Below are 111,621 nucleotides of genomic sequence, written 5' to 3'. Positions count from 1 at the left end.
AGCGCCGGCCGCGGCGGTGACCGCGGCACTTTCGACACTGGATCGGCCCCCGTTCGGTAGACCCGATGAACGGGGGCTGACCCATGTCCGGGAGCGGCGGGCGTGCGGGGGTGAATCCCGACGGGGCGGCCGTCGACACCGTGGCCGGACCGAAGGGACGTTCGTCGAGGCGGCGTTGGCCCGGTAGCCCGTCGTTCGAGATGCATGTCAGGGGCACCCAACTCCCCGACGCCCCACCAGGATGGGGGAGATCATCGCTGCTCAGCAAGGTGGACGACGGTCAAAGCGCCGGCCCACCCCTGGTCCGTCGGACTGCCCGGCCCACGTTCCGGGCAGTCAGCAGGCGATCTGTATGGACCCACAGCCCTAGAACCTTTCGCCCGGCAGCCTGGTCCTCCCGCCCGATCCGACACCTCGCCTCCGCCCCTAGCGTCATCCGCATGACCAGAATCGGATTCCTCGGTACCGGCAATGTCGCTCGGGCCGTAGCCGCTGGGGCAGCGGCTGCGGGCCATGACGTCGTGCTCGGCTCACGCGATCCCCGCACCAAACCGCCCGGCTCCCTACCCGTGGTGTCGCTCGCCGACGCCGTCGATCACGGTGAGGTGGTCGTCAACGCGACCCCGGGCACCGAGTCCATCGCCCTGCTCACACCCTTCGCACCGCAGCTCGCTGGCAAGGTCCTGCTCGACATCGCCGTGGGGCTCACGGAGAGTTGGGAGCTCGCCCACCCCAACTCCAGCATCGGTGAACAGATCCAGGAGGCGTTCCCCGACGTCAGGGTCGTCAAGACCCTCTGCACCATGGACTCGACGGTCATGATCGCGCCTGAGAAGCTCGCCGGACCCAGCACGGTCTTCCTCTCCGGCCAGGACGCGGATGCGAAGGCGCAGGTCTCCGAGCTGCTCAAAGACCTCGGCTGGCCGGCTGCCACCCAGCTGGACCTGGGGGGCATCGAGAGCTCCCGAGGGCAGGAGCACCTGGCGCTTCTCTTTATGTCCGTCGCCACGGCGCTCGACTCGCACACGTTCAACTTCACCGTCGTACCCGGCCGGGGAGCCCCCTCGACGGGCTGACGCCATGCCTCCGCAGGCCCGGCGCAGGGAAAGAAAACTCGGTGGCGCCGAACCGCGGGCGAGGGCAGAGTAGTTGCATCGGACGTACACACGTACGACCGATGTCACCTACCGGGAGAGGAGCGCGACGATGTCGGGGTACATCAGTCCGAGTCCGTCGAGCTCCCCACAGGGCAGCGACGCGGGGCAGGCAGCGGAGTAGCCGTCAAGGCTCCGCGGAGCCGCTCGCGAGCAACTGCCCAGGGGGCGGTCGCTTCGAGCGCGCGAGAGCGCGGACCGCCCCCTCCCGGAGGATTGGCCGAGTGGTAAGGCACCGGCTTGCTAAGCCGTGGTCGGGGAATCCCCGCGCGCGTTCGATTCGCGCATCCTCCGCAGAATCCCGAATCCAGAATCCAGAATCCCGACCCACGGCTCTCCGCGTGCATGCCCGCACGATCACCGGAGGGTCGGCCCGAGTGGCTTATCGGCGGCGGTCAGCCGACGAGCAGCTTCTCCAGCGTCTCCGCGATGCCGTCGTCCTCGTTGGAGGTCGTGACGTCGTCGGCGACGGCCTTGAGGGTGTCGTGTGCGTTCGCCATGGCCACCCCGTGGGCTGCCCAACCGAACATGGGGATGTCGTTGGGCATGTCACCGAAGGCGATGGTGTCAGCGGCGCGCAGCCCCAGCCGACGGGCGGCGATGGACAGACCGCTCGCCTTGGAGAGCCCGAGCGGAAGGATCTCCACTATCCCGGGCCCCGCCATGACCACGTTCACCAGACCGCCGATCGTCTCCGTCGCGATCGCGGCCAGCGCATCGTCGTCCAGCTCGGGATGCTGAATGTAGATCTTGTTCAGAGGTGCGGTCCACAGCTCGGCGACCGAGCCGAGGGGGATCACCGGAAGCGGCCCCTCCTGCACGGCGTAGCCGGCGCTGACCAGCACTTCCCCGGCCAGCCCATCCCGACTCGCGGCCAGTGCCAAGGGCCCGATCGCTCCTTCGAGCTTCGCCAGGGCGATCTCGGCGATCCGCCGGTCCAGGGTGAGGGAGGTCAGCAACCGGTGCTCTCCCGCGTGGTAGAGCTGGGCGCCCTGACCACAGACGGCCAGCCCCTCGTACCCCAGATCGTCCAGGATGTGCCGGGTCCAGGGCACGGAACGCCCGGTGACGACGATGTGCGCGGCGCCCGCCGCGGTGGCCGCGGCGAGCGCATCCCGAGTCCGTCCCGATATGGTCTCGTCGCCGCGCAGCAGCGTGCCGTCGAGATCGGTGGCGATCAGGCGGTACGGGAAGGGGGCGGCGGGGCTCACTTGGTGATCGGCTCCAGGATCTCCCGGCCACCGAGGTACGGCCGCAGCACGGGCGGCACTCGGACCGAACCGTCGGCCAGCTGGTGGTTCTCCAGGATGGCCACGATCGTGCGCGGTACGGCGCACAGGGTGCCGTTCAGCGTCGACAGGGGCTGCACCTTCTTGCCGTCGCGCATCCGGATGGAGAGCCGGCGGGCCTGGAAGCTGTCGCAGTTCGATGCGGAGGTCAGCTCGCGGTACTTGCCCTGCGTGGGGATCCACGCCTCGCAGTCGTACTTGCGGGCGGCGGAGGCGCCCAGATCGCCCGTGGCCACGTCGATCACTCGGAAGGGAAGCTCAAGAGCGGTCAGCCACTGCTTCTCCCACTCCAACAGCCGCTGGTGCTCGGCCGCGGCCTCGTCGGGCGTGACGTAGGAGAACATCTCGACCTTGTCGAACTGGTGCACCCGGAAGATGCCGCGGGTGTCCTTGCCGTACGTCCCGGCCTCTCGGCGGTAGCAGGGCGAGAAGCCCGCGTACCGCAGGGGGAGCTTGTCGGCCTCCAGGATCTCGTCCATGTGGTACGCGGCCAGCGGCACCTCGGACGTGCCCACCAGGTAGTAGTCGTCCTTCTCCAGGTGGTAGACGTTCTCCGCGGCCTGGCCCAGGAAGCCGGTGCCCTCCATGGCCCGCGGGCGGACCAGGGTGGGGGTCAGCATCGGGATGAATCCGGCCTCGGTGGCCTGGGCGATCGAGGCGTTGACCAGGGCCAGCTCCAGCAGTGCGCCGACGCCGGTCAGGTAGTAGAAGCGCGAGCCGGAGACCTTGGCGCCGCGCTCGACGTCGATGGCGCCCAGCGCCTCGCCGAGCTCCAGGTGGTCTTTTGCCTCGAAGCCCTCGGCAGCGAAGTCGCGGACGGTGCCGTGGGTCTCCAGGACGACGAAGTCCTCCTCGCCGCCCACGGGCACGCCCTCGTGGACGATGTTGCCGAGCTGGAGGAGGAGGCGACGGGCCTCCTCGTCCGCCTCGCCCTGTACGGCGTCCGCCGCTTTGACGTCGGCCTTCAGCTGTTCGGCCCGCTTCAGCAGCTCTGCCCGCTCTTCGGGGGTCGCCTTGGGGATGAGCTTGCCGAGGGACTTCTGCTCGGAGCGCAGCTCGTCGAAGCGGACCCCGGAGGACCTGCGTCGCTCATCGGCGGAGAGCAGGGCGTCGACGAGGGCGACGTCCTCTCCACGGGCGCGCTGGGAGGCGCGAACACGGTCGGGGTCCTCACGGAGCAGGCGAAGGTCAATCACCCCACCAGGCTACCGGTGCGACGTCGCTGCTCGGCCACTGGATTACGGCACCGACTGACCTTTTGTCGCTATTGGGGACTTTTTGGGGTAATTGCTACCTTTAGTATAGAAAAATAGGCAAGGCGTCACACAAGCGCGTCCCATTCGCTGGAACGAGCTACCCGGCCCGGGCTGGCATTGACTCATATCCCCTCTGTGGTGTGCGACTTGACGTTCGGTTGTCCACAGGTATGTGCACTTCCGGAAAGTTATCCACAGGCTGTGCGTGATTTCTGTGGATGGTCGTGCAGTTCTTTCCCCGGCGGCCGTCGAAGCCTTGGGAGTCGCCCCTCAAACCCGCCTCATGCGCGCATTTAGGGGTTAATTGCCCCCCATTTAGAGTTGATCAATGGAATCAAGGTGACGCGTGGGCGATGTGGTGCACGCGGTATCCCCTGGGGTTGGGGCGGCAACGGTGGAGCGATCGGACCGATTTATCGACTGAGCAGGAGTGAGTTGTCGACTTGTCCCCAGGTCGAGAACGATGCCTGTGGATAACCCTGTGGATGATGAAAATCGGCAGGTAGGACTGTCCTCGACGGCGGGTTCCGAGCCGGTCCTGTGCCGGTCCTGTGCCGGTCCGGGCCGGTTTCGGCCCGGAGCTGAGCGCGCCCTGAGCCGTTGTTGAGCCGGTTCTGACTCTGCCCCTGCCGCCCTTGCCGATACCAGCCGAGCCCCCATCCACGCGAGTGGCGCGGGAACTGATCCCGAGCCACCGCCCACCCTCGGCCCCGCCCCCGTACCCCACCCCCGTACGCCGGCGCGGCGGAACCACCCCGTCGCCGGTCGCAGACAGGCAACACCGACGGCAACAACGACGGCAACACCGACGGCAACTATCGTCGGAACACCCATGGAGGAGATCGGAGAACCGATGGAGGAGAAGGGGGAGGTCGGTCAGGACCGTCCGTCCTGACAGCGGGCCAGCCAGTCCGACGCCGCCGTGAAGTCGCCGTCAGAGGTCCCGGCCCTGGGCTCCTGCACCTGAGCGGGCGAGACCCCCGCCCGTGGGTACGAGCCGAGGAACCGCACGTTCGGACAGATGCGCTTGAGACCCATCAGTGCCTCGCCCACCCTCCGGTCGGAGATATGGCCCTCGGCGTCCACCGCGAAGCAGTAGTTCCCGATGCCCGCGCCCGTCGGCCTGGACTGGATCAACATCAGGTTGACCCCGCGCACGGCGAATTCCTGGAGCAGTTCCAGCAGTGCACCCGGGCGGTCGTCGCCCAACCAGATGACCACGGACGTCTTGTCCGCACCCGTCGGCGCGGCCGGCCTGGCGGGGCGTCCCACCAGCACGAAGCGCGTCTCGGCGTTCTCCGCGTCATGGATGTCCGTCACCAGCGGTTCAAGGCCATAGGTCTTAGCGGCGAACTCACCGGCGAACGCGGCGTCGAACCGTCCCTCCTGCACCAGCCGGGCGCCGTCCGCGTTCGACGCGGCGGACTCCCAGACCGCGTCCGGCAGATGCGCACGCAGCCACTGGCGCACCTGGGGCTGGGCGACCGGATGCCCGGTCACCGTCTTGATCGCGGACAGTTCGGTGCCCGGACGCACCAGCAGCGCGAAGGCGATCGGCAGCAGCACCTCGCGATAGATCATCAGCGGCTCGCCCGAAGCCAGTTCGTCGAGGGTGGCGGTGACACCGCCCTCCACGGAGTTCTCGATGGGTACGAGGGCGGCGGCGGCCTCCCCGTTGCGCACCGCGTCGAGCGCGGCGGGCACGGACACCATCGGGACGAGCTCGCGGGTGGCTGCCTCGGGCAGCGTGCGCAGTGCGGCCTCGGTGAAGGTGCCCTCGGGACCCAGGTAGGTGTAGCGCGTGGCTGACATACACGTCACCCTAATGCGCCGGGCCGGTGGCGCGGGCCGACCGAGGCGGGGCGCACACCCCGCCCGTACCGTCCCCGCCGGGATCGGGCCGGCGGGGAGACGGTCATGACTCCAGCAGCCGCTGTCCCACGTACTCGCCCCTACCCGCGCCGCCCGGCACCGCGTACAGGCCGCTCGCCTCGTGCCGGATGAACTCCGACAGGGCGTCTCCCCGGTCGAGCTTGCGCTGCACCGGCACGAAGCCCCGCAACGGGTCAGCCTGCCAGCAGATGAACAGCAGCCCCGCGTCCGGAACACCGTCCGGCCCGATGCCGTCGTGGTACGAGAACGGGCGCCGCAGCATCGCCGCACCGCCGTTCTGTTCGGGTGCCGAGATACGGGCGTGCGCGTTCTCCGGGATGACCAGTTTCCCATCGGACCCCCGCGCATCCAGTGCGAGCTTGGTGGTCTCCGTCCCTCCGGTGAGGGGGGCGCCGTCCGACTTGCGGCGGCCGATGATCGCCTCCTGCTTCTTCAGCGGGAGCCCTTCCCAGTCGTCGAGGAGCATTCGGATGCGCCGTACGACCGCGTAGGAGCCGCCCGTCAGCCACTCCTGATCGGACCCGGCTGCCACGAAGATCCGCCGGTCGAAGTCCGCCTCGGCCGGTTTCGGGTTGTTGGTGCCGTCGACCTGCCCCATCAGATTGCGCGTGGTCATCGGTTGCGCGGTCGCACCCGCCGAACGGTTGAAGCCGTTCATCTGCCAGCGCACCCGGGCGGTGCTCCCCGCCACCCGCTGTACCGCGCGCAGCGCGTGGAAGGCGACCAGGGCGTCGTCCGCGCCGATCTGTACCCAGAGATCGCCGTGTGATCGTCGGGTGTCCAGTTGGTCGGCCGAGAAGGCCGGCAGCGGATCGAGCCCTGCCGGGCGCCGTGCGACCAGCCCCGTCCGGTCGAAGAAGCCATGGCCGAAACCGAAGGTCACGGTCAGCGAGGAGGGGCCGGCGTCCAGCGCGACGCCCGTGTCCCTGCCCGCCTGCTCGGCCGTGTCGCCCGCCATCAGCTCCGCAGCCAGCGCCGACCAGCGCCGCATCAGCGCCGCGGCCTGGCCGCGACCGGCACCGGCCGTCAGATCGAATGCGATCAGATGGCCGTGCGACTGCATCGGCGTGGTGATCCCGGGCTGGTGGTCACCGTGGAAGGCGACTTCGGTCGAGCCGACCGTCGACAGGGCGGTCGGCCCGGGCCCTGCCCCCGCGGCGTGGGCCATCGCCCCACCCGCCGCACCCAGCGTCAGACCCGCGGCGCCAGCGGCACCGGCGGCGGTCAGCAGTCGCCGCCGCGAGACCCCGTCCGCTGCGGGGTCGGTGGTGGACACCGGGACCGCGGTGTCTGTTTCTACCGGTTTCACTGGCCTAGCCGATCTTCACGTTCTCGTCGACGGTCACCTGATCGAAGTCCGAGGTGCGTACGGTCACCTGGACCTTCCAGTCGCCGGGCATCGGGATCTGCACCGACGGCGCTGTCCAGTGTCCCGCGGCGAGTCGCTGCGGGGTCGTCGGCAGCGGACCGATCTGCTTGTCCTCAAGGGTGAAGGAGACCGAGACCTCCGGGACGTCCAGTGGGGCGCCGGCCGGATCGTCGATCCACAGATGCAGGGCGTTGGCGCCCGGGCTGGCCGGATCGAGGGTGAGTCGTACGGTGCCCTTGCCGTTCGCCCCGCCGGTGTCGAACGGGATCTTGAGCTCGGCGGGCCCCTGTGCCACCGCACCCGCGGCGGAGCTGCCGGTCGACTTCGCGGCCTCCTCCTGGGTGCGTCCCGGCTCGGTGGTGGTGAGCACCGTCGTCACCGCGAGGAGCACCACGGCGATGCCCGCTTCGGCGAGCACCGATCGGCGCAGCCCCGACCTGACCGGGTCGGCGTCCCGCGCCTTCTTCCGGCCGGCGCTGGCCACCGCGGCCCGCTGGCGGGCCAACTGGGCCTCCCGTACCGGGTCGGTCGCCGCAACCGTCCCGCCGGCCGCCGTGGAGACGCCGACCACGGCGGTCTCCGTCTCGGTTTCCTCCGCTGTCTCCGTTGCTCCCGGTGTGTCGTCTGCTCCCGCTGTGTCGTCGGATTCGGTCTGCCGGCCCAGCCGCTGGGTCCAGCGTCGGGACAGCCATGCGACGCCGAGCAGCACGCCCACCAGCGCCACCTTCAGCAGTAGCAGTCGCCCGTACGAGGTACCCGTCAGCGCCGACCAGGAGCCGACCTGCCGCCAGGACTGGTACAGCCCGGTCGCGGCGAGGGCGACGACGCTGATGAAGGCCACCCGGGAGAACTTCCGTACCGCCTCTTCCTCGATCGAGGGGCCTCGGTACAGCGTGGTCAGCAGCGCGCCGAGCCCACCGAGCCAGGTCGCGACGGCCAGCAGGTGAATCACGTCGACCGGCATGGCGACGCCGGGCTGGATGCCCGTCGAGGCGTGTTCGGACAGGGCCCAGGTGGCGGCGATCCCGGCGGCGACGACCGTACCGCCGACAGCGAGTCCGAAGGTGAGGTCCTTGCGGCCGACGCCCGACTCGTGATTGTCACCGCCATCGTCACCGGGCGTACCGTCCGGTTCCGCATCCCTTCGGGCGTACGACCCGAAGAGCACCGCGATGAACAGCGCAGCCGCCCCGAGCAGCAGCAGTCGGGAGACCAGCGCCGCGCCGGTCTTGGATTCCAGTACGTCCCTGAGCCCGCTCAGCTCGAAGGCGTCCGCGAGCTTCCCGGAACCGGTGTACGGCGAGCGCAGCAGCAGCATGGCCAAGGTGGCGGCGGTCAGCGTCACCCACCCGTGGATGATGAGCCGCTGCACCGGACGCACACCGGCCCCGCGCTGCCAGCACAGGAGGATGAAGGAGGCGCCGCCGACCATCAGCACGAAACCGGTGTACGCGGCGTAGCGCGCGATGTCGTAGAGGACGCCGACCACTCCCGTGCCCGGCTCCTGCGCCGACAGTGCCACCTCCGTGGAGGAGTGGGCGCCGATGGAGAAGGTGAACGCGCCCGAAATCGGATGGCTGTCCGCCGAGACCGCCCGCCAGGCGACGGTGTAGGTGCCCTGGGGCAGGTCGGGGAGGAGTTCGACGCCGTAGGCGATCGTCCCGCCCGTGGAGAGATCGCGGACCGTGGCACGGTCCGCGCGCTTCCCGCTGGGTTCCAGGACGCGGATCGAGTCCTTGCCCATGGCGATCTGTTCGGAGAAGGTGAGCTTCACCTCGGAGGGGGCGGTGGCGACCACCGCCCCGTCCTGCGGATTGCTCCCGGTGAGCGCGGCGTGTGCCGATGCCGGGGCCGCGCCGAAGAGCAGCAGGCCAAGGACCGTGCCGAGCAGCACGGTCGCGGCGAGCACGCGTCGGTGCAGCGGGCGCCGGGCCCCCGGGCCGGTGCGCGGATGCGAAGGCCCGGTCGGGAGCGCTCCGAGGAGCGGGGCGGTGGCTGTCATGACTTAGTCAGTCCCCTCGGTACTCAGTGCTTCGCCGGGTTGTACGTGGGTTCCTTGACCGGGAGTTCGACCGTGATCGGGTCGGACTTCTCGAAGTGCAGCTTGACCGCCACGGTCTGGCCCTTCTTGGGCTGTTCCTTGAGCTGCATGAACATGATGTGGCTGCCGCCGCGCTCCAGATTGAGCTCGCCGTTGGCCGGCACGGCGACGGAACGCAGCTGCCGCATCTTCTGGCCCTTCGACTCGTGGATCGTCACGTTGTCGGAGAGCGCACTGGTCACGGCGGTGAGCTCGTCGGCCGCCGAACCGCTGTTGTGCACGGTCAGAAAACCGGCGGCCATGTCGTTGACCGGCTGTGGCATAAAGGCGCCGTCGACCTTGAGCTCCGGCTCCTCAGGGGTGCTGGAGCACCCGGTCAGGGCCATGGCCGTCCCGAGGGCGATGGCCCCCGCGACGGCCCTGAACCCGTGCGGTGCCCGGGCGCTTGCACGACCCGGGCGCCGTGCCACCCCTGTCCCCTCCCTCATATGCCTTGTGTCCCTCATGCCCCTCACGGGTTCTCACCGCGTACGAGCTTGGGCAGATCCTTGGCGTACTCGTCGGCGCTGGTGTCCTCGCCGTACAGCACATAGCCCTCGTCGGTCTTCGGGGAGAACGCGATGACCTGGGCGCCGTGCATCGAGACGACCGTGCCGTCCTTCTCCTTCGTGGCCGGATCGATGCCGATGCCCATCTGCCGCGCCCCCGCCTGGATCGTCGGGAAGTCACCGCTGAGCCCGATGAACGACGGGTCACCCGCACTCGGCAGCCACTTGCCCAGCGAAGCGGGGGTGTCCCGCTCGGGGTCCGTGGTGATGAAGACGACCTGGAGTTTGTCCTGGTCGGCCTTGGGGAGCTGCTTCTTGGCGATGGCGATGTTGCTCATCGTCAACGGGCAGACGTCCGGGCACTTGGTGTAGCCGAAGAAGATCATCGTCGGCTTGCCCTTGGTCCGCTCCCGCAGATCGAACTTCTGCCCCTTGGTGTCCGTGAGCACCAGATCGGGCTTGGTGAACGGACGGTGCAGCACGGTCCCCGGCTTGGTGTCCCCTTCGGCCGATACCTCGGCGACGGAGGACTTCGACGTGGGCTTCTCGTCGGAGTCCCCGCTACAGGCGGACAGGGTGAGTGCGGCCACGACGGCCATGGCCGCCAGTGCGGTCTTCTTGCGCATGAGAGAGATCCCAGAGGTGGTGTACGGGTGTGTCAGGCGACGCGACGGCGGCCCGCGAGCACACCGAATGCGACTCCGGCAGCGCCGACGACGATGCCGATGACCGCGAGGACGCGAGCGGTGCCATCGGAGTCATCACCCGATGCTGCCTTGCTCTCGCTGCCGGCCGTCGAGCCCTTGTCGTGGTGCGCGTCCTTGGCTGTCTTGTCAGACTTGTCGGTCTGCTCAGTCTGTTCGGTCTTCTCGTTCTTCTCGTTCTTGGCGTCGCCGGTACCGCCGTGGTGGCCTTCCGCAGCCGCGGTGAGCTCCAGGACGGGGGCCGGCAGCGCGGCCTCCTTGCCTTCCTGCGGCACCTCGATCCAGCGCACGACCTCCTTGTTGTCGTAGGTCTGGAGCGCCTTGAAGACGACCTGGTCGGCGTTCTCGGGCAACTGGCCCAGGGAGACGGGGAACTGCTGGAACTGACCGGGGCCGATCTTGCCGCCGGCCGCGGTCCAGGTGATCTTGGAGACTGCCTCAGTGATCTTGTTCCCGTGCACCTCAAGCGGCTTGGCCAGCTTGGACTTGGTCACCTGGACGGTCCAGCCAGGCACGGGCTGCGGCAGCACCGAGGCCAAGGGGTGCTCGGTCGGCAGATTGACCTCCAACTTCACCGTGGAGGCCGTGTCGCGCTCGTTGGGGACCTTGAAGTTGACGGTCGCGTAGCCGCCCTTCGCGGCCTCGCCCTGCGGCTGGACCGACACATGGGCGAAGGCGGTGCCCGAGAGCAGCAGCACGGACAGGGCACCGGCACCGGCCAGGACCGTGGCGGCACGTGAGACGCCGACGGAGGACGTACGGCGGGAGGCGGGGGCGGAAGAGGACGTACGGCGGGAAAGGCTCATGGCGAAACGCTCCACAGGGTGATGAGGAGAATGAGGGCGTGCCGGCGCAAACGCATGCGCGAACACCACGGCCCCGCTCCCGTCGAGTGGGCCGTGTCAGGCTGCGAGGACGAGTCGCGCCGGTGGCCCACGCCTGATCACCGTGTGCTGGAGCGTTTCTGCTGTGAGGTCCGCGGGACGGTCGTCCGCGGCTCGCGGTCCGCGCACCGCAGGTCCCTGCTCGCGTACGAGACCGACGCACAGGGCCCGGACGAGCGCGAGTGCTGCCCGCAGCGGACACAGTCGGGCCGCGCGAGCCATCTCCTGCGCCGCCCCGGACGACAGCCGGACCAACCGGCCCAGCGCCAGGTCTCCGTGTCGCAGCAGCCAACCGGTCACCAGGGCGGCCAGCAGATGGCCCATCACCATGGCGAGCGACGGCAGCAACGACGGCTGGGTGACTGTGTTCTCCACCACATGGGAGCCGGCGCCGTGCGACGGCGGGGCGAGACCCGCGGTGGTGACGATCCGGTGCGCGTCGGTGGGGCTGAGGGAGGCGCCGCCCGCCCCGCACACCAACTTCGCGGCCATCTTGACGAAGACGTCGTCGGCGGTCGGCGCGAGGCTCAGCCGGTGCTGGCCGACGCCGAAGAGCAGATGCAGGGCGAGTTGGCCGCCGCCCAGTGCGCCGGCGACCGCCGGCAGTGAGCGCACCCGGCCCGTGAACGGCATCACCAGGGCGAACACCCCGATGAGACCGGCGACCACCGTCCACCCGGGGACCGTCGCACCCGATGCGAGCGCATGTCCCGTCGCCGCCAACACCACGCAGACCGCGGTGAACACCGCAGCCCTCAGCAACCGCGGACCCGTTCCGGCAGGGACACCGGACAGGAGCGGCACGGGCGGCAGCGGCCTCGGGGACGACATGGCCGGCCCATCATCCCACTGGGCGCCCGACCGTGGTGAGGCAGGTCCGGAAGGTCCTCTTCGCGGGTGCGAAACGTCCCGCGAAGGGGGTTTTCCTACACCCCGCTCATGGCGGCGCGCGTCGGCCGAATGAGCGCAATCACATCCGCCCGGTGCTTACGGACCCCGTCCGGGGGCAATACGTAACGGTATGTCGAGCCGCAGCCAGGAGGCTGGAGCATGAGCATCTGGTGGTCACTCCACTTGCGGCGCGAAGCCGCGAGCATTCCGCTCGCACGGCGCCTGTTGCTCGGCACGATGGAGACCGCGGGAGTCGACCCCGACATCTCGTTCGACCTCTCCGTCGCGCTCAGCGAGGCGTGTGCGAACGCCGTCGAGCACGGGGGCGGCCGTGGTCCCGGAGAGACTCCCGGGGCCTATCGGGTCACCGCGTACCTGGACGGCGAGAAGTGTCGTATCGAAGTAGCCGATTCGGGACCGGGCTTTCCGTCCCGTCAGGGCAGAGCCAGGATCCGCCCCCGCGTCCAGGCCCCCACGACGGCCGAGAACGGTCGCGGGCTGTGTCTGATCGAGCAGCTCGCCGACCATGTGCATTTCGGCAACAGGCCCGGCCGGGGGGCCGTGGTCAGTTTTGACAAGGTCCTCAAATGGCGTGAGGGCGCGCTGCTCAAGGTCTCCTGAGCCCCCTATGGGTCCCAGAAGCCTCGGCAGCGCGCCCTCAGGCTCCACCGGCCGGGGGCAGTCCCCCCGATCCGAGCACGCGTCGCGGTCCGTACGCACCAACCCCTGCCAGCACGTCAGGACCGGTCCGTCCGACTACGCGGTGAGCGCGGCCATCCATGCCTCGACCTCGTCGGCCTGACGCGGCAGCGCGGCGGAGAGGTTCCGGTTTCCGTCCTCGGTGACCAGGATGTCGTCCTCGATCCGGACGCCGATGCCCCGGTACCCCTCGGGCACGGTCAGGTCGTCCGCCTGGAAGTAGAGCCCGGGCTCCACGGTCAGGCACATGCCCGGCTCCAGCGTCCCGTCGACGTACGCCTCGTTCCGCGCGGCGGCGCAGTCGTGGACGTCCATGCCGAGCATGTGGCCGGTGCCGTGCAGCGTCCAACGGCGCTGGAGACCGAGTTCGAGCACCCGCTCCACCGGTCCCTCGACCAGACCCCACTCGACGAGCCGCTCGGCGAGCACCCGCTGGGACGCGTCGTGGAAGTCGCGGTACTTGGCACCCGGCTTCACCGCGGCGATGCCGGCCTCCTGGGCGTCGTACACCGCGTCGTAGATCTTCCGCTGGAGCTCGGTGTACCGGCCGTTGACGGGCAGGGTACGGGTGACGTCCGCGGTGTAGAGCGAGGTGGTCTCCACACCGGCGTCGAGCAGCAGCAGATCACCGGAGCGGACCGGGCCATCGTTGCGCACCCAGTGCAGGGTGGTGGCGTGCGGGCCCGATGCGCAGATGGAGCCGTAGCCGACGTCGTTGCCCTCGACGCGGGCCCTCAGGAAGAACGTTCCTTCGATATACCGCTCACTGGTGGCCTGAGCCCTGTCCAGGACCTTCACCACGTCCTCGAAACCGCGGGCCGTGGAATCGCACGCCTTCTGGAGCTCGGCGATCTCGAAGTCGTCCTTCACCGCGCGGGCCTCGGAGAGGTAGATGCGCAGTTCCTCGTCGCGCTCGGCGGTGACCTTGTCGGTGAGCGCGGCCTCGATGCCCGCGTCGTGCCCTCGTACGGCACGCACCGGACCCGTCGCCTCGCGCAGCTTCTCCGTCAGTTCGCGCACGTCCTTGGCGGGCAGCCCGAGCAGCTGCTCGGCCTCGGCCAGCGAGTGCCGGCGGCCCACCCACAGCTCGCCCTGACCGGACAGCCAGAACTCGCCGTTCTCCCGGTTGGAGCGCGGCAGCAGGTAGATCGACACCTCGTGGCCGTCGGCGGTGGGCTCGAAGACCAGCACACCGTCCTCGGTCTGGTCACCGGTGAGGTACGCGTACTCCGTCGAGGCACGGAAGGCGTACTCCGTGTCGTTGGAACGCGTCTTCAGATTGCCCGAAGGGATCACCAGTCGCTCGCCCGGGAAGCGCTGCGACAGGGCGGCACGACGGGCGGCGGTGTGCGCAGCCTGAGCTATGGGCTTCAGATCGCTCTGCTCGGTGTCCGCCCAGCCACCGGCCATGTTCGCCGCCAGCTCGTCGGACACGCCCGGATACAGGCCGTTCTTGCGCGGCTTGACCGTCTGCTCTTCTTCTTCCGGGGTACTCGGGGTGAGCTCCTCGGCCACGTCTGCCTCCTCGATACAACACTGGACCGGAGTCCATCGTATGTGGGACGTGAAGACCGCCCGGGGCTCTGTGAGAAGCACCCCAAAACGGGCAGGGCCAGATGGTGGACGAAAACCGACCCGTAGCCGAAAAACGGTGGTACCGGAATCAGCCGGCAAACTTGGCGAGGATCAGTCGAAACACACTGCGAGCAGCACGATGTCCTCCTCGCTCGCCCCTTGGTCCAGACCTTCCGGAACGAGTTCTCGCAGTACGTGGTCGGCGATGGCCCCCGGGTTGCCCCGAGCCACCTTGGGGACGCCCGCAGCCGCCGAGTGCAGTCTGGCGAAGGCCCGGTCCATGGTGCCCCCGGTGCGTCGCAGCAGGCCGTCCGTGTAGAGCAGCACCGTTTCTCCGGGTGCGGGGGAGATCTCCACACTCGGGGCCTCCCAGCAGGCGAGCATTCCCAGCGGCGCGGACAACGAGGTCTCCACGAACTCGGTGCGCCGCTCGCCGATCACCAGCGGCGGGGTGTGCCCCGCGCCCGCGAGCACCATCTTCCTGGCGGCGGGCTCGGCATAGGCGAAGAGGGCGGTTGCCGTACGGGCCGGTTCGGTCAGCCGGAGCAGCAGCTCAAGATCGGAGAGCACGGCAACGGGGTCCTCGCCCTCCATCACGGCGTACGCCCGCAAGGAGGCCCGCAGCCGTCCCATCGCCGCCAGTGCGCTCGGTCCCGAGCCGCTCACGGACCCGACGGCGAGCCCCAGCGCGCCTTCCGGCAAGGGCAGGGCGTCGTACCAGTCGCCACCGCCGAGCGGGCCCGTTCGGTGGCGGGCGGCCAGCGTGACCCCGGGCAGCCGGGGGAGTCTGCTGGGCAGAAGCTCACGGGCGATGGTCGCCACCGTCTCGCGCGCCGCATCCAACTCCAGCAGCCGGGCCAGATGCGTCGTGGCGAACCGCAGATAGAGGTCGATGAGCCGGCGCTGCCGTTCCTGCGGGGCGTTGGGCACGTCGTACAGCCAGACGGTCGTGCCGAGGGTTCCGGCCGCGGGGGACGTCAGGGGCTGGGCGTAGCTGGCGGCAAAGCCGAGGTGGGCGGCGACCTCGCGGAGCCGCGGATCGAGCGAGGTGTCACCGAGGACGTCGGGGTGGCAGACGGGAACCGCTGCTCCCCCCGGCGCTTCGGGCGCTCTTGTCGGTGCTCCGCCCGGTGAGACCTCGCCCCATGCATCGACAGGGACATCGACAGGTGTGTCTGTCGGGGCACCCATCGGGCCCCATGGATAGACCGGATCGATCGGGTCTACCCGATCGCGAGCCGGCTCGGGGGCCGACTCGGGGGCGTGGCGATCCTCCCGGCCGTTCACCACGGCCGCTCGTGCTCCCCGCTGCTCCTGCTTCTGTTCCTGTCCCTGCTCCTGCTTCTGCTCCTGTTCTGACCGACCGCGTACGGGCGCCTCCCGGTCGCCCGCTGGCGGAGGCAGCGATCCGTACGCATGGGCGGCGTACGGAATCGTCTGGAGGTGACCGAGTTCGGCATGGCTGAGCCCGTGGCCCCTGATCCGGCCGGGGCGGCGATGGGGGTCGAGGTCCGGGCCGGAGCGGCAGGTCCGATCCAGTGGACCGGTCCCGAGGTCGACCGCGGTCGTCGGTGGTTCGAGCACCACCATTCCGCGCCGTGCGCCGAGCAGGGCGGCACCGGCTTCCAGCAGTTCCTCAAGTGCGGCGTCGAGCGTGTCGGTTCCGGCGAGCCGCTCGGTGAGCCCGCACAGCGCGGTCAGATCCGCCACTCGGCCGTTGAGTCGGTCCCGGAGTGCCGTATCGGGCGGGGCGGTGGATTCACGGGGTGCGCTGGTGCAGGAGTTCGGGCCGCAGTGCGATCCTCCGCCGCGCACGCCCTGTCCGCTGTGCCCGCCGGGGTGCCCGGGGTGCTGCTCGTCGTCCGCGCCGGGGCCGGAACAGCACCCCGTGCCTGAACCCCCCTCCGACAACGCCTCCCATGTCTCGGGGGGTTCTTCGAGAGGGGCGGGAACGGCAGGCATTCCCGAAAGCGCCGCCGGAGTGTCCGTGGAAGGGGAAAGTGCTGAGTCGATTCCAGCCACTTTCGGCACGTGAGGGGCGCTCATGGCAGTCGACTTTTTGACTGGTGCATTTCGCTCAATAGCATTGCAAACCCCCAGGTGATTCTGGGCCGCTACCCATGTGTCCACATGTACACGCACGAGTAAGGGAATGTCCAGCATTGCACCAGTGGGATTGATGGTGTCTGGGGGAGCTTGAACGTTCCTTGAACAATTCTTGAACTTGGCCGAAAAATGCACCTGATGGAGGTCAATTGAGGTCGACTGAGGGCGTTCGGCAGTTGATCCCCTCGATGGATCACTCCGGGGTGGGAACCCTGAAGGGTGCATCGGCGGAAGCGTCATACCAAGCGTGGTGGGTACGTAAACGGTGATGGCCAGGGGCAGTTGGCACCGCCTCGGAACCTTGCGACCGGCTCAGGCGTCTTTATCGACGCAGGGCGCGCCAGGAGTCCACGGCAGATCCCCACAGCGGTGGGGCTGATCCGTTATAACGGGACAGAACGGCAGGCGCTGACAGCAAGCGCCAGGCGCGCGCCATGCTTGGCCGCGCGTTCAACGGAGCACAGCCCACGTTCGGCCCCCGGCGGCGATCCTGTCGCAGGCGAAGCGGGGGTGGCCCGTGCCACATCGGCAGCGGGCGGTGATACGCCGACCAGTTCTCTTCGTACACCCAATAGACATGTGTACGCCCGGTGAAGCTGCACACATGGTCTGATGTTTACCTCGGCGTTCAACGGAAAGGAACGAGCGCTCATGCGCGAGATCCTCGGAAGGCGACGCAGGCTCCGGTTTCGGCGCAAGAGGGGACCTGTACAGCCGGCACAGCTGGAAGCGGCGCTCACCTGCGCCACCGAGTGGCAGTGGCCCGTACTCCCCGGCGTGGGACCGAAGGCGGCCAGCACTCGCGGTGGCGGTGACGCCCGTGGCTCCGGCTGCGGCTGCCCTGACCCCGATTGCGTGGTGCCCGGTGCACACCCCTTCGAGCCTGGACTGCTCGCAGCGACGACGGACGAGCGGATGGTCCGTTGGTGGTGGACGAACCGTCCCACCGCCCCCCTCATCCTTGCCACCGGCAAGAACGCACCCTGTGCGGTGAGCCTGCCGGCAGTGGCCGGGGCCCGCGCGCTCTCGGTGCTCGATCGCATGGACCGGCGCTTGGGACCGGTGGTCGCCACCCCCACGCGATGGTCGCTGCTGGTGGCGCCCTACAGCCTGGAGCAGCTCGGCGAGCTCCTCTACGCCAAGGACTGCGTGCCCAGCTCGCTGCGGTTCCACGGCGAGGGTGGCTACCTGGTCCTGCCTCCCTCGGAGACCGGGCTCGGCCAGGTCCGTTGGGAACGGGCACCGCTGGCCGGTTCGGCCACTCCCTGGTTGCCTCCGGTGGAGGCTGTGGTGGACGCCCTGGTGGAAGCGAGCACCAGCGCGCCCGACGGCGGAAGCCGTCTCTCGTACTGACCCGTTTGCCTTGCGTGACCCTCGCACCGCTGTCGTTGACATTGACTCTGGTGGTGCGACGCAGTGGGAACGATCGGGTGCCGCAGTTGTACGGCCGCCAGTGCGTTGTGCGGGATGCGACATCGATCCGGCGCTCCGCCTGGGGCCGGCAGGCATACGGCGCCCCCGGGCGGACACCTTCCGTCGCTGGGCGATCGACCCGTCCCGGGCCCACCGGCGCGACGGAGTCGACAGCCGGCACTCGGAGAACGGCCGGAAGGAATCGACTTCGCAGCCGTCCGCCCGATGTGATGCGGCAGTGGGGTTCTCTTCAGGACAGGCACCGCTGGGCCCTGCGGAGTGGGGGCGGTGGCCTCCGGAGCCGTGCTGTCACTGCAATGCCATGGGCCGGAATTGAGTTCCGTACCGGCGTGGAACATCACGCCCAGCAACAGCCTGGAACATCACCCGGGCGGCATACCGTACGGATCATCCATCGGTTCGACGCGGGCGACGGGCGCGGATCGAGTAACCGCGGAAACATTCCGGTGGTAGGGCCAACGGTAGGGCCATGCACTTTTGGTCCGTTGCGAAGTGCGAACGGTTCATGATCTCGACTTCGCCGGACTCCCCGGGGAGAGGGGCGGCAACTCCGTTGCGCCGCAGGGCCGTTGGCGTTTGCTGACGCACTGTCACTGGAGGTGATCCCTCCGTGGAAAGACAGACGCCCGGTCGCTGGCGACGGGGGATGCACCAGCGACCGGGCTTATAGAACGGTAACAAGAGATCTGCTGTTCGCAAATTCGATCTCGGGTATTCGGACAATGATTCAGTACGCCATAGCGGGAGTTGTGACTGGAGTCACTACGCTGGTTCTGCCTCTTGACGAGGCAGAACCAAGCTCCCAAAGCGTCCGTTCTGAACGCGGTTTCGCGCCATGGCTCCCTCCCCGCCGATATGGCAAGGACGGCCGCCGACCGGGTGCGTGCCCGCCGGGCGCGAGTGCCTGCGGACGCTGCCGGGTCGGCTCAGAGCCGTGGTGTCAGGAACCTCAGCTCAAGGTGACCTGACGGTTGGTGAGACCGCTGCGGGCCCGACGCTCGGCGGGCGACAGGGGCGCGTCCTCGGTGAGCGCCTTCGCCAGCCGGTCCGCGAACTCGGCCGCGGGCTTCTCGCACTCCTCGGCGCTCATCGTGGTCGGCAGGTCCCAGACCGGGACCACCAGCCCGTGGGCGCGGAACGAACCGACGAGCCGGGTGTCCTCGCCGAGCGACGCCTCGCCGGCCGCGTACAGCCGGGCGAGCGAGTCGAGCAGCTTCTCCTCCGGGTGCGGCATGACCCAGCGAAGGTGGTTCTTCTCCGGTGTCTCGCACCAGTACGCCGCATCCACACCGGAGAGCTTGATGGTGGGGATGGCGGCGGCGTTGGCCCGCTCCAGGGACGCTGCCACCTCGGGGGCGGACTCCTCCGACGACTGGGGCACCCAGAACTCGAAGCCGGAGTGCACCTTCGGCTCGAAGGGCGCGTCCGGGTCGAGGAGGTCCTGAAGCCGCGGAGCGTCCCCTTGGTCGACGGCCCTGGCCGCGGGGGCAACGGGGTTGCCGGGCTCGATCGCCAACGCCCGGTTGAGGGTGTCGGCAAGATCGCGGCTGAGATCGCCGCTCGCCGTGTCGTTCTGGAGTCCCAGCAGCACCGAACCGTCATCGCGACGCAGCGCAGGCCAGGCCATGGGCAGTACGGTCGCCAGGGTCACGGAGGGCACACCGTCGGGCAGTCCGCCCTTGAGCGTGAGCTCGACCGTCGCGGCGGGCACCAGTTCGCGCAGGGCGACCCAGTCGCATTCGCCGGGGAGGCCGTCGAAGGGGCGCTGGACCAACTCGGTGACGGCATGGGCTGCGGCGCGACCGTGGCACGCCTTGTAGCGGCGCCCCGATCCGCAGGGGCAGGGCTCACGTGCTCCGACCACGGGCACGGGCTCGTTGCCACCGCGGCCCGAGTGGGGCTGAGGCTTCGATGCCTTGGTCTGGGGGCGCTTCTTGGCCATGGTGCGGCTTCTCCCGATAGCGGCGGAGGTGCTGTGTTTGCGCGAGCCTAGTCGTCCGCCGCTCTGGTGCCGGCAACCGGCCGCCCGCACACACGCCGTCGAGGGGTCTGGTCGGGTCCGAGTGCCGTACGAGCACCGGGGCACCGTACGACCACCGGGCGAGTGCCTATGACCACCGGGCGGTCCGGGAGACCGGTCGGGCAACGGGAGTGCCACCGGCTCGGGCGTCGAATGCGCGAGTGCGCGCAGAGCACCAGGAGGGGCCGAGGAGCCTAGGGGCCGCAACGGAACTCGCAGAAACTCGCCGAACTGACGGAACTACGGGAATGCCCCACAGAAAAGTAAAGGGAGAATAAGGGAAATGTCCTTGGGGAATTTTGGCGGCCAAAGCCACGGGGCGGGGAGCGAACACCTGGTGATTCGCCCATCGCCCTGCCCCTGAGAGATCGGGTCGAGCTGGTTTTCGTCGCTCTCCGTCATCCTGGGCCAAGGATGACGCTCGCACAGCGGTCGTCGGCTGACCGCCCTGATCTGTCTTGCTCGTGTTTGGCCGACGGCGGGAACGCGGGGAGCACTCCTGTACCGCGTTGCCGCATATGCCAAGTATCTATGTCATAGGTCTGGCGCACCTCGCTCATCAGCTGAGATCGTCATAGACCTCCGAGAAGTTGAATCCGGGCCCAGTGACGCGCGTAGCAAAATCATCATGGCGGTGACCCTTAGTGACGACCACCCATACGGTGACTTCACCCGTGGAGCTGTCGCGCACGCCCCACTCCTGGGCCAGGGCACTGATGATGTTGAGCCCGCGACCACCCCTGGCGGTGACCGAGGGCGTGGCGGGAACGGGACGGGTCGGACCGCCTCCGTCCGTCACCTCGACGGTCAGCCCACCGGTTCTGTCGAAGCGCCACGCCGCGCGAATGCTTCCGTCGCCCACCTCCGCATGTCCCAGTGGCCTGCCATGCCGGCAGGCGTTGCTGAGCAACTCGGAAAGAATGAGAATCGCATCGTCGACGACCGATTCGGACACCCCGCCGCGGCGCAACTGCTCCCGCATCCGGTGCCTTGCTTCACCCACGCCTGCAGGGCCATGGGGTACGGCCATGCTCGACGACGTGGGCACTTCTTGTGCCACCACCAACGCCACCCCCGAGACCTCCTTTGCCCCACGCCACCGTGTGGATGCCCCATTGGACTGGACCGGAAACCGGTCGGAGGCGGGCCTGTGGCGCACTCTTGGCTGGTGAGCACGGTCCGAACGCGCCGGTGCACACCCTGTGATGCAAGTGGCAGCTGCTGTCTCTGGTGACAGGTGTCAGTCGGTCCGGCCCAGCTGGCTCAGCACCTGCCGCGGCCGGTTGGTGATGATCGCTTCGACACCGAGTCGGGTGCAGAGCTCCACGTCCTCGGGCTCGTTCACGGTCCACACATGGGCACGGTGGCCCGCTTGGTGTAGCCGCTCGACATAGCCGGGATTGCCGCGCAGGATCCGGATGCTCGGACCCGCGATCCGCGCCCCGGCCGGAAGTCGCCCGTCCCGCAGCCGGGGGCTGACGAACTGCATCAGATACACCGTGGGGATCGTCGGTGCCGCCGCCGCGATCCGATGCAGCGAACGGGCGGAGAAGCTCATGATGCGTACGGGCGAATCCGCGGGTGCCGTCGGCCCGGCGAGGCCGAACCTGCTGAGCAACTGGAGCAGCTTCTCCTCCACCTGGCCCGCCCAACGGGTCGGGTGCTTGGTCTCGATCGCCAACTCGACCCTCCGCCCCGAGTCGGCGACCAGTTCGAGCAGCCGTTCCAGCGTGAGTACCGACGTGAGGGACGGATCGCCCCAGTCGGGACTCTCCACGGAGTCCTCGCGGCCCTTCCAGGTACCGAAGTCGAGGGTGGCGAGGTCGGCGAGTTCCAGGGCGGAGACGGCGCCACGACCGTTGGAGGTGCGGTTGACGCGGCGGTCGTGAACGCAGACCAGATGGCCGTCGGCAGTGAGGCGGACATCGCATTCGAGTGCGTCGGCGCCGTCGTCGATGGCCTTCATGTAGGCGGCAAGTGTGTGCTCCGGGGCGTCTTCGGACGCTCCTCGGTGAGCGACGACCTGAATGTGGTGCTGCCGTGCTTGAGTCACCTGGGTCATGGTGTCATCGAGAACGGGAAGGCGTGTGCAGGGGCCCGTCTCCGGCACTTGTCGACAGCCGGTGGCGAGCTCGCTCGGCCGCCCCGCAGGTGCGCCCGCTTTGTCGGAAGTAAAGGATTGCTGGAATACGCACAGGTCCTGCTTACAGTGGCCTGACGAGCCGTGGGAAATGCTGACCTGGACAGACTGGGCCGGCTGACGAAGCGGACACCCTGCTGAAGTGAGCAACCGTGGGCGACCGGGGCCGAGGGATCTCGTACATCCCGAGCATCTCGTCGATCTGCAAAACCTGAGGAGAAGAGAGCTGTGAGCACTGAGAACGAGGGCAACGAGGGCACTGCGCAGCCGGCCGCCCCGTCCGTACCTCCTGTGCCGGCAGTGGCTCCCGGTGGATCTCCCGCGTCGGCTGCGGCACCGGAACCCCCCGCGGCCGGGGGACCCCAGGGAGCACCTGCGGCGCCCGTCGCTGACGGCCCGCCCGTCCCGCCACCTGCCGCCGCCCCGGCGAGCGCTGCCGGCCAAGGCGCCCCGGGCCATCAGCCGGGCGCCGGCGCCTTCGCGGCGCAGCCGGACCACACGACCGCCACACAACACGGCGGGCCGACCCCAGGTCACGGTGGCCAACCTCCTCAGGGAGCTGGCTGGCCGCCAGCCCCGCCCACCCTGCCCTCGTACGGTGCCTACGGCGCGGCCCCCGCGGGCGGTTCCGGAGGCCATGACGGTTCCGGCTGGGGAACCCCGGTCCCGTCGAGTGGCGAACCCCGGCGCAAGAGGCCGGGCGGACTGGTCGCGGCTGTGCTGGTCGCGGCGCTGGTCGCGGGCGGAGTCGGCGGTGGCATCGGCTACTGGGCGGCCGAGCGCAACGACGACGGCATCAACTCCACGACCGTCTCCGCGGCGGACACTCCGAAGGACCTCAAGCGCGACCCGGGCACGGTGGCTTCCGTCGCCTCGAAGGCGCTGCCGAGCGTGGTCACGATCGAGGCGAAGGCCAGCGGGGGCGGGGGCGACATCGAAGGCGGCCAGGAAGAGGGCGGTACCGGCACCGGCTTCGTCTATGACCAAGAGGGTCATATCCTCACCAACAACCATGTGGTGGCCTCCGCCGCGGACAGCGGCACGCTCTCGGTGACGTTCTCCAACGGCAAGGAGTACGACGCCGAGGTGGTCGGCCGGGCCCAGGGATACGACGTGGCCGTCCTCAAGCTGAAGAACGCCCCCGCAGGACTGGCACCGCTGGCCCTCGGCGACTCCGAGAAGGTGGCGGTCGGGGACTCGACGATCGCCATCGGCGCCCCGTTCGGCCTGTCGAACACGGTCACCACGGGCATCATCAGCGCCAAGAACCGCCCGGTCGCCTCGGGGGACGGCTCCAGCGGCAAGAACTCCTACATGAGCGCGCTCCAGACGGACGCCTCCATCAACCCGGGGAACTCGGGCGGCCCGCTGCTCGACTCCCGCGGCGCGGTGATCGGCATCAACTCCGCGATCCAGTCCACGGGGGGCGGCTTCGGCCAGACCCAGGCCGGCTCGATCGGCCTGGGCTTCGCGATCCCGATCAACCAGGCGAAGAACGTGGCGGAACAGCTGATCAAGTCCGGCGAGCCGGTCTACCCGGTCATCGGAGCGACGGTGGACATGGCGGGCAAGGGCTCCGGCGCCAAGATCGCCTCCCAGGGCGCCGGCGGCACGGCAGCGGTGGTCGCGGGCGGCCCGGCCGCGAAGGCGGGCCTCAAGTCGGGCGATGTGATCACGAGCTTCAACGACAAGCCGATCGACAGCGGCCCGACGTTGATCAGCGAGATCTGGAACCACAAGCCGGGCGACAAGGTGACGGTGACGTACGACAGGGCCGGCAAGGAGAACAAGGTCACGCTCACCCTCGGCCGGCGCGAAGGCGACAGCTGACCCCTGACCCTCCCACCAACCGCCAAACGAAAGGCTGCTGCGTGCCTCACCCCGGGGCCGGTACTCTGTAGGCCGCTCCACGCCAGCCGGCAGGGGCGTTGGTGGGTTGCCCGAGCGGCCTAAGGGAACGGTCTTGAAAACCGTCGTGGCAGCAATGTCACCGTGGGTTCAAATCCCACACCCACCGCCAGGTCAAAGTATGTGCAGGTCAGAAGGGGTGCTCCTCAGTGAGGGGCACCCCTTCTATGTTTGGCTGGTTTCATCCTGACCCGCCCAACCCTCTCTTTGGCCAGTGCGTATGGGCCATCTGTGGGCCAGCCACCCACCCGTCCGTTGGGTTCCTCGCGGTGAGCTGATTCGTCCGTGACTGATCACTGCTCAAGCTCTTGGCCTAGAGCCGAGACAGCGTTCGCGATGCTGTGTCCGACCCGCTGACGCCGTTCTCGTACCCGGGCGCTCGTGCCGTCGGGCGGGCCCGCAGTGGTGGGCCGACCGTGCCGGGTGGTCGGTGCTCGTGTCGCGGTCGGTACCCGCCTCAGCTGCTGGGATGTCGCAGGCTTCCCGTTCGCATCCCTAGACAGCACGCGCTACTCTGCTCGAACAGAAGTTCGATGAGACTTTTCGGGGTGATTCGTACGAGACTGGCAAAGGGGGTCAGGTTGGGAGGTGCGGCATGGAGGGTTTTACCCATCTGCATGTCGCGTCCGGCTACTCGACCCGCTATGGCGCCTCGCACCCCCGTGACCTGGTGGTACGCGCTGCTGAGCGGGGGATGGCGGCGCTGGCGCTGACCGATCGGGATGCGGTCACCGGGGCGGTTCGATTTGCCAAGGCGGCGCTGGAGCACGGTGTGCGTCCCATCTTCGGGGTCGATCTCGCTGTGGAGCCGCTGGTTCCGGTGCGCCACGACCGTTCACCCCGTCGTCGTACCCCCGTACGCGGTGGAGCCCATGTCCCCGAGCCTCCCCTGCGCGTCACCCTGCTCGCACAGGATCGGGTCGGGTGGGCGGCGCTGTGTCGGCTCACCTCCGCGGCCCATGCCCATCCCGTCGGCGGTAACCCCGTCGTGTCCTGGGAGGCGCTCCGGCGGTACGCGGGGGGCGGTACGGGGCTGTTCGCCCTGCTGGGGCCCGTGTCCGAGCCGCTGCGGGCGCTGGCCGATGGGCGTTCCGATCTTGCCGAACGGCTGCTCGTTCCCTGGCGCGAGGTCTTCGGTCCTTCGCTGCGGCTGGAAGCCGTCTGGCATGGTCATGCCGGAGCCGGAGCCGGAGCCGCGGTAGGGGCAGGTGCAGGGACCGGGGCGGGTTCACTGCGGCTTGCCGCCCGGACGCTGGGGTTCGGTGGTCGGGTCGGGGTGCCGGTCGTCCTGGCCAATGCCGTCCGTTACGCCGATCCCTCCCAGCACCGCCTCGCCGACGTGCTGGACTCGGCCCGGTTGCTGCGCCCCATCGACCGCCGTCGGTTGGATTCCGGGGAGCGCTGGCTCAAGGGTCCCGATGCCATGAGGGACGTTGCCGAGCGGATCGCCCGGGCCGCGGGTGAGGAGGGCGATGCCTCCCGACTGCTCGCCGTCACCGAGGACACCGCAGGGGCGTGCCGGTTGGACACCACCGCCGACCTCGGTCTGAAGCAGCGGCACTTTCCCGAGCCCGGGACCGTCGGGGCGAAGGATGCCGTCGATGCCGCGCGGGTGTTGCGGGAGCGCTGCGAGGCCGGGCTGGTTCGACGGGGGCTCGACGGTGATTCGGCCGCTCGCACCCGTCTCGAAGAAGAACTGGCCATTATTTCCGAACTGGAGTTCGATACTTACTTTCTGACCGTCGCTCAAGTGGTCTCCGATGTGCGGGAGATGGGAGTGCGGGTCGCCGCTCGGGGCTCCGGTGCCGGCAGCATGGTCAATCACGTGCTCCACATCGCCACGGCCAACCCCCTCGACCATCGACTGCTGTTCGAGCGCTTTATGTCGCGTCGCCGAGCGGATCTACCCGACATCGATCTCGATGTGGAGTCCGCTCGTCGGCTCGATGTGTACGACCGGGTCATCGAACGGTTCGGGCGGGAGCGGGTGGCGATCACCGGAATGCCCGAGACCTATCGGGCCCGCCATGCGCTGCGTGACACGGGGCTTGCCCTCGGTATCGCCCCGGCCGAAGTCGACCGCATTGCAAAATCGTTTCCTCATATTCGGGCGTCCGACATCACGACCGCCCTCGCCGAGCTGCCCGAGCTACGCCAACTGGCAGCCGAAGCCGCCCCGTACCGACTGCTGTTCGAACTCGCCGAAGGTCTGGACGCGCTGCCCCGCGGGATCGCCATGCACCCCTGCGGAGTGATCCTCACCGACTCCTCGCTGCTCGACCGTCTCCCCGTCCAGCCCACCCCCACGGGCGGCTATCCGATGGTCCAGGCCGACAAGGAGGACGTCGAGGACCTCGGGATGATCAAGCTGGACATCCTCGGGGTGCGGATGCAGTCCGCGATGGCCCACGCCACCGCGGAGATCGAGCGGGTCACGGGTCGCCATATCGATCTGGACGACCCCCGCCAGGTGCCGCTGGACGACCACTTCGCCTTCAAGCTGATCCAGGCGTCGGACACCCTCGGCATGTTCCAGTTGGAATCGCCGGGGCAGATGGACCTCCTCAGCCGGCTGCAACCCCGCGACCCGCAGGACGTGATCGCCGACATCAGCCTCTTCCGGCCGGGCCCGGTGGCCGGTGGGATGCCGGAGCAGTACGTCGCGGCCCGCCACGGCCGGCCCGTACCCAGTCCGCACGAGGATCTCGAACCGATCCTCTCCGACACCTACGGAGTGCTGATCTGGCACGAGCAGATCATCGAGATCTTCCACCGGTTCACCGGCTGCGACCGGGCGTTCGGCGATCTGGCCCGGCGGGCCCTGGGCACTCCGGGCCGGTTGCCCCGGGTCCGCGACTGGTTCCATCGGGAGGCGTCCGCCCGCGGCTACTCGTCCGATGTGCTCACCGCCGTGTGGAAGACCATCGAGGGCTTCGGTGCCTACGGCTTCGCCCGGGCCCACGCGGTCGCCTTCGCCGTGCCCGCCCTGCAATCGGCCTGGCTGAAGGCGCACTACCCCGCCGCCCTCTACGCGGGGCTGCTCGAACACGACCCCGGGATGTGGCCCAAGCGCGTCATCGTCGCCGATGCCCGACGCCACGGCATCGCCGTGCTCCCCGTCGACATCAACCACTCCGGTGCGGACCACACCGTCGAAAGGGCACCCGACGGCACCTGGGGCGTACGGCTGTCCCTGTCCGAGGTGCGGGGCATCAGCGGCGATGAGATCACCCGGATCGCTGCCGCTCGTCCCTACGGTTCGCTGTCCGACTTCTGGCAGCGGGCACGCCCCAGCCGGCCGACCGCCGAACGGCTCGCCGACATCGGTGCGTTCCATTCGGTTCGTGGGGAGATGACCCGCCGCGATCTGCTGCTCCAGATCGCCGAACTCCACCGCCAGTACCGTGGTCGCCCCCTCGACGACGGTCAACTACCGCTCCGTACGGATGAACCGCAGGCCCGGGGCGCTGGCCTGCCGGAGATGACGAGCCGGGAGGAGTTGGGCGCCGAACTACGGGTCCTCGGCATCGATGTCAGCAGGCATCTGATGGACCATCACCATCAGTTGCTGAGGGAGCTCGGTGCCACCGACGCCCGGCACCTCTCGGAGCTGAAGGCCGGTGAGAACGTCCTCGTCGCCGGTGTGCGGGCCGCCACCCAGACCCCGCCCATCGCGTCCGGCAAGCGGATCATCTTCGTCACGCTCGACGACGGTTCGGGCATGGTCGACCTCGCCTTCTTCGAGGACAGCCATGACGACTGCGCCCATACGGTCTTCCACTCCGGACTGCTGCTGGTCCGCGGCACGGTCCAACGCCGGGGTGGACGCAGCACGGTCGTCGGGACGATGGCCTGGGACCTGGAGGCCCTTGCCGTGGCCCGCCGTGACCAGGGTCCGGAGGCGGTTTACCGGTTGCTCGGCCCTGCCGTCGCCCCCGTGGCAGGAACGTCCGGAGCACGGGATTCCCGCGGTCGCCGTCCCCGGCGCACGATCGAGCAGGAGACCGGAGCGAGCCTCCATCCCTGGGCGGACCTTCAGCCCGCTGGTGATCTCAAGACGCCCGATCTGTCCTCGCTCGGATACACCAGTCCGGGGAGCGCGGGATGAGTGCCTGGGGCAGCGCGCCGTACACCGGACCCGTTCCGCGGGGCGGTCGATACGTGCTGCGCATCCACTACCACTTGGGGGACCGTTTCCACCGTGTCGACGGCTGGGACGACTCCGAGCGTTACCTACGGCTCATCGAGCAGCTCCACGGGGTCACTCCCCGGGTCCAGGCGATTCCTCCCACCGCCGTCGACTGCGACATCTCCGGTGCGTTGCGGTACTTCCACCGCGGGCCCTATCAGCTCGCCCAGATGGTCCAGATGCGGATCAGAGCGCTCCATGATGTTGACACCACCCTGGGCCTGGCCGGCAACCGGATGCTGGCTGCCATGGCTGCGGATGCCACCGCACCTGGTGAGCTCACCTGGCTCCGACCCGAACCGGAAGCCATTGCCGGGTTCCTTCGTCCGCGTCCGGTGGGGGCGCTGCACGGGGTGGGTCCGGCCATGGCGGGTCTCCTCGTACGGCACGGGCTGCACACCATCGGGGCGGTTGCCGACACACCCGTGGGCACTTTGCAGCGGCTCCTCGGGCGTACGCAGGGCAGAAGGCTCCATGAACGGGCCCACGGTGTGGACGAACGTCCCGTGATCCCGCAGGCCCCGGCCCGTTCGGTCAGCGCCGATCACGCTTTCGTCCGTGATGAACTCGATCCGGATCAGCACCGCCGGGCCGTTCTCGCGCTCACCGAGCAGTTGGGCGTCCGGTTGCGGTCCGAGGGACAGATCACGGGGCGGATCACGCTGAGCGTGCGGTACGCCGACGGCTCCACCACCACCCGTACGCGCACGTTGTCCGAGCCCACCCAGCACGGCGTCGCGCTGGTCCGGGTCGCGTACGACCTCTACGAGACGCTGGGACTGCAACGGGCCAGGGTCCGGGGGATCTCCCTGCGGGCCGAGGAGCTTCAGCCGGCCGAGTGCGCGATCACCCAACTCACCTTCGACCCTGTGGACGACCGGGCCCGACGCATCGAGGCGTCGGCCGACCGTGCCCGAGCCCGCTTCGGTCCATGGGCGGTGCGGCCCGGGACGCTCGCGGACGTGTGAGCCACGGCCTCGGGTGCCCGGGGCCCGTGCACGGGGCCGATTCCGTGTACGGGCGGCGGTCAGTGGCGGGGGCTCGATGTGAGTCGGGCGGCGGACGCGATGGTGGCGCGCGCCTCGCGTTCGGTCAGACCGGTGCGGACGGCCGCATGGGTGAGCGCCGGCGCCAGGGCATTGCCGATGCCGTTCTCGTACGCGCGACAGGCGGCCCAGAACAGCCGTGCGTTGCGCTGGCCTTCGGGTGCGACGAGTACGAACTGGACGAGTCCGCGCCCGTGTTGTCGATGTGGTCCTGCGGGTGCGGTGGGCAAGGGGCGTACGGGGGGTGCGATCAACTGGAGGAGTGCGGTGGGGCAGGGGGCGGGGGAGAGCCCGGCCGTACCGGGGGCGAGCCGATAGGTGCCCTGGGCGGTGACCGAACCGGGGCCGACCAGATAGCCCCCGGCCCCTCGGACGTCGATACCTGGGGCGATCCTGCTGGCCGAGTTCGGCACCACGACGTCGGACGGACCGGTCAACCAGAGATGGCGGCCACCGCTCGGAGTGAGGACCGTGATCGTCTCCGGGATGGTGAAGAGGTGGCGCAGCGCCAGGTGATGGAGTGCGGCAAGGGAATCGGTGGTGGATTCCTGTGTCTCCATCGTGCCCAGCACCTCCATGGCGGCCAGGGCCGCCAGCGAGCGGGTGGAGTTCCTGGAACGGCTCGGCGCACTGCTCGACGAGGCGGAGACGGGTGCCCATGTGCTCAGTGGGCCGCGGGTCGGCGGATGTTCCCTCGCCCGTTCCGGTGGCCCGGTCGACTCCGGGGCGCCCGGTGGGTGGGTTCCCGCACCTGGCGTCGCGTCGGGGCGGCGCTTCAGCGGCTTCACATCGAGGTCCACGCCGATCAGATGGTGTGGGGGTCTGCCGCAGGCGATGCCGTAGCCCGTGGCCCAGGGTGCGGCGGCGAACAGGGCCCGGATTCCGGCCGGGTCGACGGTGGCGTCATGGATTCCGTGTCCGGGCAGGCCGCACTCCCCGCGGCAGTGCGTCGGCTCGATGTCGTCCCGGTGCGGTGAGCGCAGGGCGGGCAGCTTGTTGGACGAGAGCGGGATGACCGGAAGTCCGCGCTCGGCGGCGAAGAGGGCATGGGCGAGGGCCAGGGCGGCGGTCTGCCGATCGATGGTGGCCATGGCTCTATTTTCGTACGAATGTTCGACGAAGGGAAGGGGGGAGATCGCTCTGGGAGGTGCGGTGATGCGGTGCCGATCCGAGCGGCGGGAACTCCTCCGGGCCCGTCCAGACGGTGATCCGACGGCCGCTCACCCCGTACACCTTCGGCTGTACGTCTCCACCGAGGTCCCCCCGGTCGGCGCCGGGCACGGCTACCGAGGATCGCGGCCGGGCGCGGACCGTACGAGAGCCGCCCTCGGATCACCGTCCTGATGCGCCCCGCGGCGCGCCCGTCCGCGAAGCCCCACACCGCTGGCCCCTGTCGACCGGCCGGCCCAAGCGCATCGGCAGCGGAGGAAGACGAGGTCAGCCGGTGAGAGCGGGGTGGTCATCCGCCCGCCCCCTCCCCCGTCCCGGGCACTCAAGCCCTTCGGACGGCTGGCTGTCGAAGGGTCGCCCTCGATCTCGCCACGCCAGGGCGGAACCTTCTCTTCCGAGGTGACGGGGCATTGGCGCACCCGTCCGCGGAGCCGGAACACCGCTGCGGCGGCCCTGAGAACCAGGTCATCGCCTCTGAGGGTCTCCTCCACCTACAGGAGGTGACCACGACCATCCCACTACAACCTGAGAGGGACATGTCTTCAGGACCTGTGGCCGATCCCCGCGGGTGCGCCCGCTCCTAGCGTGGAGCCATGACCACGCCAGTCTGCACAAGCGCTTCGAAGGCTGCCGTGCCGGTGCCTCCGTCGTACGGGGCCGACGCACGGTATGCAACGCATGCTCGCTACTCGTCGTTCTCGTCGTACGTACGGGCGCGGGGGCCCGTACTGCTGCGCACGGCACGTTCGCTGACCGCCAATCCGAGCGATGCGGAGGACCTGCTCCAAACCGCGCTCACCAAGACCTATGTCGCCTGGGAGCGGATCGAGGACCATCGTGCGCTCGACGGCTATGTCCGCCGGGCCCTCCTCAACACCCGCACCTCGCAGTGGCGCAAGCGCAAAGTGGACGAGTTCGCCTGCGATGAACTGCCCGAACCCGACACCGTGCCCGCGCCCGACCCCGCGGAGCAGCAGGCCCTGCGCGACGCGATGTGGCGAGCCGTGATGAAGCTGCCGGACAGACAACGGGCCATGGTCGTCCTTCGGTACTACGAGGACCTCAGCGAGGCCCAGACCGCCGAGGTGCTCGGGGTCTCGGTCGGCACGGTCAAGAGCGCGGTCTCCAGGGCGCTCGGCAAACTGCGCGAGGACGCGGAGTTGGCGCCGGTGCGCTGACCAGTGTCAGGGCACCTCGACCGGCTCGATGCGTCTCACTCCCATGGGTGAGCGCGTGCGGGCGTCGACATCCTGCCCGGCCGTGCCCGCCAAGGCCCATCCGGCACCGCTGCGGTGCCCTGTCCTGCCACCCCGCACGTCCGTTCTGCGGCGGTGCGCGGGTTCTTGGCGCCGGCCCTTCGAAAACACCACCGTGGGGTCGCGGTAGGGACCGTCGGTAGGGACCGTGGGGTCGCGGTAGGGCTCTTCGCCGTATCCTCCCGGTCGCGCGAGACCCTGCCCAGGCCGCACGGTGAAGGTCCCGTGGCGCTCGTCGAGGGGCATGTCGATACTCCTCTGGCAGTAGTGACATACCACTTGGTATGTGCGCAGAATCTGCACACCGTTACTGCCACGTAGCGCCAGCGCCCACCAGGAGGACGCCGTGCTGAGCACCATGCAGGACATACCGTTGACTGTCACCAAAATCCTGCGCCATGGAATGACCATCCATGGGAAGTCGCAGGTCACGACGTGGACGGGGGAGTCCGAACCGCAGCGCCGCACCTTTGCCGAGGTAGGTGGACGAGCCACGCAGTTGGCCCATGCGCTCCGTGACCAACTGGGCGTCGACGCCGATCAGCGTGTGGCGACCCTGATGTGGAACAACTCCGAGCACGTCGAGGCGTACTTGGCGATTCCCTCGATGGGCGCAGTGCTCCACACCCTCAACCTTCGGTTGCCCCCCGAGCAGCTCGTCTGGATCGTCAACCACGCGGCCGACCGCGTCGTCATCGTCAACGGGTCGCTCATTCCCCTCCTCGCCCCCCTCCTGCCGCACTTGCCGACTCTTGAACACATCGTCGTCGCGGGCCCGGGTGACCGGTCCCCGCTCGCCGAGGCCGCTGCCCAGGTCCACGAGTACGAAGAACTCATAGCCGGCCGGCCCACCACTTTCGACTGGCCCGAACTGGACGAGCGCACCGCCGCCGCCCTCTGCTACACCTCCGGCACCACGGGCGACCCCAAGGGCGTCGTCTACTCCCACCGGTCCATCTATCTGCACTCGATGCAGGTCAACATGACCGAGGCGATGGGACTCACCGACCGCGACACCACCTTGGTCGTGGTGCCGCAGTTCCATGTGAACGCCTGGGGACTGCCGCACGCCACCTTCATGACCGGCATCAACATACTGATGCCCGACCGCTTCCTCCAGCCCGCTCCCCTCGCCGAGATGATCGAGAAGGAACGCCCCACGCACGCCGCGGCCGTACCCACCATCTGGCAGGGCCTGCTGGCGGAGATCACGGCGAAGCCCCGTGACATCAGCTCCATGAAGCAGGTCACCATCGGAGGGTCGGCCTGTCCGCCCGCGCTGATGGAGGCGTACGACCGGCTGGGCGTTCGGCTCTGCCACGCCTGGGGCATGACGGAGACCTCCCCGCTCGGCACCATGTCACACCCTCCGGCCGGGCTGACCCCCGAGGAGGAGTGGCCCTACCGCATCAGCCAGGGCCGCTTCCCGGTCGGCGTGGAAGCCCGACTGATCGGCCCCGCCGGCGACCTCCTGCCGTGGGACGGCACATCCGCCGGTGAGCTGGAGGTCCGCGGACCCTGGATCGCCGGCGCGTACTACGGGGGCGCGGGCGGCGAGGACTTCAAGCCCGAGGACAAGTTCAGCGAGGACGGGTGGCTGAAGACGGGTGACGTGGGCGTCATCGCCCCCGGCGGGTATCTGACCCTCACCGATCGGGCCAAGGACGTGATCAAGTCCGGTGGTGAGTGGATCTCCAGCGTCGAGTTGGAGAACGCCCTGATGGCCCACCCCGAGGTCGCCGAGGCGGCCGTCGTCGCGGTACCGGACGAGAAGTGGGGCGAGCGCCCGCTCGCGACGGTCGTCCTCAAGGAGGGGGCGACCGCGGGATACGCGGAGCTGAAGGAGTTCCTCGCCGAGAGCGTCCCCAAGTGGCAGCTGCCCGAGCGGTGGGCGGTGATCGCCGCGGTCCCCAAGACGAGCGTGGGCAAGTTCGACAAGAAGGTGATCCGCCGTCACTACGCGGACGGCGCACTGGACGTCTCCGAGGCGTAGCCGTACGCCCGCGAGGGCCCGACCGGCCCTCGCGGGCACCTTCGTAGGGGCCGTACGCCGAGTGCCGCGCGGCACTCGGTCGCCGTTCCGCTCGGAACCTTCTGAGGCACCCGGTCGAGCACCACAGCCGATCCCGTCGGTCAGTTCGTTCGGTCAGTTCGTGCCGATCTTCGCCAGCAGATCCACGATGCGCGCCTGCACCTCGCTGCTCGTGGACCGCTCCGCGAGGAAGAGCACCGTCTCGCCCGAGGAGAGACGCGGCAGATCGGCCCGGTTGAGGCCCGCCGAGGTGTAGACGACCAGGGGGGTGCGGTTCAGCTGGCCGTTCGCCCGAAGCCAGTCGATGATGCCCGCCCGGCGGCGCCGGACCTGCATCAGATCCATGACCACCAGATTCGGCCGCATCTGGGCCGCCAACGTGACGGCGTCCGTGTCCGCCCCCGCCCGGGCCACCTGCATGCCCCGCCGCTCCAGCGTCCCGGTCAGCGCGAGGGCGATCTCCTCGTGCTCCTCGATCAACAGCACCCGCGGCGGGTGCTGCTCACTGTCCCGCGGTGCCAGGGCCTTGAGCAGGATGGCCGGATCGGCGCCGTAGGCGGCCTCCCGGGTCGCCTGCCCCAGCCCAGCCGTCACCAGCACGGGCACCTCGGCGGCGACGGCCGCCTGCCGCAGTGACTGGAGAGCGGTCCGGGTGATGGGACCGGTCAGCGGGTCCACGAAGAGCGCTGCGGGGAAGGCCGCGATCTGTGCGTCCACCTCTTCTCGGGAATGCACCACGACCGGGCGGTAGCCCCGCTCGCTCAACGCCTGCTGGGTCGAGACGTCGGGGGCGGGCCACACCAACAGCCGGCGCGGGTTGTCCAGCGGCTCGGGCGGCAACTCATCGTCCACGGGGTGCGGCTGCGGGCGGTTCGCCACCTCGACAGCGCCACCGGGACCATCCAGCGGCTCGGGCCCCTCAGCCCCTTCGACCGGTGCGCCTATTGCGTAGGCCCGTCCCTCGGACCGCTCGACGGGCCGCCGGGCGCCCTGCTGAACGGGCGCGGGCGGCTGCGACGCGGGATGCGGCCGGGCGGCCGGCTCCGAGCGTTCACCGTCCGGGGGCGTACCCAACTTGCGGCGCCGACCCGACCCGAGCCCCTGGCCGCCCTGCTTGTCGGGGTGGGGCCTGGGCTCGCCCGGCTGCTGGTCCGCCTCGGGGGGCTGGGTGAAGGAAACGCCCTGCCCGAGCGTGCGCACGCTGAATGCCCGCCCCTGAGAGGAGTCAGCGGGCAACGGCTCCTCGGCGGGCAGCGGCTGTGCGATGGACTGCGGTCCCGCGGAGTGCGGCGCCACATGCTGTGAGCCGGACGACTGGGCCCCGCCCGGCTGCGCCGACACGCTCGGCGGCTGCCCGGTGGCGGGTGCGCCCGGGGTGGCGTTGTCAGGCGCGCCCGACTCCCCGAAGACGGGAATCGGCAGGGAGAGGGGCCCGGTGCCCGGCTCGGGCATCGGGCTCTGGCTCGGCGCGGACTCGTCCGCAGCCGCCGTGTGCTGCCCGACCGCCTCCTCGGCGGGTACGGGAGTGAAGGCCGTGCCCATCGCACCGGGCTCATGCCAGCCCTGCGGCTGCGCCAGCTCGGCGGCCCGGCGACGGCCCGTCGGCGTCGGATGCTGCTGCGGCGGGGTGTGGCCGGCACTGGGATCCGTACGGAACAGATCGTGTTGACCGGCCGGTGAGACGTCCGCCTGGCCGGGCCCGACGGGCGCGCGATCGGCATCGGCCGGCGGCAGGGCGAACGCCGTACGTCCACCTTCCGGCGCCTGCGCGGGTGCGGGGCCGAGTGCCCGCCGCGCTCGGCGTCCGCCCGGCGCGGCCTCGGCGCCACCGGACAACTGACGCGCCGGCACCGGTGCGCCCGTGGGCAGCTCGTGCCGTACGCCCTGTGGCCTGCGCTGGAGCCCCTGGGCGTCAACGGGCACGCCCTGTGGTGGCACGGTCTGGCCGAACGCGGCGCGCCCGGTCGGCGCGGCACCCTCGGCTGCCGTGACCACGGAACCCTCGGTCGGCCTACCGCTGCCCGCGGTCACCGCCACGGGACCCTCGGCGGAACTGGGGCGCCCACGCCGCCGTCCGGTCCCGTCCCCGCCGTTCGTCTCATTGCCGTCCCCGGAGTCCTGCGCGGGGATCATGCTCCGCCCGGCCGCAGCCGGCAGTTGAGGCTGGTCCAGATGGGCCCTGCGTCGACCCGTCGGCGGTGCGTCGGGCGACTCATCGGCGCCCTGGGCCGCCAGCGGGCTCTCCAGGAACGCGTCCGTCGAGCCCCTGCGCGCCCGTCGGCGCCCGCCCCCGGCTGTCTCCGGAGACAGCTGCTGTTCCGGCAGGGCGACTTCGCTCCCCGTCGCGCCGTCGTCAGGAGCGGCGGTGACCGGTTCGGCGGCCGGCGGAACGTTCCCCGTCCCCTCGCCCAGCGGCACTTCCAGAACGTACGCGCTACCGGTCATGCCCGGCACCTCATGCGTCTGGAGCACACCGCTGTGCGCCTGCACGATTCCCCGCACGATCGGCTGGTGCACCGGATCGCCACCGGAGAACGGGCCCCGCACCTCGATCCGTACGACCTCGCCGCGCTGCGCCGCCGCGACGACGACCGTGGAGTCCACATAGCCGCCGTCGGGCAGCAGCCGGGCCTTGCCGGTGGAGTCCACCCCGGCGACATCCGCGATCAGATGGGCCAGAGCGGTCGCCAGCCGAACGGCGTCCACCTCGACCTCCATCGGCGGAGCGTGCACCGCGAACTGCACCCGCCCGGGGCCGATCAGCTCCACCGCACCCTCGACACCGGCGGCGACCACCCCGTCGAGCTGGGCCGGGCCCTTGTAGAGCCGCTCCACACCCGCGTCCAGCCGCTGGAAGCCGAGGACGTTGTCGATGAGCGTCGTCATCCGGGCGTACCCGGCGGCCAGATGGTGCAGGATCTGGTTGGCCTCGGGCCACAGCTGCCCCGCCGGGTCGGCGGCCAGCGTGCCCAGCTCGGAGCGGAGCTCCTCCAGAGGCCCGCGAAGCGAGCCGCCGAGCACCGCGGTCAGTTGCTCATGGCTGGCGGCCAGCTCCAGATAGCGCTCGTCCTGCCGCTCGATCTCCGAGGTGTAGCGCTCCGCCTTGTCCGCCAACTCGACGGTGAACTGCTCGGTGGTCTCGGCGAGCTCCTCGGTCAGCCGCTCGGTGGTCTCCGCGAGCTTTTTCTCCAGCTCCTCGGTGGTGCTCTCCAACTCGGCCGCGTGGGCCTTCTCCAGCTCCTCGTACGGTCGCCGGTCGGTGAAGGTCATGACCGCGCCGACCAACTGGTCCCCGTCGCGCACCGGTGCGGTGGTGAGGTCCACCGGCACCTGTGAACCGTCCTTCGCCCACAGCACCTGCCCCCGCACCCGGTGCTTGCGCCCCGACTTGAGGGTGTCCGCCAACGGCGACTCGGCGTACGGGAACGGCTTGCCGTCCTCGCGCGAGTGCAGGATCAGCGGATGCAGCTCCTGGCCGCCGAGGTCGCTGGCGCGGAAACCGAGGATCTGGGCAGCCGCCGGATTGACGAGCACCACCCGACCGTCGGTGTCCGTACCGACCACGCCCTCGGCCGCGGCCCGCAGGATCATCTCGGTCTGCCGCTGGGAACGGGCCAGTTCGGCTTCCGTGTCCACGGTCCCCGAGAGATCACGCACCACGAGCATCAGCAGTTCGTCGCCGGTGTAGCTGGCGCTGTGCATGTCGTACGCCTTGCGCCCGTCCTCAAGACTGGCGCTCGTCACCTCGACGGGGAACTCCCCGCCGTCGGTGCGGCGGGCAACCATGCGCGTCGGCTTGGTCCGCCCCCGCTCGTCCGCCGCCTCGGGGCGGCGCATCGAGCCGGGAATCAACCGCGAGTCGAACGTGGGCAGCAGATCGAGCAGCCCGCGCCCGACGAGCGCGGTGCCCGGAGTCTCGAAGAGCTCCAGGGCGATCGTGTTCGCGTTGACGACCGTGCCGTTGCAGTTGACGAGCACCAAGCCGTCGGGAAGTGCGTCGAGTATTGCCGCGAGGCGAGCAGCGCCTCGGGATGGCCTGCTGCTCACGACGACGGTTCCTCCCTGACCTACAGCGTGTGTAAGGGACATTCGGTTCCCCTCGTGCTGCTTGGGTCTCCGCCTGTCACAGGAGGGAGTCTAAAGGCAGCAGATGAGAGTGGGGCGGTGGATCGGGGGGAGGGCTGCTCCGGGTTTCGTGTACATGCCGTGACCTAGGCACTGTCACCTGGTGCTGGGCAGTACCGGCTCCATGGTTCGCCAGCGGGAGATTTCACATCCGTCCGTCCGGCTGAACACGGCGTCCACGGGCCGTCCCTGCCAGGTTCCGGTCACCCGGGCGGTGGCGGGTCCACCCGACTGCTGGGTGCACATCTGCCCTTGGGGCACCGGAGCGAAGGGGTTGCTCCCCTCCCGCGCGATCTCGTCGAGTCGGTTGCAGGCCCGCTCGGCCGCGGGGTGGGTGCCGCCGGCGCCGCCCGATGAGCTGCACTCCAACTCGTACCGTCCGTCCGCACGCGTGTACCCCGTCTCGGAGACGATCACGGTGAGCCGATCGGCCTCCGACGACAGCAGCGGGGAGGAGAGCAGCGGCAGCGGGAAGGGCAGCGTGGTGGCTCCCGCGACGGGCACGGCGGCGATGAGTGCGGCGGCCGACGTGGTTGCGGTGAGGATGATGCGACGCAGCATGGACGCTCCTGGATCTCGGTCGAGGGGCGGCGCCCGCGACGACCTGCGCCGCACGGGCGACGGGCTGACGCCCGGCCGCCGACCTCGGCGAGGGTCACCGCGCGGGAACCGCCCGCGACCTCCGCGCACGGTTCCCGGCCGGGGCGGGTGCCCCGGCGTCCCCAACGCTTCTAACGCTCAGCGCGCCCACGCGTTGCGCAACCCGACCGCAGCCAACCGTGCGCGCGTCCACCGGCACGGCCAGCGCTTTGCCCTGTGGCCGACCTGGCTAGTACCGTGGTCCGCGATTGGTGACACCGCGCTCGTCTGTGTCATCATCTGCACACCACTCGCGCGCTGTGAGTGTGCTGGAGGCGTCGCCTAGTCCGGTCTATGGCGCCGCACTGCTAATGCGGTTTGGGTCTTAAAGCCCATCGAGGGTTCAAATCCCTCCGCCTCCGCCAGCTTGATCACTGAAGCCCCGTCCGCATGGACGGGGCTTCTCTGCTGTTTACGAAGATCACCCAGCCTGGCCCGCCCGCTCCTCGCGGCCTTCCACCAGCTCACTCGATCGATACGTTTCCGCAGGTCAGAGTGTGTTTGCTCAATGGATTTCACCTGACGGCGCAGGTCATGTAATGTTGTTCCCGCAACGCCGACCGGCCGAAAAGAACCGGAAAGCCAAGCACTCGTAGCTTAACGGATAGAGCATCTGACTACGGATCAGAAGGTTGCAGGTTCGAATCCTGCCGAGTGCACACAGGTCAAAGGCCCCCTGGGAAACTTCCAGGGGGCCTTTGACATCAACGGGTGACATCAACCCCGCTGGTCGGGTCCATCAGGCGGCCGAAGATTCTCCCGGAGCGTCGTTCTCCCTCCCATCCGGATCGTCAATCCCCAGCGCGTCATCCATCCGATCGGCAGCGGCCCTGAGCGTCGTCTGCATGACGTGCGCGTAGGTGTCGAGCGTCATCGTGATCGTGCTGTGCCCAAGGGTCTCCATGATGGTGCGGGCATCTACGCCCTGAGCGAGCAGCAGCGATGCGCAGGTGTGACGCAGATCGTGCACCCGGACCCGCCGCACCTTGGCATGGGTGCAGAGGATGGTGAGCATCCTGTTCAGGCTCCGGGGGTCGGTTGCCCGGCCGGTGGACGTGGTGAAGATGAGTCCGGTCGGCTGATGATCGAGAGGCTGCCACCTCTCACCGGCTACCCTCCGCTCCTGCTCTTGGGCGGCCCGGTGGATGGTGAGTGCGTCCACGCACCGCCTTGGGAGCGAGACGGTACGGATGGACCTGGTCGTCTTCGGGGTGCCGAAGATCAGTTCCCGGCGGATTCGCTGAAGATTCCGGCGGACTCGCATCTGGCCCGCCGCGAAGTCGATATCCGCCCAGGTGAGGCCGAGAACCTCTCCGCGTCGGAGGCCAGTGGAGATCAGCAGCAGCCACAAGGCATAGAGGCGGTGAGATCGAGCGGTCTTCAGGAGCAGCCGGGCTTCTCCCACGTCCAGGGGGCGGACTTCTTCACGCTGCACGGTGGGGGTCTCCACGATCTTGGCGACGTTGCGGGCGATCAACTCCTCACGGACTGCCTGCTGAAGAGCGGACCGGAGCACGGCATGGACGTATTGCACGGTCCGGGCCGAGGGGCTGCGCTTGCAGCACTTGCTCACGGCGCAGCAACTGCGTTCCTCCTTCGGTCGGGCCACGTCGACACCCCGCAGGCAGCACAGACACCCGCTCTTGAAGTCAGCCAGGAAGAGTCGGACATCGGTGGGGGAGAGCCGGTTGAGCCGTTTCTTTCCGAGCGCCGGCCGGATGTAGAGGCGGGACAGACCTTCGTAGCTGTTGAGCGTCGCGGGCTTGAGCCGAGTCGGGGCGATCGCAGCGAGCCAGTAGGTCAGGTAGTCCCCGAAAGCCATGGCCGATGTGGCGGCAGGGATGCCCTGTCGGGTCTTGTTCTGCATCTCAATCAGCTTCGCGCCCACATCTTCCCGGGTCCGGCCGTAGACGAATTTCCGGACCCGAGTCCCATCGGGCCGATAGACGTAAGCGGCGGCCTGGTAGCGGCCGTCCGAGCGCTTCGTAATGGTGCCTTCTCCGTTGGCACGCCTCTTGGCCATCAGGCAGCCTCCTCAAGCTTGTTGCGCATGTACGTGTTCAGGGCGTCCAGGGGAATCCGGCGGGTGCGACCCTCGGTGTAACTGGGCAGGGCGCCGGAGCGGATGAGGTCGTAGACCTTGCTGCGGCTCAGTCGCAGGGCGTGCATGACCTCGGGGACCATGACTGCCTGGTGGGTGGTGGGCAGGGCAGGGCGCATGTCCTACTCCTTCGGGGCCTTCCGCCCCCTCCTCGCAGGTCCGCTACATCCGCCACGGCTGCTACGTCGCAGGTCAGGGCAGGGCTTTGGTGTAGCGGTGGGGTGGGGTGTAGCGGATGGGTCCGCTACGGGGGTTGGTGCGTGTAGCGGCTGGGTGGTGCCTGTAGCGGGGGTGTAGCGGGTGTGGTGGGTAACACCCGCTACACGCTTGTCGCTGGTCAGGGCCGGTTTAGTCGGTGGTTGTGGCGGGTGTAGCGGCTACAGCCTGGTTGGGGGTGGGGCAGTACCGCTTCCACGCGTCGTGCAAGTCGCTGGCGTAGTAGCCCTTGACGACTCCGCCAGCGGTTCGGATGTTGCGGGCCTTGATGGGCTGGTTGTCGGCGGTGACGTACTCCCCGAGCCGCTGGGAGAGTTGACGGGCGTCGATCGGCTTGCCGCTCATGTCCGCCCACGGGGCTTCATCCATGGCGGTGAGGCCAGCGAGGATTTGCGCGGTGGGCATCCGGTCCGAGCCGTTGAACACCGTGTCGCGCAGGTCGGTGAGGAGTCGGATACCGAGACTGGCTTTGTCCCCCGCTGAGGCTGCGGTCACCAGCTCGACGCAGGCTTCCCGTGCGCGCTGGGGCCAGTGGCCCCCGGCAGCGTCGGCGACCGCTAGCAGGGGCTCCCACACGTCGGCGGGTCGGTCGGTGACCCCTTCGGGCATCTCAGGCCATGCCCCATCGACGCGGGTGCGTACCTGCTCGGCCCAGGTGGCGAGCTGGTCCCGCAGCGCGTTGCCTTCTTTCTCGTGGATTCGGGCCCGGAAGGCTTCGACGTGCTCATTCGGAGCGCGGCGCCGCATGCGGATGACGACGGAGCGGGTCAGGATCGTGTCGGGCAGCCAGCCCAGTCCTGCCATGGCGACGGCCGCGTAGGAGGGGAACGCCTGGACGGTCTGATTGCCCCCGTCCCCGACGCACCGGTACGAGACACCGGACCGTCGGTGTCCTGCGTTCAGTAGGCCCCGGAGCTCCTCGTTGTCCTTGGCTTTCGGGCCGAAGACGGTGTCGATCTCGTCGAAGAGGATGCTCGGTCGTGCGTCCATGCCGGAAACCGCTCGGAACAGTGCTGCGGGGGAGGCGTTCACGGCGTGCATGGGAGCGGGAATGAGCGTGCCGCAGATCTCCAGCCCCCGAGTCTTGCCCGACCCCGGCTCTGGGGAGAGGAACGCCAGACGGGGGGTCGACTCGAAGCAGTCCAGCAGGTGGGTGTGGGCGTTCCACAGGACCACGGCCACGTAGGCGGCCTCTGTGGGGAAGGCGTTGAAGCGGCGGTGGAAGGCTTCCACCTCGCTCAGCAGCGCTGCACCGTCGATGGGCGCGCTGGTGTTCTTCGGGGTCATGCGGCGGCCCTTTCGTCGGTGCTGCGGAGCGGGCAGTTCGTCTGGTGCTCGGTGTGGTCGGTGATCAGGGCGAGTACGCGTCCGTGTCCGATGGCGCTGCGGTTGCGTCCGCAGGCGCACCAGCTGGTGGCGGTGGGGGTGGTGCCGCGACCGGGGGCACGGATGGTGAGCCAGGCGATCGGCTGCCGCCCGTCCGGGGTCGGGTGCGGGTCAGGGCGAACAGATGATGCGGACGCCCTTCGGGCGACGACTTTCAGCGCCCTACTGCCGTCCGTGGTGGAGGCCGGTTTGGCGATGCTGGGGCGGGTGGTGGGTGGTGAAGAGACCACCCCCGCGCCCTTGCTGGTCGGCTGCTGGGTCATGCCGCCCTCACCGCGTGGTTGAGGCCACGGTTCACGGCGCGTTGCGCGTATGACTCGGGGACACCGACCGAGACAGCGGCGTCGATGATCTGCCACCCGATGGCGTCCAGCCCGCACGGTCCCGCGCACCGCACGTGCTGCCCTGCGAGGAACCGAGCCACCCCGAACGCCTGCGAGCTTGCGCCTGAATCGGTCCGGGCCCGCACCATGGCAAGTCCACGGTCCAGACCGGTGCGGATGTATCGCTCGGTGTGTCGGCATCCGCTTGCTGCGGTCGCGTCCCAGACCGCTCGTGTCGAGGAGCGCGCGCGGGTGGTCTCTTCGTTCTTCACCACCAGGGCGAGCACGGCATCCGGCAGCGTGGCCATGGTGCCGGTACCGGGGCCGAGCCAACGGGCATAGGCCATGCGGCTCTTGATGTCGACACCGGGCAGGACAGCGTTCGCGGACTGCATGGTGCCGCGGTAGATCCAGTGTTCGCCGCGGGTGGTGGGCACGGTCCGGGTGGCGGGCAGGGTCTCGCGTGCCCATGCGACGGCGGTGGGGTTGTCGAGGTCGACGACGGTGAGTCCTGCGCCTGCGGGGTGGTAGGCGATGCCGTCTGCGTGGTGCCAGTCGGCTGCCCACTGCGGGGAGGTGAGTACCTGCGGGTTGGTGGTTGCGGCTGCCCATGCGTGGCAGGGGAGCGGGCACCCGCATGGGCCGGGGACGCGCATGCTTGGTCGTCCGCCACAGGCCATGTCTCGGCAGGCGGTGCAGTTGGCGGGGGGACGCTTGGCCCGGAGTGGCAGCACGGGCACACCTGCGTCTGCGAGGGTCAGGGCGACCGGTAGTGCGGTGGTGCGGTCATGGGTCATGCTGGATGTCTCCAGTTCGTCGTTAGCGTGCTGGATCGAGGGCGGCCCCGCTTTCATTGGCGTGAGTGAGGGGTCGCCCTTTTGGTGCTGTGGGTGGGGTTCGGGGTGGGGGTCTGTGACCCCTCTAGGGGGCACTACTTCGCAGGTCAGACCCCTCTACCGGGGGGCTCTACCGCTATAGAGGGGCCCCGCTACTTCGGGGGGTGGGGTAGAGCCCTGGGGGGCGGGGCTAGTTCGCGGTGGCGGTAGAGGGGGAGGGGTCTACCGTCCGTGCTGCGAGGAGGAGTTCTTCGGGCACGGCTGCTTCGAGATCGGCGCGGCGGTAGCCGGCGAGGTTCTTGCCCTTGATGTTGATCTGCTTGGTGGTCCGTTTGACCCCGGCCGCGTCCAGCTCGGCGGCGAGCTTGTCGAGGTCCCAGTCCCCGTAGCGGTCTTCGTCCGCGTTGACGAGCCGGGCGAGGAGGTCGACGGAGTGCATCCGGTCGGAGTGCCGCATCACGTCCAGAACGTCAGACAGGACGGGTGCAATGGTGACCCCTGCCCGACCAGCGACCGCGGCCACATCCCCGGCAGCGTCCCCGGTGATCTGCCCCAGCGGCTCACGCAGGGCCCGGCCCTTGAGGGCGAGAGCGTTGAACTCTGTGGTGGTCAGTAGGTCGTTCTTGACGGTGGCGTAGGAGGCGGGTCCGGTGACCAGGACGGTGACGCCCTTGTGTTCCTCGGAGAGCAGGGAGGCGTCGGCGCCCATGGCGGCTTTGCCCGACCCAAGAACCATGTCCGACGATGTCTTGTCGGTGACCTGGGTGCAGCACCGGATGGTGATGATCTCCCGGAGCTTGGTCGGCACGCTCTTGGCGTCCGGGCGTTGGGAGGCGTAGTTGGAGATGAATCCGGCTGCCGGGCCGCGGCGGGCGATCCGCCCGAGGTCGTCCACGACGGCTTCACGGTCTTTGTCGTCCATGGCGAGGAAGGCTTCTTGCAGCTCGTCGACGGTGAGGAAGATGAACGGCATCTGGTACTTCTCGATGATCTGCGGGGTGAGCTTGCCTTCCGGGCAGATGGAGGTGGGCAGCCCGCGGAACAGGGCGAAGCGTCGCTCCATCTCGGCCAGCAACTCGGCCAGCATGGCTTTGAACGCGTCGATCGCGTCCTCTTCGGCGCCGAGGACGAGGCGGTGGGCGACGTGCCGCATGCCCATCCAGTCCTGACCGCCTTTGAAGTCGGCGACGTAGTGCCGCACCCACGGGTCGAGCAACCCGGCCGCGGTCATCAGACGCTGCGTGAACGTCTTACCCCGGCGGGGGAGTCCTCCGAAGAACATGGACTGCCAGATCACCGGCACCGAGACGCGGTTGCCCCGTGCGTCCTGCCCGAACGGCACGGCGTCCCAGATGGAGAACCGCTCCATCGAGGCGAGCGGTGAAGGGACCGGTGCCGCGAGGTAGGGGTCATCGTCCGCGACCCACATGGACACCCGGCCGGCGTTGCCGCCTTTCGCGGCCCGGACGCGGGACATGATGACCTGGATCTCATCCACCCCCAGCTCTTGGGCGATGACCTCACGCTTGGCGAGCACGTCGGACGCGGTCTTACCGCCACCCCGGGGGAGGTCGAAGATCACCGCCCACCCGCGGCCGTCACGGACCGGGCCCATCGAGCACGACACCCGCGGAGCATCCCTCTCCGCATCCTTGCCGCTCCCGCTTTTCAAGAGGCCAGCGGCACGCAAAGCGTCGTTCAACTGCTGTGCGGACATGTCCACCTTGAGCGGCGGCGCACCCTGGTCGAGGAACGCTGTTTCCTTGCCCCGTCCGAGGTAGGCGAGGGGGACGGCGACCGCGGTGGTGATCCCGGCTTGGAGCATCGGGGGTGCCAGAGCGATACCGATCGCGGCGGCGGCGGTGGCGGTCGCGGCGGCCCCGAACCGCCAGCGCCGGGCGTGCGTCCGTGCTGCGTGGGCGAGTTGGAGCTGTATCGCCAGTTCCACATCCCCAGGCCGACCGTGGCACTGGACGCGCAGGGCCTTCACTGCGGCGGTGTGGTCCTGCGCTGCCAGCGTCGGCCACAACCCCGCGACCGCCCGATAGAAGCCACGCGCGGCCAACAGGACGGCTTTGACGAGGTATTTGGGGGTGCGTAGGGAGTGGTAGCGGCCGTGCCACCACGTCAGGCGAACCAACGCTGCGGTGTTGGCCTGGATCGAGGCTCGGGAGCGTGCCCACGCGGGCAGTACCGGTGCGTCGGGCACGGTGAGCCAGTCCGCAAGCGGATTGTCCGGCCGGTCCACTGCCTCAACCACACTCCCGGCAACCGTGTCCGTGGCATCCGGCTTGGTCAAGGCCACCGAGACGATAGGAGCCCGGGTGGCACGGTGCTCATCGAGACTACGAACACTCCCCAGATCGATGGCATCAGCCATGATGGGACTCTCCTGCTCTGCCTACAGGTAGGCGGGTCAAGCCGGGGTGACCGACGTTCTTTGGCGAGAGGGGCGGTCACCCCGGGCACAGCTACTTGGATTTGGCGGCGCGTTCCTGCCGCTTGCGGGCACCGTCGATGACCTGCTCCACCCGACGCTCCAGGTCGGTGAGGTCGACCGTGCCGTGTCCGTGGCGGTCGGGGTCGGCGATGCCGCGCTTGGCCATCCGGAGCACCAGCACGGCGACCTTCGCTTTCTCAGCTGCGGTCAGCCGCGGTTCGTCGGTGTGGTTCATCGACGGGCCTCCTCGGCGTGCTCGTTGGCGGTGTCGAGGGCTGCGGAGAGGGCAAGGCGTGCGTACACGTCCGCGAGGCGTACGGCGTCGAGGGACGGCATCGGCTGTCCGGGCAGAGTGGCCAACAGGCGTTCGGCTTTGTCGCGGTATTCCTGGCTGGTCATGGCTCCCGTTTCTGGTGCCGGGGCTGTCCCGGCTCCCCACCCCACCCGCGCATGGCGGGCAGGGCAGGCAGCCGTCAGGCCCGTTGGTCGTCCTCGTAGAGGCCATAGAGGGAGGGGTCAAGCACCGGTTGCCCAGGGGTGTCATGGACCTGCGTGCCGTACTCGATCAGCGCGTCGCACAGGTAGTACTCCGCCTCCGCTGCCCGCATGGGATCGACGGTGTTGACCACGTCCGCGAACGTCCAGCCGTTGAAGTAGGCCAGGGCGTTGGGGTCGTCTCGCAGTAGTTTCCGCAGTCTGCGGTCAGCGGCAGCGGTGTGAGCGGCGAACGCGGCGTCGGGCACGTCGACTGCGTTGCTCATGTACATCAGCCGCTGGAGGCGGTGGGGTGTTTCCTCGGCGAGATCCTGCCGGGCCTCCAGAGACATAGCGGTCCACGCTGGCAGCGGCCGTCCGTCCTGTCGGGGGTATGAGGTCATGGCTCCCGTTTCTGGTGCCGGGGCTGTCCCGGCTCCCCACCCCGCCCGCGTGTGGCGGGCAGGGCAGGCAGCCGTCAGCGACGGCGCAGGGAACGCACGTTCTTCGCTGCGGCCTTGCCATCCGGGCCTCCGACGGATCGCACGACGGTGACGAGTCCGTAGGTGATGGCGATGACGACCAGAGCGGCCACGGCGAGGGATACGGCCATGGAGGTGATCGCGGCGACCAGCAGCGGACCGAAGTACACGCTGGCCCCGACTGCTCCGGCTCCGATCCCGGACCCGAGCGCGACCCGCTGAACGGTGCGGTCGGGTGGGGCTTGGTGGATGTGCTGGTGCACGATCTGCGGCACCTGCTGTGCGGGGAGGTCGCCAGGGTTGATGTAGGCGTAGGTGTGGCTGCCGTCCGGCAGCCGCACCCGGGCAGGGGTGGGTAGGGACTCCATACGGGGCTCCTTGTGGTCCCTCAGGGGTTGGTGTGTGCGTCGGCGACGATCAGGTGTCCGATGTGTTCGCCGGCGACGGGGAGGACGGCGTTGCCGTAGGCGGCAAGTTGGTCCACCCGACCGGGAAGCCCATCAACCAGCAGATCCACGTCGGGTTGGGTCGCAAGCCAGGCCTGCGCGGATTCCCGGCGCGCAGCCAGAGGAAGGCCAGGTAGTCCTCCAGTTGTGAGCGGTGATCGCCGGTCTCGGCCCTGGTCCAGGCGATTCCGTTGTGTCCCATGGAGGCGCGGGGGGTGGGCCACGAGGTAGAGCCGTTTACGGGCTGCGTGGGGGGCTCCGAACTGGGGTGCCGATAGCACTGCCCAGACCGCATCGAACCCGCAGTCGGCCAGGTCACCGAGGATCCATCCGAAGGCGTCGGCATCTCGAACAAGGTCCCCGACGTTCTCCAGGACGACGTATCGGGGTCGTAGGCGGCGAACGACGTCAGCCATCGCGGGCCACATCCACCGTTCGTCCGTGGTGCCGAGTCGCTTGCCGGCGAGGGAGAACGGCTGGCAGGGGAATCCGCCGGCCACGACATCGACGCCGGGTCGGGGCTGGCTGTCCCACCAGGCGAGGGTGGTACGAACGTCGTCATGGCGAGGGACCTCCGGCCAGTGGTGGGCCAGCACGCGCTGGCAGTACGGGTTGATCTCGACCTGTCCGACGGTCCGCATCCCGGCTCGTTCCAGGCCGAGTTCCAACCCGCCGATCCCGGAGAACAGGGACAGCACGGCCAAGGGCGGGTCGGTGGCGATCACGGTCTGACCGGGCAGGGCCGGCGAGGGTCCGGAATCCAGGAGCCGGCGGGCCCGGTCCAGCCGGGCGAGCGCGCTCATGCCGCCACCGCCCCAGACTCACCGCTGGTGACCCGTTCTGCCCGCAGCGCGTCGCGTAGGGTCCGGCCGTTCGCGGACGACGTCCGCACGGCTCGGCGGATCGCTTCCCCGGTCAGCTCCGAGTCGGGCCAGTCGGCCGTGGTCGACCGGGCTTCAGCGAGGAGTTCGTCCGGGGTACGGTTCGGTCGACTCGACCGGGCCGACTCCGGAATCGGGCCAGTCGACCGTGCGGCAGGAGTCGACTCCACCCCGACCGGGTCGGCTGCATCGGGTTGGGCGGTCTGCTCAGTCGACTGGCCCGGTGGCAGTTCAGCCACCGTAGGAACGCCGGAGCGGGTCGACTCCTGCAGCTCAGACCCCGACCGACCCTCCCAGTCGATTTCCACTGATTCATACTGGTCTGCGGTCGGGTCTGACCGCTGCTGGTGGTGCAGAACCTTGGCGACCAGGTCCGACCCGAAGTAGATCGACCCGACCGGCAGACTCGTGGCGAGGAGGACCAGGGCCCAGTGGGCGGAGTCCCATCCGGCCAGTCGACTCCAGTCGACCACCCCGCTGCCGGTCGGACCGTGCAATCCGTGGACGTAGTTGAGGACCAGCGAAGCGATCGTGTAAGCGGCAAGTACCCGCAGCGCGAAGTCCCGATCCGGGCCAGTGAGTACGAGTGCGGCGACCAGGGCCAGCGCCATCAGCCCGTCGACCACGAACGGATACAGCAACGCTGCCGTCCCGTCCGCACCCGTCGCGGTGGCGACATCCCGCAGCGCGTTCCACGACACCCGAAACGCCATACCGACCACAGCGACCAGAGCAGCGACAAGGAGCCCCTTCGCGAAGCGGTTCACCGGTCGCCCTCCTCGATCTCATCGAGGTCCCCCGGGGTCCACATCCACGACCCGCCCCACCAATCCTCAGACGTGCCATCCGGGGTCGAGGGCGGGGCAGCGACCGGAGCGGGCAGACGGAGCAGCCGACGCAGGAAGCGGGGGATGTTCATGCCGCACCCCCCGCCACGGTGGAGCGGTTGGTGAGGGCACGACGGGCAGCGAGCACCCGCCGCCGAGCACGGCGGATACGGCGTTCGTCCAGCTCCGACACCGGACGGTCCAGGACACTGATCTCCACATCCAACAGATCGACCTCGGCCGTGATGAGCGGCATCTCCCGGTCGATGATGTTCAGCTCGATGGGGGTGGGCTCACGGTCGGGGAAGGCGGGGGCGGTGTCGACCGCCCGAAGGGGCATGATGGTCATGAGTCGCGTTCTCTCCCTAGCAGGTGGAAACGGCTCAGCACCCCCCGGAGCTGCAATCTCCAGGGGGTGCACCGTCTCGTGGGTGTAGATGGGGCAGGTACGCCTACTTCTGGGTGATCGTGATGCCAGTCGGCTCGTATCCCCTGCTACGCAAGCTGCGCTCGGCCGCCTCCTCAGCGGCCTGCGGCGAGGACGCGGTCAACGTGCCCTGGGCGCTCGTGATCTCCCCAGGGGTAAGGGTGTCGACGAGCCTTTCGGCGTGGAAGTGGTACGTCGGCACGAGGGTCTCCTCTACTTCTTCTTGTTCTCGTCCTTGCTGATGTCGGTCAGGTTCTGGTCGAAGGTTCCGGGGCCCTCCAGCAGGGCGTGCACGATGATGTCGGCCGCACGCTCCGGGTTGCCCTCCGCGATGGCGGCCTTGGCTTCGTCCCTGCGGTTGCTGAGGAATCCCATGCGTTTCTCCTTGGGGATGCGGGTCCGGGGCTGTCCCGGCTCCCCACCCCACCCGTGCGAGACAGGCAGGGCAGGCAGCCGTCAGCGCCGCACTACGGGCCGGGCGATATCGCGGTGGTAGACACCGACGTCGCCGAGCCCCGCATCCCGCAACCGCTCCGCCACAGCGTTGGCGACCGTCGGCGCACGATGCCGACCACCCGCACACCCGGCAGCCACGGTCACTACTCCGCCACCAGGGCCCGACGCGAACGCCACCGCCGCACGGGCGGCGGCTTCGACCAGATCCGTAATGCCGGGGGTGTTGAGCACGGCCAGCCGCACCGGTTCGTCAGCGGCGGTCATGGTCCGCAGCTCCGGGGACACGTGCGGGTCCCGGAAATGCGCCCTGAGGTCGATCGTCAGATGCGCGGTAGGCGGCGCATCGTGCAGGTAGCCGAACGAAACGATTTCTACGCGTGCGCCCATCAGCGACCACCCCGAGCACGGGCGTCGGTCTCGCTGCGCTTGTTCGCCTCAGCCAGCTTCCGGGCCAACGCAGCCCGCTCCGTTTCTGTCATCCTTGTCACCACAGGTGACCTCCACATCAGGTATGCCTGTCGCGCCGTCCGGAGTTCCAGCTCCGGACGGCGCATCTAGTTGGAACCCATCCGGCTCCCCTCAACCCCACCCGTCGTCATGTACGGGTGAGGGAGGCAACCGGCCGTAGCACCGAACGGCGCTGCGGAAGTTGGTCAGGGCTTCACCGGACGCCGTTGCCACGGCAGGCCAGTCCCGAGCCTCAGAATCGGCGCGTCATCATCACTGCTCTGACGCGACAGCAGAGCGGCACATGCCAGGTGGCACCCCGAAGGGTGTTCTCCAGAGCCAGCACGAACGAACCGCCCACGGCATCACCCGGCCGCCCACGGGGACAGGGGACTCTCACCCCCATCAAGCTCACTGTTCAGTTCTCAAAGACCGAGCGCTTCCTTCAGACCCTCAGTCGAGAGCCCTCCAGGCGTTGTAGCCATTGTCCGTACAATGGCTACAGGCAGGATGTTGGCAGATCGAAGGGCGCTTCGCAAGGGCATTGGCCACATTGACTGGACAATGCGTTCAACCAGCGGCTTCTATGGAGGCATGGCAGTGACGCGACTCGGGCGAGCCCCGATGTACCAGCAGATCGCGGACGCACTCCGCGAGCAGATCGCCGATGGCACGTTGGCGTCGGACGCAAAACTGCCCACTGAGGCAGAACTTCGAGCGCGGTACGAGGTGTCCCGAGAGACTGTGCGCAAGGCGCTCGGGCTGCTCGTCAACGAAGGGCTGGTGATCTCGGCAAGGCCCCAAGGGCACTTCGTGCGTAGACGGCAGCCGATGGTGTTCCGACCACAAGCTGAGTTCCGGAAGCGGCCCTACTCGCCCGAGATGGACGCATTTAGAACGGAGTTCTCTGAAGAGGGACGTGAGCCACGGCAAGAGATCGAAGTGGCGATCGTGGACCCGCCTGCGGAAGTGGCGAAACGCCTGCGTCTCGAACCAGGTGAGCTTGTGGCTGTGAGGAAGCGCGTGCGCTACCTAGACGGTGAACCGTTCAACATCAACGACAGCTACTTTCCGCTGAGCATCGTGCGTGACTCAGAGATCATGAGGCCCGAAGACATCACCAGGGGTGCGAACGAAGTGCTCGCAGATCTGGGATATCGGCAGGTGCGTGCTCTTGATGAGATCTACATCAGGATGCCGACCCCTGACGAGACGCACCGCCTTGACTTGAGCCCCGGTACCCCCGTTGGCTATCACGTGGTTACCGGGCACACCGCAGAGGGGATGCCCGTTCGGGTCGCCATCAGTACCCTGCCTGGTGATCGGCACGTCATTTCGTACGAGCGTTTCCGCACGGAACCGAGCGAAGACGCATGACCGATCTTGAGATCAGAACCGCGATCCTCGCCGACCTGGGCACGATTGAAGGTCTCCTCACGGAGGCATCCGTCTGGCTCGCCTCACTAGGAATCGATCAATGGCAGTACCCGCCGCACCGCGACCGCATCGTTCAAGCGATTGAGCGGGGCGAGTGCTTCCTCGCAGTCCAGGACGGCCACCCGATCGCGACATTGCAAGTGGATTCCTTCGCTGACCCCGAGTTTTGGGGCGTGTCCGATCGGCCGGACGCCGCTTTGTACGTGCACCGCATGGCAGTGAGCCGAGAGGCGGCAGGGGGGAGTGTGGGCAAGGAACTGCTGAACTGGGCGGTCGACCGAGCGACAGCAGCTGGTAAGTCGTGGCTACGACTGGACGCCTGGAAGGACAACCCGGGACTGCATCGCTACTACGAGCGTCGCGGATTCGAACTCGTGCGCATCGTTGATCTGCCCCACCGTAGGTCAGGAGCGCTGTATCAGCGTCCGACGGGACCCACCCATGACATCAGTCCCTGACATCAACGGCCACATACATCGGCGCACAAACACGGACCGAAGTTCCTTTCCAGCGCCGGTGTGTTGCAGCAAGTGGGGGCCAGTTGGGCCCTGGGATCAGTAACGCACTCGCCTACGGATCAGAAGGTTGCAGGTTCGAATCCTGCCGAGTGCACACAGGTGAGAGCCCCGCTGGATCATTCCAGCGGGGCTCTTTCGTTGCCGTACAGCAGCGAAGTACAGCAACCGTGTCAGCTGGTGGTGCCACCCATGGCTTCGGACAGCTTGCCGATCGCCTCCCGCACCTCCTCTTCGCTGGCTTCGGCGTAGACCTCCATCGTCATGGCGATCTGCGAGTGCCGAAGGATGCGCTGCGCGATCTTCGGGTGCACCTTGAGGGCGACCAGGAGCGAACTACAGGTGTGCCGGGTGTTCCGTAGCGGGATCACTCGAAGGCCGGCCCGCCGTGCGCGCAGGGCGAACATCCGGGTGAGGTGCCCGGCTCGATCGGGGTCCCGTACTTGGTCGTGAAGATCAGATCGTGCCGGTCCTGCCAGAGGTCACCCGCGGCAGTCCGGTCCCCCGTCTGTTGCGCGCGACGCATCCGAAGCGCCTTGAGACAGAGCGACGGCGCAGGAGCACGGCCGACATGGTGATCAACATGGGGTTTCCCCTCAGTCACTGGCTTGGCCGTCGAGCCGCTCGATTGCACGGTCGGCCCGTTGGAGGCACCGCCCATCGCATCGACGAGTTCCGGCAAGGACAAGGTCAGACGCGCGTACTCTTCGAAGATCCTCTGGGCCTCTGCTTCCGAGACCAGATAGGAGCGAGTTCGTTCCCAGCCAATGCCGGAGGCCAGGATCGCCGTAGCCGCCTGCTCGGGTGTGATGGGCCCAGGCCCTTCGCCTACCGGAGGGAGTGCCACTGCTCCCATCACCCGCCTGACGGTCAATCAGAAAGGCGCACCGCTCGCCTTGGGGCAGTTCCACCTCCCAGGGGAGGAACTGAAAGTCTAGGACCCGCTGTAGCCCGAACTTGCAGGACGCTGGTTCAACTTTCTCTATGTCATCAAGGCGCCTCGCTCTGCCCGTGGCGCGCGGCCCGGCTGCGGCCGGGCCTGCCGCTCGTGTCTTCGCCACACTCCGGCATGGCCCATCTGGCCCCGCCAGCGGGTCTCGACCCAAACCGGGCAGGACACCAGCCAAACTCGCTCCGCCGACCTTCTTTCTTAGCGATACCCGAAGACCCTAAGTCCATCACGACCTACCCGCATATCACCACCTCTATCAGGGGCAGATGATCGATAATCGATGATCTGGAACCCTGTGAAATCGCACCTGGGCGCCACCTAAGGTGCGTATATGGCAACAAGTAGCGGAGCCGCTGGGTTCTGGAGTTACACCCACCGCGATGACGAGATCGAAGACGGGCGAATCAGGCGACTCGCCAACAAAATCGCAAACGAGTTCGAGGTTATCACCGCAGAGGAATTGCATGTATTCCTTGATAAGGAGGATATCAAATGGGGTGACGAGTGGCGCAATAGGATTGACACGGCTCTCACGGGTTCGACTTTCTTCATGCCTATTGTGACGCCCCGCTTTTTTAAAAGCGAGGAATGTCGTAGGGAGGTGCTGACCTTTTCTGGCCACGCTGCTAGTTTGGGGCTCGACGAACTATTGCTCCCAATCATGTATATCGATGTCCCTGGGCTCCACAAAAGCGACACGTCCGACGACGTAATGACGCTCATCGCAAAGAGGCAGTACGAGAATTGGACCGAACTCCGACTGGAGGACGAAAACTCGCCAAAATACCGCCAAGCCGTACACCGCCTAGCTACCCGCTTGGTCGAAATCCTCGAACGCGCGGCGGAAGTTGAACCTCCGCCCGTCAATTTGGCCGAGGATGTCAACGCAGAAGAAGAGCCCGGCATGCTCGAATTGATGGCTGAGGCAGAGTCGGCCCTGCCTCGATGGGGTGAAGTGATGTCCGAATTCGCGATCACGATTCAGGAGATCGGCGAAGCCGCGAGGGAAGCCTCGGCGGACATGGAAAAGTCTGATGCCCGCGGTGCCGGATTCGCGGGCCGACTCCGAGCTGCCCGCCAACTTTCTGAACAAATTAAGGAACCTGTGGAAAGGATGAGTGAACTTGGAGTGCAATACTCCATGGAGTTGGTAAAGGTTGACCCGGGCATTCTTGGAATTCTTCGCCAGGTGGAATCCGAGGGAGCGGAGACTTACGAGAGCGAGCAGGCCACAGAATTCTTTAAGGCGATTCGAGATTTTGCCCAGATCGGACGAAGGAACATGGTATCGTTCCAAGAATTCTCAGACTCCCTCCAAAGGGTCTCAGGCTTGAGTAAATCGATGCGCCCCCTGACTAAAAAGATGAGAGGGGCTATCCAGAAAGTGATGGACGGGCAAGCCATCATGGACGAGTGGGAGCGTCGAATCGACGAGGTCACTGGGTAACGAGTCTCTGTCGAGTTCGAATCAATTGTTGTTTCTGCCCAGCGCTAGATTGACCTCAGCCCCGGTAAAATATCAATTTTCGCCGTGCTCCCCTTCTACCAAGGGCAGTAAAGGATGACCGGGTCTGGGGCTCAGCCAAGCCTTGGGCCGCGGTACAAGGTGTCTTCGTCTGGCGTGGGGCCGTGGTTGAGGTCAGGTGCGCAGCGTGGGCAGGCGAACAGGGTTCCGTCGGCCCCGCTCGCTTGGGGAGCCCATCCCACTCGCACGGGGGCAGCTGTCCTGCGACCGCACTTAACGCATCTAGGTGTGAAGGCCGCTGGGGGAGGAGAGGTGAGCGATTCGGCGATCACAGGAGCGGTCCGTCCGGAGAAGTCCCGATGGGGACGTGCGGGAGGTCGAGGCCCTTCCCCGCGTGTACGAGAACTCGACGCGGGAGGGGCACGGTTCGGAGCCGGATGGTGTCGTCGAGTTGCACGTACGGCCTGAGGAACGGGGTGTCTTCGCCCCTGAGCGGTGTGTGGCGTGCGATGACGTGAGGGGGTGTCGGAGTGGTCCATGGAGCACCCCAGACCGATCGCGGGCTCGGTGCCCTGTGTGTTGTCACGGGCGAGGCTGTCGCCGGTCGGTGACGTCCGGAGCCGGGGAACACCCATTGCAGGGCATGGCGAAGCAGTCGGGTAATAGGCTTGCGCATACGTCGGTCAGCTCCTCAGAAGCTGGTCGGCCAGCCTCGGCAGGCCGGTCCTACGCGGTCTGCCGAGGCGTCGAATGGGTAGGGGGGTCACGCCCGTGCGCGATCCCCGAGAGTCGCTCCGGCTCGGTCGGCGATTTCCATGGCCAGCCCCGCCACCAGCGCCCGAGCCAGTAGGTCGGCGGCTTCCGGGCTTACGGAGCCCAGGCACACGAGTCCGTCGCCGTCGACGTTGACATCGGCCCGCAGGCCGGGGAAGTCCGTCTCCAGTCCGAGTGTCTTTAACGCGGTCGCCAGGGCCGTTGCGCCACGGTGCCCCTTCGACCAGCCACGTACGTAGGGGATTCCCGGCAGTAGATCTTCTGCCCGCTTGGCGGTCACGCCTCTGCGATCCGTCATGTCGTCACTCCTCTCGTGCTGGGCCGGGGGGTCGGTCAGTTGCCAGTTCCGTCTGTCTGGTGCACGCCCCGTCCGCCACCCACTCACACGAGAGGGCACGCTCCAGGAGCTGGGCCAGTCGTTCCGCGGTCTCGGGTGACACTCGGCCCAGTTCGACCAGGCCGTGCCCGAAGGCGTTCATCTGTGCTTGCAGATAGGGGAAGTCCTTCTCCAGGCCGGCTGAGACCAGGGCGTCCCTCAGCCCGGCGGTCGCATCCCTTGCCGCGTACCAGGCGCCGCTGTCCGTGGGGGACCAACTGGCCGCATCACCCTGCATCGGCGTGTGCTTCCGCTGCTTCTTCAGCGATCGCGGCCTCTGCGGTCGGGTACCGCTCGCCGTACCTGTCGACCCGCTCCACCAGCCGAGCCGAGGCGACCAGCAGCACCGCCAGGGCGATCACCCGAAGCGGAAAGGCTTCCGCCAGTCGGCCAGGAGGGTTGAGCCACTGATACCGATCACTCGCGAGCGGCATGGGACCCGGGACCACCACACACGACCCCAGCTCCAGGTACTTGTAAGCAGGCATCGTGCCGTCAGCCGCCTCCCTCGCGAGAGCCCGCTCGAACCGGTCGCGGGAGCCTGATGCGAGGAAGAACCCGACCTGCTTCGCACGTGTGTCGACGATGACCGCGCCGGTGGGCATCACCCAGCGCTGGAGCTGATCGAAGGTCTCCACACCGATCCGTTGGTCGATCACCACCACGTCGAAGTGCCGACCGGTCGAGAACGTCTGAGGCGACCGCAGGTCGTCCTCCCAACGGGCCCGGCACTTGTCCGGATCATCAGCGGCAGCGGACAGCCAATCCATGCCTCGCTTGGTCATCGTGTGCACGTCGCCCACCTCAGTCAGTCGTACGGCGACCGGTTGCCGTCGTACGACCAGCCTCGTGAACGAGGGCCAATCAAGGCAGATGACGAGGGGTGACAAGGGGTGACGAGTCTCGTCACCCCCTGACCGGGTTACTTCTCACCGCATCGCGCGAAGTCCCATATTTCGGGAAGCGAGAATGCGCTCAACTCCCTATATTCGAGGGAGGACGATGGCGTCTTGCATGAACTCCGCCGGGGGAGGCAGGGATTACCGACCGCAGACATCCCATCAGCGATCTTCTGGCTGACGCTCGCAGCAAGCGAGGCTGGAGCCAGCCGCGACTCATCCGCGAACTTCGGCAGGTGGCAACGAGGCACGGCCACACTCTTCCGTCCGACGCCAGTGTGAAACGCCGCATCGCCAGCTGGGAGAACGGCCATGGCGTCCCAGACGGGTTCTATGGCCCGCTCCTCTGCGAGGCTCTCAACCTCACCCCTGTGGAACTGGGTCTGCACTCGTTCGCGGAGTTCGGCGAGTCCGTCCTCGATGCCGGATATCCCGAGAGCCCAGCGGCGGTGTTCGCCAATGTCGAAAGGCTCTGGCGAGCGGACCTCAACGGCCATGAGCCCCTGCTGACGTCCAGCCCGTCACAGCCGGCATGGAACGAAGCCTCGCTCCGCTGGCTCGTGGCGCCGGAAGCGTCCTTCCCCGCGCAGCCGTCCAGCGAAAGCCCCAGAGTTGGGCTCGCCGACATCGCGGTGATCAAGTCCACCGCCGACATGTTTGCTCAGCTCGATGATCGATTCGGCGGGGACCACGCCAGGCAGAGCTTGATCCAGTACCTCAGCCGTGATGTCGTCCCGCTTCTTTCCGGCCGGTACACCCAGGCCGTTGGCCGAGCGTTGTTCTCGACAGTCGCCGAAGCAACGCTCCTCGCCGCGTGGATGTCGTACGACGCCTGCCACCACGGGCTTGCACAGCGATACCTTCTCCAGGCGCTCAGGCTCGCCCAGGACGGAGACGATCGCCGACTCGCGGGAAGTGTTCTCTCCGCGATGAGCCATCAGGCCACTTTCCTCGGGCGGTACGTGGAAGGTGCGACTCTCGCACGGGCGGCCCGCATGGGGATCTCGCGTGTGGCGACTCCGACCCTGCTGGCACAGTTCCATGCGATGGAAGCGCGTGCTCTCGCCCGTAGTGGGGACGGCCGGGGCTGCGAGATCGCTCTCGCCGAGGCGACGCGCGAACTGGATCGACGCAACAACGACGACGAGCCGGAGTGGATCACGTACTTCGACGAGGTGGAGTTAGCCGCGGAAGCCGCCCACTGCTTCCGTGACGTGAGCAGCGCCCGCCAGTCGGTCAGCCACGCGGAGAACGCGATGAGCGGTACCCATGTTCGGAGCGACTTCTTCGCCACGATGGTCTTAGCGGACGCCCATATGCACGCCGGTGAACCGGAGGAAGCCTGCCGAGTGGCATCAGATGCCCTCGATCTCGGCGAGCAGTTGAAGTCCTCCCGGTGTGTCAGCTACCTCGCCGAGTTCCGCCAGAATCTCGCACGGGCGGGCACCACAGCCGCGGTCCGGGAGTTTGAGGAACAGGCCGCGGACCACCGGCTCTGGCTCGCCGCAGACAACCTCACCCGCACCTGAGGCTGGTCAGAACGGCTGCCAATCCTTCCTGCTTCCGCCCGTCCGAAGCGCGTGTACCCGTCGTACGAACTCCGTCGCGAACTTCGGATCTGTCGTGACCTGATGTCCGACCCAGAGCGTCATCTTCAGCTCTCGGAGGTCAGCCAGCACGGGGTATCCGGGCCAGTTCAGCAGGTCGAATCCGGAGTGGTAGACGAAGGAGTCGTACTCGGCCTTGGTGTGCCAGCCGAAGCGCTCGTAGTAGAGCGCCGTGAGAACGAGGTCCCATTCGCGTTGGGCCAGGGACACCCCGTCGAGATCGATCAGAAGGGGCTTGCCGCTCCTGTTGCGGATGGCGTTGCCGACGTTCGCGTCCCCGTGGATCATGCCGAAGTCGAGGACCCAGTCAAGCCGGTCGTACTCCTTCTGGATCTTGTTCGCACGCTCGTCGAGGAACGAGAGATCGTCATCACTGACGCCGTGGATACTTCGCAGAGAGTCCCAGACATCCCCGAAGGGGTCGTAGTACGGCAGGCCCAAGGAGTCCGGTTCCTCAAGCCAGTGGAAGCGCCGCAGTAGATCGCCCAGCTCTGTCAGGTCCGCGTACTCGTCATGATCCTGATCGCTCACCCAGAAGGTGACGACGCGCCCCTGCACTGTGAACGGCTGCTCCAGGCCGGGTATCACCCGAGTCGCGGGGAAGCTCTCGGCCTCCAGCCACCGAGCCACCCGAACCACCCGAGACATGTTCGACAGAGCGTCCCGATCCCGTGCGATACGAACGATCACCGGTGAAGTCTGCAATCGATACACGGCGTTGGAGCCGAGCCTCAACAACTCCGCCCCCGTGGAGTCCAAACCGGCGGCCCGGCACGCTTGGACCAGAACACCTCCTGCCGCCTCCGCAGTGAACGCGGCCCCACCCTCAGCGCCCGAAGTCATACATTGAAGTTACAGGCCGATGAGTCATGGCGGTTCGAGCTGCCGGCAAGCGGACTGGATGACGGCAACGCTGACGGCAACGACAACGAACACCGGCTGTCGGCCACTCTCACGAGCGCCCAGGGGGAAGGGGCTTTGGGGGACCTGCCGCAGGCTCGCCCGATCCTACGGATCAGAAGGTTGCAGGTTCGAATCCTGCCGAGTGCACACAGGTGAGAGCCCCGCTGGATCATTCCAGCGGGGCTCTTTCGTTGCCGTACCGCAACGGAGTACCGCAACCGTGTCAGCCGGTGGTGCCGCCCATGGCTTCGGACAGCTTGCCGATCGCTTCCCGCACCTCCTCTTCGCTGGCTTCCGCGTAGACCTCCATCGTCATGGCGATCTGCGAGTGGCGGAGAATGCGCTGAGCGATCTTCGGGTGCACCTTGAGGGCGAGCAGGAGCGAGCTACAGATGTGCCGACTCCTCCGTCTTGGTCTCCCGGTGGAGGAGCTGCCGCCCTGCCCGCTGGATCTGGTGGTCCACGTACAGCTCACCCGTCTCGAAGTCGACGGACTTCCACGTCAGGCCCAGCACCTCACCACGACGGAGCACGAGCACCCAGGCCGCCAGAAGGTGATCATCACGGGCCGCCCCATGTTCAACAGCGCGGCGAAGAAGAGAGGTTTGGCCTTGGGATCGAGTCCCGTTGCCGACTTGCCCTCATGCACTACCGCCCCTTGGCCGGGGTGCCTGGCATCGAGGTGCGGACCCACGCCACCACGCTCCACAACTCGATCTATCGCGCTGACGATCAGGCGTTGGTCAATGCCCACGTCTGGGGCGTGAACGCCTACGGTGCTCCCGTATGGCATCTTCGGCGTAGCGGAGAGGGCGGCATGTTCGACACGTACGCCGGCAGCTTCGACGCGGTGTGGGAGACCACGACGCCGGTACGGGAAGGGTGACCATGGCACGGACCGAGTACTACGACGACCCAGCGGCACCCGACCCGAACAGCTTGGTGGTCGCCGCCTCCGCCGTGGTCACTGACGACGAAGGGCGTGTGCTCCTTCAGCGCCGTCGGGACAGCGATCTCTGGGCGCTGCCCGGTGGCGGCATGGAGATGACCGACTCACTCCCGGGAACGGCCGTTCGCGAGGTGAAGGAGGAAACGGGTCTGGACGTGGAGATCAGCGGGCTCGTGGGCACGTACACCGACCCTCGGCACATCATCGCCTACTCGGACGGTGAAGTGCGCAGGCAGTTCAACGTCTGCTTCACCGCCCGCATGATCGGTGGCCGGCTGGCGATTTCGGACGAGTCCACGGAGTTGCGGTTCGTCCGGCCGGAGGAGATCGACCAACTGCCGATGCACCACACGCAGCGACTCCGGATCCGCCACTTCCTGGAGCGCCGTGAGCGGCCCTATCTCGGCTGACCTCCTCAGGCTGCAGTGACGGCGGCCCTGGTCGCAACGAAGCCGTACAGAGGCCGTTGATCACGAACACGCCACTGATCAACGGGGACAGGGGGGTCGCAATGGAGTCACTCGGATATGCCTTCTTCGCTCTGATCTGGGGGGTTCCCGTCGTCGCGGTTGTCGTTGTCGTCGGTGTCTGCGTGCTGGTTGTTCGGTGGCGGAAGCGGGCCATTGCTGCCATGGAGCGGGAGGAACGGGAAGAGCGGGAGTCGGGGTAGCCGGCGGTGGGCGGCCCTCGTTGGTGGTGCGTACGGGGGCGGTCCAATGGGTGGGTGAACGGATGACGGTCCGGCCTCGGGGCGGGGCGGTGCTAGGTGTTTGCGGTGAACAGGACTGCTCGACGGGCCTTCGTTGCCAGGGCGAAGAGTTCCCGTACCTCTGTCAGGCCCTCGCGTGCCCAGTGGAAGTCGCCCCGCAGGCCCAGGTCGGAGAACTTCCCCCACAGCCAGCCCTCTTCCACCTCCGCCAGGGCTTTCGCGGTCAGGGACACCTGGCCCGGGGGCACCAGGCGGGTCAGATAGTCGCTGTCGTCGGTGAGGGAGTGGCCGCCGAGGATTGCGTACCGCAGGGGTGTCGGGCCGGTGAGCAGGCAGCGGTGCAGCGGCTCCCAGGTCCTGTCGGTGTCCGCAAGCCAGGGGGGCTCCCACTCGGCTTCGATGTGCGACACGTACGAGGTGACTTCCGGCCCGTCCGCATGTGTCAGTCGGACCGCGTCCTCGGCGGGGATGGCGAAGTGGCGGCCCAGACCGGTCACTCGGAGTCGTTGGATGCCGCTGTCGGACGTGGCCACTTCGTCCAGCATTGCCCGGCAGAGCTCCCGGATCAGCAGGTCCGTGCCGTGCGGTTCAGTGGACATGGACTCCCCCGGTCAGCTGCGGCTTTCCGCGCGGGACCAGGGCGACGCAGAGGGCCGCGCTGATCGCCGCGGTCACGGCGAGCAGGGTGTACGCGCCGGTGAACCCGGCGGACGTGCCCTGGGCTATGCCGGTCGCCGCGGCCGTCGACACCATGGCCACACCGACCGAACCGCCGACCTCGTGGAAGGTGTTGACCACTCCGGAAGCGAGCCCGGCTTCCTCCTGGGCGACCATCGCGAGGGCGGTCGTGGTCGCGGTCACGAACACCGCACCGATGCCGAGCGAGGCGACGGCGAGGCCCGGCAGCAGGGTGACGTACACGTTCGCTGCCGTCGGGGCGAACGTCAGCAGGGTGCTGCCGGCCGCCGCGACGGTCAGGCTGCCCACCGCGCAGGCCCGGCTGCCGATCCGGCCGACCAGGCGTGACCCGAGATGGGCGCCCAGGGCGACGGCCACTGCCACCGGGAGGAAGAGCAGTCCGGTCTCCATCGGGCTGAAGCCCCGCATGTGCTGGAGGTGGACGGAGCTGAGGAAGAAGTACGAGATCAACAGGGCGGTGGCGATCAGCATCAGAAACGATCCGGCCACTACCGGACGGCGGGTCAGCATCGTCAGGTCCATCAGCGGTTCCCGGGTTGACCGTTCGACCGCCGCGAACCCTCCGTACAGGGCGACGGCTCCGATGAGCGCCAGTAGGGTCAGCGGGTCGCTCCAGCCGCTGTCGCCCGCTCTGACCAGGCCGTAGATCAGTGTTCCGGTGGCGGCGGTGACCAGCAGCGCGCCGGGAACGTCCAGTCGGACGGGCCTGGGTGCCCTGGCCGGTACCAGCGCGGGCAGGGCGGCGAGCAGGGCGAGGCCGACGGGGACGTTGACGTAGAAGACCCAGGGCCAGCCCGGCCCCGCGGTCAGTGCACCGCCGAGGAGTACGCCCGCTGCCGAGCCGGTGCCGCCGATCGCCGCCCAGACCCCGAGGGCCTTGTTGCGCTCCGCGCCGTGGAATCCGGTGGTCACGATCGCGAGGGCGGCGGGGGAGAGCAGGGCCGCGCCCACTCCTTGGGCGACCCGTCCGCCGATCAGCGCGGGGGCGTTCTGGGCGAGCCCGGTGAACAGGGAGGCGGCGGTGAAGATCGCCAATCCCGCGAGCAGGGTGCGGCGCGCACCCAGGGCGTCAGCGAGTCGGCCGCCGAGGAGCATCAGTCCGCCGAAGCACAGGGTGTACGAGGCGACGACCCAGGTGAGCGTCGCCCGGTCGAGTGCGAGGTCCGCGGCCATATCGGGCAGGGCCACGTTCACCACGGTGACATCGAGGACCAGCATGAACTGGGCGACGCAGATGAGGGCGAGCACCGTCCAGCGCCGGGGGTCGGGGGGTGGCTGGTCGTGGTGGGGGTGCGTGGGGTGAACGGGCGCACAGGGCACGGTTGCTCCTCGCTCGGCGGTGGGCCGCGGGTGCGGCTCCCTGAATAAATGAACCGTACAGTTCAGTACAGATGAACTCAACAGTTCAGTTCAGATCTGGACTAGGCTCGTTGCCCATGAGCGTGGACAAGGAGCTGAGCCCGCAGCGGCCCGCACCCAGCGGTCCCCGGGCCGAACGCAAGCGGGAGGCCATCGTCAAGGCGGCCCGCGACCTCTTCCTCCGTGAGGGGTTCGGGGTCGGCATGGATGCCATCGCGGCCGAGGCGGGCGTTTCCAAGGTCACCGTCTACAACCACTTCGGGAGCAAGGAAGCCCTGTTCACCGCCGTGGTCGCGGGTGCGCTCGACGAACCCGTACAGCAGGACTCAGCCGCTCCGCTGGCCCGGCTAGCCGATGCGGAAGACCTTCGCCCGGCATTCGTCGATGCCGCCCGGTCCTGGATCGGCGCCGTGCGCAACGACCATGAGTTCGCCGCCCTGCGCGCGCTCGTCGCCGCGGAGCTGCACCGCTTTCCGGAGCTGGGGAGGGCCTGGCACCGCGATACCCCCAGCGGTCATCACCCCGTGGTCGCGAACACCCTCCGGGCGCTCGCCGAGCAGGGAAGGCTCGTCATCCCCGATCTGGAGGTCGCCACGCTCCAGCTGTACGCCCTGCTGGTCCATCCGCACATGGTGTTCGGCCATTACGGCACGGTCATGGACGACGATCTCACCGAGCGACTGCTGATCAGCGGCGTCGATATGTTCCTGGGCCAGTACGCTCCGCACTGATCACCCCGCGCCTGGCGGCCTGAAGACCGGCCTGGAAGCGCGTACGGGCACCCAGTACGTCCATGATCCGCCGCATCCGGCGTTCCACCGTGCGCTGGGCCACTCCCAGTCGACGGGCGATGGCCTGATCCGTCAGGCCCGAGGCGGACAGTGCCAGCAGGCGTTCATCGTCGTAGGAGAGTTCATCGAGCGGGCGATACTCCTGCGGGCCCTGGGGTACCGCGCGTTCCCACAGCAGCGTGTGCAGGGCGACCAGTCCGTCCAGCAGGGTGGACGGCGGGACGACCAGCGCATCGCCTGACCGGTCCAGGGCGACGACCGCGATCCGACGGTCCGCGATCACCAGGTTCAAGGGCGCGTCCAGCAGCGCACGACTCTCCTCGCCCCCGTCGGAGCGCACGTCCGCGATGCGGCGATCGTGGATCGTACGTCGGCGGACACCCGCCGCTGCCGGCTCGCACGGTACGGCGTACGGGGGGCGGTCCACGATGAGCAGCTCTTTCCGGGCGGACCGCTGTACCAGGGCCACCTGCTGCGCCACCTGCTCCGACTCGCTGAGCAGCTGTAGGGCGGGCAGGCCGTCGACCTGGTGCCGCGCGGCTGATCGAAACGCGTCGCCGAGCGCGGCGGCCGACAACCTGGCCCGTTCGAGCTCTCCTCGGCGCTGGAGAGCCAGTACCTCGATCGCCGCGTCGGGGGGTGCGGGGCGGAACCGCACCGGGCGGCCGGGAAGCCTGGTCAACAGGCCGCGCTTCTCCAGCGCGCGGGTGCGGCGGCGCACCCGAGCCGCGTCCCAGCCGGTGGCGGTGGCGAGTTCGGCGATGGTGGCACGGGAGCGGGTCAACAACGCCCGGTAGAGCCGCTCCTCGTCCGCGGGAACCCCGAGGGCGGCCAGCAGTCGATCCGGAACGCCGACGATGTCCGCGCTGCCCGTCACTGCGCCTCCTGAGGCTGATGGGGTACTGACGGTAGGGCGGCCACCCATGACAGGTACAGACCTCTGTCGGACCTTGGACGGGTGCGGCGACGGGCTGGTGCGGGTGGGTGCGGGTGGGTGCCGGGTGGGTGTGTGGCCGGGGTGGACGGGGGGCGGCTGGCAGGTGCCGATGGGGCGGGTGGTGAACGGTTCGGTCGGTGAGCGGGCTCGTCGCGAACGGGGTGTCGGGAAGGCGACAGTGGCGGACATCCGGCGTCCGGACCCCTTCCGCTTTGGTCCAGACCAAATACCGTCGAAGTTTGTCATGTACGCCGCGCTGTAGGGCCCCGCCGCCGAATATCCCGCCCCCACACCCCCCACACCCTCCCCCCACCAGTTCGCCCCCCACGGCCCGAACACCCCCCACGTCTCGCCCCCACGAGTCCCCCCCACGGCCCGAACACCCCGTAAGCGCCCGCAAGTCCCTGTCAGTCCAGCCGCAGCCCAGTAACAGGCCCCCGCCCGCACACCCACCGGCCACCCACCCAGCACCGCCCACCAGCGCCTGACAGAGATCAACGGCCGGGGCAGACAGTCGCCCCGGCCTTCAGAACACCCAGCACGGACTGAGCACGGCCACGCACCCCCTACCCCCTCAGGGAGAGCCATGTTCAACCGACGCAAGATCACCCCAAGACGCACCCGGCACAGACTCGTCGCCCTCCTCGCCGTACTCCTCCTCCCGCTCGCCACCCTGACCGGCCTGGCCTCCCCCGCCCAGGCAGCGGGCACGCTCACCGCGAGCTTCACCACGCAGAACCACGGCTCCTGGTGGCGTGGTTCGCTCGTCATCAGCAACAGCGCGCCCACCCCCGTCACCGGCTGGACGCTGGCCTTCGACCTGCCTCCTGGGACCACGCTCGGCGGCCACTACCACGGTGACGCGACCGTCAGCGGCAACCGGGTGACCGTCAAGAACGCCTACTACAACGCCACCGTCCCGGCCAACGGCACCACCGAGCCTTGGAGTTACTGGTTCCTGGCCACCGGCCCCGTCTTCACCCCGACCAACTGCACGGTCAACGGGGACAAGTGCGATGGCACGCCGGATGTGCCGCCGGGTCTGCCCGGCCAGCCGCAAGCGACGACGGTGACCGCCCGCACCGTCTCGCTGAGCTGGGCTCCCTCGCCCGCCGGCGACTATCCGGTCGCCTCGTACGACGTGTTCAACGGCAGCACCGTGGTGGCGACGACGGCCGGGCTGAGCGCCACCGTGAGGGGTCTGACCCCGGCGACCAGTTACACCTTCACCGTCCGGGCCAAGGACAGCCGCGGCAATGTGAGCGCAACGGGCCCACCGCGGACCGTGCAGACCGTCGATCCGGCCAGTGATCCGGTTCCGCCGACCGCACCCGGAAACCTCCGTTCCACCGGCAAGAGCGCATCCACCGTGGCCCTGGCCTGGAACGCATCGACCGACAATGTGGCCGTGGCCGCGTACGACGTGTTCCAGGGAACCACCCTGGTCGCCACGGTGGCCACGACCTCGACGACCGTGACCGGACTGTCGCCGGCCACCGCGTACACCTTCACCGTCAAGGCGAGGGACACCGCGGACAACTCGTCGCCCGCCTCCAACGCGCTCCCCGCCACCACGGACGACGTGGCCGGCCCCGGCAACTACTACAAGGTCGGCTACTTCATCCAATGGGGTCTCTACGGCCGCCAGTACTTCATCAAGAACCTCGACACCTCGGGGGCCGCGGCAAAGCTCGACGTCATCAACTACGCCTTCGAGAACGTGGACCCGGTGAACCTCACCTGCCAGGCGGGAGTCACCAAGGGCATCTCCGGCAACCCGCAGGACCCGAACGAGGGCACCGGCGCGGGTGACGCGGACGCGGACTACGGCCGTCCCATCTCCGCCGCACAGTCCGTCGACGGGGTCGCCGACGACGGTTGGGGCAAGCTCCGCGGCAACTTCAACCAGATCAAGAAGCTCAAGGCCAAGCACCCGCACCTGAAGTTCGTGGTGTCGCTCGGCGGCTGGACCTTCTCCAAGTACTTCGCTGACGCGGCGGCCACCCCGGCGTCCCGGGAGAAGTTCGTCAAGTCCTGCATCGACGTCTGGATCAAGGGCAATCTGCCCGTCTACAACGGCGCTGGCGGTCCCGGGACCGGCGCAGGCGTCTTCGACGGCATCGACATCGACTGGGAGTGGCCCGGCTCCGAGGGCCACGCGGGCAACCACTGGGGGCCGGCCGACAAGAACAATCTGACGGCGCTGCTCGCCGAGTTCCGTACGCAGTTGGACGCGCTCGGCGGCGAACACAAACTCCTGACCGCCTTCACCCCCGCCGACCCCGCCAAGATCGAGGCCGGCTGGGACATCTCCAAGATCTTCAACTATCTGGACTTCGCCAATGTCCAGGGGTACGACTTCCACGGCGCGGGCAGTGACAACTCCTGGGAGCCCCTGCGCGCCGGGCACCAGGCCAATCTCCGCCGCGATGCCCAGGACCCGTACACCTTCGACTTCAGCGTGGAGAAGGCGATCCAGACCTATCTCGACGCCGGAGTGCACCCAAGGAAGTTGACGATCGGCTTCCCGTTCTACGGGAGGGGCTGGAAGGAGGTCGCGAGCGGTCCCGCCGGCACCAACGGCGAGTGGCAGAGCGCGAACGGCGCGGCACCCGGGCAGTTCCCGGAAGAGGCCGGGACCAGGGGTTACCACAACCTGATCAGCAGCTTCCCGAGCATGACCGTCTACCACGACGAACAGTCCATCTCCACCTACGGCTACACCGGCCCCGGTGGGCAGTGGTGGAGCTTCGACGACGCCTGGTCCATCGGCAAGAAGGCCGAGTGGGTCAGATCGAAGGGGCTGCTGGGGGCGATGGTGTGGGAGATGTCCGGAGACACACCCAGCGGTACGTTGATGAACGCCCTGCACACGGGGCTGCCTTAGAAGGGCCCGGTGTCGATCGGCTCAGCAACCGAACGACTGAACGACTGAAAGAATGAACGACTGAGCAGTTGACCGGGTGTGGGGGCGGCGAGTCGGTGGCCGCCCCCACACCTGTGTTCCTGAGACTCGCCGGCGTCAGGGAGTGAGGGCATGTCAGGGGCTCAGGGCGTCTCCCAGTGGGCATCGACGAACCCCAGCGCCCGGTTCATTGCGATCGCGCGGGTGTTGGCCGGGTGGTGGACGGTGCGAACCGTGTGGACACCGTGCAGCCGGGCGAAGTCAAGACCGAAGGTCTTCATGGCGATGGAGAGGCCCCTGCGCCGGTGGGGCGCTGCCACGCCCGTCATCTCGTTGAACACGAACCGCCCGTGGTGGGAGGTAGCCGCCATCCCGATCCAGGTGTCTCCGTCGAGGGCGATCACCACCCCCCGCGGGTCGAAGGAGGCCACTTCCAGCCGCTGCTTGACGTACTCCTCGTACGAGTAGAACTCGCCCCGGCCCGGTATGTCGGCAGAGCATTCCCTGTTCAACTCGTACAGCGTCCGGCGGTGCTCCGGCGTATCCCCCAACTCGGCCAAGGTGGTCAGAACGAGACCCTCCTTCCGGCACTTCTCCACCTGTCTGTTGAAGCGTTCCCTATCGAAAGCACGCACGTCGAGTTCGAGTCGCACCCACTGCTGGACCATGCATTGCCTCCGTCTTGCCCTGATCGCTTCACCGCCATCCTCCTGGGCGCGAACGACAAGGGCAACGAGGTCCCCTCGACGGCTCGATGGAATCGACAACGGGATGATGCGGTGGGGGAGAAGTCCGCTCATATGGGTGGAGTACATGCGGACAAGCCCGGCAGATGGGTGCGGGCCAGCAATCTCTCAGTCATGACCCATCACCTTGGACGCGTCCTCGCCGTACTGGCTCTGGCCGTCATCCCCATCGTCCCCGGAATTCCCGTCATCTCGGGGGTCCCTGGAATTCCCGGAACCCCTTCGGTGCTCGCTCAACCCGCTTTTGCCGCTGCCGCGGAGGTGGCACAACTGGAAGATGCCATCTCGATCATTCCGACCGAGGACGAGAACCGCGCCGGATATCACCCCAGTTCCTTTCGGCACTGGAACAAGGGCAGAGACACCGCGGACGGTTGTGCCACCCGGGAGGAGGTGCTGATCGCAGAGGCGGTCGAGGCGCCGGAGGTCGGCGCAGGCTGCAAGCTGACCGGAGGCCGCTGGGTCTCGTACTACGACGAGCAGTCGGTGACCAAGCTGGCCAGCCTGGAGGTCGACCACGTCGTGCCGCTCGCGGAGGCTTGGGGCTCGGGTGCATCCGCCTGGACCGCGCAACGCCGGGAGGCGTTCGCCAACGACCAGGGCGCCCCGGGCACGTTGGCCGCGGTCACGGTCCGTAGCAAGCGCGAGAAGGCGGATCAGGATCTCACCGGCTGGCTCCCGGCCGCCCCCTCTCAGCAGTGCCGGTACATCGGCGACTGGGTGGCCACCAAGCTCCGCTGGGGGCTCACGACCGACAAGGCGGAACTCGAAGTGCTGAAGCTGTTCGCGGACGGGCCGTGCGAGACCATCGTCATCTACTACACACGAGTGCCGGAGTAACCCACATGGGGGAATGATCTGCTGAATGGCGCGGCAGCCGTGACCATCCGGTCGGTTTCGTGGATACACCGTTCGTCGACGTACACAACGAACAGGTGGACGAAACGGACATGAAGGTCAAATTCCCCCTTACGGTGCTGGGCGCGACGGTTCTGGCATCGGTACTCCCGGTAACCGCGGCAATGGCCGACGAGACCAACATCGACTCCCACAACGGCCCTCGGATCTCGGTCATCCACATCGGACAGATCGATGACCCGATGGAAGACGTGCTGGAACACGCCACGATCTTCGGCACCAACGACGTCCTGGACACCACGCACGTCCTCAACTGAGACCCGGCGGGCGATCGTCACATTCCGTATCCGCGTCGGCGAGCAGAGGTGCTCCGCCGGCGCGGTTTCGTCTGCCCGGGCCCGGGCCGTGCACATCCATCCCCGGTCCCTGTGCTGCTCGGAACCCCTCGATCGCGGAGAGTGACTCCCAGGGTGGAGGGGCACTCCCCCGCCCGCGCCCGGTTCACTGGCGGGCTCGCCGCGGCCGGGTGATCATCGAGCTATGAGTCCCAACGGTCCCACCATCCACCTCGCCCAGCAGCCCGAAGCCGATGAGCTGCTCGCGCGCAGTCCGCTGGCCGCACTCGTCGGGATGCTGCTCGACCAGCAGGTCCCCATGGAGTGGGCGTTCTCGGGCCCGTACACGATCGCCGGCCGGCTGGGCGGCGATGACCTCGACGCGGCCGAGATCGCCGCGTACGACCCCGATGCGTTCGCCGAACTGCTGAAGCAGAAGCCCGCCGTCCACCGCTACCCGGGCAGCATGGCCAAGCGGGTGCAGGTGCTGTGTCAGCACCTCGTGGACGAGTACGACGGCGAGGCGAGCGCCGTGTGGCAGGGCGTCGACAGCGGCGCCGAACTCCTGGCCCGCCTCAAGGCGCTGCCCGGCTTCGGCGAGCAGAAGGCCAAGATCTTTCTCGCTCTGCTGGGCAAGCAGTACGGGGTCCAGCCCAAGGGGTGGCGTGAAGCTGCCGGCGTATATGGCGAAAAGAACTCCTTTCGCTCGGCGGCGGATATTACGGGACCAGAATCACTGGCCAAGGTGCGCGCCCACAAACAGGAAATGAAGCAGGCCGCGAAAGAGGCGAAATCCGCCAAGGGTGGCTGACATTGGGTGTTTTGACGGCCGCCGCCGCAGCTCATCCGATGGCAATGAGATGAAATTCGGCGTGAGTTGGGGCACAGGCATTCCCAGATCCCCGGCATTGTCGCTAGCTTCCCTTCGACCCAGTCCATTCCGGGAAGGAACTCTGTGAAGGCATCCCGTCGCAGAGCCGTGGCCACCCTGGCCGCCGCCACACTCGCGACCCCGCTCCTGCTGGCATCTGCCTCCCCCTCTGCCGCCGATCGCCAGGACCCGGGCGGGCAGGCGGCGCAGAAGGCCGCGAAGCTGGCAAAGAAGTTGGTGGCCAAATCGGACGTCGACGACGCCCATGACCACCTGGAGAAATTCCAGCAGATAGCCGACACGACCGGCGGCCACCGGGCCGCGGGCACGCTCGGTTATGACGCTTCCGCCGCGTATGTCTACCAGCAGTTGAAGAAGTACGGCGGCTATGACGTCCGGTACGAGTCTTTCGACTTCATCTACACCGAAACCCTCGCCGAGAAGCTCTCGGTCGTCACGCCCACGCCGCGTGACATAGCCATCAAGGCCATGACGTACACCAAGTCCACCGCGGTGGGCGGCGTCAAGGCCGATCTGGCTGCCGTTCCTGCGGACGCGACCACCGGTTGCGAGGCCACCGACTACGCATCCGGGACCTTCACCGGCAAGATCGCGCTGATCAAGCGCGGTGGCTGCACCTTCGCCGAGAAGCAGGCGGCGGCAGCGGTGGCGGGCGCCACCGGAGCGATCATCTACAACAACACCGCGGGCGCACTCGGAGGCACCCTCAGCGATCTGGCCTCCGCCAAGATCCCCACGGGTGGAGTCACCCAGGCCGAGGGCGAGAAGCTGGTCGCAGACCTCGCCGCCGGGCCGGTGAACGTCTCCTTCGAGATCCGTCAGCTCCAGCAGAAGCGCACCACGAACAACGTCATCGCGGAGACCCGCACCGGCAACGCGGCCAACACCGTGATGCTCGGCTCGCACCTCGACTCCGTGATCGAGGGCCCCGGCATCAACGACAACGGCTCCGGTTCCGCCGGTCTGCTGGAGGTCGCCGAACAGCTGGCCAAGGCGGAGAAGCGGCCCACCAACAAGATTCGCTTCGCCTGGTGGGGCGCGGAGGAGAGCGGCCTGCTCGGCTCGAAGGCGTACGTCGCCGGCTTGAGCTCCCTCGGCAAGAAGGAGATCAAGCTCTATCTGAACTTCGACATGATCGCCTCGCCGAACTACGGGCTGTTCGTGTACGACGGCGACAACTCCGACGGTGTCGGAGCCGGCCCCGGGCCTGAGGGCTCGGCGCAGCTGGAGCGCGACATCAACGAGTTCCTCGACAAGCGCGGCACCCCGCACGAGGGAACCGACTTCAGCGGTCGTTCGGACTACGGCCCGTTCATCGAGGTCGGCATCCCGTCCGGTGGCACCTTCACCGGTGCTGAGGGCATCAAGTCCGCGGCTCAGGCAGCGAAGTTCGGTGGTACGGCCGGTGTGGCCTACGACCCGAACTACCACGCCAAGGGCGACGACATCAACAACATCAGCCTGAAGGCGTTCAAGGTCAACATCGGCATCATCGCCAATGCGGTGGGCACCTACGCCCATGACCTGAGCTCCCTGCGGAAGCCCGTCGTCTCGGTCCCGACCGAGCCCGGCACCGGTAGCGGTGGCGGACTGCACGACGGCCACGAGGACGTCATCGAGTAGCCTCACCCGCTGATACGTTCCGGCTCCGCCCGACGCATGACGTGCGCCGTGCGGAGCCGGAGTGCGTTCGGGCCCTCATCCACCGGGGCGCCACTGCGGGTGAGTGAGGTCGAACCCCAGGCCGACCAGGGCGGCCGTCCGCAGACGTTCCCGTACGACCGGGAGCTGAAGGGTGGTCTCGGCCCGGGCATAGGGCCGTACGAGCGCGCTGTCCTCGCCGCGGAGCAGCGCTTGCCGTTCCCTTACGTGCGGCGGTGGCGGGGTGGGCCAGGCGATGGTCGCCCGCGCCAGATGGAGGCTGCCGCGGTGGGTCCTGGTGGGCCCGGCGGCCGGCGGGACCTCGCGATGACGTCCGCTGCCCCGCAGTAGGTGCATGGTCCGGGCGAGCACCCGAGTGATGACGGTGAAGACCCGGGTGATGGCGTTGAGCATGGATGGCTACGGCCCTTCCGTGTCGGCGTGGTTACTCAGGGGGGCGATCTTCTTGACCGCGCGCTCGCGCTGTAGAAGGCCCCAGCTGTCCTTCGGATGCTCGTCGAGCGGGAGCAGCCGCCCCTTCTCTCGACAGCGCGGGCAGGCGTACAGGGTCCTGCCGGGACCGGAGTTGGCGTGCTCGATCGCCACCGCGACGGCGTTGTCGGTGCACTCGTCACACCCTGCGCAGTGATCGTTCGTCCGTCCCACGGGTTTCCCCTCGGTGATTTCCGCCCAAATTGCGCTGCTTTCTTCGGTGCGGACATGGCCGTAGCGGTCAGCTGCTGCGAGAGCGACGAGGATCGCGGTCCGAGCTGTGGGGCTCAGCACGTCCGGTACGTCCGCCTCGATGCGTACGCCGTGTTCGGTCGTTTCGATCCGCGGCCGGTTGCCGGTGGTGGCCGCGATCATGCTGGCCAGTGCTGCGACCCGCGCGTGCATAGGGAACAAGCCCCCTCTCGGTGAGCATGTGATCACCCTCGGTAAAGCTGAATATTCAGCTTCAACCTGATGGGTTAGCTTTGTCAATGTCGACGAACAACCCCGGAGTGGCCCATATGCCTCGTGAGACGCCGTACTTGCAGGTGGCCGACGCTCTGCGCGTCCGCATCAAGGCGGGTGAGTGGGCGGTCGGCGACAAGTTGCCGTCCAGGGCCAGGTTCGCCGAGGAGTACGGGGTCGGTCAGAGCGTTGCGCAGCGCGCCATGGAGCGGCTCATCATCGAAGGGCTTCTCGAAGGCCGCGCAGGTTCGGGCACCTATGTCCGGCGCCCGCGCGAACGGCTGCGGATGGTTCGTTCTCGCCACCGGGAACGCCGTGGTGGTTCGCCGTTCCGCGCAGACATGCGCGAGCACGGTCGCGCCGGTGGTTGGGAATCCCGGAGCGAGGCCCGCACACCGGCACCGGATCACATTGCGGAGCGCCTGGCGATCGACCCTGGTGAGCCGTGCGTCCTCACCCGGTACGAGTTCTTGGCCGATGGACTGCCCGTTCAGCTGTCCGAGTCGTGGGAGCCCATGGCGATCACGGGTGACACCCCGATCGTGCTGCCTGAGATGGGCCCGCTCGCTGGTGCCGGAGTGGTGGATCGGATGCGGTCCATCGGGGTCGACGTCGAGACGGCGGTCGAAGTACCGCGCCCTGCCCGCGCAACACAGGAGCAGGCGAATCTGCTGGGCATCTCCGTGGGCGACCTGATCACGATCATCGAGCGCACCTACTACGACGCTCAGGGCCGTCCGGTGGAGACCGCGGACGTCGTGGTCGCCGATGTGCGGTGGGAGATCGCGTACGAGATCGCCATCGAGCAGCCCGACGACTGAGCGAACCGGCTCAGCGCCGGCCGGCGGTCATCGCCGCTTGCGCGATGTTCCGAACAGCGAACGGGTGATCTCGCGTCCCAGCTGGGTCCCCACCGAGCGGGCGAGTGAGCGGAACACTCCGCTCCCCACCACCTGTTCCACCAGGGAGTCATCGCTCCGTGGCGTCCCCTTCGCCTTCGGTGCGGCCCTTCCTTCTGCCTCCGCGGCCGGGGACTCGACCGGCGCTGCCTCGGCCGTGTCCGCTGTCAGCTTCTCGTACGCGGACTCCCGGTCGATCGCCTCCGCGTACCGCTCGTACGACGGCGACGACTTCACCGCCGACTCCAGCGCCGCCGCGTCGATCGGCCCCATCAGGGACCGGGGCGCCCGCAGCCGGGTCGCTGCCACCGGGGTCGGTGCGCCACGGTCGCTCAGCACCGTGATCACCGCCTCGCCCGTACCGAGCCCGGTGAGCACCTCCTCCAGGTCGTACGGGGACTTGGGGAAGGTCCGTACGGTCGCCTTGAGCGCCTTGGCGTCCTCGGGGGTGAAGGCCCGCAGGGCGTGCTGCACCCGGTTGCCGAGTTGTGCCAGCACATCGGACGGCACGTCCTTGGGCGTCTGGGTCACCAGGAAGACCCCGACGCCCTTCGAGCGGATCAGTCGCACGGTCTGGGTGATGGACTCCAAGAACGCCTTGCTGGCCCCTGTGAACAGCAGGTGCGCCTCGTCGAGGAAGAAGACCAGCTTGGGCTTCTCCGCGTCCCCGACCTCCGGCAGATCGTGGAAGAGGTCGGCGAGCAGCCACATCAGGAAGGTCGAGAACAGCTGCGGCTTGTCGCGTACGGCAGCCAGTTCCAGTACGGAGACCAGCCCGCGGCCGTCCGGTGCCGTGCGCAGGAACTCGGCCGTGTCGAACTCCGGCTCCCCGAAGAAGTCCCCCGCCCCCTGTTGTTCGAACGCCGTGAGCGAGCGGAGGATCACCCCTGCCGTGGCCGTGGAGAGCCCGCCGATCGTCTTCAACTCGGCCTTGCCCGCATCGGACACCAGGAAGGCGGCCACCGCCCGGAGGTCCTTGAGGTCCACCAGTTCGAGGCCCTTGGCGTCGGCGTAGTGGAAGATCAGGCCCAGCGACTGCTCCTGAGTGTGGTTCAGCTGGAGCACCTTCGACAGCAGCACCGGGCCGAAGCTGGTGACCGTCGCCCGCAGCGGGATGCCGGGTCCGATGCCACCGAGGGCGTAGAACTCGGTGGGGAAGCCCTCCGCAGTCCAGGTCTGGCCGACCTGTTCGGCGCGCTCCCGCACCCGGTCGTCCGCCGTGCCGGGCGCGGAGATCCCGGAGACGTCCCCCTTGATGTCGGCGAGGAAGACCGGGACCCCGTTCGCCGACAACTGCTCGGCGAGCAACTGGAGCGTCTTCGTCTTGCCGGTACCGGTGGCTCCGGCGACCAGGCCGTGGCGGTTGAGCATGGCGAGCGGAAGGCGAATGGGAGCCTCGGGCAAGCACTTTCCCTCCCAGAGAAGTGCGCCCAGATCGAGTGCCGCACCATCGAAGGAGTACCCAGAGGCGATGTTCTGCACGGGTTGCGCCGTACTCTCGGCCATAAGGGACCCCTGATTCTCCAGCGTTGGGCGTTTTGCCCAGGATCGCACTCGGCTGTCATGGCTGCGCCCGGAGCCGCTTGCCCGGTAGGCTTTCCGTGTGATCTTCAAGCGCATCGGAAACGGCCGGCCTTATCCCGACCATGGCCGGGAAAGCACCCGGGCATGGGCGGACGTCGCGCCGCGCCCGGTCCGCCTCGACCAGCTCGTCACCACCAAGGGGCAGCTGGATCTCGAAACGCTCCTCGCCGAGGACTCCACGTTCTACGGCGACCTCTTCGCGCACGTCGTGAAGTGGCAGGGCGACCTCTATCTGGAGGACGGTCTGCACCGTGCCGTGCGGGCGGCGCTCCAGCAGCGCCAGGTCCTGCACGCCAGGGTGCTTGAGCTGGGCTGAGCGGGCCCTTCCTGGCCTCGGCCCGAATGCCTCCCCGACAGTCGCCGATGACCCTTTCGGGGTTTTTCAGAGGCCGTACGGACGCAAACGGTTGATCGTTTTGTAGGCTTGGACGCCGGGTCGCATTACGCTGCGCCCATGAGCATGCTGACTCCTCCCGGCATGGGTGGAAAGTACCGCATCACGGGCGATCGATATCCCCGGATGCGACGGCCCCGCAATCGCCGCAGGATCGTGGTGGCCGCGATTGCCGCTGTGGTCGCCCTCGGGCTGGCCGGCTGGGGAACGGTCCAGCTCATCGATGTGTTCAGCGGTGACGGCGAGACGACGACCGCCGGACGCAAGACGGACTGCAAGCCCGTCCCCGGGGCTTCGGCACAACCCGTGGTGATGCTCAGACCGGCGCAGATCACGGTCAACGTCTACAACGCCACACCGCGAGGCGGTTTGGCCAAGACGGCGGCCGATGAGCTGAAGGCGCGGGGCTTCACGATCGGCAAGGTCGGCAACGCGACAGCGGCGTACGACAAGAAGGTGCCGAGCGCGGGTCTGCTGTTGGGTTCCCCCACCGCGGTCAAGGGCTCGTTCCAGGTGCTCGGCACCCAGGTGAAGGGCACCACGAGCAAGACCGATGCGCGCAAGACCGCCGATGTGGATCTGATCCTCGGCACCGCGTTCACCACGCTCGCACCGAAGCCGGCGGCGGACGCCGCACTCGCCGCGCTGGCCAAGCCGGCCCCCGTACCGTCCGGGAAGTGCTGACGGGACGGCCCGCTGCGACGAGGACACCTCGTACTCCCAGCAGACACAACCGTGCCCCGGACCTGGCTTCCACCAGGTGCGGGGCACGTGTTCGGCTTGGGCCCTCGGCCCTTCGTCGCTCTGACGGGTGGCTAGTCGGCCGTCCCGTACATGCGGTCTCCCGCGTCACCGAGGCCGGGCACGATATAGCCCTGCTCATTGAGGCGCTCGTCCACCGAGGCCGTCACCACGGTCACCGGAGCTCCCGCGAGCTCTCGTTCCATCACCTCGACGCCCTCGGGCGCCGCCAACAGCACGACAGCCGTCACATCGTCGGCACCGCGCTTGATCAGCTCCTGGATCGCCGCCACCAGCGTGCCACCGGTCGCGAGCATGGGGTCGAGGACGTAGACCTGGCGGCCTGAGAGGTCCTCGGGCATCCGGGTGGCGTACGTCGACGCCTCCAATGTCTCCTCATTGCGGATCATGCCGAGGAAACCCACCTCGGCCGTCGGCAGAAGCCGCACCATGCCGTCGAGCATTCCGAGGCCGGCCCGGAGGATCGGCACCACCAGCGGACGGGGGTGCGAGAGCTTCACGCCCGTCGTTCCCGTCACGGGGGTCTCGATGTCCACCTGCTCGGTGCGCACGTCCCTCGTGGCCTCGTAGGCGAGCAGGGTGACCAGCTCGTCGGCGAGCCGCCGGAAGGTCGGGGAATCGGTGCGCCGATCGCGCAGCGTGGTGAGTTTGTGCGCCACCAGCGGGTGGTCGACGACATGAATCCGCATGTTCACCACAGTAGCCCGGTTCGCATCAAGGAAGGTTCGAGAGGGAAGGTGGAGGCAGACGTCCAGCCCAGGGGTGGTGTGGCCGATGCCGGAACCGGAGCATCCGGAGCGGGAGCGCGAGTGGCGCCTGAAGCAGGGAACGGAGGGCAGGGAAGGCGAAGAGGCCAGGAAACACGAGGGTGAGAGCGAGATCGACACGGAGCGTAGAAAGCGCCGGGCCCAGTTCCTCCGTGAACTGAATGAGGCCAAGGCGCTCCGCGACCGTGTGCAGCCCCGACGGGCCCGGGCGGCGCGGATGCGTCAGCAGATGCGGATGCGAACGTTTCGTTGGTAGATCGTTTCCCGCCCCGCCGGTACCCGCTCGAATGAGCAGCCGGCATGGGTCCGTGGGCTCGTGTGCCCACCCGTACGGGCCTGTGGGCTTCAGACGGGCATCTGCGCAGGGACCCACCCTCTTCGCCGATAGGGAGCCCGCCCCTCGGCAGGTCGTGCACGGCGTTCGCGGCACCGGGCGTGGTGGTCGGGTGCGGGGTGCTCGGGCGTTCTCACCGCGTGGGCCGCTGGGTCCGCTCGGTCCGTTCGCCCCTTTGCCCCATCGTCCGCCTCCGCCCATGGGGTGATGTGTGCCCCGGGCGCCCTTCCCCCCGGCGGGGGCCATGTTCACTCCCGGGTCGTCGGGCGGACGTCCTCGGCCAGGGCGGTGTGCCTTGCTGTCGCTTCCCGTCCCCGCAGGATGCCCACCCGGTCTTCGCCCCGGTCGGAGCGCCTTTTCAACGGCTCGTTCCTGCCTCCGGCCCTGCCGGCACGACCGGAGTGGGCCGTCCCGCAGACCCCTTGCGACACACCGGTGAACACGCTCTCAGTGAGGTCCGCGGCGCTTCTGCGAAAAGGCCCAGTTGAGAACTGGTGGCCGACGCAACGACCGAAGACCTCTCGCAAAGCTCAGCTTTCTGCCACGATTCCGAGTGGGTGGGGCACGAACCGAGGCCCTGCCCAATCGTCACACCTCTGATCAGTGGGAGAGTCACGGTGTACTTCGCCGCACTGCTCGCGCGCACTCAAGACGGGTGGGAAGCGAGCGACACAGAGCTCGACGATGTGGAGACCCTGTCCGATTTGGCCGATCTGGCCCGCGAGGCATCGGTGGACGAGGAGACGGTTCTCCTCTTCATCGAGCAGGAGGACGCCTGGTTCGGCGTCGTTCGGGTGGAGGGCGAGGACGATCCTCGTATCTTCATCTCGGACGCGGCGGCTGCGGCTCGCTCCTCCTATGGAGAGATCCTCACCAATGAACTTCTCGGCAGGGACGAGGACGACCCTGCCGACGACCTCGACGCACTCGACCTCGACGGAACCGAGGACGGGGAGCCCGATGACCACGATGGCGCCCGCACCGCCGCGGAGCCTTCGGCGACGGGGGACGCGGTGCCGCCCGGGCCCGTGGGCGATCGGGACATCCTGTCGGACCTCGGCCTCTCGGATAAGGAGCTGCTGGCGCTGGAGACGGATGTACTGCCGGAGATCGCGGACGCCCTGGGCGTCGCCGATGTGCTGGAGACCGTCCGGTAGTGACGGAAGCAGCATCTGAACGGGACCCCGTACGGGGTCCGTGGGAGGCGTCGATGCGCCTTGCCCTGGCGGAGGCCGAGCGGGCGGCGCTGTCCGGTGATGTGCCGGTCGGTGCAGTCGTGCTCGGCCCGAGCGGCGCGCTCCTCGCCGTCGGGCACAACGAACGTGAGCTGACGGGCGATCCAACCGCTCATGCCGAGGTGCTGGCCATCCGCCGGGCGGCCGAGCAGCTGGGCGGTTGGCGCCTGACGGACTGCACCCTGGTGGTCACCTTGGAGCCGTGCACGATGTGCGCGGGCGCGATCGTGCAGTCCCGGGTGGACCGGGTGGTCTACGGGGCGGTGGACGAGAAGGCGGGGGCGGCCGGTTCGCTCTGGGACGTCCTACGGGACCGTCGACTCAACCACCGGCCCGAGGTGATCAGCGGTGTGTTGGCCGCCGCGTGTGCCGGGCAGTTGACGTCCTTCTTCCGCGACCGCTGATCGGGTCCGGGCACCACCGGGCATCAGCCGAGGGGGCATCCCGCACCTCGTGCACGCTCTGCGCAGTGGTGCTCGGCCCTGTGTGAGTAGGGTCAGACGCAGGCGCTCGCGGCTGGCCTCCCGGACGGTCCCGCGCCATCCCGTGTCGTTCCGTGCCGGTCGCGGCCCTCGTGGGAGCCCGATCCGGCAACGGGTGGGCACCTTGCTCCGATCGGTTCGGATAAGGATTTCAGAGCACGGGCCACTTTGGGCTAAGCTCTCTCCCGGTAGCGTGTCCGAGCGGCCGAAGGAGCTCGCCTCGAAAGCGAGTGTGGCGTAACCCGTCACCGAGGGTTCAAATCCCTCCGCTACCGCTTCTCACACCCTCTGATCTGCGGAAACGCGATCAGGGGGTGTTTTGCTTTCTGACGCGGGTGGATGTCTCGGCACGGCGGCCGTCATCTCCCTGCCCCTTGATCGCCGACGCGCCTGGGCGGTCCGGGCGTACTCCCCGCACGGCTTCCAACCCGATCTGGTCGAGTCCGCCGCCGAGCGTGACGACGTCCTCTTGGTTGATCTGCCCACCCTCTACGAGGAGTGATGCCCCGAGCCGGGCCGCCGTCGACTGCCCCATGACCTGCTCACGCCGGCAGACGGGCCCAAGAAGCCCCGGCGCGGGTGAGGTCGGCCGGGGCTCTGGGGCGGATGGGTCGGGGGGAGCAGCATCGGGGGATACCGCTCCCCCCGGCGTGGGATGCCGGCTCCACAAGCCCGGTGCCGCGGAACGGGGGAAACACGCGGCGGTGGGCCCCGCAGCGTGGGGCCGGTCCCTCGCCCGCCGGATTCCTGCCAGATCCAAGCGGGCTCATGACCATGGTGCTCCGTCGCCCGGCGCAAAGGTGTCGGCAAAGGGCCTCGATCACAGGGCCCTTGGTCCATAAAGCCTCGGTTAGACTTCCGCGACTCTCCACGATGATCAGATGATCGGAGAGCCGCAGCGGGCCGTAGGGGGCCACAGAGGTCCGTCGGGGAGACAGGGGCTGATGGTGCAGGCGAAGAAGGTTGCTCTCTATATCGTGGTCGTCTTCGTGCTCTACACGATCATTACGTCTCCGGACAAGGCCGCCGAGCTGGTGCAGATATGGTTCGAGGGCATATCGGACGCAGCGAAGGGCGTGGGCGAGTTCATGACCCAACTGGTCAACTAGGACCGCTGCCCGTTCGGACACACGAGGAGTGCCCCTTGATCCGCCACCTGGTCCTCTTCAAGCTCAATGAGGGCGTCCAGCGCGACGAGCCGCGCGTGGTCGCCGGCGCGGAAGCCTTCCGGAAGCTGGGCGGGGTCATCCCCGAGCTGGAGTTCTGGGAGTGCGCCTGGAACATCACCGACCGGCCGATCGCCTATGACTTCGCGATCAACTCCGCCGTCGTCGACGTCGATGCGCTGAAGCGCTATGTCGAGCACCCCGATCATCAGGCCGCTGCTGCGCAGTGGCGCGAGTTCGCCACGTGGGTGATCGCCGACTACGAGTTCTGATCTCCGCGAGCGCCGCTGCTCGTACGGCGCTGGTTGCGCGGGTCGGTTGCGGTTGATCTTCGGATGACCTCCCATGGCCCTCATTTGGCCCCTCACCTCTCCGGGTGAGGGGTTTTTGAGGTTTAAATCCCAACTTGCCTTCAACACGTCGATATCTGGTGCTTGCACACAGTGGACATGTCTTGTGATGCTATGACCGCTTTTGACGGATGAGTTGACCGTGGTTGACCGCAAAGGGGTGGCGTAACGTGCCGGCCAGTACCGCACCTCAGGCGCTGCCCCAGAACGAGCGTCCCGACGACCGCCCGCCGTGGGCCCGTACCCCGGAGTCGGGGGTGAGCGGCCCACTGCCAGGCCCGACCCCGGATCCACGCCCGGGCACCCCCACCGCCCGGGGCGCCGTGACCGTGGAGTCAGTCGGCGCGACGTCGGAGACGACCGCCCCGGCGGACGGACTCCTGTTGGTCGAGACCGATGACGACACCCCGAGGACCCGCGCCCAGAGCAGGGGGGCGGACACCCGGGCGCTCACCCAGGTCCTCTTCGGCGAGCTGAAGGGGCTTGAGGTCGGAACTCCCGAACACTCACGGGTGCGCGGAGCGCTGATCGAGGCCAATCTGCCCCTCGTGCGGTACGCGGCAGCCCGCTTCCGCAGTCGCAACGAGCCGATGGAAGACGTGATCCAGGTCGGCACGATCGGCCTCATCAATGCGATCGACCGCTTCGACCCCGATCGAGGTGTCCAATTTCCTACGTTTGCGATGCCCACCGTCGTGGGGGAAATCAAGCGGTACTTCCGAGACAACGTTCGCACGGTCCATGTGCCCCGGCGGCTCCATGAGCTATGGGTCCAGGTGAACGGGGCGACCGAGGACCTCACCACCCTGCACGGACGCATCCCGACGACCGCCGAGATCGCCGAGCGGCTGAAGATCGGCGAGGACGAGGTGCTCGCCTGTATCGAGGCCGGGCGCTCCTACCACGCGACGTCCTTGGAGGCGGCTCAGGAGGGCGATGGGCTGCCGGGTCTGCTGGATCGACTCGGCTACGAGGATCCTGCGCTGGCCGGGGTCGAACATCGGGATCTCGTTCGCCATCTGCTGGTGCAACTGCCCGAGAGGGAGCAGCGGATTCTGATGCTCCGTTACTACAGCAATCTGACGCAGTCCCAGATCAGTCAGGAACTGGGTGTGTCCCAGATGCATGTGTCAAGGCTGCTGGCCCGCAGCTTCGCCCGGTTGCGATCCGCAAATAGGATCGAGGCTTAGCTGTAACGGGTAGAACCCATTCAGGCAACTTTCAGCCAAACCGGAATGCGCATACCCCTTGCTTCCTGCGGGGATTCATCAAACGCGTATCGACAAATCGCTTCGACGCGTTGCCGACATGTGACATTCTGCGGGAGACGCGTTTGCCGCAGCCTCGCCGCCGGTATCTCAGGTGCAGGCTGCGTTCCTCCGTTGGTCGCGGCCACCGCGACCGTCCGCGACCTCAAGGGGGTGGCATGTCCGCAGAACAGGGCAGCTCGAAGGTGCTTACGCTCACCAAGAGCGCTCCCGCACCTGTCACGCCTGACAGCTCGGAAGTCATCGACACTCGTACTCTTTCCCGTTCCTTGTTCCTTCGCCTGAGGGCGCTGGACAACGAAGGGACGAGCGAGAGCCCCGAGCGCACCTATGTGCGTGACACGCTCATCGAGCTGAACCTCCCACTCGTGCGCTATGCGGCAGCCCGCTTCCGCAGCCGCAATGAGCCGATGGAGGACATCGTCCAGGTCGGCACGATCGGCCTGATCAAGGCGATCGACCGCTTCGACTGCGAACGGGGCGTGGAATTCCCCACGTTCGCGATGCCGACGGTCGTGGGCGAGATCAAGCGCTTCTTCCGAGACACGTCATGGTCGGTGCGGGTGCCGCGCCGACTCCAGGAGCTGCGGCTCGCGCTCACCAAGGCCAGCGACGAGCTGGCGCAGCGCCTCGACCGCTCGCCCACCGTGCCCGAACTGGCCGCCGTACTCGGCGTGTCGGAGGAGGACGTCGTCGACGGCCTCGCCGTGGGCAACGCCTACACCGCATCCTCGCTGGACTCTCCGTCCCCCGAGGACGACGGCAACGAGGGCTCCCTTGCCGACCGCTTGGGATACGAGGACACCGCGCTGGAAGGCGTGGAGTACCGCGAGTCCCTCAAGCCCCTGCTCGCCAAACTCCCCCCGCGGGAGCGGCAGATCATCATGCTGCGCTTCTTCGCGAACATGACGCAGTCGCAGATCGGCGAAGAGGTCGGCATCTCCCAGATGCACGTCTCCCGCCTGCTGACGCGCACGCTCGCGCAGTTGCGTGAGGGTCTGATCTCCGACTGACGACGATGTGGAGGTCTGCACTCCGGCGGGCGATCGTCGTCCGTTGGTCGGCAGACCTCACGAAGCGCGGTTGGGGCACCCGATGGGATGGTCTCGGGTGCCGATCGCCACTTCGGATACGACCCCGCGGCCGGGCGCCCTTCGGGAATGCCCCGTCGATGCGGGTGGCGGCCCGCCCTGATGGGTGGTCAACCCCCCAGATACCTGGTGCGAGGCCATCGCACACTCTCCCCGGTGACCACTTCCCCGGGCCAACGCGGCTGCGCCACCGCTGACTTCGGGGTGCGTGCCCTTCGCGATCACCGCAGCGCTGCCGGGCGACGCGCCGATCCGGCGACGCCATAGGGCGCCTCATCGACCCGACTGATTCCGGCGGGGCTTCGGAACGCTCCCGTCCGACCGCGCCTGATCCCGCCTTGTTCCGACTGATCCCCACTGATCCCGACTGATGCGAATTCGACGACCAGGGCCGCCGCCGACGGCCGGAGCCGTGCTTCCGGGCGGCCGGGGCGAGCCGCCCGCCCGGTGATCGCGCGAGCTGTGCGGTCGGTGTTACCTGACCGCCAGCCAGGTCACCACGGCGAGGACGATGACGCCGCCCACTACGCCGAGGATCAAACCGATCTTGGGTCCTGAGCGGGGAGCTGCTGCCCGTCGGCGGCTGCCGCCCTGCGGCGCAGCCTCATCGACGAACGCGCGGAACATCTGAGTGCTGCCCGCGGGGTCGTGGTTGCCCTCGGGGCCCTGGCCTTGGGGAGCATGCGGGTTGTGTGCCATGGGCCACGACCCTAGCGAATCCCGTGTTTCGTCCCCAACCCCGGGTGCGCCGCCGCCCGCAGCGGACGGCGGCGGAGTTTTTGACTTCCTTTACTCCCATCCGGGGATTTTCGTTTGCCTGCGGCAACCAACCACTTCTATGGTTGCCCTAAGCAATAAATCTTTGGGAGGGCTGGGCGTCGTGGCCGCAGACAGTCAGTACGCCGAGTTGGCGCGCCAGATCAGTGCCATCGGCGCACTTCGCAGAGGGCTCGCCCGAACCCTGCCCGCCGAATGCCCTTCCGCCTTGGCCGCCGTGCTCTCCCTCCTGCACCGCCATGGCTCGATGCGCATCAGCACACTGGCCGACCTGCTCGCCGTCGACATATCCGTCACCAGCAGACACGTGGCGCACGCGGTGGACTGCGGCTGGGTCGAACGCCTCCAGGACCCCGGTGATCGAAGGTCGCGCATCCTGCGACTCACCGCGGACGGTCGGGTGATGATCGACGAGCTCGCCCGGCGGACGACCGAGATGTTCGCCAAGACCCTCCACGACTGGTCCGACGACGACCTGGGCCAACTCAACACCCTCCTCGCCCGGCTGCGGGACTCCTTCGGTGACGGCCGGTCGCTGCTCCATCCGCGCGATGCCGTCGGGAGCGCCGCCGCGCCGCCCGTCGTGGAGCCGCGCCCAACCGTCCGGTGACCGCCGTTGCCCCCACCGATCGACCGCCTTTTCCCACACGCCAGACAGAACAGAAGCAGAGGACACCCATGGCCACGACCGCACCAGCCGGTGTACGAGGAGGACACAGCTCGTACGACGCACCGCCGATGACCCACCGCCAGATAGTGGAGGCGCTCTCCGGGCTGCTGCTCGGCATGTTCGTCGCCATCCTGTCGTCGACGGTCGTCACCAATGCCCTGCCGCAGATCATCGGTGATCTCGGCGGTGGCCAGAGCGCGTACACCTGGGTCGTGACGGCGACGCTGCTCTCCATGACCGCGACCACTCCGCTGTGGGGCAAGCTCGCCGATCTGTTCAGCAAGAAGCTGCTGGTCCAGATATCCCTGCTCGTCTACTCGGCGGGTTCGATACTCGCCGGCCTGGCGCAGAACCCCGAGTCCTTGATCGCCGCACGGGTGGTCCAGGGAGTCGGGGTCGGGGGGTTGTCGGCCCTGGCGCAGATCGTGATGGCGGCGATGATCTCCCCGCGCGAGCGCGGCCGGTACAGCGGCTACCTGGGGGCAACCTTCGCCCTGGCGACGGTCGGCGGTCCTCTGCTCGGTGGAGTCATCACCGATACGGAGTGGCTCGGCTGGCGCTGGTGCTTCTTTGTGGGGGTGCCGTTCGCGCTGCTCGCGATGGTCGTCCTGCATAAGACACTGAGCCTGCCCGTGATCAAGCGGAAGGTGAAGATCGACTGGACCGGCGCATTCCTGGTCAGCTCCGCGGTCTCGCTTCTGCTGGTCTGGGTGACCTTCGCCGGCGATCGGTACGCCTGGGCGTCCTGGCAGACCGCCGCCATGATCGGAGGTGCGGTGGCCCTGGGCGCGGCCTTCGTCCTCGTGGAGTCCCGGGCGAGCGAGCCGATCATGCCGCTGCGGCTCTTCAAGGACCGTACGATCGCGCTCTCTTCGCTCGCCTCGCTCTTCGTGGGCGTCTCGATGTTCAGCGGCACGGTCTTCTTCAGCCAGTACTTCCAACTGGCCCGGGGCGAGTCCCCCACCATGTCCGGCGTGATGACCTTCCCGATGATCGGTGGGCTGTTCATCTCCTCCACCGTCTCCGGCCGGCTGATCACCAGGACGGGCCGGTGGAAGTCATGGCTGGTGGCGGGGGGCGCGTTGATCACCGCTGGACTGACCCTGCTCGGCACGATGCGCTACGACACTGACTACTGGATCGTCGCGCTCTCCATGGCCGTGCTCGGCCTCGGCCTCGGCATGGTGATGCAGAACCTGGTGCTGTGCGCGCAGAACCAGGTCAGCATGGAGGATTTGGGATCGGTGTCCTCGACGGTGACCTTCTTCCGTTCGCTGGGCGGGGCGATCGGGGTCTCGGCGCTCGGTGCGGTCCTCGGCGGTCGGGTCACCCACCATGTGGAGGCCGGGGTCGCTGAGTTGGGCCCGCGGGGTGCGGCGCTGGGCGACAGCGGTACGGGCGGTGGTGGCATTCCCGATCTGACGGCCGTGCCCGAGCCGATGCGGACCGTACTGGAGGCTGCGTACGGGCACGGGGTGGCTGACGTGTTCCTGTACTCGGCGCCCTTCGCCCTGGTGGCGCTGGTGCTGACGATCTTCATCAAGGAGGTCGCGCTGAGGAACCACTCGACGCCGAAGGCGACGGCACAGGAGTCCTAAAGCCGTTGTCGTGAGGCCGAGGACGGCGATGCTGGCCCTCGGCGCAGTGGAGCCACGGACCGCCCTTCGGGTGTCCCCGGCCTACCCGTCGATGCCCTCCCGGGCCACCATCGCCTCGATCCCCGCCAGCACGATCTCCAGCGCGAAGTCGAAGTCCCGGTCCCTCATCTGCGCCACCGTCTCGGTGCCGTGCACCTCCATCAGATCGGCCAGGCTCCCGAAGTTGCCCTTCAGCCGGGGCTCCTCCTCGACGGTGGCCATCGCCTCCCGGACGAACTCGTCCTGACTCATACCGAGCGCCTGGCAGCGCTGGATGAAGTGTCCTTCGACGGTGCCGAATCCATAGACGAACTGGAGTACCGACGCCAGGGCGCCCCGCTGTCCGTGGGGTGGCAGTCCCGTGTGCCCCACGATCTGCTGGAGGGAGCGGGCGAAGGCCATGGAGTGCGGCCCGATGTTCAGGAACGTACCGATCAGGGATGATGCCCAGGGGTGGCGCACCAGGGCCGTCCGATAGGCACTGGCGAGGGCACGCAGCTGCTCCCGCCACTCCTGCGCGTCGGACACATCGGGCACCCGTACGGTGGCGAACACCGCGTCGAGAGCCAGTTCCAGCAGGTCGTCCTTGGTGTCCACGTACCAGTAGACCGACATCGCCGTGACGTCCAGCTCCGCGGCGAGCCGGCGCATGGAGAAGCGGGCGGCGCCTTCGGAGTCGAGGAGTCGTACCGTCGCCTCGACGATCTTCGCGCGGTCGAGGCCGGCGGGCTGGGACTGCCTACGGCTGCGGTCCCGCTTGTCGCCCAGCCACACACTGGACCGTGCGGGCCCCTTCGCACGGTCGGCCGCACTCACCATCGCGCCGTCCTCCTCAGTCGTGTCAGCGTGCCCCTCGGCGGACCGACGGGTCCGACCGCGGGGCTTCGGTGTCCGGTGGGAGTGCTGGTCCCGTCCGGTGATCTATGTGGTCTGCTGAAGTGAGTCTGCCCGTTCCGCTCGTCTTAGCAGCAGGGCGGCCAGCAGTCCACCTGCCAGCACGGCGACGGCTCCGACCAACTGGCTCGTCTGGAGGCCCGAGGCGAAGGCGTTCGAGATCTCGGCCCGTTCGCCTTCGCTGCCCGCCGCAGCGAGCGCCGCCGGCAGGGAGGTCGCCCCGACGAGGGCGGGGACGAGTGCGGCGAACCGGGAGTTGAGGACCGCACCGAGTACGGCGACCCCCAGACCGTTGCCGAACTCCGCGAGCGTGCCGTTGATCCCGGCCCCGACACCGGCCTTCTCGGGCGGAATCGCGCTCATGATCGCATTGGCCATCGCGGGCATCGCCAGGGCCACCCCCGAGCCCATCGTCACCAGGCCGAGCATCATGCCGCCGTAGCCGTTGCTGCCGAGCAGTGCGACGGCGGACAGCCCCGACGACACCAGGATCATGCCCAGGGCGATCGTGGTGGGGGTGCCGATCCGGGCCACCAGTCGTGCCCCCACGCCGGTGAGGTTGAGGGCGACGACGGCGAGTGCGAAGGGCGCCGTGCGCAGTCCTGCGTCCAGGGGCCCGTATCCCAGGACGAACTGGAGGTGCTGGGTGAGGAGGAAGAGGGAGCCGCCCATGCCGAACGCGACGAGGATCGAACCCGCCACGGCGCCGATGAAGCGCTGGTTGCGGAAGAAGTGCATGTCGAGCATGGGGTGGGGGATGCGGAGTTCCCAGGTGACGAAGAGCCCCAGCACCAGAGTGCCCACGCTGGCCGCGAGGAGTACCTCGGTGGAGGTCCAGCCGTGTTCGGGGCCGGAGATGATCGCGTAGACGAGGGTGGTCATGCCGATCGTGGAGAGCACGGCACCGAGGAGGTCGGGGCGCGCGCCGCGGGGGTTCTTCGACTCCGGGACGAGGACGATGGCGGCGAAGAGGCCGAGCGCCACCACCGGAAGGTTGATCAGGAAGATCGCGCCCCACCAGAAGTGGTCGAGCATGATGCCGCCGATGAGCGGGCCGGTGGCGAAGCCGAGGGAGTTGACGGTGGCCCACAGGCCGATGGCCTTCACCCGCTCGGTGTCGTCGAAGACATTGACCACGACGGCGAGGGTCGTGGTCATCAGCAGGGCGCCGCCGATGCCCATGCCCGCCCGTGCGGCGATCAACTGGTCGGAGGTCTGGGCGAGGCCGCCGGCGAGCGAGCCGATGCCGAACAGTGCCAGCCCGCTGATCAGCATCTTCTTGCGGCCGTAGCGGTCGGCCGCATTGCCCGCGGTGAGCAGCAGCCCCGATTGCACCAGTGAGTAGGCGTTGATCATCCACTGGATGTCCGTGGCGGACGCGTCCAACTCTCGGGTGAGCGAGGGGATCGCCACGCTCAGCACGGTGTTGTCGAGGAGGACGACGAGTTGGGCGAGGCAGATCACGCCGAGGATCAGCCAGCGTTGGGGGTGTCGCCCGGTGATCGCCGGTTCGGATTCGGCGGTGGCCGTCATGCCAGCTCCTTATGCGGTGCATGAATGTCTCATACACCGTACAAGGATCCCCATACGCCGTATAGGCAGGGTGGGATGGCATGCCGAACCGGTGGCTCCTACTCTCCGGGCTTGATCAGATAGCCCGCGCCCCGACGGGTGTGGATCATGGGGGGCCGGCCCGCGTCGATCTTCTTGCGGAGGTAGGAGATATAGAGCTCGACCACGTTCGCCTGGCCGCCGAAGTCGTACGACCAGACGCGGTCGAGGATCTGTGCCTTGCTCAGCACCCGGCGGGGGTTGCGCATCAGATACCGCAGCAACTCGAACTCGGTGGCCGTGAGATGGATCGACAGGCCGGCGCGGCTGACCTCGTGACTGTCCTCGTCGAGGAGGAGGTCGCCCACGCAGAGCAGGGACTCCGGGCGCGCGGTCGTGGTGCCCGACCGTCTGATCAGCCCGCGGAGCCTGGCCACCAGGTCCTCCAGCGAGAAGGGCTTGGCGACGACGTCGTCGCCGCCTGCCGTCAGTCCCGCGATGCGCTCGACGGCCGCGTTCTCCGGGGTGAGGAAGAGTACGGGCACATCGGGAACCTCCCGGCGCAGTTGCCGCAGGGCCGAGAGCCCGTCCATGTCGGGCAGTTGTGCGTTGAGGACCACGGCGTCCGGCCGGAACTCCCGTACCGATCGGATCGCGTCGGCGCCGTCATCGGCGCTGTGCACCTCCCACCCCTCATAGCGCAGGGCCATCGACAAGAGCTCGCTCAGTGCTGCCTCGTCGTCCACGATGAGCACGCGGACGGGGGTGCCGTCCGGCCTGAGCATCTCGGTACGTCTCCGGGGCGAAGTCGTGGTCATGGCGGTCAGTGTGTGAGCCCGCTCTGAGAACGCCCTTGCGCGAGTCTGTGATTTCTCTGAGAAAGGTGTCCCTGAGCAACCGACACCCGTCAGGTCGTCCGGCGGGCCGCGGTACGGGCGGCTCGACGCCGTCGCCGTACGCCTTCGGGGCCGCTCGCCCCAGCCCAGGGCGCGATGGCTGCCGTTAGAAAAGACCGTCCTGGAGCGTGTCGTCCCCGCCGCCGGTGCTGGTGCTCGTGGTGGGGACCGAGACACCGGCCAGGGCATTGGCCCCGATCAAGGACCAACCGGGCAGCAGTCGGGTGTCGAGGACCACCGCGCTGCCCCCGGCCGTCCTCAGATGCAGATCGGGACCGGCGACCGCGACCAGGGTGCCCGCCACGGCCCCGCCGTCGACGAGTTCGCGCACGGCGGTCGCCGGAGCGGGCAGCCCCTGAAGGGCGAACACCTCGGTGTGGTCGACGATCTCGCAGCCCAACGGTTCCAGCGTCTCGTCCCACAGACCGAGGTCGACGGCGCGTCGATGCAGTTCTTCCACCTCGGTCGCACGCTCCCGGGCGGAGTCGGGCAGCGAGGCGCGCACGGCGCGTTTGGCGGCGTACGGGATGCGGTCGGGCACTCCGAAGGCGCCGCGCAACAACTCTTCGGCCCGTCGGGCGGCCATCAGGGGACCGCGCCCCAGCCAGCTGAAGACGATCGCACCCTGCTCCAGCAGGCGGGCGCTCCCGCGCTCCTCGCCCGTGATCCCCACCTTCACCAGTCCGGGGCCGAACCAGGCGAGATAGACGCGATAGGTCCTCGGGTCGTCGGCGAGGGTGTCAGCGGCCACCGAGTGGGCCCGCTCCAACCGGGCGCAATCGGCACAGCGCGCCTGGGTGAGGTGGCCTGCGACCTCGGTGAACAGCGGGCAGGCAGTGCCCCGAGCCCCGACGCACGAGCGGATGCCTTCGGCGCGAAAGCCGATCGACTTGCCGGGGACGAGCGGGCTGACCCGTCCGCCCTCCCAGCGCAGGACCGCCATCCGCGCACCCTGGGGCCAGCTGAGCCCGGTGCAGCGCCATGCCATGTACACCTCCGGGTGCCCGCCGCCGATCCAAGACGCGGAGATTACCGGACCGCACCGACAGCGGCTGACCCCGCGCCGCCCCCATCGACGGTCGCCGACGGTGTCCGGAGGCGTGCGACGGGGGCGGATGGCGGTGACCGCTGCTCCCGGGGTCGTATCCGAGCGCCATGAGGGTGGAAGAACTTCGGCCGGTGCGGCAACACCCCATGGGCAGTGCCTTGTTGTCAGTGCCTTGTTGCCTTGCTGCTTCGTTGTCAGTGCCGCGCACTACCGTGGGAGGCATCCCATCCGCGCTTGCTGGCTGCTGCGCGCTACGGACCGGAGCCCCGTCGACCGCATCGCGATCGGCGGGGCTCCGTCGGGAGCGCACACATGAGGCGGACCCGGGCGGGCCTCGGCCAAGGCGCCGCCCGTTCATGATTCGGCCCGCCACCAATGGGCGTCGGACGGCTCGGCGAGCAGCATCGGCGATCTGGCGAGGATCTTGACGTCCAACTGCCGCACCAGGGCGCCCAGCTCACGGGCGGATCGTTGGGGAAGCGCCCGGAGGACTTCGTCCAAGTGGTCACGGGGGAAGATCGTCCCGCAGCACTCGGGTACGCAGTGGTCGTCCGCCCTGCTCCAGGCGTCGACGGGGATGAACCACTGCTGGGAGTGATGGGCCAGTTCCCACCAGGCGCGAAAGGCCCTGGCGGTTTCGCCCGGGTAGGAGCGGGTCCGTTCGAACCGCACGATCTGGGCCGTGCAGCCTCCGGAGAGCCCGTTGATCGTCGAGTAGCGGTGACGGTCGTTCGCACGGCTGGGGATGTCGTCCCTCAGGACGGAAGGGCGCCTACGCGGCATGGCCCTTTCTGTACTCGGTCATGTCGGTCATGGGGGCAACGTAACAGCCTCCACCCGGCACCGCCAGGGCCATTTTCTCGCGGGGCACCTTCGTCGAAAAATACCCCCGGGGGTACTTCTGTTACGGTGAAGTGCATACCCCCGGGGGTAAGTGCCACACGAAAGGATCAGGCCCGTGTTCTTCATCGACACCATCGAGGTGCCCGGCCTCGGCAACCGCAGCTATCTCGCGGGCGACGCGAACAGCGCCGTGGTGGTCGATCCGGCCCGCGACCTCGATCGCGTCCTGGCCGCAGCCGCCCGGCGCGGGGTGCGCATCAGCCATGTCGTGGAGACCCATGTCCACAACGACTACGTGACCGGCGGTCTGGAGCTCGCCCGCACCACCGGTGCCGAGTACCTCGTACCGGCCGGTGCGAACGTCTCGTACCAGCGGGTGCCCATAGCCGACGGCGATCGCACCGAGATAGGCCCCGAGCTGGCCCTGCGCGCGGTCGCAACCCCCGGACACACCCCGCACCACACGGCGTACGTCCTGGAAGAGAGCGGCCGGCCCGTCGCCGCCTTCACCGGGGGATCGCTGCTGATCGGCACCGTCGGACGCCCCGACCTGGTGGAACCGCGACTCACCGAGCAGCTCGCGCGGGCACAGCACGCCTCCGCGCACCGGCTCGCCCGGGAACTCCCCGACGAGACCGCGGTCCTACCCACCCACGGCTTCGGCAGCTTCTGCTCGTCCTCGCAGGCCACGGGCGATGCGACCACCATCGGCACGGAACGCCACGCCAACGAGGCGCTGACGCGGGACGCCGACACGTTCGTCGCGGAACTACTCGCGGGCCTCGACGACATCCCCGCCTACTACACCCACATGGGCCCGATGAACGCCCGTGGCCCGGCCCCCGTCGACCTCGCGCCGCCCGCAGTCGCGGACGCCGACGAGATCTCCCGACGCCTCGCCGAAGGGGAGTGGGTCGTCGATCTGCGCAGCCGCATCGCCTTCGCCGCAGGACACGTCGCCGGTTCGCTGAACTTCGAGGCGGACGGACAGCTCGCCACCTACCTCGCCTGGTTGATCCCCTGGGGCAAGCCGATCACGCTCCTCGCCGAGTCGACCGAGCAGCTCGCGGACGCCCAGCGCGAACTCGTGCGCGTGGGCATCGACCGGCCCGCCGCTGCCGCCACCGGCACGCCCGAGGAGTGGGTGCGCGCCGGGGACCGGCCGCGGTCCTTCCCCCGGGCCACCTTCGCCGATCTGGCCGGCGCCGACGGCACACAGGTGATCCTCGACGTGCGCCGTGACTCCGAGCGCGCGGGCGCGTACATCCAGGGCTCGGTCCACATCCCGGTGCACCAGCTGCGGGCCCGGCTCGCCGAAGTGCCGCCCGGCACGGTCTGGGTGCACTGCGCCGGCGGAATGCGCGCTGCCATCGCCGCCTCGATGCTCGATGCGGCCGGGCGGGACGTGGTCGCCGTCGACGACGGGTTCGATGCGGCCCGGGCCGCCGGTCTGCCCCTGCGGGAGGGCTGACGGATGTCCGTCTTCGCACAGCCGCGCCTCACGGTGGCCGAAGCCCGCCGATGTACGACCGGTGCGTTCCCACAGGTCGACGACGTCGGCCGCCCGTCCGGCACCGCCGTTCTCCTCGATGTGCGCGAACCGCACGAGTGGGCTGGCGGGCACGCACCCGATGCCGTGCCCCTGTCGCTCTCCGCCCTCGCCGTGGGCGCTCCGCTGCCCGCAGCCGCCAAGGGGCGTCCGCTCGTGGTCGTCTGCCGCTCCGGGCACCGCTCCCGCGCCGCGGTGCGGCTGCTCACCGCCCGAGGGGTGGACGCGGTCGACCTCATCGGAGGGATGCGGGCCTGGGCGACGGCCGGCCTCCCGGTCGTTTGCGGACCCGTGGGCGACCTGAAGGACGGCTCGATCGCGTGAGTGCCCTGCTTCTCGCGCTCGCCGCAGGCGGCGTCGTCGGGCTGGTGCTGGGCGCGCTCGGTGGCGGGGGCAGCGTGCTCGCCGTCCCCGCGCTGATCTACCTCCTGGGCTTCAGCCCGCTCGCGGCCACCACCGCCAGTCTGATCATCGTCACCATCACCTCGGCCACCGCGCTGTTCGCCCACGCCCGTGAGGGACAGGTGCGCTGGGGCACGGGCGCGGTCTTCGCCGCCGCGGGAATCGTTCCCGCGGCGCTCGGCGGGGTGCTCGCAGGGCAACTGCCCGCGGCGCTGCTGACCGCCGCCTTCGCCGTGATCGCGGCCCTCGCCGCGGTCGCGATGCTCCGCCCGTCGGCCCAGGTCGAGCTGGAAGGGGTCAGGGCACGTTGGCCCGTCACCGTCGGCACGGGCGGGGGGCTCGGGGCGCTGACCGGAGTCCTCGGTGTCGGCGGCGGCTTCCTCGCCGTGCCCGCCCTGGTGAAACCGATCGGTCTGCGGATGCGCGCGGCGGTCGCCACCAGCCTGTTGGTGATCACGGTGAACTCGCTGGCCGCACTGGCGACCCGCGCGGGGACCGCCGAGGCGCTCGACTGGGCGGTCATAGCGCCGTTCACGGGGGCCGCGGTGCTCGGTGCCTGGGACGGGAAGCGGCTCGCGGCGAAGGTGTCGGGGCGACTGCTCCAGCAGATCTTCGCGTACGTCCTGCTCGCCGTCGCCGCGCTGATGCTCATGGACAGCCTGATATGAACCGGAGCTGCGCTGATATGAACCGGAGCTGCGCTGATGTGCACCGGGGCCGCGCTGATGTGAACCCGGGCCGTGCTGATATGAACCGGAAGCTCGTGGGCACCCATAGGGGTGCGGTCGCGGCCATGGGTGTGGACTTCGGGCCCGGGCACCCCGTGCAGGGGCGGCCCGGGAGCCTAGGCCAGCGAGAGGAAGAGCTTCTCCAGCTTGCCCATCATCTCGGCCCGGTCCTCCTCGGTCTTCTGGCCCGACTCGACGTCGGCCAGACACTGCTGGAGACCGGTGGCGATGATCGAGAAGCCCGCCCGGTCCAGGGCTCGCGAGGCGGCGGCGAGCTGCATCACGACCTCTGCACAGTCGCGGCCCTCCTCCAGCATCCGGATCACACCGGAGATCTGGCCCTGCACCCGGCGCAGCCGGTTGAGAACGGCCTTCAGTTCGGCACCAGCGAGATCCAGCTCCACGACAACTCCTTGATCGATACCCCTAGGGGTATTTTACCCCCTGGGGGCGCATCCCCGAATTTCCTCTGAGTCCCCCATGCGTAGCAGCTCAAGAAAGGCACACGGCAATGAACACCACCCCCGCACTCGACGTCGACCAGGCACGCACCCGACTCGGCGAACTGACCGTGATCGACGTCCGCACCCCCGGAGAGTACGCATCGGGCCATCTGCCCGGCGCGCTGAACATCCCCCTCGACCAGCTCCGCAAGGCGCTGCCTGAGCTCACCGAGGCCGGCCACCGCGGTGAGATCCTCGTGGTCTGCGCCTCGGGCACCCGCTCCGAGAGCGCCTGCGCGCTGCTGGCCGACCAGGGGATCACCACCGCGACGCTCATCGGCGGCACCAGCGCCTGGACGGCCGGCGGTCACGAGCTGGACCGGCCCACCGCGGGCCCGGCCTGCGCCACCCGCAGCACCTGGGCGATGGAGCGACAGGTGCGGTTCACCGCGGGCACGATCGTGCTGCTCGGCATCCTGCTCAGCCTGCTGCACCCGCTCTGGCTGCTGCTCTCCGCGGGAATCGCCGGCGGTCTGGTCTTCTCGGCCCTGACCAACACCTGCGGCATGGCACTGATGCTCGCCAAGCTGCCGCACAACCGCCCCAAGGCGGCCGACCTGGGCGTCACCCTGGAGCGGCTGCGTCGCGGCTGACCGCGTCCGTGACCGTCAGGGCAGCGCCCCGTCGTCAGCACAAGAGGCCCGGTGCCGCCCAACGGCGACACCGGGCCTCCTCATGAGTGCACCGGGTCAGCTCGTGGCCGAACGCCGCGCCGCGAGCCCGTCGAGTACGGCGGACAGCCCCTGGTCGAACTTGGTCGACCGGGCTGTCTGTGCGTCCGGGTTCCGGATGCCCGCGTACTGCCGCTTCAGCCGCGGGTAGGACTGGACGGCGGCTTCCGCGGCGGGCCAGATCCGGTCCAGCCACTCCTGTTCGCTCTGGCCGCTGCGGGCGAGGGAGGTGAGCCAGGCCGCCTCACTGGTCGCCATCCCCACCACGAAGGCGAACACGGTGGTCCCCACCACATCGCCCTCGTCCAACTCGAAACCGGCGGATTCGAGCACCCCGAGGATTTCGTCGGAGAGCCGCATCATGTTCGGCCCGAGATAGGCCGTACCCGCCCCGCCGAGCAGGGAGGCGAGCCAGGGGTGACGGAGGATCGTCGCGCGCAGACTGTGGGCCACCTTCTCCATGGCCTCGCGCCACTGCGGTGATCCATCGGCGGCCGGGACCTCGATCTCCCCGTACACCTCGTCCACGACGAGTTCGATCAGCTCGTCCTTGTTGGCCACATGCGAGTACATCGAGGTGGCCCCGGCGTTCAGCCGCGCGCCGAGCTTGCGCATGCTCAGGGCTTCGACGCCATCGGCATCGAGCAGTCGGATGGCCTCGGCCACGATCTGCTCACGGCTGAGCGCCGGTTGGTCCCGGCGCCGCCGCTGCGGGCGGGCCCACACCGATGGATACGCCGTCTGTTCGTCGGCCGGCACGCGGCCTCCTCTCCCTGCTGATCCGCTGACCCTCGATGGCCTCTGGACGTCCCCAGCGTAGCGCAGCTCCGTACGACGTGCGGTCTTGCGAACACTGTGCGGTCTCCGTACAGTGTTCGGCATGGAGCACGCCGTACGGAACTGGCGGTGCCAACCCACTCGTACGAGAGGTCTGTGATGGAAGCTGTTACGGGGCGTCACCCACGGCGCTGGCTCATCCTGGTCGTGCTCTGCCTCAGCACGCTGGTGCTGGTCATCGACAACATGGTGCTCACGGTCGCGGTCCCGCCGATCGTGGCCGACCTGGGGGCCACCGCCCAGGACATCCAGTGGATCATCGACTCCTACATCCTGGTCTTCGCCGGACTGCTGTTGACCTCGGGCAGCCTCTCCGACCGCTTCGGTCGACGACGGGTGATGGTGATCGGGCTCGCCCTCTTCGGTGCCGCGTCGATCATCGCCACCGTCGCCGACAGCCCCGGCCAACTGATCGCCGCCCGGGTGCTGATGGGCATCGGCGGCGCACTGGTGATGCCCAGCACCCTGTCGATCCTCATCACCGTCTTCGACGAGGACGAGCGGCCCAAGGCGATCGCGGCCTGGAGCGCCGTGGCGATGGTCGGCCTGGTGGGCGGGCCGGTTCTCGGAGGCGCGCTGATCGCCAAGTTCTGGTGGGGCGCGGTCTTCCTGATCAATGTGCCGATCGCCCTGCTCGCCATCGTCGCGGCCCTCGTGCTGATGCCGGAGTCCAAGGGGCCCTGGCGCAAGCCCGACCCGCTGGGTGCCGTCCTGTCCATGGCCGGCATGACCGCGCTGGTCTGGATGATCATCGTGCTCCCGAAGGACGGACTCACCGCCCCCGGCACCTTGGCCGCGCTGGCCGTGGCCGTGGTCGGACTCGGCGGCTTCGCCGCCTGGGAGACCCGGGCACCCTCCCCGATGGTCCCGCTGGCCCTCTTCCGCGACCGGGTCTTCACCGGCGCCAGCCTCTCCCTGGTCCTGCTGACGTTCGCCAACGGCGGGTTGATGCTCGTCCTGACCCAGTACCTCCAGTTCGTCCTCGGCTACTCGGCGACCGAAACCGGACTGGCCTTCGCCCCCATGGCCGTGGCGGTCATCATCTTCAACGTGATCGGCGCGGCCCTGCTGAAGCGGACGGGCAACCGGGTCATGACCGTCATCGGACTCCTGGTCATCGCGGCCGGCTTCGGTGTGCTCTCCACGATGTCCGTGGGCGACGGCTTCGGCTTGCTCTCCGCGGCGATGCTCCTGATGGGCGCCGGCGGCGGACTGGCCATGCCGGCGGCGATCGCTGCGCTGATGGGGGCCGTGCCCGAGGAGCACGCCGGAGTCGGATCAGCGCTCAACGACACCATCCAGCAAGCGGGTGCGGCGCTGGGCGTGGCCGTCCTGGGGGCGGTCCTCTCCAGCACCTACGCACGGGAGATGCCCGCTTCGGCCCCGGAGGCCGCACGGCAGTCGATCGGGACGGCCCTCGCGGACGGCTCACTGGCATCCGCCGCGAAGGAAGCGTTCACCGAGGCCATGTCGACCACCTTCGTGGCGGGTGGCTGCGGAGTGGTGGTCGCGGCACTGCTGGCGATCGTGCTGATGCGGCCCAAGGCACCCAGGGCACCCGAGTCTGCTGGGTCCACCGGGTTTCCGGAGGCTCCTGAGTTCCCGAACGCCGAGCAGTCCCCGAAGGCCATGAGTGAGGGAGCGTCGGACGGACGGGCCGAGACGGACACCGTGGCGGTCTCCGAAGTCCCCGCCGTGCAGGACCGCGATACCGAAGCGGTCACGAACCGCTGATGTTCACTGTTGAGGTGGGGCGGGGCCAAACGGCCCGCCCCACCTCGCCCCACCTGAACGGGTTGTGTGCGCCCGCGGTGGCGGACCGATGGTGGCCCGGGCCCGAAGGCCCGGGCTCTGCCGGTGCCCCGCGGGGTGCGCAGGGTGCGACATGGGGTGGAATGCCGAGGTCGGTGGGGTGGGAGACCTCAGCACCGGGCAACGGGGTGACCGTGCTCCGGCGGGCGAACGGGCCAACGAGCTAACGGACGGGCCGGGGAAGGGGCGACGGCTGCGGACTTAAGCCGGTACCGCAGCCGAACACCTCACCAGGGCCTGATGGATCAGACCGTGGCCGGTTCCCAGACCGGCAGCCAGACGTCGTTCTCCTCACCCGCACTCGAACAGGTGTACTGGATCAGTCGGTTGCCCTGGCCCGTGCCGCCGCGGACGTTCAGGCACTTGCCGCTGTGCCGGGCCACGATCTGGTAGCCGTTCCCCTTGGCGACGAACCGCCACTGCTGATTGGTCCCGCCGTTGCACGTGTACTGGATGACATCCGTGTCATCGGCCGTGGCCGCGCCCCGCACGTCGATGCACTTGCCGCTGTGCACGGCGGCGAAGGTGACATAGCCCCCGCCCGCATCCTCGGCGGTCCAGCGGGCGTTGGAGCCGGTCGACCAGGCCCACTGGATGACCTCGGCGCCGTCCTCCTGGGAGGCACCGCTCACATCGGCGATCTGGCCGGGGTCATCGGCCAGGCGAAGGGTCAACTGCTGGAGCGCGGGCGGCGCGGCCTGTTGGGCCGCCGTAGCGCCGGCAGGTGCGGCCGGGACCGCGGCCAGCGCCAGGGTAGCCACGGCAACACCCAGTCCGGCCAGCCATTTTCCACGTACGGGCATGGTCAACTCCTCGCGAACGAAAGGTCGTACCTATCGGCATGATCTTTTCCATGGGAGGTGCCACCCTGGGGAGCGGAACCGTTCCCGCAGTCACGGAGAGGTGAAAAAGCCCCCCGTATGGCCCGCCGGTGGACGCTCCGTGTTGACCGCCCGCAGCCCTCGCCGCTGCAACGGCCCACTGCAACGGCCCCACCCAAATCGGTGCACTGACGGATCGAGTCCCGCGGCAACGGAGCGGGATGCGAGGAGTGCTGCCGTCAGCTCGCGGCGGAGTTCGCCCGCTTCACCCGGTGGGCGGTATCCGACCGGACCTGTTTCGGGAGGACGCGGCGCGAGTTCTCATCGAACGGGATGGAACGGGATGGAACGGGATGGAGCTGGATGGAGCTGGATCGAACGGCTGGGGGCGTGGCCCGGCTGGGAGGTCGATTCGGTGGGGTTGGCCGTCCGTGACCAACCGCCCTTCAACCAAAGCCAGTGAACGCCGGTGAACGCCGATGCAATTCGATGAACTTCCATCAAGGTCAATGAGAGTCGATGAAACTTGTACCGACTTACCCACGTTTGCACGGGTTTCGATGCCCGGTGTTGGCGGGTAGACCTGGCGGCGTTGACGTTCGCGGCTTGGAGGCAGAGCACGATGGCGGTACAGGGCAATGTGAAGTGGTTCAACGGCGAGAAGGGTTTCGGGTTCATCTCGCAGGACGAAGGGCCTGATGTCTTCGTCCACTTCTCCGAGATCCAGGGCTCCGGATACCGCCAGCTGGAGGAAGCCCAGCGCGTGGAATTCGAACTGGTGCAGGGCCCCAAGGGGCCGCAGGCGGGCAGCGTACGCGTCATCCAGAGCTGATCCCCTCCCGCCCGTACGCGTACCCGATGGGGTGACGATCGGGCGGTGCCGCGAAGGTCCCGAGGGTGTTTCCGTCGGGACCTTCGCCGTGCGGTCGGACGGCCTGCCGATCAGCCGTTCCGGCCCGTGTCAGTGACCCACCCGGACGGCGCATCGACGTGGAGCGCATCGGACCCGGTCGTTGGGCCTACTGGGGGAAGACCGGCTCCAAGGGCAACTCGCGTGCGGAGGCGGTCGCCAGACCCTGCCGGCCGGCACTCGGGATCAGCACGCTCGGCTTGTCCTGGGCGCCGACCAGTACATCGCTGTCGCCGTCCCGGTCGAAGTCCCGCAGCCGGAGCTCACCTCCGAAGAAGTCGTACGCGGTGATGCTGCCGGGAATCCCCGAGGTCCCACGGGTGATCCACCGGGAACCCGCACCGCTGAGCCCCTGCTTCCCGCCGTACAGCACATGTGCGCCGCCCGCGAGCTGGGCGCTCCCGACCTTCTCGCCTGGCACGCCCACGGCGAGATCAGGGTGTCCGTCGTGGTTGACGTCCCCTGCGGAGAGCGCGAAACCGAACCACTCGAAGGGGGCAGGAGCGGTCGCCACGCCGGCGCTGGACTGGGAGAGGCGGTACCAGGTGCTGGGTCCGGTGCTCCCGCCGCGCAGCACGAAGACGCTTCCCGCCTCCTTGTTGTACATGGGGTCGCTCACGGCCAGATCGCCGTAACCGTTCTTGTCGAAGTCGGCGATCGCCGCGGCGGGCCGGTACCAGGAACCGAGGGCGTTGTACGTCTCCGTCTTGCCCGGCTTGAGCGTGGAGCCACCGCGGATGAACCAGGCAGCCGAGGTGTCCCGCCCCTTCGACCTGCCCCGGCCCAGGACGTACAGATCGGTGGACTTGTCCTTGTCGACCTTCCCCGCGACCAGGGAGGACGCCTGCTCCATCTGCGTGTTCCCGCCGGTGACCCCAAAACCGGTGACCTTGCCGGTGGCCCCGGACGTACTGAAGCCGCCGTGGTAGACCGTGACGGCGGTGGGCTGTGAAACAGCCAGGTCCGCCTTGCCGTCGCCGTTGAAGTCGCCGGTTGCGAGGGACTCGCCGAACCACTGGCCGGATACGGGCGAGTCGTTGCGGAGCGTCGAGACCTTGCCGGTGAGACCGGACTTCGATCCCCACAGGATGACGACCATGCCCTGTCGGTCCCGCTTGCCCACTTTCTGGAGGGGGTCGCCGACGGCGAGATCGGCATAGCCGTCGCGGTTGTAGTCGGCGGGGGCCAAGGACATGCCGAAGGCTTCGTTCTCCTCGACGGAGCCGGGTATGCCGGCGGTGTTCTGCGTGAACGTCCGCTTCTGCGTGCCCGGTCCGCTCGCGGTTCCGTAGGTCACGGTGACCTCGCCCGCCAGGCTCTCCGCCGTGGCGTAGTCGCGGAAGCCGTCGCCGTTGTAGTCGTCGGCGTGCTTCGCGGGCGAGGTCGCGGCGGATGCCGCAGCCGCCGTCAGGCTGATGAACCCTCCGGCGAGCGCGACGGACAGCGCGATCGCGACTGCGGCACGGAGGTTCTTGCTCATGGGCATTCGGGTCTCCTGGGCGTACGAGGGCCACTGCGGCCACTCGCGCTGGTGTGGGGCATCCCGTCCGTCTCTGCGAACCGGCTTACGAGCGGCGGGAGTACAGACAGGACTCGCCGCGGGGCCGAACGGTTGTACGGGGAACGGAATCACCGGGCGTTCCCCGGCCACGGAGGGTGGGCGAACCGAACTGTGGGGCGTGGGCGAACCGAGCCGCGCCCGTGGTCGACGTACCGTCCGACGGGCTGATGCCCCGGACCTGCACCTGGTCGCCACCGTGGCCTGCGCGGACATCACAGCGGGTACTCATGGCCGACACATTCACCCTGGGGTGGAAACGTGCCAAGGTGGCCGAATGATATGTCTGGGGTGTTGGTGATGGGAGAGCTCAGCAAGGGTGCGAACGCCCCGATCGCGGGGGTGCCGATCACGGTCGAACTGCATCGGACCGGAGATCCGGTGGATCTCACCGCCCTGCTGCTCCATGAGGACGGCAAGGTCGCATCCGACGCGGACATGGTGTTCTTCAACCAACCGACCGCGGGTGACGGGGCGGTTCGGCACGAAGCGGCCGACGGGGATGCACCCGAGCGGATCACGGTGGAGCCCGCGGCACTGCCCGATTCGGTGGTACGTGTGGTCCTGGTGGGCAGTTGCGATCCGGACGACGAGAGCCGGACTTTCGCAGGCGTGGCGGAGTTGACCGTACGGGCGGTGCAGACCGGCGCGGAACCCGTGGTGTTCCCGGTGCCCCGGATGACGGATGGCGAGCGGGCCGCCGTACTGCTGGAGTTCTACCGCAGGGGTGCGGACTGGAAGGTGCGCGCTGTCGGACAGGGGTACCGCTCAGGTCTGGCGGGTGTGGCCGGCGACTTCGGCATCCAGGTCGCCGACGAGCCCGCGCTGCCGCAGCCGGCCCAGCCCGCGCCATCGCAGTCGGTCCAGCCTTCGGTTCAGCCTGCCGTGCCGCAGTCGGGCGGGCCTGCCGTGCCGCAGCCGGACCGGCCCGCTGAGGAAGCGCCGACACTGACCCCCGCCCTGACCGTTCCCCCTCCTGCCGCCCCCTCGCCCACGGCCCCGGACCCGACCCCCGCACCACGTCCCGAGAGCCCGTCGGCACCCGCCACCCCGACACTCGGCCGACTCAGTCTCGACAAGGGCGCCCAGGCCGTCGTCAGCCTCGACAAGAACGATCGCGAGGTGGAGATCGTTGCCACGCTCGTATGGGACGGCGGTAGCGAGGACCGACGGACGCGCGGCGCTGACCTCGACTTCTACGCCCTCTTCGTTCCGGCCGAAACGGCCCTGATGGGCGCCGTGGAGGCCGGAACCAAGGCGGGAGTGGGACACACCCCCAAGGGCAACCGCTACCGCCCCGCGAACATCGACCCGGAATCCGTCGGCCAAGGACCCGACGAGGCGTCCGACGAGGAGCCGGGCCGCGGAAGGTGGCTGCGCCGCAAGAAGCGCACCCTGAGCACGCTGGGCGACCAAGACGAACGGAACGCCGTCTACTACAAGAACCTCGGGTCGGTGCAGGGCGAGCCGTACATCCGGTTGGACGGGGACTCCCAGACCCCGGGCCGTGAAGTGATCCGGATCGTGCGCCCCGACGAGCAGGGGTACGTACTCCTGTGCGCCTACTCCGCGCTGAGCAACGGCGCCGGCTCCTTCCGCAGCTTCGGCGCCCATGTCGTGATCGACGACGGCCGTGGCTCGGTGGTCACCGTCCCGCTGTACGAGGAGAGCGAGACCTCGTACTGGGTGGCGATAGGGCTGGTGGACTTCACCGCTCCCGCGGGGGCGGTCGTGCGGCACATCGAGAGGTACAGCTCCAAGGGGACCGAGCGCCGGCCGGTGCTCCATCGCGACGGGACGATCAGGATGGACGCGGGGCCCGTGGAGTTCAAGGACTTCTAGAGGCCCCGAGGCAGTTCCGGGGAATCCGCAAGCGAGCCCGAGTGATGCAGTGAGCGAGCCAGATGGGCCCGGGAAGCGAAGCCAGGGGGGTCGAGGAGCGGGCCGGGGCTTCAGGGAGTGACGATGGGGAACGACGGATCGGGAGCGGTGACCCGGGACAGCAGGCGTTCAAGGAGCGACTTGTCCCCTTCCGCCCACACCCCGTCGAGCCCCTTGCCGGCCAGGACGCCGAACAGTTGGGCCCGGCTCAGCCGCAGTGTGAGCCCCGCACCCCGCTTGGGCTTCCCCTGGAGCTGACGATGGGTCAGGGCGCCGTGGTGCAGGGTGAGCCGGTGGCTGCTCTGCTCGTCGGTCAGTACGAGGTCGATGGTCAGGTCGTCGTCCCAGGCGGTGGGCCCGTCGATGCGGATGGCGATCGAGTCGAGCAGCATCGAGGTCGGCAGGGCGGCGATCATCTCGGCTCCACCGGTGTCGATGTGCGCGGGCGACACCCCGTGGCGCAGTTCCTCTGCGGAGGCGAGGTAGAAGTTGCGCCACGGGCCGTTCTCCGCACCCCGTCCGAGCCGGTCGTAAACATCGGCCAGCGCCTCCCGCGCCGCGGCTGCGGTCGCGGTGTCCCGGTCATTGCCGGGTGTGGCGAAGACGATGTGGTTGAGGAGGGTTGCCGCGAACCGCAGATCGCCTTCGTCGACGTACGCGCGTGCCTTGGTCAACGCCTGCTCGGGCCCGCCGGCCACGTCGACGTACCGCTTGGCGAGTTCGACGGGCGGGTGCTCCCAGAGATGGGCGACGTTGCCGTCGAACCACCCCAGGTAGCGCTGGTAGATGGCCTTCACATTGTGGGAGAGCGATCCGTAGTAGCCGCGTGCGTGCCAGGCGCGTTCCAGTGCGGGCGGCAGTTGGAGGACTTCGGCGATCTCCGGGCCGGTGAGTCCGTCGTTGAGCAGCCGTAGCGTCTGGTCGTGCAGATAGGCGTAGAGGTCGCGCTGTGCGTGCAGGAAGGTGACGACCTCGTCGTGTCCCCAGGTGGGCCAGTGGTGGGAGGCGAAGGCGACGTCGTAGCGGCCGTCGAAGTAGTTGACGGTCTCGTCCAGGTAGCGGGCCCAGATGCGGGCGTCACGGACGACGGCACCGCGCAGGGTCAGGATGTTGTGCATGTTGTGGGTGGCGTTCTCGGCCAGGCACAGCGCGCGTAGCTCCGGGAACAGGAAGTTCATCTCGGCCGGCGCTTCGGTGCCCGGCGTCAACTGGAAGACGATCCGGACCCCGTCCACGGTCTCCTCCTGCCCGGTCTCCGTGATGTCCACGGTCGGCGGGATCAGGGTGATGGTCCCGGTGGAGGTCGTCATGCCGAGGCCGGCGCCGATCTGCCCGTCGGGCGCCTTGGGCAGCCGGTCGCCGTACATGAAGACGGCACGCCGGGTCATGGCGTTGCCGGCGTAGACGTTCTCGCTGACGGCGTGCTCCAGAAAGCCGGCCGGGGCGAGGATGGGGACGCCTGCCTCGGTGCCGTGGGGCAGGACTCCGCGGCCACCGCCGAAGTGGTCGCCGTGCGAGTGGGTGTAGATGAGACCGGTGACGGGACGATCGCCGCGGTGCGCCCGGTAGAGCGCGAGGGCCGCGGAGGCGGTCTCCGCGGAGATCAGCGGGTCGATGACGATGACTCCCCGCTCCCCCTCGACCAGGGTCATGTTGGAGAGGTCGAGCCCGCGCACCTGGTAAACGCCCGTGGTGACCTCGTAGAGGCCCTGTCGCGCGCAGAGCTGGGCCTGCCGCCACAGGCTCGGGTGTGCGGTGTCGGGGCACTGCCCGCTAAGGAAGGCGTAGGCGTCGTTGTCGTAGACGACCTCTCCTTGGGCGTCCTCGACCACGGCGGGGCTGAGGGCGGCGATGAAGCCGCGGTCGGCGTTGTCGAAGTCGGTGGTGTCGTCGAAGGCGAGGGCCGTCGGGTCCGACATGGCTGCTCCGTTCCGCGGTGGTCGATACTCCGGTCGGCGCCGGTTGCTGCGCGTCCACGACCCGGGGGCCTCGGTATCCGGCTCGCCGGGGACCGGCCCGGTCGCCGTCTGCCCATCTCAGCACCAAGCGTCGAGGCCCGCATTCCGGACGGATCACCCGCGCGGTCATGGGTTCCGTTGCCGCTGTTGTTCGGCGATCCACCTCCGGCCGTCCACGATGGCCTTCTCCACGGCTGCGAACAGTTCGGGCTCGGCCGGTACGACTCCGCCCTCGCCCAGTTGTTCACTCAACCCGGACTCTTCGAGGATGCGCGCCAGGGGCGGCTGTACTCCCGCGAGGACCAGACGGCCCCCGGCCTCGGTGACCCGGCGGGCGTAGCGCCCCAGCAGGCCCACCAGCGTCGATGACGGCACATCGGGCAGGGCGCGCACCACCAGGACCAACACGGCCCGCCGCGCTCCCTCGGGGGACGGCAGTTCGCTTTCGATCCGGGGGAGCTCGGCGAAGAACGACGAGCCCGCGTAGTCCACGACGGTCACCGTGTCCGGGGGGAGGCGGTGGGGCGGGTCGTCGACGCGCCAGCCGCCGCCCTCCGTACGGTGCAGGGCGACCAGCTTCGCCTGGCGTGCGACCTGGACGCAGTACAAGAGCAGGGAGAGCACGGCACCGAGCACGATGGCCTGTTGGAGCGGAAGTTCGGTGGTGGCGAGGAAGGTCAGCACCATGGCGGCCGAGGAGAGCCGGGAGGTGCGCAGCACCAGTCGGACGTCATGGCGCCGTCCCCAGATCAGCTCGACGCCGATGACCAGGATCAGCCCGCCGATCACCGGCATGGGGATGTGTTCGGCGAGCGACCCGCACACCAGGACCACCAGGGCCAGGAAGACTCCGGAGATCACCCCGGCCCAGCGGGTGCGGGCGCCGGAGCTGACGGCCACTCCCGTGCGGGACAGCGATCCGCCCGATGGCAGCGACTGGAAGAGTCCGCCGAGGAGGTTGGCGTACCCCTGGGCGCGGAAGTCGCCGTTGGCGTCGGACCGGGAGCCGTCGGGGTTGGGTTCGGCGGGGGCGATCCCCGCTGCCTGGGCGAGGGCGACGAGGGCGACCGAGACCGCTCCGACCGCCAGGGCGGGTACGGCTGACAGGTCGGGGGCGGAGAAGTTCGGCAGCGATGCCGGGATGCTGGCGATGCCACCGACGAGAGGCACGTCCACGGAGAGCACGGCGACTCCCGCACTCGTCACCACCATGGCGATCAGGAGCGCCACCGACGCCAGTCGCTTCACCGTCCGGGCGCAGGCCCACACGGCGATGGTGACGGCGGTGACGGCGGTGGTGGTGCCCTGCCAGTCGGGTACGTGCACCAGCCAGTCGACGAGTTGGGCCAGCTTGTTCCCGTGCCGGGGCCGGTAGCCGGTGGCGTCCTTGGGGACGCCGGTGATGATCTGGAGGGCGATCCCGGTGGAGAAGCCGATCATCACCGCGTTGGAGACGAAGGTCATCACGGCGCCCAACCGCAGCGCCCCCATCAGCAGCATCACAGCGCCGACCAGCAGGGTCAGTGTGGCGATGTGGCCGGCGTCCCGGGGGTCGAGACCGGCGTCGTCGAGGACGCTCTGCGAGGTCAGGGCGATGGCGCTGGTCAAGGTGGTGACCATCAGGACGGTACGGGAGGTGAGGGAGCCCACGATGGCGGGCACGACGCCCGCATAGAGGCCGGCCACCGGGTTGAAGCCGGCGATCGAGGCGTACGCCATGCCCTCCGGGATGGAGAACAGTCCGGTGACGGCGCCCGATCCGACGTCGGACGGTGTCGGTCTGCCCGGCCAGGTGCGTCGTCCGCCCGTCTTCCGCAGGCCGCGGGGCCATGACAGGTGCACCCTGGGGGGCCATGACAGGTGCACCCCGGCCCCCTTCGCCGCCGCTGCCGTCTCCGGTGAGCCTGCGGGTGGGTGGCGGTGTGCGCGAGCGGGGGAGTGCCGGGTGGGTGATCGCATACCCGGCCGGCCGCCCGATGCGCTGCTGACCGGTTCGGACAGATCTCTCATTGAGCGGCGGTGCCGTGGACGCGTCAGCCATTCCCACCTGCCCGCCAAGCGGGCGGAGTAAAGAATCCTTGACTTGATGTAAAGAGAGTCATACCTTTTCAATGTCAGGTTTGCTTTACATGGAGGGGGAGGCGTGGCGCACGAGGAGAAACGCGCTTGGATCATGGGAGGGATCGCGATCATCGGCTACGCCGTCTATCTGGCCATCGTCCTCCCACGGGCGGGCAGTGAACCCCTGACCGAGGTGTCGTACGCGGCACCGCTGCTGTGGGTCGTGGGCGCGGCGATCGGCGTGGCCATCGCGCTCGACATCGCCCTCGGAATCACCTCCCGGTGCGGCACCGCCAGGGTGGACCAACGCGACCGGGAGATCAGCAGGTTCGGCGACCACGTCGGACAGTCCTTCGTCATCCTCGGCGCGGTCGCCGTCCTCGCGATGGCCCTCGCCGAACTGGACCACTTCTGGATCGCCAACACCATCTACCTGGCATTCGTCCTCTCCGCCGCGCTGGGTTCCACCGCCCGGATCGTCGCCTACCGACGGGGCTTCCACCCGTGGTGAAACCGACCCGCATCACCAACTCCATCCGCTCCCTGCGCTTCGCACGGGACGAGATGACGCAAGCCGAACTGGCCGACCGCATCGGGGTCACCCGCCAGACGGTCATCGCCATCGAGAAGGGTCGCTACTCGCCCTCGCTGGAGATGGCCTTCCAGATCGCCCGGGTGTTCGCCGTCCCGCTCGACCAGGTCTTCCAGTACCCGGACGACGCAGAGGAGTTGCTGTGAAAGCAGTGCTACAGGACGAGTACGGACCCTCCGACGTGCTGAAACTCCAAGACGTCGAACGGCCCATCCCCAAACCGGGCGAAGTCCTCATCCGGATCCGCGCCGCCGCCCTCGACGCGGGCGTCTGGCACCTGATGACGGGCCGACCCCAACTGCTGCGGCTCATGGGCTTCGGAGTGCGTCGACCTGCCGTCCGCATCCGCGGCCGGGAAGTCGCCGGACAGGTGGAGGCCGTCGGCGCCGGGGTCACCCGTCACCGCGTGGGGGACGAGGTGTTCGGCTTCTGCGAAGGCGCGTTCGCAGAATACGTCAGCGCACCACAGGACCGATTCGTCAGCAAACCGCCGAACCTCCCGCTTGACCAGGCCGCAGCCCTCCCCATCTCCGGCGTCACGGCACTCCAGGCCCTGCGCGACAGCGGACGCGTACGACCGGGCCAACAGGTCCTGATCATCGGAGCGGCAGGGGGAGTCGGGACCTTCGCCGTACAGCTGGCGAAATCGATGGGCGCCACCGTCACCGGAGTGTGCAGCACCGCGAAGACGGACCTGGTCCGCTCGCTCGGCGCCTGCGAGGTCATCGACTACACCCGCGAGGACTTCGCCGAACGACCCGAGCGCTACGACCTGATCATCGACACCGCGGGCGGTCGCCCCCTGTCCGTGCTCCGCCGAGCCCTCACCCCGCGCGGCACCCTCGTCATCGTCGGCAGCGAAACCGAAGGACGCCTGCTCGGCGGTACGGACCGGGTCCTGCGCGCCCTGCTCATCTCCCCCTTCGTACGCCACTCGCTGCGCGGTCTGTTCTCCGTGGAGCGCTCGTCAGACCTACAGATCCTGGCCGACTCGGTCGCCGCGGGCGATCTCGTCCCCGTCATCGACCGCACCTTCCCGCTGCACCAGGTGCCCGAGGCCATCGCCCACCTCAGGGACGGTCACGCCCGCGGCAAGGTGCTCATCGCCCCGACCCCCTGACCGCGGCTGTTCGCACCTCAGGTCCCCGCGGCCTTTGACCGTGCTCGTTCGCATCTCAGGTCCCCGCGGCCTTTGACCTTACTTGTTCGCGTCTCAGGTCCCCGCGGCCGTCACCCTGCCCACGCGGATCGCCTCCACCAGGGCCGCATGGTCCCGCTCGTTCTGGTCCGCGTACACCTCCGCGAACTCGGCCACCGCACGGTCGAAGACATCCCCGCCCCCTAGATAGCCGGCGATGGCGATCCGGTCACCGGATCTGGCGTGGGCGCGCGCCAACGTCTGCCCGCAGAGCTCCCCGAACAACCGCATACCGCGCGGCACCATCACCTGCGGCGTGACGATCCCCTTCCAGTCGTGCAACTGCCGGATGTAGAAGTCCCGTTGCTTCCCGTCCATGCCCTTGACCCGGTCCCACCCCAGGAACACATCCCCCACCGCCTGCATAAGCCGCTGCCCCGCGACAACCCGCTGCCCCTGGTTCTCGTACGCGCTCTCGCCCACGTGCGCGGCCAACACCGAACGGTCCGCCTCCTTCGCCTGAAGGATCAACGGGTCCTCGGCGTCCTTGCCCAGGAGCAGCAGGATCCAACAACGCGTACCCACACTGCCCACACCGACCACCTTCCGGGCGATGTCGACCAGGTGGTACTGGCGCAACAGATGTCGACGCTCGGTGGACAGGCTCCGGGCATAGCGGTCCACCAACGCATGCAGTTCGCCGCTGAGGTCGTCGCGCCGCGCCCCCTGCAACAGATCGTCGATGGGCACGACCAACGGCGGATCCGGGGTGAACCGGCGCTCGATGCCCTGGAGCCGGGTGAGCTTCTCGAACGCCTGGAGGCTGTCGCGGGTCCGCGCCTTCGCCATGACCTTGCGCAGTCGCTGCCTACCCCTCGCATCGAGCCGCTGATCCGCCAGCGACTGGAGCTGCTCCATATCACCGTGCGTGTACCAGACATCGAGGTTGCCCAGGCCGGCGAGGAACCGCATCCGCTCCCGGTACGAACGCACCGCCGCCCGCACCACGTCCGCCCGGACCTTCGCCGAGTAGCCGTTCTCCCGACCGGCGATCACCAGACTCGTGGCCAACCGTTTGACGTCCCACTCCCATGGGCCCGGCAGGGTCTCGTCGAAGTCATTGATGTCGAAGACCAATCGTCGCTCGGGCGACCCCAACAGCCGGAAGTTCATCAGGTGCGCATCACCGCACAGCTGGGCGAGGAGCCCGGAACGGGGCGTGTCGGCCAGGTCCTGGGCCATGATCGCTGCTGCGCCCCGATAGAAGCGGAACGGCGACTCGGCCATCCGCCCGTAGCGAATGGGGATCAACTCCCCCACCCGGGAGGCCGACTGCTCCTCGATCACATCCAGTGGGTCCGTGCGTCCGGTGCCAGGGTCGAACCCGGCATGGCTCGACCTCGGCACCTTCTGCCGGGCCGCCCTGCCCAGATCCGCCCGTTCGCGGGGCGACAACCGCATGGACGGACGCAACACGTCCGTGACGGAATTCCCACTGCCCTTGGCCATGGAGCGCTCCTCCGGTCCGAGCGCGAACCGGTGGGAACACTGCCAGTCCGGCCGCCCCACCCATTATCCGGCGCCGGCCCCGCCCCGCATCTCGACCGCCGGCCCGGGGAGCCCGGCTGACCTCGTGCGATGCCCTCCGATGTGGGTGGGCGCCCCACTGATCGGTGCCCGGCACCCTGCCGGTGCTCAGGGCAACACGGTTCCGAGGCAGAGGAGCTCCGGAACAGCGAGCGAGGAGCTGGTGTCTGCGAACCTTGCTGAACGCTGCTGGATGGGACCAGAACTGAGACCACGCGAGGGACTGTTCATTTGCCCGCCTCGGGGCCGAACCACTGCAGGGCCTGACCGGTGACAGCGGCGATGCAGTCGAAATCGCGGTCGCGGTGCAGGAGAGTAAGGCCCTGCAACTCCGCTGTGGCGGCGACGACGAGGTCCACCGCGCCGGCGCTGAGGTGCTGTCCCCGCCGGGTCAGCAGTTCCTGGACCTGCCAGGCGCGATCGTAGGCGCGGTCGTCGACGGGGACCCAGCCGAAGATCATCCTCAGGTCCTCGATGGCCCGGGTGCGGTCCTCGGCTGATCGTGCGCTGTAGAAGAACTCCAGCTCGGTGATGGGGCAGGTTGCGATCAGTCCGGCTGCGGCTGCCTGGTCCCAGCCGTACTGTTCGGCGTCCCCGCGAAGGAATCGGGCGAGCGCGCTGGTGTCGATCAGAAACTGCGCCGCGCTCACCGCCGGTAGCTCCCCTTGTCGTCAAAGACGTCCAGGTCGAAGCCGCCGTCGGTAGTCGCCGCGCGCAGCCGGGCCAGAGCGAGAGCCCGGCGCCGGTTTTCCAGTACCTCCCGCAGGGCGGTATTGACCGTCTCCTTCTTGGTGCTGGTTCCCAGCGCCTGTGCCACGTCGGCCAGCAGTTCGTCGTCCAGGTCGATCACTGTGCGACTCATCCATGCACCTCCTGAGATATCAGCTCGTGTATGGAGTATATCTCCCAGGTGTACTTTGCTCGGTCTTGGTCGAGATCACCAAAGGCGACCGTGTGGACGCTGACTTCGATCTTTGAGGCGGCGAGCATGGCTATGGAAGGGCATGGGGCGGGAGGTGTCGAGATGCGCTGGATCGCCACCCTGGCGGGTGCCTTCGCGACCGTAGGGCTTGCGAGGTTTCTGCTCGCACAAGTCCGGAAGCTGATGGTGGAGTTCGCAGAGGTGATGCGAGCCTGGCGTGAGATCCG

The 111,621-nt window shown here is 68.4% G+C and carries 105 protein-coding genes, 5 tRNA genes and 3 pseudogenes (1 of these 113 only partly in view); 50 read left to right on the top strand and 63 right to left on the bottom strand.

All coding sequences use genetic code 11. The annotated features are described in order from the left end of the window. The 3 genes from ACFXJL_RS05500 to ACFXJL_RS05490 all read left to right on the top strand — a co-directional run. On the top strand, nt 1 holds a 1-nt sliver of the coding sequence (locus tag ACFXJL_RS05500; RefSeq protein WP_358881410.1) for an ABC transporter permease subunit. It extends 719 nt beyond the left edge of the window; just 1 of its 720 coding nucleotides falls inside the window; the start codon falls outside the window, past its left edge; the stop codon is cut by the window's left edge — 1 of its three bases falls inside, at nt 1. A gap of 439 nt (nt 2-440) precedes the next feature. Further along, nucleotides 441-1,076: an NADPH-dependent F420 reductase gene (locus ACFXJL_RS05495; RefSeq protein WP_384634151.1), complete on the top strand. Its 636-nt coding sequence runs from the start codon at nt 441-443 to the stop codon at nt 1,074-1,076. 288 nt (nt 1,077-1,364) lie between these two features. Continuing rightward, nucleotides 1,365-1,448, top strand: a tRNA-Ser gene (locus ACFXJL_RS05490). A 101-nt stretch (nt 1,449-1,549) separates the two neighbouring features. Here the strand turns inward: ACFXJL_RS05490 and ACFXJL_RS05485 are convergent. The 9 genes from ACFXJL_RS05485 to ACFXJL_RS05445 form a co-directional block, all read right to left on the bottom strand. Then, nucleotides 1,550-2,365, bottom strand: coding sequence for an HAD family hydrolase (locus tag ACFXJL_RS05485; protein ID WP_384689463.1), 816 nt, complete (start codon nt 2,363-2,365; stop codon nt 1,550-1,552). Then, entirely contained in the window at nt 2,362-3,639 is a 1,278-nt protein-coding gene (gene serS, locus ACFXJL_RS05480) for a serine--tRNA ligase (RefSeq protein ID WP_384689460.1), read from the bottom strand. The genes ACFXJL_RS05485 and serS overlap by 4 nt, the downstream gene beginning before the upstream one ends. A 936-nt stretch (nt 3,640-4,575) precedes the next feature. Then, nucleotides 4,576-5,511 carry a prephenate dehydratase gene (gene pheA, locus ACFXJL_RS05475; protein WP_358881408.1) on the bottom strand — a complete coding sequence of 312 codons (936 nt, stop codon included), beginning with the start codon at nt 5,509-5,511 and terminating at the stop codon, nt 4,576-4,578. 103 nt (nt 5,512-5,614) lie between these two features. Continuing rightward, nucleotides 5,615-6,901 carry an iron uptake transporter deferrochelatase/peroxidase subunit gene (gene efeB, locus ACFXJL_RS05470; RefSeq protein ID WP_384689457.1) on the bottom strand — a complete coding sequence of 429 codons (1,287 nt, stop codon included), beginning with the start codon at nt 6,899-6,901 and terminating at the stop codon, nt 5,615-5,617. Nucleotides 6,902-6,905: 4 nt separating this feature from the next. Then, entirely contained in the window at nt 6,906-8,963 is a 2,058-nt protein-coding gene (locus ACFXJL_RS05465) for a copper resistance protein CopC (RefSeq protein ID WP_384689454.1), read from the bottom strand. A 23-nt stretch (nt 8,964-8,986) separates the two neighbouring features. Next, nucleotides 8,987-9,388: a copper chaperone PCu(A)C gene (locus ACFXJL_RS05460; protein WP_358881405.1), complete on the bottom strand. Its 402-nt coding sequence runs from the start codon at nt 9,386-9,388 to the stop codon at nt 8,987-8,989. A gap of 125 nt (nt 9,389-9,513) precedes the next feature. Then, on the bottom strand, nt 9,514-10,176 hold the full coding sequence (locus tag ACFXJL_RS05455; protein ID WP_358881404.1) for an SCO family protein: 663 nt from the start codon (nt 10,174-10,176) through the stop codon (nt 9,514-9,516). Nucleotides 10,177-10,208: 32 nt separating this feature from the next. Beyond that, nucleotides 10,209-11,060, bottom strand: a complete 852-nt coding sequence (locus tag ACFXJL_RS05450; RefSeq protein ID WP_384689451.1) for a YcnI family protein — start codon at nt 11,058-11,060, stop codon at nt 10,209-10,211. A gap of 96 nt (nt 11,061-11,156) precedes the next feature. Next, complete coding sequence (locus tag ACFXJL_RS05445) at nt 11,157-11,969, bottom strand: hypothetical protein (RefSeq protein ID WP_384689448.1); 813 nt, start codon at nt 11,967-11,969, stop codon at nt 11,157-11,159. A gap of 219 nt (nt 11,970-12,188) precedes the next feature. Here ACFXJL_RS05445 and ACFXJL_RS05440 point away from each other — a divergent pair, with 219 nt between their 5' ends. Then, complete coding sequence (locus ACFXJL_RS05440) at nt 12,189-12,650, top strand: ATP-binding protein (protein WP_329021123.1); 462 nt, start codon at nt 12,189-12,191, stop codon at nt 12,648-12,650. A 135-nt stretch (nt 12,651-12,785) separates the two neighbouring features. Here ACFXJL_RS05440 and ACFXJL_RS05435 read toward each other — a convergent pair whose 3' ends face one another. Both ACFXJL_RS05435 and ACFXJL_RS05430 read right to left on the bottom strand, forming a co-directional pair. Next, a complete protein-coding gene (locus tag ACFXJL_RS05435; RefSeq protein ID WP_384689445.1) occupies nt 12,786-14,243 on the bottom strand; it encodes an aminopeptidase P family protein in 1,458 nt (485 codons plus the stop codon). Between the two features lie 171 nt (nt 14,244-14,414). Continuing rightward, complete coding sequence (locus ACFXJL_RS05430; protein WP_384690316.1) at nt 14,415-15,893, bottom strand: PP2C family protein-serine/threonine phosphatase; 1,479 nt, start codon at nt 15,891-15,893, stop codon at nt 14,415-14,417. A 1,167-nt stretch (nt 15,894-17,060) separates the two neighbouring features. Here ACFXJL_RS05430 and ACFXJL_RS05425 point away from each other — a divergent pair. Continuing rightward, a complete protein-coding gene (locus tag ACFXJL_RS05425; protein ID WP_358881400.1) occupies nt 17,061-17,762 on the top strand; it encodes a bifunctional DNA primase/polymerase in 702 nt (233 codons plus the stop codon). Between the two features lie 1,030 nt (nt 17,763-18,792). Here the strand turns inward: ACFXJL_RS05425 and ACFXJL_RS05420 are convergent. The 3 genes from ACFXJL_RS05420 to ACFXJL_RS05410 form a co-directional block, all read right to left on the bottom strand. Next, nucleotides 18,793-19,785 carry a DUF5926 family protein gene (locus ACFXJL_RS05420; RefSeq protein WP_358881399.1) on the bottom strand — a complete coding sequence of 331 codons (993 nt, stop codon included), beginning with the start codon at nt 19,783-19,785 and terminating at the stop codon, nt 18,793-18,795. Between the two features lie 637 nt (nt 19,786-20,422). Then, nucleotides 20,423-21,022, bottom strand: coding sequence for an ATP-binding protein (locus ACFXJL_RS05415; protein WP_358881398.1), 600 nt, complete (start codon nt 21,020-21,022; stop codon nt 20,423-20,425). 81 nt (nt 21,023-21,103) lie between these two features. Beyond that, on the bottom strand, nt 21,104-21,916 hold the full coding sequence (locus tag ACFXJL_RS05410) for a glycerophosphodiester phosphodiesterase (protein ID WP_358881397.1): 813 nt from the start codon (nt 21,914-21,916) through the stop codon (nt 21,104-21,106). Between the two features lie 315 nt (nt 21,917-22,231). Here ACFXJL_RS05410 and ACFXJL_RS05405 point away from each other — a divergent pair, with 315 nt between their 5' ends. The 4 genes from ACFXJL_RS05405 to ACFXJL_RS05390 all read left to right on the top strand — a co-directional run bounded on the left by ACFXJL_RS05405 (nt 22,232) and on the right by ACFXJL_RS05390 (nt 29,068). Further along, nucleotides 22,232-23,833, top strand: coding sequence for a S1C family serine protease (locus ACFXJL_RS05405; RefSeq protein ID WP_384689441.1), 1,602 nt, complete (start codon nt 22,232-22,234; stop codon nt 23,831-23,833). Nucleotides 23,834-23,933: 100 nt separating this feature from the next. Then, a tRNA-Ser gene (locus tag ACFXJL_RS05400) sits at nt 23,934-24,023 on the top strand. Nucleotides 24,024-24,506: 483 nt separating this feature from the next. After that, complete coding sequence (locus ACFXJL_RS05395; protein ID WP_384689438.1) at nt 24,507-28,019, top strand: DNA polymerase III subunit alpha; 3,513 nt, start codon at nt 24,507-24,509, stop codon at nt 28,017-28,019. After that, the gene (locus tag ACFXJL_RS05390; RefSeq protein ID WP_384689435.1) at nt 28,016-29,068 is read left to right on the top strand and encodes a hypothetical protein; all 1,053 of its coding nucleotides are present in this window, start codon (nt 28,016-28,018) and stop codon (nt 29,066-29,068) included. The genes ACFXJL_RS05395 and ACFXJL_RS05390 overlap by 4 nt, the downstream gene beginning before the upstream one ends. A gap of 59 nt (nt 29,069-29,127) precedes the next feature. Here ACFXJL_RS05390 and ACFXJL_RS05385 read toward each other — a convergent pair whose 3' ends face one another. Beyond that, nucleotides 29,128-30,237, bottom strand: a complete 1,110-nt coding sequence (locus ACFXJL_RS05385; protein WP_384689433.1) for a bifunctional DNA primase/polymerase — start codon at nt 30,235-30,237, stop codon at nt 29,128-29,130. A 672-nt stretch (nt 30,238-30,909) separates the two neighbouring features. Here ACFXJL_RS05385 and ACFXJL_RS05380 point away from each other — a divergent pair. Next, complete coding sequence (locus ACFXJL_RS05380) at nt 30,910-31,494, top strand: SigE family RNA polymerase sigma factor (RefSeq protein ID WP_329021098.1); 585 nt, start codon at nt 30,910-30,912, stop codon at nt 31,492-31,494. Nucleotides 31,495-31,918: 424 nt separating this feature from the next. Then, entirely contained in the window at nt 31,919-33,565 is a 1,647-nt protein-coding gene (locus ACFXJL_RS05375; protein WP_384689430.1) for a long-chain fatty acid--CoA ligase, read from the top strand. A 153-nt stretch (nt 33,566-33,718) separates the two neighbouring features. Here the strand turns inward: ACFXJL_RS05375 and ACFXJL_RS05370 are convergent, their stop codons facing one another. Both ACFXJL_RS05370 and ACFXJL_RS05365 read right to left on the bottom strand, forming a co-directional pair. Further along, entirely contained in the window at nt 33,719-37,651 is a 3,933-nt protein-coding gene (locus ACFXJL_RS05370; protein ID WP_384689428.1) for a PAS domain-containing protein, read from the bottom strand. A 174-nt stretch (nt 37,652-37,825) separates the two neighbouring features. After that, nucleotides 37,826-38,290, bottom strand: a complete 465-nt coding sequence (locus ACFXJL_RS05365) for an SSI family serine proteinase inhibitor (RefSeq protein WP_384634189.1) — start codon at nt 38,288-38,290, stop codon at nt 37,826-37,828. Between the two features lie 349 nt (nt 38,291-38,639). On the opposite strand from ACFXJL_RS05365, the gene ACFXJL_RS05360 reads away from it, so the two are divergent. Continuing rightward, a tRNA-Ser gene (locus ACFXJL_RS05360) sits at nt 38,640-38,733 on the top strand. A 221-nt stretch (nt 38,734-38,954) separates the two neighbouring features. Continuing rightward, nucleotides 38,955-39,027, top strand: a tRNA-Arg gene (locus ACFXJL_RS05355). 80 nt (nt 39,028-39,107) lie between these two features. On the opposite strand, the gene ACFXJL_RS05350 is transcribed toward ACFXJL_RS05355, so the two are convergent. The 17 genes from ACFXJL_RS05350 to ACFXJL_RS05270 form a co-directional block, all read right to left on the bottom strand. Beyond that, nucleotides 39,108-40,391 carry a tyrosine-type recombinase/integrase gene (locus ACFXJL_RS05350; RefSeq protein ID WP_384689425.1) on the bottom strand — a complete coding sequence of 428 codons (1,284 nt, stop codon included), beginning with the start codon at nt 40,389-40,391 and terminating at the stop codon, nt 39,108-39,110. After that, entirely contained in the window at nt 40,391-40,588 is a 198-nt protein-coding gene (locus tag ACFXJL_RS05345; RefSeq protein WP_384689423.1) for a helix-turn-helix domain-containing protein, read from the bottom strand. Before ACFXJL_RS05345 ends, ACFXJL_RS05350 begins: the two co-directional genes overlap by 1 nt. A 229-nt stretch (nt 40,589-40,817) precedes the next feature. After that, nucleotides 40,818-41,972 carry a DUF3631 domain-containing protein gene (locus tag ACFXJL_RS05340; RefSeq protein ID WP_384689420.1) on the bottom strand — a complete coding sequence of 385 codons (1,155 nt, stop codon included), beginning with the start codon at nt 41,970-41,972 and terminating at the stop codon, nt 40,818-40,820. Next, on the bottom strand, nt 41,969-42,334 hold the full coding sequence (locus ACFXJL_RS05335) for a hypothetical protein (protein ID WP_384689417.1): 366 nt from the start codon (nt 42,332-42,334) through the stop codon (nt 41,969-41,971). Before ACFXJL_RS05335 ends, ACFXJL_RS05340 begins: the two co-directional genes overlap by 4 nt. Further along, nucleotides 42,331-43,191 (bottom strand): bifunctional DNA primase/polymerase, encoded by an 861-nt coding sequence (locus ACFXJL_RS05330; RefSeq protein ID WP_384689414.1) that lies wholly within the window; start codon nt 43,189-43,191, stop codon nt 42,331-42,333. Before ACFXJL_RS05330 ends, ACFXJL_RS05335 begins: the two co-directional genes overlap by 4 nt. Before the next feature lie 229 nt (nt 43,192-43,420). After that, nucleotides 43,421-45,610: a cell division protein FtsK gene (locus ACFXJL_RS05325; protein ID WP_384689413.1), complete on the bottom strand. Its 2,190-nt coding sequence runs from the start codon at nt 45,608-45,610 to the stop codon at nt 43,421-43,423. Nucleotides 45,611-45,701: 91 nt separating this feature from the next. Next, nucleotides 45,702-45,905: a DUF6257 family protein gene (locus ACFXJL_RS05320; RefSeq protein ID WP_384689411.1), complete on the bottom strand. Its 204-nt coding sequence runs from the start codon at nt 45,903-45,905 to the stop codon at nt 45,702-45,704. Further along, entirely contained in the window at nt 45,902-46,069 is a 168-nt protein-coding gene (locus ACFXJL_RS05315; RefSeq protein ID WP_384689408.1) for a hypothetical protein, read from the bottom strand. The genes ACFXJL_RS05320 and ACFXJL_RS05315 overlap by 4 nt, the downstream gene beginning before the upstream one ends. 74 nt (nt 46,070-46,143) lie before the next feature. Beyond that, a complete protein-coding gene (locus ACFXJL_RS05310; protein WP_384689406.1) occupies nt 46,144-46,497 on the bottom strand; it encodes a hypothetical protein in 354 nt (117 codons plus the stop codon). A 125-nt stretch (nt 46,498-46,622) separates the two neighbouring features. Then, on the bottom strand, nt 46,623-46,994 hold the full coding sequence (locus ACFXJL_RS05305) for a DUF6251 family protein (RefSeq protein ID WP_384689403.1): 372 nt from the start codon (nt 46,992-46,994) through the stop codon (nt 46,623-46,625). Nucleotides 46,995-47,014: 20 nt separating this feature from the next. Then, nucleotides 47,015-47,875, bottom strand: coding sequence for a DNA cytosine methyltransferase (locus ACFXJL_RS05300; RefSeq protein WP_384689400.1), 861 nt, complete (start codon nt 47,873-47,875; stop codon nt 47,015-47,017). Beyond that, nucleotides 47,872-48,720 (bottom strand): DUF2637 domain-containing protein, encoded by an 849-nt coding sequence (locus ACFXJL_RS05295; RefSeq protein WP_384689397.1) that lies wholly within the window; start codon nt 48,718-48,720, stop codon nt 47,872-47,874. Before ACFXJL_RS05295 ends, ACFXJL_RS05300 begins: the two co-directional genes overlap by 4 nt. Beyond that, nucleotides 48,717-48,872, bottom strand: a complete 156-nt coding sequence (locus ACFXJL_RS05290; protein ID WP_384689394.1) for a hypothetical protein — start codon at nt 48,870-48,872, stop codon at nt 48,717-48,719. The genes ACFXJL_RS05295 and ACFXJL_RS05290 overlap by 4 nt, the downstream gene beginning before the upstream one ends. Next, nucleotides 48,869-49,129, bottom strand: a complete 261-nt coding sequence (locus ACFXJL_RS05285) for a DUF6284 family protein (protein ID WP_384689391.1) — start codon at nt 49,127-49,129, stop codon at nt 48,869-48,871. Before ACFXJL_RS05285 ends, ACFXJL_RS05290 begins: the two co-directional genes overlap by 4 nt. Before the next feature lie 103 nt (nt 49,130-49,232). Then, on the bottom strand, nt 49,233-49,409 hold the full coding sequence (locus tag ACFXJL_RS05280; protein ID WP_384689388.1) for a hypothetical protein: 177 nt from the start codon (nt 49,407-49,409) through the stop codon (nt 49,233-49,235). Nucleotides 49,410-49,420: 11 nt separating this feature from the next. Continuing rightward, nucleotides 49,421-49,582 (bottom strand): hypothetical protein, encoded by a 162-nt coding sequence (locus ACFXJL_RS05275; RefSeq protein ID WP_384689385.1) that lies wholly within the window; start codon nt 49,580-49,582, stop codon nt 49,421-49,423. Between the two features lie 81 nt (nt 49,583-49,663). Then, nucleotides 49,664-50,050, bottom strand: a complete 387-nt coding sequence (locus ACFXJL_RS05270; protein ID WP_384689382.1) for an ATPase — start codon at nt 50,048-50,050, stop codon at nt 49,664-49,666. Nucleotides 50,051-50,734: 684 nt separating this feature from the next. On the opposite strand from ACFXJL_RS05270, the gene ACFXJL_RS05265 reads away from it, so the two are divergent. After that, entirely contained in the window at nt 50,735-51,487 is a 753-nt protein-coding gene (locus ACFXJL_RS05265) for a GntR family transcriptional regulator (RefSeq protein WP_384689379.1), read from the top strand. Continuing rightward, the gene (locus ACFXJL_RS05260) at nt 51,484-52,005 is read left to right on the top strand and encodes a GNAT family N-acetyltransferase (RefSeq protein WP_384689376.1); all 522 of its coding nucleotides are present in this window, start codon (nt 51,484-51,486) and stop codon (nt 52,003-52,005) included. The genes ACFXJL_RS05265 and ACFXJL_RS05260 overlap by 4 nt, the downstream gene beginning before the upstream one ends. Nucleotides 52,006-52,235: 230 nt before the next feature. Here the strand turns inward: ACFXJL_RS05260 and ACFXJL_RS05255 are convergent. Beyond that, nucleotides 52,236-52,657, bottom strand: a pseudogene (locus tag ACFXJL_RS05255) (tyrosine-type recombinase/integrase); the annotation flags it as partial. Nucleotides 52,658-53,345: 688 nt separating this feature from the next. On the opposite strand from ACFXJL_RS05255, the gene ACFXJL_RS05250 reads away from it, so the two are divergent. After that, nucleotides 53,346-54,461, top strand: a complete 1,116-nt coding sequence (locus ACFXJL_RS05250; protein ID WP_384689373.1) for a TIR domain-containing protein — start codon at nt 53,346-53,348, stop codon at nt 54,459-54,461. Nucleotides 54,462-55,242: 781 nt separating this feature from the next. Here ACFXJL_RS05250 and ACFXJL_RS05245 read toward each other — a convergent pair. The 3 genes from ACFXJL_RS05245 to ACFXJL_RS05235 are packed head-to-tail and all read right to left on the bottom strand — an operon-like array spanning nt 55,243 to nt 56,414. Continuing rightward, a complete protein-coding gene (locus tag ACFXJL_RS05245; protein WP_384689370.1) occupies nt 55,243-55,551 on the bottom strand; it encodes a hypothetical protein in 309 nt (102 codons plus the stop codon). A gap of 4 nt (nt 55,552-55,555) precedes the next feature. Further along, nucleotides 55,556-55,867 (bottom strand): hypothetical protein, encoded by a 312-nt coding sequence (locus tag ACFXJL_RS05240; protein WP_384689367.1) that lies wholly within the window; start codon nt 55,865-55,867, stop codon nt 55,556-55,558. Further along, the gene (locus ACFXJL_RS05235) at nt 55,857-56,414 is read right to left on the bottom strand and encodes a bifunctional DNA primase/polymerase (protein WP_384690313.1); all 558 of its coding nucleotides are present in this window, start codon (nt 56,412-56,414) and stop codon (nt 55,857-55,859) included. The genes ACFXJL_RS05240 and ACFXJL_RS05235 overlap by 11 nt, the downstream gene beginning before the upstream one ends. A gap of 392 nt (nt 56,415-56,806) precedes the next feature. Here ACFXJL_RS05235 and ACFXJL_RS05230 point away from each other — a divergent pair, with 392 nt between their 5' ends. After that, the gene (locus tag ACFXJL_RS05230) at nt 56,807-58,057 is read left to right on the top strand and encodes a hypothetical protein (RefSeq protein WP_384689364.1); all 1,251 of its coding nucleotides are present in this window, start codon (nt 56,807-56,809) and stop codon (nt 58,055-58,057) included. A 6-nt stretch (nt 58,058-58,063) separates the two neighbouring features. Here ACFXJL_RS05230 and ACFXJL_RS05225 read toward each other — a convergent pair whose 3' ends face one another. After that, entirely contained in the window at nt 58,064-58,978 is a 915-nt protein-coding gene (locus ACFXJL_RS05225) for a phosphotransferase (protein ID WP_384689361.1), read from the bottom strand. A 283-nt stretch (nt 58,979-59,261) separates the two neighbouring features. Further along, nucleotides 59,262-59,610 (bottom strand): annotated as a pseudogene (locus tag ACFXJL_RS05220) (site-specific integrase); the annotation flags it as partial. Between the two features lie 2 nt (nt 59,611-59,612). Between ACFXJL_RS05220 and ACFXJL_RS05215 the strand changes: the two are divergent. From ACFXJL_RS05215 to ACFXJL_RS05205, 3 genes and pseudogenes are all read left to right on the top strand, one after another. Beyond that, nucleotides 59,613-59,924, top strand: a pseudogene (locus tag ACFXJL_RS05215) (XRE family transcriptional regulator); the annotation flags it as partial. Between the two features lie 2 nt (nt 59,925-59,926). Continuing rightward, nucleotides 59,927-60,397, top strand: coding sequence for an NUDIX domain-containing protein (locus ACFXJL_RS05210; RefSeq protein WP_384689358.1), 471 nt, complete (start codon nt 59,927-59,929; stop codon nt 60,395-60,397). Nucleotides 60,398-60,498: 101 nt separating this feature from the next. Further along, nucleotides 60,499-60,657, top strand: a complete 159-nt coding sequence (locus ACFXJL_RS05205) for a hypothetical protein (RefSeq protein ID WP_384689355.1) — start codon at nt 60,499-60,501, stop codon at nt 60,655-60,657. A 92-nt stretch (nt 60,658-60,749) separates the two neighbouring features. Here ACFXJL_RS05205 and ACFXJL_RS05200 read toward each other — a convergent pair whose 3' ends face one another. Both ACFXJL_RS05200 and ACFXJL_RS05195 read right to left on the bottom strand, forming a co-directional pair. Continuing rightward, entirely contained in the window at nt 60,750-61,295 is a 546-nt protein-coding gene (locus ACFXJL_RS05200) for a DUF1877 family protein (RefSeq protein ID WP_384689353.1), read from the bottom strand. Then, a complete protein-coding gene (locus ACFXJL_RS05195; RefSeq protein ID WP_384690310.1) occupies nt 61,285-62,613 on the bottom strand; it encodes an MFS transporter in 1,329 nt (442 codons plus the stop codon). The genes ACFXJL_RS05200 and ACFXJL_RS05195 overlap by 11 nt, the downstream gene beginning before the upstream one ends. A gap of 218 nt (nt 62,614-62,831) precedes the next feature. On the opposite strand from ACFXJL_RS05195, the gene ACFXJL_RS05190 reads away from it, so the two are divergent. Next, on the top strand, nt 62,832-63,485 hold the full coding sequence (locus ACFXJL_RS05190; RefSeq protein WP_384634290.1) for a TetR/AcrR family transcriptional regulator: 654 nt from the start codon (nt 62,832-62,834) through the stop codon (nt 63,483-63,485). Here ACFXJL_RS05190 and ACFXJL_RS05185 read toward each other — a convergent pair. Beyond that, on the bottom strand, nt 63,442-64,422 hold the full coding sequence (locus ACFXJL_RS05185) for a helix-turn-helix domain-containing protein (RefSeq protein ID WP_384634293.1): 981 nt from the start codon (nt 64,420-64,422) through the stop codon (nt 63,442-63,444). The genes ACFXJL_RS05190 and ACFXJL_RS05185 overlap by 44 nt on opposite strands. A gap of 646 nt (nt 64,423-65,068) precedes the next feature. Between ACFXJL_RS05185 and ACFXJL_RS05180 the strand changes: the two genes are divergently transcribed. Beyond that, nucleotides 65,069-67,369 carry a glycosyl hydrolase family 18 protein gene (locus tag ACFXJL_RS05180; protein WP_358881071.1) on the top strand — a complete coding sequence of 767 codons (2,301 nt, stop codon included), beginning with the start codon at nt 65,069-65,071 and terminating at the stop codon, nt 67,367-67,369. Between the two features lie 161 nt (nt 67,370-67,530). On the opposite strand, the gene ACFXJL_RS05175 is transcribed toward ACFXJL_RS05180, so the two are convergent. Beyond that, nucleotides 67,531-68,055 (bottom strand): GNAT family N-acetyltransferase, encoded by a 525-nt coding sequence (locus ACFXJL_RS05175; protein ID WP_384689349.1) that lies wholly within the window; start codon nt 68,053-68,055, stop codon nt 67,531-67,533. Nucleotides 68,056-68,247: 192 nt separating this feature from the next. Between ACFXJL_RS05175 and ACFXJL_RS05170 the strand changes: the two genes are divergently transcribed. From ACFXJL_RS05170 to ACFXJL_RS05155, 4 genes are all read left to right on the top strand, one after another. After that, nucleotides 68,248-68,973, top strand: a complete 726-nt coding sequence (locus ACFXJL_RS05170) for an HNH endonuclease family protein (RefSeq protein WP_384634300.1) — start codon at nt 68,248-68,250, stop codon at nt 68,971-68,973. Nucleotides 68,974-69,032: 59 nt separating this feature from the next. Then, nucleotides 69,033-69,308 (top strand): hypothetical protein, encoded by a 276-nt coding sequence (locus tag ACFXJL_RS05165; RefSeq protein WP_329021074.1) that lies wholly within the window; start codon nt 69,033-69,035, stop codon nt 69,306-69,308. 223 nt (nt 69,309-69,531) lie between these two features. Then, nucleotides 69,532-70,137, top strand: a complete 606-nt coding sequence (locus ACFXJL_RS05160; RefSeq protein WP_384689345.1) for an HhH-GPD-type base excision DNA repair protein — start codon at nt 69,532-69,534, stop codon at nt 70,135-70,137. A gap of 144 nt (nt 70,138-70,281) precedes the next feature. Further along, on the top strand, nt 70,282-71,841 hold the full coding sequence (locus ACFXJL_RS05155; RefSeq protein WP_358881067.1) for a M28 family metallopeptidase: 1,560 nt from the start codon (nt 70,282-70,284) through the stop codon (nt 71,839-71,841). A gap of 75 nt (nt 71,842-71,916) precedes the next feature. Here ACFXJL_RS05155 and ACFXJL_RS05150 read toward each other — a convergent pair whose 3' ends face one another. Beyond that, complete coding sequence (locus ACFXJL_RS05150; RefSeq protein WP_384689342.1) at nt 71,917-72,273, bottom strand: hypothetical protein; 357 nt, start codon at nt 72,271-72,273, stop codon at nt 71,917-71,919. A 6-nt stretch (nt 72,274-72,279) separates the two neighbouring features. Then, entirely contained in the window at nt 72,280-72,756 is a 477-nt protein-coding gene (locus tag ACFXJL_RS05145; RefSeq protein ID WP_384689340.1) for a hypothetical protein, read from the bottom strand. Nucleotides 72,757-72,872: 116 nt separating this feature from the next. Between ACFXJL_RS05145 and ACFXJL_RS05140 the strand changes: the two genes are divergently transcribed. Next, nucleotides 72,873-73,637 carry a GntR family transcriptional regulator gene (locus tag ACFXJL_RS05140; protein WP_384690307.1) on the top strand — a complete coding sequence of 255 codons (765 nt, stop codon included), beginning with the start codon at nt 72,873-72,875 and terminating at the stop codon, nt 73,635-73,637. A gap of 27 nt (nt 73,638-73,664) precedes the next feature. Here ACFXJL_RS05140 and ACFXJL_RS05135 read toward each other — a convergent pair whose 3' ends face one another. Next, complete coding sequence (locus tag ACFXJL_RS05135) at nt 73,665-75,221, bottom strand: helicase HerA-like domain-containing protein (protein ID WP_384689337.1); 1,557 nt, start codon at nt 75,219-75,221, stop codon at nt 73,665-73,667. A 97-nt stretch (nt 75,222-75,318) separates the two neighbouring features. Here ACFXJL_RS05135 and ACFXJL_RS05130 point away from each other — a divergent pair, with 97 nt between their 5' ends. Together ACFXJL_RS05130 and ACFXJL_RS05125 are read left to right on the top strand one after the other, a co-directional pair. Then, nucleotides 75,319-75,615 (top strand): type II toxin-antitoxin system VapB family antitoxin, encoded by a 297-nt coding sequence (locus tag ACFXJL_RS05130; protein WP_250921721.1) that lies wholly within the window; start codon nt 75,319-75,321, stop codon nt 75,613-75,615. A gap of 138 nt (nt 75,616-75,753) precedes the next feature. Next, entirely contained in the window at nt 75,754-76,377 is a 624-nt protein-coding gene (locus ACFXJL_RS05125) for a LytR C-terminal domain-containing protein (protein ID WP_329021060.1), read from the top strand. A 131-nt stretch (nt 76,378-76,508) separates the two neighbouring features. On the opposite strand, the gene upp is transcribed toward ACFXJL_RS05125, so the two are convergent. Further along, nucleotides 76,509-77,144, bottom strand: coding sequence for a uracil phosphoribosyltransferase (gene upp, locus ACFXJL_RS05120; RefSeq protein ID WP_358881062.1), 636 nt, complete (start codon nt 77,142-77,144; stop codon nt 76,509-76,511). 85 nt (nt 77,145-77,229) lie between these two features. Here upp and ACFXJL_RS05115 point away from each other — a divergent pair, with 85 nt between their 5' ends. The 9 genes from ACFXJL_RS05115 to ACFXJL_RS05075 all read left to right on the top strand — a co-directional run bounded on the left by ACFXJL_RS05115 (nt 77,230) and on the right by ACFXJL_RS05075 (nt 83,070). Next, a complete protein-coding gene (locus ACFXJL_RS05115; protein WP_329021056.1) occupies nt 77,230-77,478 on the top strand; it encodes a hypothetical protein in 249 nt (82 codons plus the stop codon). A 695-nt stretch (nt 77,479-78,173) separates the two neighbouring features. After that, nucleotides 78,174-78,713 (top strand): hypothetical protein, encoded by a 540-nt coding sequence (locus ACFXJL_RS05110; RefSeq protein ID WP_329021054.1) that lies wholly within the window; start codon nt 78,174-78,176, stop codon nt 78,711-78,713. Nucleotides 78,714-78,766: 53 nt separating this feature from the next. Beyond that, nucleotides 78,767-79,195 (top strand): tRNA adenosine(34) deaminase TadA, encoded by a 429-nt coding sequence (gene tadA, locus ACFXJL_RS05105; protein ID WP_384634385.1) that lies wholly within the window; start codon nt 78,767-78,769, stop codon nt 79,193-79,195. 265 nt (nt 79,196-79,460) lie between these two features. After that, a tRNA-Ser gene (locus tag ACFXJL_RS05100) sits at nt 79,461-79,548 on the top strand. 44 nt (nt 79,549-79,592) lie between these two features. Next, nucleotides 79,593-79,775 (top strand): hypothetical protein, encoded by a 183-nt coding sequence (locus ACFXJL_RS05095; RefSeq protein WP_384689332.1) that lies wholly within the window; start codon nt 79,593-79,595, stop codon nt 79,773-79,775. 442 nt (nt 79,776-80,217) lie between these two features. Then, nucleotides 80,218-80,382, top strand: coding sequence for a hypothetical protein (locus ACFXJL_RS05090; protein WP_329021052.1), 165 nt, complete (start codon nt 80,218-80,220; stop codon nt 80,380-80,382). A gap of 35 nt (nt 80,383-80,417) precedes the next feature. Then, the gene (locus tag ACFXJL_RS05085) at nt 80,418-80,711 is read left to right on the top strand and encodes a Dabb family protein (protein WP_329021050.1); all 294 of its coding nucleotides are present in this window, start codon (nt 80,418-80,420) and stop codon (nt 80,709-80,711) included. Between the two features lie 248 nt (nt 80,712-80,959). Next, complete coding sequence (locus ACFXJL_RS05080; RefSeq protein WP_384689329.1) at nt 80,960-81,979, top strand: RNA polymerase sigma factor SigF; 1,020 nt, start codon at nt 80,960-80,962, stop codon at nt 81,977-81,979. 236 nt (nt 81,980-82,215) lie between these two features. Then, on the top strand, nt 82,216-83,070 hold the full coding sequence (locus ACFXJL_RS05075; RefSeq protein ID WP_329021048.1) for an RNA polymerase sigma factor SigF: 855 nt from the start codon (nt 82,216-82,218) through the stop codon (nt 83,068-83,070). 552 nt (nt 83,071-83,622) lie between these two features. Here ACFXJL_RS05075 and ACFXJL_RS05070 read toward each other — a convergent pair. Then, on the bottom strand, nt 83,623-83,847 hold the full coding sequence (locus tag ACFXJL_RS05070) for a hypothetical protein (protein WP_358881991.1): 225 nt from the start codon (nt 83,845-83,847) through the stop codon (nt 83,623-83,625). 181 nt (nt 83,848-84,028) lie between these two features. Between ACFXJL_RS05070 and ACFXJL_RS05065 the strand changes: the two genes are divergently transcribed. Together ACFXJL_RS05065 and ACFXJL_RS05060 are read left to right on the top strand one after the other, a co-directional pair. Next, nucleotides 84,029-84,535 (top strand): MarR family transcriptional regulator, encoded by a 507-nt coding sequence (locus tag ACFXJL_RS05065; protein ID WP_358881990.1) that lies wholly within the window; start codon nt 84,029-84,031, stop codon nt 84,533-84,535. A 68-nt stretch (nt 84,536-84,603) separates the two neighbouring features. Further along, a complete protein-coding gene (locus ACFXJL_RS05060) occupies nt 84,604-86,193 on the top strand; it encodes an MDR family MFS transporter (protein ID WP_358881989.1) in 1,590 nt (529 codons plus the stop codon). Between the two features lie 81 nt (nt 86,194-86,274). Here ACFXJL_RS05060 and ACFXJL_RS05055 read toward each other — a convergent pair whose 3' ends face one another. The 5 genes from ACFXJL_RS05055 to ACFXJL_RS05035 form a co-directional block, all read right to left on the bottom strand. After that, nucleotides 86,275-87,051 carry a TetR/AcrR family transcriptional regulator gene (locus tag ACFXJL_RS05055; protein ID WP_358881988.1) on the bottom strand — a complete coding sequence of 259 codons (777 nt, stop codon included), beginning with the start codon at nt 87,049-87,051 and terminating at the stop codon, nt 86,275-86,277. A 102-nt stretch (nt 87,052-87,153) separates the two neighbouring features. Then, complete coding sequence (locus tag ACFXJL_RS05050) at nt 87,154-88,659, bottom strand: MFS transporter (protein WP_384689324.1); 1,506 nt, start codon at nt 88,657-88,659, stop codon at nt 87,154-87,156. Between the two features lie 98 nt (nt 88,660-88,757). Then, the gene (locus ACFXJL_RS05045) at nt 88,758-89,495 is read right to left on the bottom strand and encodes a response regulator transcription factor (RefSeq protein ID WP_358881986.1); all 738 of its coding nucleotides are present in this window, start codon (nt 89,493-89,495) and stop codon (nt 88,758-88,760) included. Nucleotides 89,496-89,679: 184 nt separating this feature from the next. Further along, on the bottom strand, nt 89,680-90,561 hold the full coding sequence (locus ACFXJL_RS05040) for a DUF2797 domain-containing protein (protein ID WP_384689321.1): 882 nt from the start codon (nt 90,559-90,561) through the stop codon (nt 89,680-89,682). A gap of 414 nt (nt 90,562-90,975) precedes the next feature. After that, a complete protein-coding gene (locus ACFXJL_RS05035; protein WP_384634342.1) occupies nt 90,976-91,404 on the bottom strand; it encodes a hypothetical protein in 429 nt (142 codons plus the stop codon). 175 nt (nt 91,405-91,579) lie between these two features. Here ACFXJL_RS05035 and ACFXJL_RS05030 point away from each other — a divergent pair, with 175 nt between their 5' ends. Genes ACFXJL_RS05030 through ACFXJL_RS05020 form a run of 3 tightly spaced genes read left to right on the top strand, consistent with a single transcriptional unit; the run spans nt 91,580 to nt 94,083 of the window. After that, nucleotides 91,580-92,935, top strand: coding sequence for a rhodanese-like domain-containing protein (locus tag ACFXJL_RS05030; RefSeq protein WP_384689316.1), 1,356 nt, complete (start codon nt 91,580-91,582; stop codon nt 92,933-92,935). A gap of 3 nt (nt 92,936-92,938) precedes the next feature. Beyond that, nucleotides 92,939-93,337 carry a rhodanese-like domain-containing protein gene (locus ACFXJL_RS05025; RefSeq protein WP_384689313.1) on the top strand — a complete coding sequence of 133 codons (399 nt, stop codon included), beginning with the start codon at nt 92,939-92,941 and terminating at the stop codon, nt 93,335-93,337. Next, nucleotides 93,334-94,083, top strand: a complete 750-nt coding sequence (locus tag ACFXJL_RS05020; protein WP_384634351.1) for a sulfite exporter TauE/SafE family protein — start codon at nt 93,334-93,336, stop codon at nt 94,081-94,083. Before ACFXJL_RS05025 ends, ACFXJL_RS05020 begins: the two co-directional genes overlap by 4 nt. Nucleotides 94,084-94,259: 176 nt before the next feature. Here ACFXJL_RS05020 and ACFXJL_RS05015 read toward each other — a convergent pair whose 3' ends face one another. Then, nucleotides 94,260-94,547 carry a metal-sensitive transcriptional regulator gene (locus ACFXJL_RS05015; protein WP_329021023.1) on the bottom strand — a complete coding sequence of 96 codons (288 nt, stop codon included), beginning with the start codon at nt 94,545-94,547 and terminating at the stop codon, nt 94,260-94,262. 107 nt (nt 94,548-94,654) lie between these two features. On the opposite strand from ACFXJL_RS05015, the gene ACFXJL_RS05010 reads away from it, so the two are divergent. Then, entirely contained in the window at nt 94,655-95,239 is a 585-nt protein-coding gene (locus tag ACFXJL_RS05010; RefSeq protein ID WP_384689309.1) for a rhodanese-like domain-containing protein, read from the top strand. Between the two features lie 96 nt (nt 95,240-95,335). Here ACFXJL_RS05010 and ACFXJL_RS05005 read toward each other — a convergent pair whose 3' ends face one another. Then, the gene (locus tag ACFXJL_RS05005; RefSeq protein ID WP_358881979.1) at nt 95,336-96,076 is read right to left on the bottom strand and encodes a TetR/AcrR family transcriptional regulator; all 741 of its coding nucleotides are present in this window, start codon (nt 96,074-96,076) and stop codon (nt 95,336-95,338) included. A gap of 177 nt (nt 96,077-96,253) precedes the next feature. Between ACFXJL_RS05005 and ACFXJL_RS05000 the strand changes: the two genes are divergently transcribed. After that, a complete protein-coding gene (locus ACFXJL_RS05000; protein WP_384689306.1) occupies nt 96,254-97,888 on the top strand; it encodes an MFS transporter in 1,635 nt (544 codons plus the stop codon). 323 nt (nt 97,889-98,211) lie between these two features. Here the strand turns inward: ACFXJL_RS05000 and ACFXJL_RS04995 are convergent, their stop codons facing one another. Then, on the bottom strand, nt 98,212-98,769 hold the full coding sequence (locus tag ACFXJL_RS04995; RefSeq protein WP_358881977.1) for an RICIN domain-containing protein: 558 nt from the start codon (nt 98,767-98,769) through the stop codon (nt 98,212-98,214). A 640-nt stretch (nt 98,770-99,409) separates the two neighbouring features. On the opposite strand from ACFXJL_RS04995, the gene ACFXJL_RS04990 reads away from it, so the two are divergent. Further along, a complete protein-coding gene (locus ACFXJL_RS04990) occupies nt 99,410-99,619 on the top strand; it encodes a cold-shock protein (RefSeq protein ID WP_329021017.1) in 210 nt (69 codons plus the stop codon). A 187-nt stretch (nt 99,620-99,806) separates the two neighbouring features. Here the strand turns inward: ACFXJL_RS04990 and ACFXJL_RS04985 are convergent, their stop codons facing one another. Next, nucleotides 99,807-101,177 (bottom strand): FG-GAP-like repeat-containing protein, encoded by a 1,371-nt coding sequence (locus ACFXJL_RS04985; RefSeq protein WP_384689303.1) that lies wholly within the window; start codon nt 101,175-101,177, stop codon nt 99,807-99,809. 360 nt (nt 101,178-101,537) lie between these two features. Between ACFXJL_RS04985 and ACFXJL_RS04980 the strand changes: the two genes are divergently transcribed. Next, nucleotides 101,538-103,097 carry a TerD family protein gene (locus ACFXJL_RS04980; protein ID WP_384689300.1) on the top strand — a complete coding sequence of 520 codons (1,560 nt, stop codon included), beginning with the start codon at nt 101,538-101,540 and terminating at the stop codon, nt 103,095-103,097. Nucleotides 103,098-103,207: 110 nt separating this feature from the next. Here the strand turns inward: ACFXJL_RS04980 and ACFXJL_RS04975 are convergent, their stop codons facing one another. Together ACFXJL_RS04975 and ACFXJL_RS04970 are read right to left on the bottom strand one after the other, a co-directional pair. Then, the gene (locus tag ACFXJL_RS04975) at nt 103,208-105,055 is read right to left on the bottom strand and encodes an alkyl/aryl-sulfatase (protein ID WP_384689298.1); all 1,848 of its coding nucleotides are present in this window, start codon (nt 105,053-105,055) and stop codon (nt 103,208-103,210) included. Between the two features lie 165 nt (nt 105,056-105,220). Beyond that, complete coding sequence (locus tag ACFXJL_RS04970) at nt 105,221-106,960, bottom strand: SulP family inorganic anion transporter (RefSeq protein WP_384689295.1); 1,740 nt, start codon at nt 106,958-106,960, stop codon at nt 105,221-105,223. 277 nt (nt 106,961-107,237) lie between these two features. Here ACFXJL_RS04970 and ACFXJL_RS04965 point away from each other — a divergent pair, with 277 nt between their 5' ends. Genes ACFXJL_RS04965 through ACFXJL_RS04955 form a run of 3 tightly spaced genes read left to right on the top strand, consistent with a single transcriptional unit; the run spans nt 107,238 to nt 108,867 of the window. After that, nucleotides 107,238-107,666: a hypothetical protein gene (locus tag ACFXJL_RS04965; protein WP_358881972.1), complete on the top strand. Its 429-nt coding sequence runs from the start codon at nt 107,238-107,240 to the stop codon at nt 107,664-107,666. Next, nucleotides 107,660-107,893, top strand: a complete 234-nt coding sequence (locus ACFXJL_RS04960; RefSeq protein ID WP_384642473.1) for a helix-turn-helix transcriptional regulator — start codon at nt 107,660-107,662, stop codon at nt 107,891-107,893. The genes ACFXJL_RS04965 and ACFXJL_RS04960 overlap by 7 nt, the downstream gene beginning before the upstream one ends. Beyond that, a complete protein-coding gene (locus ACFXJL_RS04955) occupies nt 107,890-108,867 on the top strand; it encodes an NAD(P)-dependent alcohol dehydrogenase (protein WP_384689292.1) in 978 nt (325 codons plus the stop codon). The genes ACFXJL_RS04960 and ACFXJL_RS04955 overlap by 4 nt, the downstream gene beginning before the upstream one ends. 93 nt (nt 108,868-108,960) lie before the next feature. Here the strand turns inward: ACFXJL_RS04955 and ACFXJL_RS04950 are convergent, their stop codons facing one another. The 3 genes from ACFXJL_RS04950 to ACFXJL_RS04940 form a co-directional block, all read right to left on the bottom strand. Continuing rightward, the gene (locus ACFXJL_RS04950; RefSeq protein ID WP_384689290.1) at nt 108,961-110,394 is read right to left on the bottom strand and encodes a DUF2252 domain-containing protein; all 1,434 of its coding nucleotides are present in this window, start codon (nt 110,392-110,394) and stop codon (nt 108,961-108,963) included. A gap of 305 nt (nt 110,395-110,699) precedes the next feature. Beyond that, nucleotides 110,700-111,122: a PIN domain nuclease gene (locus ACFXJL_RS04945; RefSeq protein WP_358881966.1), complete on the bottom strand. Its 423-nt coding sequence runs from the start codon at nt 111,120-111,122 to the stop codon at nt 110,700-110,702. After that, nucleotides 111,119-111,334, bottom strand: coding sequence for a type II toxin-antitoxin system VapB family antitoxin (locus ACFXJL_RS04940; protein ID WP_358881965.1), 216 nt, complete (start codon nt 111,332-111,334; stop codon nt 111,119-111,121). Before ACFXJL_RS04940 ends, ACFXJL_RS04945 begins: the two co-directional genes overlap by 4 nt. Between the last annotated feature and the right edge of the window lie 287 nt (nt 111,335-111,621).

The sequence above is a fragment of the Streptomyces sp. NPDC059256 genome, assembly GCF_042753785.1.
GTDB lineage: Bacteria > Actinomycetota > Actinomycetes > Streptomycetales > Streptomycetaceae > Streptomyces.
Note: the sequence above shows the minus strand (reverse complement) of the source record. Positions and strands in the feature narration are given on the sequence as shown.

Excerpts from the sequence above, each read along its gene's own strand:
- ACFXJL_RS05270 (WP_384689382.1), bottom strand. The coding sequence starts at position 50,050 with ATGGGCGCACGCGTAGAAATCGTTTCGTTCGGCTACCTGCACGATGCG.
- ACFXJL_RS05325 (WP_384689413.1), bottom strand. The coding sequence starts at position 45,610 with ATGGCTGATGCCATCGATCTGGGGAGTGTTCGTAGTCTCGATGAGCAC.
- ACFXJL_RS05170 (WP_384634300.1), top strand. The coding sequence starts at position 68,248 with ATGACCCATCACCTTGGACGCGTCCTCGCCGTACTGGCTCTGGCCGTC.
- ACFXJL_RS05305 (WP_384689403.1), bottom strand. The coding sequence starts at position 46,994 with ATGGAGTCCCTACCCACCCCTGCCCGGGTGCGGCTGCCGGACGGCAGC.
- ACFXJL_RS05145 (WP_384689340.1), bottom strand. The coding sequence starts at position 72,756 with ATGCACGCGCGGGTCGCAGCACTGGCCAGCATGATCGCGGCCACCACC.
- ACFXJL_RS04985 (WP_384689303.1), bottom strand. The coding sequence starts at position 101,177 with ATGAGCAAGAACCTCCGTGCCGCAGTCGCGATCGCGCTGTCCGTCGCG.
- ACFXJL_RS05265 (WP_384689379.1), top strand. The coding sequence starts at position 50,735 with ATGTACCAGCAGATCGCGGACGCACTCCGCGAGCAGATCGCCGATGGC.
- ACFXJL_RS05225 (WP_384689361.1), bottom strand. The coding sequence starts at position 58,978 with ATGACTTCGGGCGCTGAGGGTGGGGCCGCGTTCACTGCGGAGGCGGCA.
- ACFXJL_RS05385 (WP_384689433.1), bottom strand. The coding sequence starts at position 30,237 with ATGGCCACCATCGATCGGCAGACCGCCGCCCTGGCCCTCGCCCATGCC.
- ACFXJL_RS05250 (WP_384689373.1), top strand. The coding sequence starts at position 53,346 with ATGGCAACAAGTAGCGGAGCCGCTGGGTTCTGGAGTTACACCCACCGC.
- ACFXJL_RS05055 (WP_358881988.1), bottom strand. The coding sequence starts at position 87,051 with ATGGTGAGTGCGGCCGACCGTGCGAAGGGGCCCGCACGGTCCAGTGTG.
- ACFXJL_RS05180 (WP_358881071.1), top strand. The coding sequence starts at position 65,069 with ATGTTCAACCGACGCAAGATCACCCCAAGACGCACCCGGCACAGACTC.
- ACFXJL_RS05275 (WP_384689385.1), bottom strand. The coding sequence starts at position 49,582 with ATGGGATTCCTCAGCAACCGCAGGGACGAAGCCAAGGCCGCCATCGCG.
- ACFXJL_RS05245 (WP_384689370.1), bottom strand. The coding sequence starts at position 55,551 with ATGACGGATCGCAGAGGCGTGACCGCCAAGCGGGCAGAAGATCTACTG.
- ACFXJL_RS05205 (WP_384689355.1), top strand. The coding sequence starts at position 60,499 with ATGGAGTCACTCGGATATGCCTTCTTCGCTCTGATCTGGGGGGTTCCC.
- ACFXJL_RS05430 (WP_384690316.1), bottom strand. The coding sequence starts at position 15,893 with ATGGTGGTGCTCGAACCACCGACGACCGCGGTCGACCTCGGGACCGGT.
- ACFXJL_RS05050 (WP_384689324.1), bottom strand. The coding sequence starts at position 88,659 with ATGACGGCCACCGCCGAATCCGAACCGGCGATCACCGGGCGACACCCC.
- ACFXJL_RS04980 (WP_384689300.1), top strand. The coding sequence starts at position 101,538 with ATGTCTGGGGTGTTGGTGATGGGAGAGCTCAGCAAGGGTGCGAACGCC.
- ACFXJL_RS05040 (WP_384689321.1), bottom strand. The coding sequence starts at position 90,561 with ATGGCATGGCGCTGCACCGGGCTCAGCTGGCCCCAGGGTGCGCGGATG.
- ACFXJL_RS05195 (WP_384690310.1), bottom strand. The coding sequence starts at position 62,613 with ATGCTGGTCCTCGATGTCACCGTGGTGAACGTGGCCCTGCCCGATATG.
- ACFXJL_RS05315 (WP_384689408.1), bottom strand. The coding sequence starts at position 46,069 with ATGACCAGCCAGGAATACCGCGACAAAGCCGAACGCCTGTTGGCCACT.
- ACFXJL_RS05460 (WP_358881405.1), bottom strand. The coding sequence starts at position 9,388 with ATGGCCCTGACCGGGTGCTCCAGCACCCCTGAGGAGCCGGAGCTCAAG.
- ACFXJL_RS05390 (WP_384689435.1), top strand. The coding sequence starts at position 28,016 with ATGAGTGCCTGGGGCAGCGCGCCGTACACCGGACCCGTTCCGCGGGGC.
- ACFXJL_RS05425 (WP_358881400.1), top strand. The coding sequence starts at position 17,061 with ATGCGCGAGATCCTCGGAAGGCGACGCAGGCTCCGGTTTCGGCGCAAG.
- ACFXJL_RS05190 (WP_384634290.1), top strand. The coding sequence starts at position 62,832 with ATGAGCGTGGACAAGGAGCTGAGCCCGCAGCGGCCCGCACCCAGCGGT.
- ACFXJL_RS05210 (WP_384689358.1), top strand. The coding sequence starts at position 59,927 with ATGGCACGGACCGAGTACTACGACGACCCAGCGGCACCCGACCCGAAC.
- tadA (WP_384634385.1), top strand. The coding sequence starts at position 78,767 with ATGCGCCTTGCCCTGGCGGAGGCCGAGCGGGCGGCGCTGTCCGGTGAT.
- ACFXJL_RS05455 (WP_358881404.1), bottom strand. The coding sequence starts at position 10,176 with ATGCGCAAGAAGACCGCACTGGCGGCCATGGCCGTCGTGGCCGCACTC.
- ACFXJL_RS05345 (WP_384689423.1), bottom strand. The coding sequence starts at position 40,588 with ATGCGCCCTGCCCTGCCCACCACCCACCAGGCAGTCATGGTCCCCGAG.
- ACFXJL_RS04995 (WP_358881977.1), bottom strand. The coding sequence starts at position 98,769 with ATGCCCGTACGTGGAAAATGGCTGGCCGGACTGGGTGTTGCCGTGGCT.
- upp (WP_358881062.1), bottom strand. The coding sequence starts at position 77,144 with ATGCGGATTCATGTCGTCGACCACCCGCTGGTGGCGCACAAACTCACC.
- ACFXJL_RS05135 (WP_384689337.1), bottom strand. The coding sequence starts at position 75,221 with ATGGCCGAGAGTACGGCGCAACCCGTGCAGAACATCGCCTCTGGGTAC.
- ACFXJL_RS05090 (WP_329021052.1), top strand. The coding sequence starts at position 80,218 with ATGGTGCAGGCGAAGAAGGTTGCTCTCTATATCGTGGTCGTCTTCGTG.
- ACFXJL_RS05140 (WP_384690307.1), top strand. The coding sequence starts at position 72,873 with ATGCCTCGTGAGACGCCGTACTTGCAGGTGGCCGACGCTCTGCGCGTC.
- ACFXJL_RS05465 (WP_384689454.1), bottom strand. The coding sequence starts at position 8,963 with ATGACAGCCACCGCCCCGCTCCTCGGAGCGCTCCCGACCGGGCCTTCG.
- ACFXJL_RS04940 (WP_358881965.1), bottom strand. The coding sequence starts at position 111,334 with ATGAGTCGCACAGTGATCGACCTGGACGACGAACTGCTGGCCGACGTG.
- ACFXJL_RS05160 (WP_384689345.1), top strand. The coding sequence starts at position 69,532 with ATGAGTCCCAACGGTCCCACCATCCACCTCGCCCAGCAGCCCGAAGCC.
- ACFXJL_RS05060 (WP_358881989.1), top strand. The coding sequence starts at position 84,604 with ATGGCCACGACCGCACCAGCCGGTGTACGAGGAGGACACAGCTCGTAC.
- ACFXJL_RS05150 (WP_384689342.1), bottom strand. The coding sequence starts at position 72,273 with ATGCTCAACGCCATCACCCGGGTCTTCACCGTCATCACTCGGGTGCTC.
- ACFXJL_RS05335 (WP_384689417.1), bottom strand. The coding sequence starts at position 42,334 with ATGACCCAGCAGCCGACCAGCAAGGGCGCGGGGGTGGTCTCTTCACCA.
- ACFXJL_RS05240 (WP_384689367.1), bottom strand. The coding sequence starts at position 55,867 with ATGCAGGGTGATGCGGCCAGTTGGTCCCCCACGGACAGCGGCGCCTGG.
- ACFXJL_RS05010 (WP_384689309.1), top strand. The coding sequence starts at position 94,655 with ATGAACACCACCCCCGCACTCGACGTCGACCAGGCACGCACCCGACTC.
- ACFXJL_RS05495 (WP_384634151.1), top strand. The coding sequence starts at position 441 with ATGACCAGAATCGGATTCCTCGGTACCGGCAATGTCGCTCGGGCCGTA.
- ACFXJL_RS04950 (WP_384689290.1), bottom strand. The coding sequence starts at position 110,394 with ATGGCCAAGGGCAGTGGGAATTCCGTCACGGACGTGTTGCGTCCGTCC.
- ACFXJL_RS05045 (WP_358881986.1), bottom strand. The coding sequence starts at position 89,495 with ATGACCACGACTTCGCCCCGGAGACGTACCGAGATGCTCAGGCCGGAC.
- ACFXJL_RS05025 (WP_384689313.1), top strand. The coding sequence starts at position 92,939 with ATGTCCGTCTTCGCACAGCCGCGCCTCACGGTGGCCGAAGCCCGCCGA.
- ACFXJL_RS05310 (WP_384689406.1), bottom strand. The coding sequence starts at position 46,497 with ATGTCTCTGGAGGCCCGGCAGGATCTCGCCGAGGAAACACCCCACCGC.
- ACFXJL_RS05340 (WP_384689420.1), bottom strand. The coding sequence starts at position 41,972 with ATGACCCCGAAGAACACCAGCGCGCCCATCGACGGTGCAGCGCTGCTG.
- ACFXJL_RS05350 (WP_384689425.1), bottom strand. The coding sequence starts at position 40,391 with ATGGCCAAGAGGCGTGCCAACGGAGAAGGCACCATTACGAAGCGCTCG.
- ACFXJL_RS05175 (WP_384689349.1), bottom strand. The coding sequence starts at position 68,055 with ATGGTCCAGCAGTGGGTGCGACTCGAACTCGACGTGCGTGCTTTCGAT.
- pheA (WP_358881408.1), bottom strand. The coding sequence starts at position 5,511 with ATGTCAGCCACGCGCTACACCTACCTGGGTCCCGAGGGCACCTTCACC.
- ACFXJL_RS05200 (WP_384689353.1), bottom strand. The coding sequence starts at position 61,295 with ATGTCCACTGAACCGCACGGCACGGACCTGCTGATCCGGGAGCTCTGC.
- ACFXJL_RS05070 (WP_358881991.1), bottom strand. The coding sequence starts at position 83,847 with ATGGCACACAACCCGCATGCTCCCCAAGGCCAGGGCCCCGAGGGCAAC.
- ACFXJL_RS05365 (WP_384634189.1), bottom strand. The coding sequence starts at position 38,290 with ATGCTGCGTCGCATCATCCTCACCGCAACCACGTCGGCCGCCGCACTC.
- ACFXJL_RS05440 (WP_329021123.1), top strand. The coding sequence starts at position 12,189 with ATGAGCATCTGGTGGTCACTCCACTTGCGGCGCGAAGCCGCGAGCATT.
- ACFXJL_RS04975 (WP_384689298.1), bottom strand. The coding sequence starts at position 105,055 with ATGTCGGACCCGACGGCCCTCGCCTTCGACGACACCACCGACTTCGAC.
- ACFXJL_RS05260 (WP_384689376.1), top strand. The coding sequence starts at position 51,484 with ATGACCGATCTTGAGATCAGAACCGCGATCCTCGCCGACCTGGGCACG.
- ACFXJL_RS05115 (WP_329021056.1), top strand. The coding sequence starts at position 77,230 with ATGCCGGAACCGGAGCATCCGGAGCGGGAGCGCGAGTGGCGCCTGAAG.
- ACFXJL_RS04990 (WP_329021017.1), top strand. The coding sequence starts at position 99,410 with ATGGCGGTACAGGGCAATGTGAAGTGGTTCAACGGCGAGAAGGGTTTC.
- ACFXJL_RS05075 (WP_329021048.1), top strand. The coding sequence starts at position 82,216 with ATGTCCGCAGAACAGGGCAGCTCGAAGGTGCTTACGCTCACCAAGAGC.
- ACFXJL_RS05285 (WP_384689391.1), bottom strand. The coding sequence starts at position 49,129 with ATGACCATCATGCCCCTTCGGGCGGTCGACACCGCCCCCGCCTTCCCC.
- ACFXJL_RS05330 (WP_384689414.1), bottom strand. The coding sequence starts at position 43,191 with ATGACCCATGACCGCACCACCGCACTACCGGTCGCCCTGACCCTCGCA.
- ACFXJL_RS05395 (WP_384689438.1), top strand. The coding sequence starts at position 24,507 with ATGGAGGGTTTTACCCATCTGCATGTCGCGTCCGGCTACTCGACCCGC.
- ACFXJL_RS05035 (WP_384634342.1), bottom strand. The coding sequence starts at position 91,404 with ATGCCGCGTAGGCGCCCTTCCGTCCTGAGGGACGACATCCCCAGCCGT.
- ACFXJL_RS05450 (WP_384689451.1), bottom strand. The coding sequence starts at position 11,060 with ATGAGCCTTTCCCGCCGTACGTCCTCTTCCGCCCCCGCCTCCCGCCGT.
- ACFXJL_RS05380 (WP_329021098.1), top strand. The coding sequence starts at position 30,910 with ATGACCACGCCAGTCTGCACAAGCGCTTCGAAGGCTGCCGTGCCGGTG.
- ACFXJL_RS05125 (WP_329021060.1), top strand. The coding sequence starts at position 75,754 with ATGAGCATGCTGACTCCTCCCGGCATGGGTGGAAAGTACCGCATCACG.
- ACFXJL_RS05320 (WP_384689411.1), bottom strand. The coding sequence starts at position 45,905 with ATGAACCACACCGACGAACCGCGGCTGACCGCAGCTGAGAAAGCGAAG.
- ACFXJL_RS05420 (WP_358881399.1), bottom strand. The coding sequence starts at position 19,785 with ATGGCCAAGAAGCGCCCCCAGACCAAGGCATCGAAGCCTCAGCCCCAC.
- ACFXJL_RS05235 (WP_384690313.1), bottom strand. The coding sequence starts at position 56,414 with ATGACCAAGCGAGGCATGGATTGGCTGTCCGCTGCCGCTGATGATCCG.
- ACFXJL_RS05300 (WP_384689400.1), bottom strand. The coding sequence starts at position 47,875 with ATGAGCGCGCTCGCCCGGCTGGACCGGGCCCGCCGGCTCCTGGATTCC.
- ACFXJL_RS05290 (WP_384689394.1), bottom strand. The coding sequence starts at position 48,872 with ATGAACATCCCCCGCTTCCTGCGTCGGCTGCTCCGTCTGCCCGCTCCG.
- ACFXJL_RS05445 (WP_384689448.1), bottom strand. The coding sequence starts at position 11,969 with ATGTCGTCCCCGAGGCCGCTGCCGCCCGTGCCGCTCCTGTCCGGTGTC.
- ACFXJL_RS05000 (WP_384689306.1), top strand. The coding sequence starts at position 96,254 with ATGGAAGCTGTTACGGGGCGTCACCCACGGCGCTGGCTCATCCTGGTC.